Here is a 94,785-nt window from a genome sequence, read left to right as displayed (position 1 = left end):
TAGTGCCGTTGAAGAAAACAACAAACGGTATCAGGAAAACCCACAACTATATCGCACCAGGCAAGAGATCAACGAACATATCTTTGGAACCATTACGAGACAATGGGGCTACAACCACACTAATTTAACGGGACTAGAAAAAGTAAATGGTGAACACAGTTTAATTATGCTAGTGTACAACATCAAACGTGCGATAAACATACTCACAGTTCCCGACTTAATAGATAAACTCAAGAAATGGAAGTCACCTTACAAAACCAAAGGTGTTATTATTTTTAGGAGGCTTTATTTAAGCCTTTTTATGGACTTAATCGAAATGAACCTAACAATTGCTGCCTAAAAAAATAGCTTGCTTAGCGTAGTTCTATGCAATTATACAGCAATGGATTTTGAGGTTATTTAGTGAAAAACGGAGTTTTTTCACAACCTGACGTTTCGCGGCTTCAAGAAGTGGCGAACTTCGTAACCGAGTACTTTCTGCCAAGATAAAATTTCTTGCGAAAGAAAAATATGAATTTAGCAGATTTCTCGCCATTTCTTGAAACCGCTGTTAGCAGATGTAGTTTTTACCATTTTCGTTTTTCAACAACTTCTTTACACAATAAATCCAATTCTTCAGACTTTTCCATTTCTGTTGGATTTTTGGCTATTCTTTTTATTATTTCAATATTTTTCTCATCTACAATCAAATCTTTAAAGATGTTTATAACATTCCATTTCCAAATATGATCTACAGTAATTAGAATTGGATAGATTTCATTTTCAATTTCAATAAAATTATCGACTAAATATTCGGCAACGATTCCAGATATTGGCCAATTCATATCTTGAATCCATTCCAACAAATTTGGTATGATTGGTTTCAATTCTGCAACATTATAATTCTTTAGATTTTTAGCTCTTTTATAATCACCTTTTTCCTTCGGAATCAAATCAAATATGTTTTGTAGTTCGTTTCTCATACTATATCTGCTAACTAGTATATAGGCGAAACAAACCTTCGCATATCCACCCAAATTTGGGTAGATTGGCGAAGGTTTGTTTCGCTTTATTGCTTTTCAAATATATAAATAATTCTTTACAAATCATCGAATGGGCTTTTTATTTGTTGAATACTTTTCGTCCTTACGTGCGTATAAATTTCGGTGGTTTTGCTGCTGCTGTGGCCTAATAATTCTTGCATGAACCTTAAAATCATTATCACTTTCTAGCAAATGCATGGCATAACTATGCCTTAACCAATGCAAACTTACTGGTTTGGTAATTTTTGCTTTTTGCAATGCTAGTTTTAAAACACTATGTAAACTTTTTTCTAAACAAGCGTTTCCCGCTACTTGCCCGTCATACAAGTAGGTCTGTGGTTTGTAATTTTATACTATTCACGCAGTTATTTAAGTATTTTAGGACTAATGGGCACGATTCTATTTTTATTTGGAATTATATCGCCTACCTAGTATACAGGCGAAACTAACCTTTGCATATAAATCCAAATATGGGTAGCTTGACACCGGCTTATTACGCTTTATTGATTTTCAAGTAAATCATAATTTTCTTAGAAATTTATTTTAAAAACAATCTCTTATAAAAAACACACCTCTTTTCTAGCCCCGATAGCAGTGAAAATCCTTTGCTTTGGCGGTAGCCAGAAGCAAAGATTGTAGCGTATAGCGGGACAAAACCTCTTGTGAAAAGCGCTTACTCTGCTCCAAAAAAAAAGCTGCCCAGTGGTGGACAGCTTTATTATATTGGATATTCCGTAATAATTCGGAATTAGCAATTCACGCCATTTTAATTCATAAAATGGGTTCGCTACTTATTTAATCAATTCAAAACTTCTTTTTACAAAAGCGGTAAGTGCTTCTCCTTTTAAAAGGTTTTGTGATAGTTTAGCCAAGTCAAGCGCTTGTTTGATTAAGCTTTCTTGAGCTGCTGCGTCTTTGTTGTTTAGAATGCTGGTCGCTAATTCAGAATTAGTATTGACCACTAAATTGTACATTTCTGGCATATTACCCATTCCAAACATTCCGCCACCGCCTGATTGACTCATTTCTTTCATTCTTCGCATAAACTCTGGTTGTGTAATAATGAATGGTGATGCGTTGCTGTCTAGCGCTTCCAGTTGAACCGTGTACGTTTGTTTTGGAACTATTGTCTCTAAAACAGTTTTCAAATTAGTTTGCTCTTCTTCTGATAATTTAGAAATCGTAGTTTCGTCTTTCTTGATCAAATTATCAATATGATCTGAATCGACACGGATAAACGTCATGTTGCTGTTATCGCCTTCAATTTTTTGAATCAGGTGCGAGATAATAGGAGAGTCTAGTAATAAAACTTCATATCCTTTTTCTTTTGCAATCTCAATATAGGAGTGTTGCGCTTCCTTGTTTCCAGCATACAAAACAACTAGTTTTCCGTCTTTATCCGTTTGATTTGCAGCAAGATTTTCTTTGATTTCTTCCAGCGTATAGAATTTGTCATCTACTGTTGGGTATAGAACAAAAGCTCCTGCTTTTTCGTAGAATTTATCTTCAGATAACATTCCGTATTCTAAAACAATTTTAATATCATTCCATTTTTGTTCAAAATCGGCGCGGTTTTCGGTAAACAACGATTTCAGTTTATCGGCTACTTTACGAGTAATGTAATTTGAAATTTTCTTTACTGCTGCATCCGCTTGCAATCCAGAGCGAGACACATTTAATGGAATATCTGGTGAATCAACAACACCTTTAAGCATCATTAAAAACTCAGGTACAATTCCTTCTACATTATCAGTTACATAGACCTGATTTTGGTACAACTGTATTTTGTCTTTCTGAATTTGTAAGTCAGAGCCCAATTTAGGGAAATATAAAATTCCAGTTAAGTTAAAAGGATAATCAACATTTAAGTGAATATGGAACAATGGCTCCTCAAACTGCATAGGATACAATTCATGGTAGAAATTTTTGTAATCCTCTGGAGATAATTCGGTAGGTTGTTTTGTCCATGCTGGATTAGGGTTGTTGATGATATTGTCCACTTCTACTTCTGTAAAAGTTTTGTCTTTATCTTCTTCGGCAACTTCTTCGCCCTTTTTTTGTTCAATTTTTTCTGTCTTAGTTCCAAATTTAATTGGAATAGGCATAAACTTATTATACTTATTCAATAAACCTTTGATCTTAGAATCTTCAAGAAATTCTAAAGAATCTTCGGCAATATGTAGAATGATTTCAGTTCCACGAGTCGTTTTATCAGCTGGTTCTAAGGTAAACTCAGGGCTTCCATCACAGGTCCAGTGAGCCGCTGGTTCGTCTTTATAAGATTTAGTTATAATTTCCACTTTTTTAGCAACCATAAAAGCAGAGTAGAAACCAAGACCAAAATGACCTATAATTCCAGAATCTTTAGCAGAATCTTTGTATTTATCTAGGAACTCTTCAGCGCCAGAAAAAGCAACTTGGTTGATGTATTTCTCCACCTCATCAGCAGTCATTCCTAAACCTTGATCGATAATATGGAGCTTTTTACCTTCTTTATCGATTTTTACTTCAATCATTGGGTTGCCATATTCTACTTTGGCTTCGCCAATGCTTGTAAGATGCTTTAATTTTAATGTTGCATCAGTACCATTAGAAATTAACTCTCTCAAGAAAATCTCGTGATCGCTGTATAGGAACTTCTTGATTAAGGGAAAGATGTTTTCAACCGAAACATTAATTTTACCTGTTGTCATATTTTGAATTTTTAAGTTTGTTTTAATGGCAATTAATCTTTCAAACACAGTACCATTAATAGATTAAGTGACAAAATGTCGGAAGTGTTAATTTTAATAAAATATAATAAAATTTTGCAACAATAATGTAAACCTCCAACTTACCTTTGTGTAAGTATTAATTCATTAAAATTGAGAAAAATGAAAAAAGTTATTTTAATATGCACTCTAGCAGTTTTAATGTTTGCTTGCAAATCACAGTCTGCGACTAGTACAAGCACAGATAGAAAAGCACAAGTTGCTATAAAAGGAAATTGGGAAATTAGTGCGGTGACGTATCCAGGATCACAATACATCAAAGTGAATACATTTCAGTTAGCAGATTCAGAATGCTTTGTAGGAAGCACATGGAAATTTGTTTCAAATAATAATAAAGGAACAATGGCTTTGAATAAAGCAGACTGTATTTCTTTCAGTTCACCAATTACTTGGTTTGTAAATGACAACGGTCAGTTTGTATTGAAAGTTTTAGATGCTGGTGAAAAAGCAAAAAAAGTGAGAGATGGTTATGTATTAGGATTAGCTAATCAAACTGAATCCTCTTTCCAATTGATTGACAAAATTGATGTTGGAGGAAAAATGACAGATGTAGTTTATCAATTTCAAAAAACTAACTAAATAATAAATACAATTATGAAAAAGATTTCAGTAGTTGCAATTGCAACAATAATGGTTATAGGTTCAATGTTTACTAGTTGTGAAGCAGTAAAAAATACCAATCAAAAACAAAGAGGAGCGGGAATAGGTGCTGTTGCTGGTGCTGTACTTGGTGGAGTTCTTGGGAACAACCTGGGTAAAGGTGGTAACGGAGCTATGGGTGCTGTTCTTGGTGGAGTAGTTGGTGGAGTTGCTGGTGGCGTTATTGGTAACAAAATGGATAAGCAAGCGAGACAAATTGATGAAGTTCTTCCCGGTGCTGAAGTTGTGCGTGTGGGAGAAGGAATTAAATTAGTTTTAAATGAAAACGCCGTGCGTTTTGATACAAATAAGTCTTCTTTGACTGCTGCTGCAAAAGCAAATTTGGATAAATTAGTTCCGGTGTTTGCAGAGTATCCTGATACTAACATCACTATTTATGGTTATACTGATAATACGGGTGCTGCCGAATATAATTTGAAACTTTCAGGTGAAAGAGCAGCTGCAGTTAAAAGTTATTTGACTGGAAAAGGTGTTGCTTCTAATAGATTTCAAGTGACTGGTTTAGGAATTGCTGATCCAGTAGCTTCTAATGAAACGTTGCAAGGAAGAAGTCAAAATCGTCGTGTTGAATTTGCTATTACTGCAAATGAAAAAATGATCAAAGACTCTGAGGCAGAAAGCAAAAATTAATAGATCTTACTTATAAAAAAAAGGTTGTTTCTTTACGAAGCAACCTTTTTTTATATCTTAATTTTAATACAGTTTTGCTGAGAAGGTCTAATATAAAGGAGTACATTCAAGTTTGTAATAGAGATTAATTAAACACGCTTTAATTGCAATTAATCGTCGCTGCGCTTGATTTGATAAAATAAAAACAGTGTTTTCAAGGACTAAATGGATTACCCGCCTCATTACAGCTTGATACAACCATTAATCAAATTAATAAAGAGAAGTATGTTTCATGACAGTTTTTCACTTGTTTTTGAAATGTAGTGATTTGAAATCCCAGTTAAAATGATTAATAAAAGACGATTACGCAGGAAGATATACTGCTGATAAGTTCTGAATGAATCAGTTCTGAATAAATCATAAACCCCTACAAATCCTCGTGTAAATAAATTAAACATTGTAAATTTGCACTTTTAAAATTTGAAGATGCTAGAGATAAAAGACATAACATTCACTTATATTAACCAACCAGTTATTGAAAACATCAGTTTTACGATTGCTAAAGGTCAAAACACAGCGATCATTGGCGAAAGCGGTTGCGGAAAAAGTACTTTGTTAAAACTTATTTATGGATTATATGACTTAGATAGTGGTGAAATTAAATACAATGGAAATCCTATTTTAGGACCCAAGAGTAATTTAATTCCCGGCGAAGATTATATCAAATATTTAGCACAGGATTTTGATTTAATGCCATACATAACTGTAGAGGAAAACGTAGGTAAATTTTTATCGAATATGTATCCTCAGGAAAAAAGTGCTCGTGTTCAGGAATTATTAGACATGGTTGAAATGACTGCTTTCGCAAAAGTAAAAGCTAAATTTTTAAGCGGTGGTCAACAACAAAGAGTGGCGCTGGCTAGAGTTTTAGCAGTAGAACCAGAAATTTTATTACTTGATGAACCTTTTAGCCAAATTGATTCTTTTAGAAAAAATTCTTTGCGTCGTAATTTATTTCGATATTTAAAAGATAAAGGAGTGACTTGTATTATTGCCACTCACGATAGCACAGATGCGCTAGCTTTCTCAGATGAAACAATAGTAATGCAAGCTGGAAAATTGTTGGCTAAATCCAATTCGAAGGCCATATATGAAAATCCTGCAAATAAATATATTGCTTCCCTTTTTGGTGAAGTCAATGAATTAAAATTGTCGCAGCTAATTCCTTTAAAAGGGGACGAAGATCGCTTATTACTACTGTATCCGCATCAATTAAAAGTTGTTGACAACGGAATAATGCAGGTAGTGATCAAGCAGTGCTACTTTAAAGGAAGTCATTATTTAATTAAAGCAGCGTTTGAGCGACGCGCTATTTTTTTTGAACACGATAGTGAATTAGAATTGAATCAAGAAGTTACATTGATGATGTCGTAAAAAAATAAACCCCGAAAAGTACTAATTTTCGGGGTTTTCTATTTATTATAATGAAGCTTTTTTTACCGTAGATTCGCAGATTTTAATTTTGTGAATCATTTGCCGCTGGATCAGAAAGGCGTGAATTTAATTGGTTAATCAACCTTAAAAACTTTGTGACTTTGTGGCAATAAAATCTTTTATTTATTAACAGTAAATAACTTAATTCTTCAAATACTTTTCTAAAAATTGATCTTGTTCCCAAAGTAAATGAAGTATATTTTCTTTCGCGACATAACCGTGCGCTTCTTTTGGTAAAATCACCATTCTTGCTGGAGCTCCTAATCCTTTTAACGCTTGGAAATAACGCTCTGTTTGCAATGTAAATGTTCCAGGATTATTATCAGCCTCTCCGTGAACTAATAACATTGGTGTTTTCATTTTACCCGCATTCATAAACGGTGACATAGCATTGTAAACCTCTGGACTTTCCCAGTAGTTGCGTTGCTCACTTTGAAAACCAAAAGGAGTTAGCGTTCTATTGTAAGCACCACTTCTAGCAATTCCGCAAGCAAAAAGATTAGAATGTGTTAGTAAATTCGCCGTCATAAACGCACCGTAAGAATGACCTCCAATTGCTACTTTTTTCTTGTCAATATAACCTAAAGCGTCCACAGCATTAATTGCAGCCTCCGCATTATCTACTAATTGGGTGATGAAATTATCATTTGGTTCCGTTGTTCCTTCGCCAATTATTGGGAAAGCAGCGTCATCAAGAACTACGTAACCTTTAGTTACCCAATATACAAAAGAGCCATAACTAGGAAAAGTAAACTCATTTGGATTTTGTGTTACCTGTCCCGCTGAATTCTTGTCCTTATATTCTGCTGGATAAGCCCATATTAGTAATGGCATTTTCTCTTTTTTTGCTTTGTCATAACCAACAGGTAAATACAAAGTACCTGACAATTCAACTCCGTCTTTACGCTTGTATTTAATCACTTCTTTACTTACGTTTTTAATACTTTCAAAAGGATTTTTAAAATCAGTAATTGGTGTTAACTTGTTTTTTTGTTTGATGTTTCGTAAGAAATAATTAGGATACTCATTTTTAGATTGAATTTGTACTAAAACAGTACCTTTCTTGAAATCCTCAATTTCAATAATATCCTCTTTTTTATCAGTATAAGTTGAGGTATACAATCGGTTTGATTTTAAAGTTTTTAAATTAAATTCACTAATAAATGGAAATTGACCGTTTTTTGTAAAACCATTACCAATGAGAAAAGCGTTTCCATCCTCCATTGCTAAAACATAGCGATTGTATTCATTTTTTCGAGTTTCGAAATTTCCAGGATCAGAGTATACATCTTGTGAATTTCTATCAAAAATTACTTTTGGTGCTTGACTTGGATCCGATGGATTTATTAAATACGTTTTTGTATTTCTAGTATCATACCATTCGTCAGAAACGATTGCCATAGTATCATTACCCCAAATCATTCTGTCATAACGTTGTGGTGTTTTAACTAATGTAGTAGGATCATTGTTAAATGGAGCATTCCACAAGAAGACTTCATCTCTAAAAGCTACATTATTAGCAGGATCTCCACCATCTAATGCTTCCGCAAAAACTAAAGTAGCAGGCTTATCTGCTCTCCAAGTCATGTTTCTTTTTCCTTTACGAACTGCCATAAATCCTTTTGGAATAATTTCAGTCAGCGGAACCTCATTAACAACTTTGATCTCTTTTCCTGATGTATCATAAATAGCTGATTTAGATGGGAAACGGCTAAGTGGAACAATATAAGAGAATGGTTTTTGAATGGTGGTTACCATCAGATAATTACCGTCTGGCGAAAAACTTTCTCCGGCATACATAGCTGCTTTCATAAACAAAGTAGCTGTTCCATTTAAGTTTACTTTGTACAATTCAGAAGTCATGATGTTTTCAAAATTAATCTCGTCATTCTTGTTTTTCAACATATCTGGATAGGTTCTGTTTTGAGATTTTGCTCCATCAGCATTTGAAATTATTGGCCCAGCTGGTAAGTCTTTTTTAGAATCTAATAACGCCGCTCTATTTTTTGGAAGCATTTTCACTAATATAGTTTCGTTGTCATTCATCCAGCTAAACGGACTTCCTATATTAGCATTGACTGTAGCTTCAGTTAATTTTATGGCTTTCGCCGAAGCAACATCAATAACCCAAAGCTCAACTCCAGAAGCCGTAGTATGAGAAAAGGAGATTTTCTTATCGTTTGGTGACCAAGCTAAATTACTAATACGAGGATTTTGAGGCAAACCAGTAACTTGCATTTCATTTTTGTCACTTACTTTTCTTAATTTAAGATTATTGATGTAAGTGACTGTGCTAGATATATTGGTCAAGGGATTGATTCGTAATCCACCTAGACGCAATTCTTCTTGATTTAAATCATCTAATGTTTTGTATGTATTTCTATAAGATAATAGCAAATATTCTTTTTTAGTATCCATTGATACTGCGGGTGCTCTTTCGAAATCAGCTAATTCTAAGATGGATTTAGATGGTTTTTGGTAACTTAAGTTTTCTTGAGCAAAGGTGGTTAGGCTCAGTCCTAAAAATAGGAAAAACGGAATTTTTGACTTCATAATTTGAATGATTTTAAATTAGCAATAGCATAAGGTAATAGTAGTCGAAAATAATGCAATATTATTACATTTGAAAGCGAAAGATCTTTTTTCTATAAAAGGGAGTAAGATTTTTTTTTTGATGGTTACGCCAAAACGAAATATTGATATCCAGTTCGCAGCATTTAAACAAAATCAATTTGTAGAAACGCAATTCACGAGCTTGAAATTAATTTATTTTTTAACCACAAGTATTCTGGTTTTAATTATTAAAAAAGCAGTAATTTGTACGTTCAAATTTTGCTTTGTGGTTTAAATTTACAACGGATTTATAATAAAAATAATAATATGTATCATTCAAAAATAACAGGACTAGGATTTTATGTTCCTGACAATGTAGTAACGAATGATGATTTATCTAAAATCATCGAAACTAATGACGAATGGATTCAGGAAAGAACAGGAATCCAAGAGCGAAGACACATTATTCCGGGCAAAGACACTACCACGTCAATGGGAGTGAAAGCGGCTGAGATTGCCATCAAGCGTTCCGGTTTAGACAAACATGATATTGATTTTATTGTTTTTGCAACACTAAGCCCTGATTATTATTTTCCTGGCCCAGGAGTTCTAGTACAAAGGGATTTAGGTTTGAAAACCATTGGCGCATTAGATGTAAGAAATCAATGTTCCGGTTTTATTTATGCTTTATCAGTTGCTGATCAATATATCAAAACTGGAATGTATAAAAATATTTTAGTTATTGGATCTGAAGTACATTCATCAGGATTAGACATGACTTCTCGTGGTCGCGGAGTTTCAGTAATTTTTGGTGATGGAGCAGGAGCAGCCGTTTTGAGTAGAGAAGAGGATTTAACAAAAGGAATCTTGTCTACACATTTACATGCTGAAGGGCAATATGCTGAGGAACTAATTTTGAAAGCACCAGGAATGGGTGGTCGTTGGGTTTCAGATATTCTTGCTGACAACGATCCAGATGATGAAAGTTATTTTCCTCACATGAACGGACAATTTGTTTTTAAAAATGCAGTAGTTCGATTTAGTGAAGTGATTAACGAAGGTTTAGAAGCTAATAATTTACAGGTAGCCGATATAGATATGTTGATACCGCATCAAGCTAATTTGAGAATTTCACAATTTATTCAAAATAAATTCAAGTTACGCGACGATCAAGTGTTTAACAACATTCAAAAATACGGCAATACTACAGCAGCATCTATTCCTATTGCATTGACTGAGGCTTGGGAACTGGGAAAAATAAAATCCGGCGACACTGTTGTTTTAGCTGCTTTTGGTAGTGGCTTTACTTGGGCCAGTGCAATTATAAAATGGTAAATTAACGTTATTCACAGTATGCAATAAATCTATTTATTAAGACCTATGTAATTTATTACCTAGGTTTTTTATTTGCAAGTAAAATCAATTAAGTAATTTTATAAAAAAAGTATGACTGTCATATTATTAATAGCCGTAGCAATAATTGTTTTAGGATCTTATTTAAAAAATGATTACGAGATCGTTAGAGAAATAAGAATTAAGAAACCAAAACAACAAATTTTCAGTTATATAAGATTACTTAGAAATCAAAACGAGTATAGTTATTACAACAGAAAAGATCCTAATACAGTAAAATCCTATTCTGGAACTGATGGTGCAGTAGGTTTTACTTATTTATGGAGTAGCAAAGTCAATAGTATTGGTACGGGAACACAAACCATATCAAAAATTGTAGAAGGTGACGAGATTTCTTGTAATATACAATTTACAAAACCTTTACCTTTAAAATCTATTGCAGTAATTTCATTGACAGCAATTAGTGAAAACGAAACAAAGGTTACTTGGACTTTTAGCAGTATTTATAACTTTCCACTTAATGTTGTAATTTATTTTGCAGATCTCGAAAAGTTAATAGGTAATGATATTGCAAGTAGTTTAATCACATTGAAGGAAACTCTTGAACGATAGCTTAAGAGGGTGGATGACTACAAAGATTTTTTTTTGATTATTTTCATAAGAAGAATTTTTTCAGTTGCTCTATTTAATTTTAAAATTTTATCTAAATAATTAGATTTTCAATGGTAGAAAAATTACCCTCTTTGCAAAACATCAAGTAATTGTAAACAAATTTCTTCAATTTATTTTTACAAATGATATTGTTACTTCTTTTTTGAAGTTTTCGCTTTCTCATCGGGAACGCAGTCTGGAACTTTCTTGCTGTCTTTTGTTTTCATCCCCAATTGATGATAACCGTTCCAACAAGGATCCTCTTTCTTTTCATTTTTTTTATTATCCATTGCTATGTTTATTCATTTAAAAATTATTTTATTACTTTGATTGTACAAATCAACTCGTTTTGTTGTGAAACAATATTGTTTTTAAATATTAAGAGATACATAACTTTACGTTGCGACTGCTGCTCCTTTTTAGATTTTTGTTTTATCTCGTTTTAAATAAAGTATAAATTAAGATGCAATCACAATTTCAGGTTCTATTACAATAGTAGTTTTGACAGAATTAGAAATAAGACAATTTTTTTCACTCATTTTAATAACTCGTAATGCTTTATCAGCATCTTCAGCATTAGTGATAGTAAGAATGAGTTTTAATTTTATTTCAGTTACCATATACATTTCATCGATTTTCTCTACAATTCCGATAGCGTTGCATTTAAAATTTTCATAATTTAATTCTGAATTATCGGCGATGGCAAAAAAAGTATTCATTACGCAACTATTAATTGCTGCGACAAATAAATGTTCTGGTGACCAAATATTAGGCTCACCATTGGGGAAATCTGGTGGTGTTGCAATCTCTATTTTTTGATACAAATCAGGTGAAGAAATAATTCCTTTTCGTTCATCTGTCCATTCTACATCTACTTCGTACTTGTGTTGATTTTCCATTGTATAAGATTTTATTATATAGTTTTAATTTTTACAAATCGATTTTAAAACGATGAGGTTATTAATTTTATTTCTTTCAATGCTCCTTATGTGTTTACAAAGCCATTCAATTTTTTTATAATTATTGAACAGATAATCCACCATCTATCAGTTGTATAGTTCCTGTAATAAATTGACTATCATCACTTGCAAGAAATAGCACTAATTTGGCAATTTCTTCTGGTTCCGCATAGCGTTTTAAAGGTATCGTTGCTTCAAAATCTTGCTGTACTTGCGCGGCGTTGCCTGAAGAAACACCTTCTTCAATAGAGCGCATCATTCTATTGTTAACTGGCGAAGGATTTATCGTATTCACTCTTATTTTTCTTGGCGCTAATTCGATAGCTGCATTTCTCATTATCCCTACAACTGCATGTTTGCTAATGATATAAGCGCTCATATTAGCGGAGCCTAAAATTCCCGCAACAGATGAGGTCATAATTATACTTCCACCATCATGCATATGTGGTATTGCATATTTATTACCTAACCACATTCCTTTGACATTAACAGCGATTACCTTGTCAAAAATTTCTTCTGGATAATCCTCTATTGGTTTAACACCACCTTCAATTCCAGCATTGTTAAAAAACACGTCAATTTTTCCAAAAACTTGAACCGTTTCATCAATATAATTTTGGACATCAATAGCTTTTGTGACATCAGCAACGCAATATTTAACATCTACACTATTTAGTTCTTTAATTGTTTTTTTAAGGGATTCTTTGTCTAAGTCAATTAGCATAACTTTTGCGCCTTCTTCTAAAAATAGTTGAGCGGTAATTTTACCTATACTACCAGCACCACCAGTTATAATTGCAACTTTATTTTTTAATCTTTTCATTTTGATATAATTTATGAATTTGTTTTCCGTTTTTAATTTGCTTTTGATTGACAAGCATCTTAGGACCCAATTTGAACATTGAAGTTTACTGTTAAATTTTTCGAATTCTAAAAGTGTTCAACTGTTAATTATTTTTTTTGATCAACTCAAAAGTTTTTGTTTATTATCCTTGATCTTCCTCTAAATCATTATGATTGTCGCCACCCAAACTGTAATAATTATTTTCTTCATCTTCACTACCAACACTTTCCTGCTGGTCATCCAACTCTGAACCTGGCACGTCTAAATCGCTTCCTGACCTTGCGTTTTCAAAAGATTTTTCATTCATTCTTGGCGCTTGATCTACTGCTGTTTTATTTTTTGAGGTATTCTCAGGATTTAAATCTGCTTCTTTAGTAAATTGTTGATAAATATCTTCCTCAGCTGGATAAATTTGAAGATCTGCGTATTCAGTGTTTTTATTATCACTAAGTTTAACATTACCTTCATGAGTTTGAGAATATTGATGAACAATGTCTAGTAATGATTGATAATACTTTTTGAAATTTTCAATTAGGATCTTCTCGTCTTTATCGTTATTTTCAGGCATTTCCGATATATATTTAGTAAGCTCTGGAAATTCCTCTCTTATCTTAGTAGTGATAGCAATTATCTTTTGTTGTATTTCTGTTATAGTTTCCATAATTGTTTTGAATTAATATTTAAATTTGACGCTATAATAAATTATATTTGTCTGCAAATATTTGTAATACTAGGATTAGGTACAAGTGTGGTTAGAGCGCAAATAGAAAATGTAATCAATCTGCACTATTGAAGTTCTTATAAGTGTGATTATTAATATTCCGATTATAATTGCGACAAATAAATGAATTATAAAGGTCATAATTTTTAATTGAAATAGTGTTATAGAATTATTTAGATTCATTGTCTTATTCACTTATTTAGTCAAAAACAGCGGTGTTCTAATCGTTTCTAACTTTAATTTCAATTTTAGTGATCATAATGTCTTAATTATTTTGTTAATAAATCGTGCTGGCTTTGACTAAAGATTAATTATATATTCGCAAATTCACAATTCTCAAATTCCCTCAGAATACCTATCTTTGCGCTCTTAAAATAATTTATAAAATGACATTACCACTAATTCTTACGCCCGCTATCGAAATAGCTGTAAAAGCTTTATTTGACGTTGTTCTTGATAAAGTTGAATTTCAAACCACTCGGAAAGAATTTGAGGGCGATATTACAATGGTCATTTTCCCTTTACTAAAGTTGGTACAAAGTAATCCGGTCGAATTAGGGAATAAAATAGGAAACTACCTAGTCGAAAATTTACCGGAAGTCAGTAGGTTTAATGTCGTTTCGGGATTTTTAAATATTGTTATTGCTGACACCTATTATTTAGATTTTTTTGCACAAATAAAAGAGGAAGCTAAGTTTGGTTTTGTAAGTCCATCTTTAAGTGAAGGAATAAATGATAAAGCGGTACTCATTGAATATTCATCGCCTAATACTAATAAACCTTTACATTTAGGTCACGTTCGTAATAACCTATTAGGATATTCGGTTGCTGAAATAATAAAAGCGAGTGGAAAAAAAGTATATAAAACTCAAATCATCAACGATCGCGGAATCCATATTTGCAAATCGATGTTGGCTTGGCAAAAATTTGGAAAGGGACAAACTCCAGAATCTACTGCTACAAAAGGGGACAAACTAGTTGGGAATTATTATGTTGCTTTTAATAAGGTATATAAAGAAGAGATAGCACAATTACTGAGTGCTGGTAAAACCGAGGAAGAAGCTAAAAAACAAGCTCCTATTATATTAGAGGCACAGGAAATGCTTCTGAAATGGGAAGCGGGTGATGAAGCTGTTATTAAGCTTTGGAAAATGATGAACCAATGGGTTTATGATGGTTTTGCTATTACCTATAAAAATTTAGGAGTTGATTTTGACCAGTATTATTATGAAAGTGATACCTACTTACTAGGAAAAGATGTCGTCCAAATTGGTTTAGATAAAGGAGTTTTTGAAAAAGATCCTGATGGTTCAGTTTGGATTGATTTGACTGATGAAGGTTTAGATCGAAAAATTGTACTGCGTTCAGATGGAACAGCGGTTTATATGACCCAAGATATAGGGACTGCCATTCAACGAGTGAAAGATTTTCCTGATGTGGGTGGAATGGTCTATACTGTAGGAAACGAACAAGATTATCACTTTAAAGTGTTGTTCCTAATCCTGAAGAAATTAGGTTTTGATTGGTCTAAAAACTTATTTCATTTATCTTACGGAATGGTCGATTTGCCGTCTGGTAAAATGAAAAGTCGCGAAGGAACTGTTGTTGATGCAGATGATTTGATGGAGGAAATGACTAATACGGCTCAAAAAATTGCTGAAGATTTAGGAAAATTAGATGCTTATTCTATTGAAGAGAAGTCAAAATTATATAATACAATAGGTCTTGGTGCTTTAAAATATTATATTTTGAAAGTAGACCCTAAAAAACGAATCTTGTTTAATCCAGAAGAATCAGTAGATTTTGCTGGAAATACGGGTCCGTTTATTCAATATACATACGCTCGAATTCAATCGATTATTCGTAAAGCTGATTTTGATATTAAAGGTAAATCAAACATTTCTGAGTTGCACCAAAAAGAAAAAGAATTAGTGAAGCAATTAGAATTATTTCCAGAGGTAATTCAAAATGCGGCACAACATCATAGTCCTGCTTTGGTAGCTAATTTCACTTATGATTTGGTACGAGAGTACAACTCATTTTATCAAGCAGTTCCTATTTTGGGCGAAGAAGATGTTGAGAAAAAAATATTCAGAGTCCAACTTTCGAAAAAAGTGGCTGATACTATAGCATTAGCATTCAAACTATTAGGAATTAATGTTCCTGATAGAATGTAATTGCATTTTTAGTTTTGGCAGAAGCCTAATAAAAGTCCTTTGCTTTATTGTAAAGGACTTTTTTGTATTTCAGAATTTTCACTTAAAATTTTTAAGTATCTTTCTGTTTTCTACAAATAGGATAATAAGCAGTTCATCAAATTTACTGATTTGAAAAAATTAATGCTCATGAATGAAACGATAACGCAATATTTATTTGATCCCACCATTGGAAAAATCTCAACAATAGTAATTGGAGTAGCTATAATCTGGATTCTAGTACGATTAATTCAACGCAGTTTATTGTCTAGAATTAAAGGTAATGATAATCATTATCGAGCTAAAAAAATCAGTAATTATATTGGTTATTTGCTTACTATTATCTTACTTATTGTGGTTTTTAGTGATAAATTAGGTGGTCTTACTGTAGCGTTAGGGGTGGCAGGAGCGGGAATTGCTTTTGCTTTACAAGAAGTGATAGCTTCTTTTGCTGGATGGTTGGCAATTATGTTTGGTGATTTTTATAAAACTGGAGATCGTGTGCAACTTGGTGGCATAAAAGGTGATGTAATGGATATTGGAGTTTTACGTACTACAATTATGGAGACTGGTGAATGGGTTGATGGTGATTTATACAATGGGCGAATTGTTTTAATTGCAAATAGTTATGTGTTTAAGGAACCTGTTTTTAATTGTTCAGGTGATTTTCCCTTTTTATGGGATGAAATCAAAATTCCAGTGCAGTATGGTAGTAATTATGATTTAGCAAAGCAATTATTGCTAGAAATTGGCAACCGAGTTGCCGGAGATTTAACTATTCAATCTAGAGAAACTTGGTCTCATTTACAAAATAAATACCGTTTAGAAGATGCGCAAACAGAGCCAATGGTTTCACTTATCGCTACTGACAATTGGGTAGAATTCACGCTGCGTTATGTGGTAACTTACAATAAAAGGCGAGCAACAAAAACTGAATTATTTACCCAAATTCTAAAGAGTTTTGAGGGAACTAATGGAAAAATTAAATTTGCTTCCGCTACTTTTCAAATGGTTGAATCTGCTGATTTTAATATCAACATAAAAAAATAATTTGACAACGATTTCATCTAAAATTAGGAAGAGAGAAATTTGTTAAAATTAGTCTTGAAATAGCTTTCAATTATCTAATGTATCTAATTGCCTAATTATCGAATTAGTTTATCTTTGCATTTCAAAATAAATCACTACTATGTTTGATAATTTAAGCGATAAATTAGATAAAGCCTTTCATATACTTAAAGGTCACGGAAAAATCACCGAAGTAAATGTGGCTGAAACGCTCAAAGAAGTGCGCAGAGCCTTGCTTGATGCCGATGTAAACTTTAAAATTGCAAAGGATTTTACAACAAAGGTTAAGGAAAAAGCACTTGGGCAAGACGTTTTAACTACACTTCAGCCTGGACAGTTGTTGGTAAAACTTGTTAAAGATGAATTAACAGAACTAATGGGTGGTGATGTTGCAGGAATTAATCTTTCTGGAAATCCAACAGTTATTTTAATGTCAGGATTGCAAGGTTCTGGAAAAACTACTTTTTCTGGTAAACTAGCTAATTATTTACTTAATAAAAAGAATAAAAAACCACTTTTAGTTGCCTGTGATATTTATCGTCCAGCAGCGATTCAGCAACTTTATGTTGTAGGAGATTCTATAGGGGTTGAAGTTTACTCTGAACCAGAAAATAAGAATCCAGTTGAAATTGCTCAAAATGCGATAAAACATGCGAAAGCAAATGGATTTAATGTCGTTATCGTCGATACAGCTGGTCGTTTAGCCGTTGATGAAGAGATGATGAACGAAATTGAACGGGTTCATAAAGCAATTCAGCCGCAGGAAACATTATTCGTTGTGGATGCTATGACTGGTCAAGATGCTGTTAATACAGCAAAAACATTCAACGATAGATTGAATTTTGATGGAGTCATTCTAACTAAGTTAGATGGTGATACGCGTGGTGGAGCAGCACTTTCTATCAAGACTATTGTTAATAAGCCAATAAAATTTGTAGGTACAGGAGAAAAGATGGAAGCCATTGATGTTTTCTATCCTATTCGTATGGCCGAGCGAATTTTAGGGATGGGTGATGTTGTTTCCTTAGTTGAGCGAGCTCAAGAGCAGTTCGATGAAGATGAAGCGAGAAAAATCCAAAAGAAAATTGCTAAAAATGAATTTGGTTTCGATGACTTTTTGTCCCAAATTCAACAGGTAAAGAAAATGGGTAATATGAAAGACTTGGTAGGAATGATACCAGGTGCATCAAAAGCGATGAAGGATGTAGAAATAGAAGATGACGCTTTTAAACATATTGAAGCAATAATTCACTCAATGACACCAATAGAAAGAAGTAAGCCCACATTAATCGATGTAAAAAGAAAGGCGAGAATTGCGAAGGGTTCAGGAACTAAAGTTGAACAAGTGAACCAGTTGATGAAGCAGTTTGAGCAAATGAGTAAGATGATGAAAATGATGCAAGGACCCGGAGGAAAAAATTTAATGAAAATGATGGGTGGAATGAAAGGTGGAATACCAGGCGGAATGCCCGGAATGAGATAATATTTATTTAAGGTTTAAAGTTTTAATTATGAAACTGTAAACCTTATTTTTTTGATACACAACTACAACTATATTTAATGAAGATGTTTCTATTATTAGCTCTAAAAAAAAATAAAATAAAACAGTTTCAAGCTCTAAACTATAAATTAAAATGCAACTACTAGACGGAAAAAAAACAGCAGATGATATTAAAGTTGAAATCGCTGTTGAAGTACAAAAAATTAAAGATAGAGGGGAAAAAGTTCCTCACTTAGCAGCCATTATTGTTGGAAATGATGGTGCTAGCTTAACTTATGTGGGCAGTAAAGTAAAAGCTTGCGAAAGAGTGGGCTTTGAATCTACTTTAGTCAAAATGCCAAGTACTACTACGGAGATTGAGTTACTTAAAAAAATCAAAGAATTAAACGAAAATGATGAAATAGACGGGTTCATCGTTCAGTTGCCTTTACCAGAACAAATCAACGAGCAAAAAGTATTAATGGCAGTTGATCCAAGTAAGGACGTTGATGGATTTCATCCAGAGAATTTTGGTAAAATGGCCTTAGATATGAGTACGTTTATACCAGCAACACCTTTTGGGATATTGGAATTACTAGAAAGATATGGTGTTGAAACTAAGGGGAAGCACACGGTGGTTATAGGGCGTAGTCATATTGTAGGTAGGCCGATGAGTATTTTAATGGGAAGAAAGGGTTTTCCCGGAAACTCTACTGTTACACTAACGCACAGTTACACTAAAAATATTGAAGAAATCACTGTTCAAGCTGATATAATTATTACAGCACTTGGCGTTCCTAATTATCTAAAAGCTAATATGGTCAAAGAGGGCGTTGTTGTTGTTGATGTTGGAATTACACGTGTCCCAGATGAATCTAATGAAAAAGGATATGTAATTACAGGTGATGTAGATTTTGATGAAGTAAGTAAAAAATCATCGTTTATTACGCCTGTTCCAGGTGGAGTAGGACCTATGACTATTGCAATGCTATTGAAAAACACACTTCTCGCAAGAGAAATGAGAAGGAATAAATAGATTCGAATTTTGCAGCATTTAATTTATAAGTTAATTAGAAATTTACTTAGCCTATGAATTGGTAATCAAACTTTAAAAATTGTATGATATAATGCTCAAGAAAAATTTTTAAAATTTTACATAATTACTCCACAATACAAGCCTTAAGCATCTGTTTAAGGCTTTTTTTACCTTAAAAAAAGCTTAAAAATTTTCATATAGGTTTGCATGGATAATTTATGCAATACTTTTGCAAAACTTAAAAGAGTAAAAATGAACGATTATTATTCGGGAATGTTCAATTAAAATAGCTTTTGAAATAGTCAAAATGCTGTAACTAAACCTATACAATTTGATATGAAAGCTTTTTATAAAAACAATAATGGATTAATTGCTACTACTGATTGGATTCCAAACTGTTGGATTAATATTGAATGCCCCACCGAATCAGAAAAAAGATATTTGCTCGATGAGCTTCATGTACCTGAAGCTTTTTACAATGATATTGAAGATATTGATGAAAGACCTCGAATAGAAGTTGAAGATGGCTGGACGTTAATCATAATGCGCATTCCCGTAAAAAGTAAAGTGATTAAATTGCCTTTCCACACTATTCCTGTTGGTATTGTTTTTAAAGATGAGATTTGCATTACGATAACATTTCATCAAACAGAAATGCTATCTGATTTTGTAATTTATACAAAACGTAAGAACATTGATATTAAAGATAATTTTGATTTAGTTTTAAAGTTATTATTATCATCTAGTGTTTGGTTTCTAAAATACTTAAAGCAAGTTAATCAGAAAATAAAGTTAGCCGAAGATAATTTAGAAAAATCTATAAAAAACGAGGAATTACAAGCCCTACTCCAAATAGAAAAATGTTTAGTTTTCTTTATGACTTCTTTAAAAGGGAACGATATTTTGCTGCATAGAATTAAGAATATAAAATCCCAAAAAGAATTTTTTGATCTTGATTTATTGGAAGATGTCGAAATTGAATTGCGACAAGCACAAGAAACAACTAATATTTATAGCGACATATTAACAGGGACAATGGATGCTTATGCTTCTGTGATTTCGAATAATATGAATACTATTATGAAACAAATGACTTCGATTTCAATTATTTTAATGATCCCAACTTTGATTGCTAGTTTGTATGGGATGAATGTACCTAATAATTTGGAAAACAGTAGATATGGCTTGTCGATTGTTATAGCTGGATCGGTTTTATTATCTGCTTTTGGAGTTTATTTGTTTAAAAGAAAAAGATGGTTTTAAAAAAATAGTAAGAAGGATTTCAAAGTTTTTAAACACGCTTACTATTAATAATCGCCCCTTTTCTTAAATCTAGGGTCATCACGTTTTATAAACTCTGTTCGTCTTTTTACAATAGGTTCTATTTTTGGTAAACTTCCTTCTTCGGTTTTGATAGAGGGTTCAATAAGCTCATTTAGTTCTTTTATCTCAGCATCAGTTAGATCTCGAAAACGACCTACAGGAATATCTAAGGAAATATTAATGATTCGGATGCGTTTTAAAGCGACAACGTCATATCCTAAATATTCAGTCATCCTCCTAATTTGGCGATTTAGACCCTGAGTTAAGATTATTTTGAAAGTGGTTGAACTGATTTTTTCAACCTTGCATTTTTTAGTGATAGTGTCCAAAATAGGAACACCATTTCCCATCTTATCTATAAAACGATCAGTGATTAATTTATTTACGGTTACGGTGTATTCTTTTTCGTGATTGTTTCTAGCTCGTAATATTTTATTTACGATATCGCCATCATTTGTCATAAAAATTAATCCTTCAGATGCTTTATCTAATCGTCCAATGGGGAAAATACGTTTCGGATAATTGATGTAATCTACAATATTATTACGAACTTCTAAATTAGTCGTACATTCAATTCCTACGGGCTTATTAAAAGCAAGATAAACGGGTTTCTCATTTTGCTCCCGAATTAATTTGCCGTCAATTCGTACTTCATCATGGGCTGATACTTTTGTTCCTAATTCCGGTACAATCCCATTAATCGTTACTCGACCTTCTTCGATTATTTTATCGGCTTCGCGTCGCGAGCAAAATCCTGTTTCGCCTATAAATTTGTTGAGTCGTTTTAGATTTTCTTCCATGATGCAAAAGTAAGTAATTAGAAAATTAGTTAATTAGAAAATTAAACAATTTACTGACTAGATAAAAACTGTTTATTTACAAATTTAAATTTAAGGGAGTTTTATCAAATAGAAAATCACTAACCTTTCTATATAAATCGGCATCATGTAATTTATGTCCCAATCCTTGAGTTTGCTCAAATTGAACATCTTGCCAAGCAGCAGCAATTTTCTTTGCTTCGCTGAATAAAACTATTGTATCATCGACGTCATGAGCTAATAGACCAGCAACTTTTAATTTTTTAGCAAATTGCTTTGAAGCGAATTGGGTTAAATCTACCTCTAATATATTTCTATATTTTTTCTCTAATTCCTTAATAACTTTTTGATTTAAACTCAGGAGGTTAGTAAAATTTTTTAAGATTATTAAAAAATCACTTGGCGCACCTAAAATAACCATTTTTTGAATTGTAGGACTTTGATATTTGTACTGAAAGTACAAACTGGTTTTCCCTCCTAAAGAATGACCAATTATATATTGAGGTTGATATTTTTTAGAGACTATATCAATGAATTCAGCATATTTTGGTACCGTAAATTCTTTTCCGTTAGACAATCCTTGGCCAGGACCATCAATTGCAATAATCGTACTTCCGGATTCTAGTAGATACGGTAACATTTTTTTCCATCTCGAAGAATTACTTTCCCAACCATGAATTAATAAAATAATAGTTTTGTTTCCTTTCCAGATATAAGTCTGAATTATATTTTCATTATCAAGAATAGTCTCTAAAGTGGCGGTTTGTAATGTTTTAGGAAGATCATCAACGGTAATTTTACCTTTTTTAGGTTCACTAAAATGACTATGCGCAATTTGAATCGCTTTGTTTGGAAAAATATAAAATAGTATGTTTATATATGTCCCAACTGATTTTGTCAATAAATAATAAAATGTTTTTTTCATGAGGGATGTTGTCGAAATAACTAAACGAAAAAAGTCTGCAAAGCAGACTAATTATGCAATAAAAAAAGTCCCGATGTGATTCGGGACTATCTGTATTTAAAACTTAGCAAACAATTGCTCCATTTTTTCTTTTTCTTCGTCAGCTAATGTGCTATCTACTAAAATTCTTCCAGAGTGCTCATCAGTAATGATCTTCTTTCTTGCAGCAATTTCCACTTGTGTTTGTGGTGGAATAGTGAAGAAAGACCCTGCAGATGCACCTCTTTCAATAGATACAACAGCTAGTCCATTTCGAACACTAGTTCTAATTCTAGTATACGCTTTCAATAAACGCTCCTCAATTAAAGCTTGGTACTCTGCTGATTTTTCAGATAGAAATGCTTCTTCCTTAGCTGTTTCTGCCATTATGGCGTCAAGCTCTAATTTCTTGTGCTTTAAATGATTTGATTTTGCTTCTAATTTCTCTTTAGAATTTACAATCACCTCTTTTTTGTGCTCGAGAGAAGCCTTCATTTCCTTAATTTGTTTCTCAGATAATTGAATTTCTAATTCTTGAAATTCAATCTCTTTAGTTAACGAATTAAATTCTCTATTGTTACGGACAGTTTCTTGCTGTTTAGTATATTTTTTGATAGCTTCTTTGTGCTCATCAATAGCGTTCTTTTTTACTTTGATAAGATTTTCAACTATTTCAAGTTCTCCTTTCAATTTCTCTGAACGTGTGCTTAAACCAGCAACTTCATCTTCTAAATCGTCAACTTCTAAAGGAAGTTCTCCTCTTACGTTTCTGATTTCGTCAATTCTAGAGTCAATAAGTTGTAAATCGTAAATCGCTCTTAACTTGTCCTCAACACTTAATTCTTTCGTATTCGCCATATTCTATAAGTACTTAACTGGATTTGAATTTTCTTCTGCTAAAATAACAGCAAAATTAAGGATTTTTTTTCGAAGATACTCTACAATATAATTTTTTGTATAGCGTTCGCTTTCAAAATGTCCAATATCAGCTAATAAAACCTGGTTTTCGGCTTCGTAAAACTGATGATACTTCAAATCAGCCGTCAAAAAGACATCAGCTCCAGCTTGAATTGCATTTTTTATTGCAAAACTTCCAGCTCCACCTAAAACAGCTATTTTTTTTACTTCTCTTCCTAAAAAACTAGAATGCCGGATTCCGCTAGCTTGCATTTTTTCCTTTACAAATAGTAAAAAGTCTTTCTCTTTCATCGGACTGCCTAATTCTCCTATCATTCCTAATCCAATATTTTGATGTTTGTTTCCTAAATCATAAATTTCGTAAGCGACTTCTTCGTAAATATGATTCTGAAATAAGGCCTTCAAAATTTTATTTTCTAAATATTTTTCGAAAGTGACTTCTATTTTGATTTCTGCAGTCTCAACAAACTCAAATTGTTCACCTATTTGTGGATCGCTGTTTTCATTTCCCATGAAAGTTCCCATTCCTTTCGAGTTAAAACTGCAATTTTCATAATTGCCTATAGTTCCAGCACCAGCAGTAAATAAGGCATTTCTTACTTGCTCTACATTTTCTGGGATAGTGAAAGTTATTAATTTCCGAATGAAATTTTGTTTTGGAATTAGTATTTTAGTGTTTGTTAAACCCAATGCATCACAGAAAATTTTGTTCACTCCATTTTGGTGATTATCTAAGGCGGTATGAACTGCATAAATTGAAATATCATTTTTTATAGCTTTTAATACTGCTCGTTCGACATAATTTTTTCCAGTAATTTTTTTTAATCCAGCGAATAAAATAGGATGAAAGCACACTACAAGATTGCAGTTTTTAGAGATTGCTTCATCAATTATATTTTCTAGAGCATCGTGACAAACTAATATTCCTGTAGCATCTGATTCTTGATTTCCAACTATTAAACCAACATTGTCGAAATCCTCTGCATAAGCTAACGGTGCCATTTCTTCAAGCACGGTGATAATTTCTTTAATTTTCATTTTTCTATTTTAAAATTCAAATTTCTTATTTTATTAACTTAAACATTTGAAACAAAATCTATATTACAATAATTAAACTTTAGCTTTTTTTAAAGAGTTAAACCTGAGTATAATTTTGAAAAAAAGATATTTATTCTATTTGAATAGTTGCAATAGCATTTATAGAAGTTCACTATTTCTTTTTTCTTTTGATTATTGCTTGACTTTTATCCAATATAAGAAATAAAATGAGTTTAACTTTTTCTTTTAAATTAAATCGAAGTACAGAGAAAGCCTTTGTTATTTGAGCCTCAACTGTTTTAATGGATACTCCTAGATGTTCAGCAATTTCAATATTAGTCAAACCTTCTTGCTTGCTTAAGATGAAAACTTCTTTGCATTTTGGAGGAAGGTTTTTAATTTCTTTATTTACAACGTTGACTATTCTATCCCAATCTTCAGAGCTATTTTCTTGAACTACTTCATTCAAGGCTTCAAAATATGTTTTTTCGAGAGAGAAGAGTGATTGTTTTTTACGATATTGATCTATAAACTCGTTATAAACTGGCTTGTACAAAAAACTTTGAATAGAATGATCCGATTTTAATCTCGTGCGTTGTTCCCATATCTTAACGAAAACATTCTGAACAATATCTTCGGCGGTATAAATATTTCTAATAAGACTATTAGCATATACACACAACTTATGATGGTAGGTATTCATCAAGTGTTGATATGCTTTTTGATCACCTTTTTTTAGGCATTCAAATAAAAAGTTATTATTATCAAAATTTCCACTATTCATATAGGCAAAGTAAATGAATTATAAAATATAATTCATTTTAAATGAAAAAAAGATAAACAATTGTTAGGGTATTGGTTTATGGCTTCGTATGAGTAAAAAATAAAGTCTAACATGGCAGAAAATAAGGTAGAGCAACTAATAGTAAAATACATTACAAATCAAGCGGATCTAGAGGAGATGGATGCTTTTAATAAATGGCTTGAAGGTAATGCAGCTAATCAAAAAGTATTTAAGGATTTTGTAAAAACGAACTATGCTATTAATTGTGCTATGAATGCTTTTGATTCTGAAGGTCCAAAAAAGAACATAATGCAGCGGATCAAACAAGAGAGAAATTTATTTTTAAAACGTAGAGTAAAATCTTATTTAAAATATGCAGCTGTAATTGTATTAGGTGTAAGTGCATTCTATTTTTATCAAAAAAGCGATGTATTTACGCCAAAAGGGAATAAAGTAGATATAGTGAATATTACGGAAGAGTTGATCACTTTGCAATTAGATAATGGAAAAGTAGAAGTGATTGATCCTATAAATTCAAAAAATATAATCAATAGATTCGGAAAAATAATAGGTAGACAGGATAAAACTAAAATTATGTATTCAGATGATATTTCTGATAAGTTTTTGACTTACAACACTATAAAAATTCCTTATGGTAAACATTTTGAATTAGGATTGTCAGATGGTACAGTCGTTTATTTAAATTCAGGAAGTTCTTTGCGATACCCTGTTCGATTTTTAAAAGGACAAAGCCGTCAAGTTTTTCTTAATGGAGAAGCTTATTTTGATGTAGCTAAGGATAAAAAACATCCTTTTATTGTTGGTTCAAGTGATATGAACGTTAAAGTTCTCGGAACAAAATTTAATGTGACTTCTTATAAAGAAGATGCTAAAACATACACAGTTTTAGTCGAAGGAAGTGTTGTAGCTTCAAGCAACGTTACTGAAAATAATGAAGTGATTTTAAGACCAGGTAACAGAGCTTTTTTCGAAAATAAAAATTTAAAAACAGAACCGGTAGATGTTAGAAAATACATCGCTTGGGTTTCTGGACAGTTGATGTTTATTGATGATTCTTTTGGAGTAATTACAAATAAACTGGAGCGAAAATACAATGTTGATATTGTTAACAATTACGATGAGCTGAATAACATTATGATTACTGCCACATTTAAAGAAGAGAATATAGAGCAGGTTTTGAAAACTTTTCAAACCTACAAATCTTTCAATTATACGATTAAAAACAAAGTAATAACTATAACTAAACCGAAGAATATGTAAGAATTTATTTAAGCAAAAAAAAGGAAGATGCGCCAACACCTTCCCAGTCATTCTAAAAAATGATTTAATCTAAAACTAACAAAATTAAACCAAGTGTAAACTTATGAAAAAACAGCGAACTAAAAGTGCGTTGAGACGCATTTTGAATAACTCTAACCTAAAGATGAAATTTTCACTCTTATTTTTATTCACCACTCTCATGCAGGTCAGTGCAGCAAGTAGTTATGGACAGAAGAACACCATTACCATGGACGTAAATGGTGTTGCAATGTCTAACGTATTTCAGATCATTGAAAACCAAACCGATTTTCATTTCTTTTATAATCGCAATGAGTTGAATCTAAACCAAAAAGTTGATTAAAATGTTGACAAAAAGTTAGTTTCAGATGTGTTAGGCAAACTGTTTTCTAACACAAAGATTTCATTTCAAATACTAGGAAATCAGATTGTTCTAAAAAAATTAGACGATACAAAAATCGAAAGCATTGCAACTGCTGATCAGAGGCAAGTAGAAGGAATTGTTACTGATAAAGCAGGAATGCCATTAATAGGAGTTTCTGTAATGATCGAAGGAACAAAAACAGGCGCAGTAACTGATTATGAAGGAAGATTCAAACTAAATGGGGATGCAACGGGTAAATTTATCTCATTTTCAAATATGGGATATAAATCAAAACGTATTGCTTACGGAGGTCAATCTTTAATGAAAGTAGTTCTTGAAGAAGAGTTGAATGAACTTGAAGAGGTGGTTTTAGTAGGCTACGGAAAGCAAAAGCGTTCTGAATTTTCAGGAGCCGTTTCATCAGTAAGTGCAAAGGATATAGTTCAAGCATCTACTGGAACAATTGGTTTTGATAGAGCTTTAGGTGGGTTAGTAAAAGGGATACAAGTTTCTCAAAACACAGGTCGACCTGGTGCGCCAGTTCGTATCAATATTCGAGGTTTAACTTCGCCATTATCATCTGTAGGTGGAGGATTAAACCAACCTTTATTTGTAATTGATGGAGTTCCATTTAATTTTGATGCTTTGAACGGAGCAAATCCTTTATCAACACTAAATCCGAACGATATTCAAAGTTTTGATATATTGAAAGATGCTGGAGCAACTTCTATTTATGGATCTCGTGGTGCTAATGGTGTAATTATCATTAAAACTAAAAGAGGTAAAAAAGGACAACCTGCTAGAGTTAATTTCAATTATGCTACTACTATAGCGAAACCTATCAGCACGGTTGGAGCATTAAATGCAAGTCAATATAAAAACTTTTACAATCAGTTGATTAATAATAGCGTTGATGCTATGAATAACGGTCAATTAGATCCTTTTACTGCTTTTGATTTACAGAATATTGCAAAAGTTGATTTAGATTTTGATACTTTCATTGTAAGCAATGATGGTATAAACGATGATTATTTTGGCACCGCAAATACAGATTGGAATAAAGAAGTGTTTAGAACTATGGCTATTACTAAACAAGCTAATATAAGCTTGAGTGGTGGAAGCCAGAAAACAAATTACAATTTCAGTACATCGTTTATTGATCAAGAAGGTTTGACTATTAAAGATAAAATGAAACAGTATAATTTAGGTCTTTCATTAGATACTGATCTTACTAAATATGTAAAAATAGGAACATCAGTAAATGTGGGTCATACTGAAGCTAATTCAGGAGAAAATGACATTTTAAATCAATTTACTATTAATACTTCTATCGCTGGTGCTCGTCCAGATTTAGCTCCAAGAGATGCAAATGGAAAATTAGTAGGTCAGGCAGAATATCAATATGGATTTATGACTCTTGAGCCTAATCCATTGATGCGTTTGGGAAATAAGACGAATAACAAAGCGTACAACTTTATAGGTGGTGCTTATATTGAAATTGAACCTTTAAAAGATTTAAAATTAAAAGCAGAGTCAAATGCTTCTATTTTCTATAACAAAAACTCTTCATTTATACCAAAAACAGTAGAAACTGATTTTGTATTCTTTCCAAATGATTCTTATCTAGCGGAAGCAGATGGTTTAGTATCTAACATTACAACGAACTTAACAGCTGATTATAACTTTAATATTTCACTAAATCATAAGTTTGGAATCTTAGGAGGAGCTGCTTGGGACAGAACTAATTTTAATAGTTCTAGTCATTTTTATAGCGGTTTTCCAGATGACGAAATTTTAAATAACGCAACATCAGCTCGTACAATTATTGGTTATTCTACTAATAAATTAGATACCGGTTTATATTCTTGATTCTCTCGTTTAAACTATGGATTCAAAGATTTGTATAATGCCACTTTAAATTTTAGAACAGATACTTCGTCTAAATTTGGACCAGCTAATAAAAGAGGATATTTTCCATCTTTATCTGCTAGTTGGAACATTTCTAATGAAAAATTTCTTTCGGATGTATAGCAAATCAACATCTTAAAACTAAGAGCGAGTGTAGGAAGGGTAGGATCTACTAACGTATCTGACTTTGCTTATTTACAATTTTTTCAAAATACTGCTTCTAGCATCTACAATGGTAATTCTGGTATTGTTGCTGAGGATAATTTTCCAAATCCAGAAATTGGTTGGAAACTACAGACGAGGTTAACTTAGGTTTAGATTTTGGATTTTTTAATAATCGCTTAAAAGGTAGTTTTGATGCGTATTCTAGAAAAACTACTGGTGCATTAGTTAAAACTCCTATTCCTTTGGAATTAGGACCTAAATCGTACTACTCTAACTTTATGGACGTAAGTAATAAAGGTATTGAAATCAGCTTAGGTGGAGACATTGTTAGAAGTACTGATTTTGTTTGGTCAACGACTGTAAACTGGTCTTTCAATAGAAATAAATTAGTTAAACTAAACGGTGCAAGTATTAATCCTTTCCAATTAGATTATTATATCGAAGGTCAACCCGTAGGAACGATCAAAGGTTATAAAGTAACTAAAATATTTAATTCACAAGATGAAATAGATGCATTAAACGCAGCTTCACCATCAGGATTATATGATAAAGCATCCACTTCTATTGGAGATTTCATGATGGAAGATGTAAATAAAGATGGTTTAATTACAGCAGATGATAAAGCGGTAATAGGCGATATTCAACCTAAATTCTTTGGTGGAATATCAAATACATTAGCTTACAAAAACTTTAGTTAAAGTGCTTTGTTCCAATATTCAGTGGGAGCAAAATCGATTTGGAATGCAATTCCAACAGGAGTTTTCAATTCATTAGGAGAAAATAAATACAGTGAGTACGGTTTAAATACTTGGACACCTGAAAATCCTAATGCACGTTATGCAAAAGCACTTTATACAGATCCTTCTTCAAATGGAAGAATTTCAGATCGCTATATTTATGACACTTCTTACTTGCGTCTAAAAAGTATACAGTTCACCTATAATTTTGAACAAAAATTAAGTAGTAAAATGGGTATTGACAAAGCGTCGCTAACACTTACAGGAACTAACTTATTGACATGGACTAAATGGCCTGGTATTGACCCAGAGACTTTCTCAGAAAGAGGAACGATTACTGATCAAATCAACAATGAAGATCCATATCCACTAGCTAAGTCATTCTCGTTCGGAGTTCATTTACTGGTTATGCGTGCGTGAACTGTAGAAAAATGGAACAACAAGTTTGGCCAAAAGAGCAAATTTTATCTATCTTAAAAAATGAAGTAGTACTAATTTCATTATATGTTGATGATAAAAGACCACTTCCTGCAGGCGAAGAAATCGAATCGAAATTGAGACCTGGTAAACAATTAAAATACGTGGGACAAAAATGGAGTGAATTCCAAACCATAAAATACAAGGCAAACGCACAGCCATTTTATGTATTATCAGATCACGAAGGTGAAAATTTAATTGATCCTGTGGGTTATACCCCAGATGTTGAAGAATATCACAGCTGGTTGAAAGCAGGATTGGCTAACTTTAAAAAATAAATCAATGGAATAGACAGTATTAATTTACAAATGGTATAAAATGTTTAAGTATTAAATATAGAACGGCTTTCTTATCATCTAAATATTCGTTAATTTTAAAAAATGGAACTAAAAAAGAGATCAAATAAAAAAGTAGTTTGCACCATTGTTTTATCTATGGTGCTATTACTTAGTTGTTCATCAAAAAAAAAGGAATTAAAAGAAGATAGTATGGTAAGCAATAAGGCAATTTTTGAAGCAGTTTACAATGGAGATAAGAATCAGTTAGTGGATATCTTGGAAAAAAGCACGTCTTTGGAAATTAAAAATGATCAAGGACGAACTCCATTGATGGAAGCAGTTTACAATAAGAATAATGAAATAGCTACACTTTTGATTAATGCGGGTGCCGATGTTAATGCACAGGATAATATGAAAAACAGTCCATTTTTATACGCTGGTGCTGAAGGTAATATGGAGATCGTAAAATTAGCGCTTGAAAATGGAGTCAATTTTAAAATCTACAATCGCTACGGAGGTACTGCACTCATACCAGCGGCAGAAAAAGGGCATTTAGAAGTTGTGAAATTGTTAGTAAATTGGCTAAATTTCCCTAAAGACCATGTAAATAATTTAGGTTGGACCGCATTGCTTGAAGCTGTTATATTAAGTGATGGCGGCCAAGTTCATATAGATATAGTAGCTGCGTTAATAAAAGGAGGTTGTGATGTAAATATTAGGGATGAAAACGGAATGACCTCATTAATGCATGCTAAAAAACAAGGTTATGCAGAAATGGTAAAGTTATTACAACAAGCGGGAGCAAAATAATAAAAATGTAAAAATGGATCAAAACGGAATTAGTAGAAAAAAATTTTTAGGAATGAGTGCAGCTGCAACTGGCGCAGCTTTTTTATCCACAGTGGGCAGTTCAGCAATGCCTCATAAAAAACGGGAGGATAGTACGACAACTAATTTGAAAGAATATATTTTATCGAATGTAAGATTGGAAGAAGGTTTTGAATACAATGAAAAGAAGGAAGTGGTTTCCACCAAAACAGACATGTATAATTTGCATATTGCCGATGGTAAAGTAAAAATGATAAATAAGGGGAAACTAGATTTAAAACTAAAAGTTATTGATGCAAAGGGACTTTTAATGTTACCCGGATTGCGCGATATGCACATACATATTGATAAAACATATTACGGTGGGAAATGGAATGCTGCACCAAGAAAAGGCTATACGGTAAAGGACATGATTGCGTTAGAGGAAAAAATAATTCCACAATTATTGACAGATTCGCAACGAAAAGCCGAAGAAGCAATAGAACTAATGAAAAGCCAAGGTACTTATTTTGCCCGTTGTCAAACAAATATTGATCCCGTAAGCGGATTAAAAAGCTTAGAACATTTACTAGCCGCTCTAGAAAAAAACAGAGATAGTTTTGCTTGGGAAATTGTAGCTTTCCCACAACATGGAATTTTGTATTCACAATCAGAGTCGTTGTTGCGCGAAGCTGCTACAATGGGCGTTGACTTCATTGGTGGACTAGATCCTACTACTGTTGATGGGAATCTTGAAAAATCCCTTGATGTTATGTTCCAAATTGCTATAGACAACAATAAAGGAATCGATATTCACCTGCACGAGGGTCTACCAACAGGAAAGGCTGCAATTGATTATATTATCAAAAAAACAGAGGAGAATAAACAGTTGCAAGGTAAAACATATATAAGCCATGGTTTTGCACTTGCAAAAATAGAGCAAAAAGAATTAGAAAAAACAGCCGAACAAATGGGAGAACTCGGAATTGGTGTTGTTTCTACAATCCCTATTGGTAGAACTATTATGCCTGTTCCTACTTTGAAAAAATATGGCGTAAAATTAATGACAGGAACTGATAGTATTGTGGATCACTGGCAACCTTTTGGAAACTGCGATATGCTTGAAAAAGCAAAACTGTGTGCCCAACTTTATGGATGGACGGATGAGTTTAGTTTGAGTCGTGCTTTGCACATAGCGACTACTAACGAAATTTTACCACTTAATGATGCAGGGATTCGTACTTGGCCTGTTTTGGATAATGAGGCCAATTTTATTTTAGTAAAAGCAAGTTGCTCTGCAGAAGCCGTAGCGCGCTTACCTAAAAGAGAAGCAGTTTTTTTTAAGGGAAAATTAATAGCTGGTGAAATGAAAACTTAAGTTTTCATTTAAGACCTTCAATAGTTTTGCATGAATTACAATTGTGATATTTATGTTCAATAAGTTTATTTTTTAAATTGTGTCAGGAGAGATGAAATTAAGAACTATTATTTTTTTGTTTTTATAGTATAACACTGATTGGATAGAGCATTATATATTTAGATCCTTTAGACATATTTCAACTTTAAGATAAGGATTACCTTATTTTTTAAATCGAAAATAGAAGGCATTTAATTTGTTAAATTGATGTTTAATTTTTTTACTTTCGTCTAATGATTTTACTGCGAAAAATACTCTTTCCGTTTGCTGTTTTGTACGGTTTTATTATTGCTATTCGGAATTTTTTATATGATAAAGAAATCTTAACTTCTTATGCTTTCGATCTGCCAATCATTGCTGTGGGAAATCTTAGTGTGGGTGGTACTGGCAAAACACCTCAAATAGAATATTTAATTCGAATGCTTTCTAAGAATTATACTTTAGCTACTTTAAGTAGGGGTTATAAAAGGAAGTCGGAAGGTTTTATATTAGCCAACTCAACATCTACAGTCGAAATTTTAGGGGATGAACCTTTTCAATTTTATTCAAAGTTTAAGAATATTCAAGTAGCTGTTGATGCAAATCGTAAAAATGGAATTGAGCAATTGCTATTACAATCTCAAAAACCACAAATAATATTACTTGATGATGCTTACCAACACCGGAAAGTAAAAGCAGGTTTCTATATTTTACTAACCTCTTTTGGAGATTTGTATTCAGATGATTTCATGTTGCCTACTGGAAATTTACGAGAAAGTAGGAGTGGTGCTAAAAGAGCCAATATAATTATTGTGACAAAATGTCCTCATACGCTCTCTTCAGTAAGCAAGAATGATATTAGAACTAAGTTAAATCTTTCTGTAAACCAAGAATTATACTTTACTTTTATAGCGTATGATAATTTTGTTTTGGGTGAAAACCGAAAGATAAACGTAAATGATATTCAGGAATCTTCTAAACTATTGGTGGCTGGTATTGCTAAACCTGAACCTTTTTTCGATTATTTACAAAGAACTAATGATGTCTGTTTATCTTTTCCTGATCATCATGATTTTAGTGAAAATGATATTTTAGATATTAAAAAAAAGTCGATAAACAGGATTGTTATTACAACTGAGAAGGATTATGTGCGATTGCAGGGGAAATTAACTGCAGAGCAACTTTTTTATTTACCAATTAAAAGTCAGTTTCTCGAAGAGGAGCACAACTTTAGAAAAAAAATTTTAAATTATGTGGGAACAAGTTCAAGAAACCGTTAATTTTATTAACGCTAAAATCAATTTTAAGCCAGAGTATGGTGTAATATTAGGATCAGGATTAGGGAGTTTTACTGATGAAATGAAAGTAGAACATACTTTGCCTTATAATGAAATCCCAAATTTTCCCGTATCTACTGTACAAGGTCATAAAGGTGCGCTAGTTTTTGGAACGATAGGTACTAAAAAAGTTGTTGCTATGCAAGGACGATTTCATTTTTATGAAGGATACTCTATGACTGAAGTTACATTTCCAGTACGAGTTATGAAGTTTTTAGGTATTGAGAAATTAGTAGTTTCTAATGCTTCTGGCGGTGTTAATCCATCTTATAAAGTTGGATCGATTGTGATGATTACAGATCATATTAATATGACTCCAGAACATCCTTTGCGTGGAAAAAACGACGAGCGCTTTGGTCCACGGTTTGTAAACATGAGCGAACCGTATTCTTTAAAAATGATCACAAAAACAACGGAGTTAGCAAAGCAATTAGGTATTGATGTGCATGAAGGAATATACTTAGGATTGCAAGGTCCAACATTTGAAACATTAGCTGAATATAAAATGGTAAAAATTCTTGGTGCGGATTGTGTAGGAATGTCAACCGTTCCCGAAGTTATAGTAGCACGTCACATGGATTTAGAAACTTTTGGTATATCAGTTATTACAGATATGGGTAATGAAGAAAGCATAGGAACCATATCTCATGACGAAGTTTTAGAAGCAGCAAAAGCGGCTGAGCCAAGGGTAAGAAGTTTAATTAAAGAGTTAATATTAAACTACTAAATTTTAAATGTGCTCAGCAATTATATTATAAAATTCCTCTGGAATGAATGGTTTAGTAATCACTTCATTCATTCCAAAGGATAATAACATTTCTCTGTTTTCATGAAGTGAGATCGCTGTTAAAGCAATAATAGGTGTTACTTTATCAAAATTACGAATCATTTCAGCTGCAATTGTTCCATTCATCCCTGGAAGATGAACGTCCATTAAAATCATGTCAAATTTATTATTTTTAGCTGATAATATTGCGTCTTCGCCATTGTCAATGATTTCACAAATTATTTGCTTGTTTAGAAGCATACGTTTGGTAATCATTTGGTTGATTTTATTATCCTCAACGACTAATATTTTTTTATTCTTTAATTTACTCTCGTATCCATTTTTTTGAGATGTTAGTATTTCTAACGGTTTCTCCCCAATTTGAAATTCTAAATTAAAAGTAAAAGTTGTTCCTTGATTGACTACGCTTCGTACTCTAATTTTTCCGCCAAGAAGTTTAATTAATTTTTTTACAATAGTTAAGCCTAAACCAGTTCCGCCGTATTTGCGGTTAACCTCTGTAGAAGCTTGAGAAAAACTTTCAAAAACACTTTCTAGTTTGTCCTCTGGAATACCAATTCCTGTATCTGTAATTTCAAAATACAACTTCGTTTTATCATCGATTTTATCTTTTAATTTAACAATTACCGTGACCTCTCCATCTTTACTGAATTTTAAAGCATTGTTTATTAAGTTTAAAATAATTTGAGATAATTTTGTTGGATCGCCTATTAAATATTCCGGAATATCGGCATCAACTTCTAATATTAAAGTGTTGTTATTTGTTAAAGCAAGTTCTTTTAAAGAATTTTTAATGTCACATAAAAGTTTTTTTAAATTAAAATTTAATTCTTCTATCTGGGAACTATGAGATTCAATTTTATTTATTTCTAATATTTCATTGATAAATTTTGTTAAATAATCTCCTGAATATTTTAAGGACGATAAATACTCCATCTGCGATTTTCTTGGATTTTCTTCTAATAATAAGTGTGCTATTCCATTGATGGCATTCAAAGGAGTTCTAAGCTCATGACTCACAGTTGAGAGAAATTCTGCTCTTGCCTTTGAGGCTTTCTCTGCTTTGTTTTTAGCAATTTCAAGTTCGATATTTTTTTCTTGGAGAAGTAAGTTGGATTGATTTCTTATTTTATTGTTTTTATAAAGCGACAAACTCAATAATGATAAAATAGATATGATAGCGAGAGCAAAAATACTGATCAGTTTCGAGAATTTACTCGTTTTTTCTTGCTCAACGATTTGCTTGTTAGTTTTTTTGATTTCACTTACCAGCTCGGACTCTTTAAATTTTGCGTAATCATCAATTCCTAAGCGAATATTGTTTCTTAAAGAAATACGTTCCTTAACATTCAAATATTGTTTTAAATAAGAATAAGCTGTTCTCTTATCTAACATATTTTCGTAGGTTGTGCTTAGAGCAAGTAATATTTTAGATCTTTGCTCAAAGTTTTCAGTATTAGAATTTAAATCCAGTGCTTTTTTAAAATAGTTAGTGGCAAGTAAAATTCTCTTTTTCTTTTGTTCAATAATGCCAGTTTGATACAATGCTTCTGCTTTAATATCATCTGATATAGCATCGTGAGGTAATACTATAATTGGATTAAAAAGAGCTAAAGCATTATCTAGCTGATTTTGAGCTGCGAAAATTCTTCCCTTTTGTAAGTTAAATAAAATTGAAGTTTGGTTGGTATCTACTTTCGCAAGCATAGATCTACCTTTATCAAAATAAATGGTAGCTCTATTGTAGTTTTTCTGTGCTATATAGCACAATCCTAGCATGTAATAACTAGCAACGTGTTTCGAATTTAATTCTGTTTTGGAATAAAATGCAGTACTTTTTAATAACCATACAATGGCATCGTTGTACTTATTTAAACTGTAATAAAGTTTGCCTACATTGTAGCTTTCTGATGCCTGCTTGTTATAGTCGTTGATAATTTGTGCTTTAAAAACAAGGTCTTGGCTTTGTTGTAAAGCTTTTTTATAATTATTGTCTGCAACAACAGGAAAATTGGTATCGCTGTAATAAGCAATGCTGTCTATTTTCTCTACTTTTTGAGAATATAGCACTGTACTTAAAAAAAGGAAGTAGATGAAAATCCATTTCATTAATTACCATTTTTTCATTGATTTTTTGTCTTTGATGTTAAGAGTATTAAATCAATTATTCGGGAGGAATATCCTATTTCATTATCATACCATCCTACTACTTTTACCATTTTTTCGATAACTGAAGTCAGTTGTGCATCAAATATACATGAATTTTTATTCCCTATTACATCAACAGATACAATTGGATCCTCAGTATAATCTAAAATACCTTTTAATGTAGTATTTGCTGCTGTTTTAAAGGCAGCATTAATTTCCTCTATTGTTACCTTTCGTTTTACATTGAATGTTATATCAGTTAATGAACCATCTGGAACAGGTACTCTTATTCCACATCCACCAATTTTGCCTTCAAATTTAGGAAATATTTTAGTCAAAGCTTTTGCGGCTCCAGTTGTAGTAGGCACAATAGATTGACTCGCGCCACGTGCGCGACGTAAGTCTTTATGTGGTTGATCGTGTAAGCTTTGATCTGTAGTAAAAGAATGGATTGTGGTGATATAAGCCTGCTTAATGCCGCAAAGATCAGCAATAACTTTCATCATTGGCGCAGCATTATTGGTCGTACAGCTGGCATTCGATATAATTGTTTCGGTACCATCAAGGATTTCTTCATTTACTCCAAGCACGACCGTTTTGATAGTGTCTACTTCAGAAGGAGCAGAAAGAATTACTTTTTTGGCACCAGCTAAAATATGCGCATTTAGTTCTTCAAATGTTTTAAACTTTCCCGTTGATTCAATTACATAGTCAATCGCATTGCTTTTCCAATCTAGGTTTGAAATCTTCTTTTCATGGAAGAACAAATAATGTTTCCCGTCAATAAAAATTCCATTTTCATCGCTAGTAACAGTATACGGCAAAACTCCATGAATACTGTCGTATTTTACTAAGTGACTCATTGTCTTAGTGTCTGCAATATCATTTATGGCAATGACTTCAATTTCGGGATGGTTGATTAACAGTCTAAATAAATTTCTACCTATTCTTCCAAAACCGTTTATAGCAATTCTTATTTTCACTTTTTTTAAATTATTTCCCTACTTAAAATCTTAAAATTTATAAAATATGTTTCTGAGCTTTGTACGAAGAACGAACTAAAGGTCCGCTTTCTACATGTCGAAAACCAAGCTCTAATCCAAATTTTTCATATTTTGCAAATTGTTCAGGCGTAATAAATTCTTTTACAGGCAAGTGTTTTTTACTAGGTTGCAAATATTGACCAATTGTCACAATATCCACGTTTACAGCTCGTAAGTCCCGCATGGTTTGATACACTTCTTCTTCAAGCTCACCTAGACCAAGCATAATTCCTGATTTTGTTCTATTAATTCCTTTATCTTTTAAATATCGTAAAACTTCTAGACTTTTATCATATTTAGCTTGAATTCTTACCTCACGAGTCAATCTACGTACAGTTTCCACATTATGGGAAACAACCTCAGGATTAGCCTCAATTATTCTATCTATATTTCTTTCATTTCCTTGAAAGTCAGGAATCAAAGTTTCTAAAGTTGTCTTAGGATTCATTCTTCTAATAGCTTTGACCGTCTCAATCCAAATGATTGAACCACCGTCTTTCAAGTCATCTCTATCAACGCTTGTGATTACAGCGTGTTTGATATTCATAATTTTAATAGAGCGTGCTACTTTCTCTGGTTCATCCCAATCAACGGTTTCAGGTCTTCCCGTTTTCACACCACAAAAACCACAAGAGCGGGTACATATATTTCCTAAAATCATAAATGTTGCCGTTCCTTCGCCCCAACATTCGCCCATGTTAGGGCAACTGCCTGCAGTACATATTGTATTAAGGCTATATTTATCTACTAGTCCACGAAGTTCAGTGTATTTCTGACCTATTGGAAGTTTTACTTTTAGCCATTTTGGCTTACCACCAGAAAGTTCAATTTTATTTGCGGTTGTTACCGCTATAGTTTTTTCTAAAACAGTTTCCATATATCATTTTTCAGATTGCAAAGATAAGGAATGTAGTTTATTTGTTCATTAGTTTACGCTTTTATTTAAACAAAGTTCAGTAGTTATTCCGGAAAAGTTGTTTTCTTTTTAATTGATCATCCTTTAGCTTGTAGCTCCCCGTTCCAAGATGACGACACCTACTGATGCTTTGAGATTATAAGGGTTTTGCAGTGTTGTTGATAGTTCTAAAAATCGTTTTATGAAATCTAAAAGTAAGCTTTGGAAATTAAAATAGATTAAAAAATAGTAAAGTCTTTATCAAAGTGTGTTGTACGATACAGTTATTTCTATCCCCAATAAATAATTTATTGTTTATTAGTAGTTATCAATTTAAAAAAGTAAGAGTAATAGATTTTGAGCGCTATTTTTAAAATAAGTGTTAGAATTGTAGTAGATCGGATTGCGAAATTAAAGATGAATTTATTGAAACAAAAAAAGCAGCACGTTTTAGTACTGCTCTAATAATTTACTTAAATATTGTTACTGCATTTGTATTAAAATTGGTAAATTATATGCGGTACGAACCGCTTGACCAGCGACCATACCGGGAGTCCACTTAGTTCGTAACGATTTTAAAACGCGTATCGATTCTTTACCTAATCCATATCCCGGATCTTTTAGCACTTTAATATCCGTCATTTTCCCATCTTTTTCTATAATAAATGACACAAAGATGCGAATAGTTCCCATGTTGTCTATCTCTGGTTTTTCAAAATTAGTTCCTACGTAAGAATAAAATTTATTAATACCTCCTGGGAATTCGGGCAGTTTGTCTAATGAAACACTATTCACAATTGCATTTCCGTTATCAGCTGTTGCAGAATGGATTACAGCTGTTTCAATACCATTAGAAGATGAAAGATTTAAACCAGTGATTCCTGTACCATCTGTAGTGGGAGCTGCTATGGCTTTGTAATCAATGTTTTTTGCAAGGTCAGGAGTTGCTACTGTTGCTTCTACAATCTCAGGCTTGCTCAATTGAACCGTCTTTGTAATTTCGGTAACAACTACATTTTTTACAGCAGGAATTGCTGCCATGGGTTTAGGTTGATTTGGCTTGACATTAGCAATCGTAATAATTTGATCAATTATTACTGGAGTATTGGTAGCCACTTGATTAACAGGTGAAAAATAATTTAGTAATCGAGGAATTGTTATCGCTCCACAAAGGACCGTTATTCCTGTAATAAGTGCTAAAAAAGAAGTTTTAGTACTATTTTGACGCAATTGATAGGCTCCGTATTCTTTATTTCTGTCTTGAAATATAATGTCAATCCAGCTGGTTTCGTAAATGCTTAATTTAGACATAATGTGTGGTTTTAATGGTTACGTAACGTTCACATCATAAGCAAACTATAGTTTTGATTTCTAACGTATAAATAAGAATTTTAGTATCAACAGATTTTTTTTTTACTTTTTAGCAAATGGATTGTAGCGGTATGCGGGATACAGTTAAAATAACGTGAACTATCAATAAAAGGTAGTGTTTTAATTGAGGCTATAATAATTATCGTCATTATAAGACATTAAAATAGATATCACGATTTTGTGAAAAGAAAATTTTCTATTTATAGAAAGTTAAGTTGCTTTTATCTTTTATTCCTGATAATTTCTGCTAAAAGTTTTTTCGCGCGAAGCAATTTAACTTTTACATTATTCAGTGGTTCATCAATTTTAATAGCAATTTCTTGATAACTCAATTCCTGAAAATAGCGCAATTGAATAACTTCTTGGTAATGAGGTTTCAATTCTTTTACAAACTGTAATAAACGCGATAAATTTTGCTCCGTAATCAACGTATCCTCAGCAGAAGGTGTAGTGTCGGCAATGTTGTATGCTTGCTGATTTTCATCATCAGTGATCTCAATAAAAAGGCTAGATTTTTTTTTTCGTAACAAGTCAATGTGTACATTTTTAGCAATTGCAATGAGCCAAGTGTTGAATTGAAATTCAGGATTGTATGTGGCTATTTTGTCAAATGCTTTAGAGAAGGTTTCAATCGTAATATCTTCGGCATTAGTTTCGTTTTCAGTTCGTTGTAACATGAAACCATAAACTTCGTTCCAGTAATGATTTAATAGAAAAGTGAAGGCCGCTTGATCGCCTAGTTTTGCTTTATCTATCTGTTTTTTTATCTCCACTGTACTGGTTTTGAAAATATATTTGTTATGAAAATATTTATTTGCGTAAAAACTAATGTGAATTCAATTATTGGATAAAAATACACGACATCTTTTTCTTTTAATTTTGCTGCCGAAAAACCTATGATTATCCATGTTATTAGATAACGTAATCCTATTAAACTTAGTACAAAAATCCATTGAAATTCAAATAGTAGTAAAATTATTGGCAGTACTAAAAACAGTAGTTGGGAAAAGTAAAAAACTCCAAGTTGAATTTTGTCGAATGTCTTATAGTAATTTGCCGTCGCAACATGTCTCCTTTTTTGAATAAACCATTCTTTATAAGTTGTCTTAGGTTTAGAAAGTGTAAAACTATCTGGATTAAACGAAATTGTAGTATTTTTTGACTTAGCAGCTTCATTTATAAATAAATCATCATCTCCAGAGCGGACTTGAATATGCGAAATAAATCCATTTACATTAAAAAATTCTTCTTTTTTATAGGCGAGATTTCGTCCAACTCCCATATACGGATGACCAGCTTTTGCCCAAGAAAAATATTGAATTGCAGTTAATAAAGTTTCAAAACGTACAATTTTATTGAAAAAAGAGTTGGTGATTTTTTCATATTTGCCATACCCTAAAACAATAGTTTTTTGCATTGTAAATTGTGAACTCATGGCAGTTATCCAATCTTTAGAGGTAGGGTAGCAGTCAGCATCGGTAAATAGTAGATATTCTTTTCGAGATGCTTTTATACCTAAGGTTAATGCGTATTTTTTATTTCCCCAAAAAGCTTCATTGTTTTTTACTTTTACTAAACGAACATTCGAATACTGCTTTTCAAATTCTTCAAAAATATCAAGTGTAGTATCGCTAGAAGCATCGTCAATTAAAACAATTTCAAAATCTGGATAATCTTGTTCAGCTAATAAAGGAATGAAGTTGGTGACATTTTCAGCTTCATTTTTAGCACAAACTATAACAGAAACGGAAACTTTTTTTGGAGTTATAATTTGAGCTTTGGCAAAAGCAAACTTTCCAAAAATCATTAAATAATATAAAATTTGTACTGCAACGATAAAGATAAAAAAGTAAAGAATAATAATAAGCATCAGGATTTTGTTTATAGTAATTCTCAATTTTTAATAAAGTGCAAAGGTATAAAATTCAAAGATGAATTGTAAATTAAAGGTTAACGAATTTTAATTGAATTTATAGCCCTTTAAGCATCATTTTAATAGTAAAATTCATGATAGATTTAGCTCCTTTATTTAAAGTTTTATTATTAAACTTTATTTGCTTTTAAATGACATTTACTTCAGCGTCAATGTGTATTCCAAATTTTTTTAAAATTGTTTCCTGTATGTCTCTAGATACGTTAAGGATTTCCTGACCTGTTGCATTTCCATAATTCACTAAAACTAATGCTTGGTTTTTATGAATTCCAGCATCTCCAAAACGTTTGCCTTTAAATCCAGCTTGTTCAATCAGCCATCCTGCAGGAACTTTAACTTCCGTTTCAGAAATCACATAATATTTCATCTCAGGAAATCGTTGATGAATTTTTTCAAAATCAGCTTTTTTCAAAATCGGATTCTTGAAGAAACTGCCGCTATTACCTAATTCTTTAGGATCTGGTAATTTACTTTTCCTAATTGCAATCACGGCATTGCTTACTTCTTTTAATGTTGGGTTGCTAATATTATATTTAGCTAATTCAGTGCTTATATCGCCATAAGAAGTATTTATTTTATGATTTTTTTTTGTCAATTTATAAATTACCGATGTAATTATGTATTGGTCTTTTACCTCATTTTTAAAAATACTCTCTCTATATCCAAAATTACAATCCTCTTTAATAAATGTTTTTATTGCTTGATTTTCAATTGAAACAGCCTGACATGAAATAAAAGTATCTTTGATTTCTGTTCCATAAGCACCAATATTTTGAACAGGGGTCGTGCCTACATTTCCGGGAATGAGCGACATGTTTTCTAATCCGCCAAAATTGTGATCTATGGTGTATAGCACAAATTCATGCCAGTTTTCACCAGCTTGACTTTCTACCCAAACATAATTTTCGTCCTCAGCAATTATTTTTATTCCCTTAATATCAATATGAATCACTAAAGCATCAATATCTTTTGTCAAAAGCATATTGCTTCCACCGCCTAAAATAAATTTTTTTTGCGTTCTATTTTGCTCTAAAACTAATTTTAATTCTTCGACCGAGTGAACTGCAATAAACTGTTTTGCTTTGGCTTCAATGCCAAAAGTATTGTACTTTTTTAAAGAATATTGATTGTAAATTTTCATGAAAAGGGCGCTTTTTTAAATCTGAATCCAAAAGTAAGGATTAAAATTTTGTTGTGTAGGTTTTCATCCAGATATGCATCATGAACAATGGCATTACATAAGATGTGATTCTAGAATCCCCGTCACGTAATTTTTGAACGAGTTTCTTTATATTTATTTGATCAAAGTAGGGCATTTGAAAAATTTCACTTTTTGTTAAAGATTCTAATTCATCTGCAAAAGCAGGACTTTTTGTAATATAATCTCCCCATGGCGCACTGAGGCCTACTTTTTTAAATTTTAAAACTTCTTGCGGTAAACGTTTCTCCATCGATTTTTTTAAAATATACTTGCCTTTTTTTCCTGTAAAAAGCCATTTATCAGGAAGGGATCCTAATCCTGCTATTAACCTTGGGTCTAAAAATGGTTCTCTACATTCTATAGATGCACCCATTGTACATCTGTCATTTCGGTCAAGGAGAGAACATAAGTAGGTGTGCTGGTCAAAATAAAGTGCTTGCCTTCTCAAGTTTTTGGGGTAAAGGGATTCAGCTTCTTTAAAAATCATATTGCGATATTGGTTTATAGGCGATTTGCCTATTCTAAAAGTTTCCAATATATCATTAGGATAAATATTAGAACCGTTGTAAATAATTCGTTCCGAGTTCCGAGTTATTTGTGAGTAACGAGCTAGTTTTTCAAAACGTGGTTTATTTTTTAAAAAGTCTGAATGTCCAAGCATAGTTATTGAATGCAATAAAGCGGGATGTCTTAAGGCTTTATATCGCACGTATCCACCCATGAGTTCATCTGCTCCTTCGCCTGATAGTAGTACTTTTACTTGAGGTTTAGCCATTCGAGAAACGGCTAAAATATGAGGTTCACTTAAGTGCATTATTGGCTCATCTTGAAAATAAGTTGCATCAATTAAATTATCAAAAAGATTTTGATTTTCTAATTGCATGGTATAAAAACCATAGTCCATCTTAGCTGCTAGCAATTGGGCTATGTGAGTTTCATTGTGCTTCTTTTCTTTAAAACCCATATTAAATGCTTCAATACCTTTGAATTTTTGATGATATAGTGACGCTAAAATTGATGAAGAATCTAATCCACCACTTAATAAAACCCCAACAGATACGTCACTAACCATGCGTAAATTCATAGCATCGTCAAATGTTTCCCGAAACCATTCAATAGGATTTCTTATTTCAGAATGATTTAATATTTCATCGCTGAGATTCCACCATTTTGTCGTGGTGACTTTTCCGCTTTCTTCTATCGTCATAAAATGTCCGGGAAGTAACTTGTGTATGTTTTCATACAAAGTATTTTCGCCAGCTACAAAACGATTAAAAACGTACTCTTCTAAGCCATCTTGCGCTATTTTAAGAGGAATACCTGCTGTAAAAAGTGCTTTTTGCTCTGACGCAAAATAAAAAGTTTCGTTGTGAAAGGAATAGTACAATGGCTTAACACCCATTCGATCTCGAACCACAGTCAGCTTTTTTTCTAATTTATCCCAAATTGCAAAAGCAAACATTCCGTTTAAACGATTAAGCATATTAATTCCATACAGTTCAAATAATTTAATTAAAACTTCCGTATCTGACGAAGTCTTAATGTCAAAGCCATTACTTTTTAATTCGGTATAAAATGATTTGAAATTATAGATTTCTCCGTTGTAGGTCATTACGAATCGTCCATTATCTGAAAAAAATGGTTGATGTCCAGCAGTTGTAATATCGAGTATAGATAAACGCCTATGTCCTAGACCAATATTTTTCTCAATGTAAAATCCTTTATCGTCTGGACCTCGATGTTCAAGCGAATCGCGCATTTTCACTAAAACATTTTCTGCCACTTTTTTTTGCGATTGCAAATGAAAAATACCATTAATACCACACATTTTTAAGTAAAGTTTTTATTAGCAATTAATTGATGGTATTTATCAGAAATAATTTTCATATTTGTTTTATAATTGGCGTTGTCTTCAACAAATACTCTATTATTTAGAACTGCATTAAGGCGATGATTTTTATTTTTAATAGACCAAATTATTTCATCAGCAAGACTTTCAAAATCATTAATTGTAACTAAGTTTCCATTTTCTCGATGATTTATCCAATGTTGATTTCCCGCAATATCTGACACTATTGGATAGCAGTTACAAGCCATTGCTTCAAATAATGATGCTGAAACTCCCTCGGTTATTGGCATACTGATGTAAAGGTTTGATTCATGCAGTAATTTCGGTAACTGATTATTGTCAATTCTACCTGTAAAAATCACTTTTTGCTCTATTTTTAAATATTTTGCTAATTGTTTTAAAATTAAAAGTTGTTTTCCATCTCCAACAATAGTCAATGTGAAATCAATTCCTTCTTTATTTAAAATTCCAAATGCTTTTAAAATAATAAGATGTCCATATTCTGGTAATAAAGAACGCGTAACAATGGCGTTGATTTTTTCTGTAATTATTTTGTTATGATTTGTAAAATTTTCGAGATTAATTCCTTTTGGTAAAATTAAAACCTTTTCCATATCTACTGCCGCTTCTAACATTGCAAGTGTCATAACTGGACCCCATGCGTGAATTAGAGTTGCTTTCTTAAAAGCATAATTTTGAATTAATTTTTTAAAGGAAAAAAAAATAGAATTTTCCGGCCATAAATCACTGTGACCTTGTTGAGCTATAGCTACTGGCTTTAAGCCTGATACTGCAGCAAGAAAACCATAACTTGTTGTGCGTTCTGCAATGACCATATCTGGTTTTTCTTTTGCAATGATTTTCTTTACTTGGTCAAACGCAAATACGAATTCTACTGTTCTTTTAATTCGATTTAAATTATTGTCACTAGGTGTTTTTAATTCCCAAGTGATTATATCGAAATTACCATATTCTTTCAAACCATTAATCCAAGTTATGGCGTCGGCTCGAAATGATTCGCCAAGAAATAGTATTTTCTTTTTTTTCATCTATTGCAAATTACTCGGAAGTTAATGCACGATTAATAAAATCATTGAGAGGCTTAAGGACGATTAATTTCTGACCCATAATCGTAACAAAATCTTTTTTTGTAGCAGCGGAAATATCAATTTTTTGCGCAGATTCAAAGCTTTTTAATTTAAGAAAGTCTATTGCTGGATGCTCTTTTTCATAACCCCTTGGTGGATTTTTTAGAGTATTTTTTTCCTCACGAGCAAAATTACCAAATTCTCTTTTGAAATTTTTTTCATCAAGAATTTCTTGTAAATCATCGTAGAAAAAGGCGATTTCTTTTCGGATCTTTTTCAAATCATCTGCTTCTGGGCAGTACAAGCCACCCGCGATAAAACTCGCTCCTTTCTCAAGGTGAATATAATATCCAGAACGATTTTGACCTTTCGCACCTGATGAAAACCAAAAGCTTAAATGCGTTTTGTATGGCGTTTTATCTTTTGAAAACCGAATATCACGATTAATTCTAAAAGTACATTTTTTCGCCTCAAGCATTTCTAGTGAAGCATCAAGAGGTTTTAAAACATCAAGTAAATCGCTAGCAGTTTGTAAATAATCATTTTTAAAAACTTCGTATCGTTTTTTATTTTCTAAAAACCAATCTCGATTATTATTTGCTTTTAAATCATCTAAAAATTGAAGTGTATCTTTTGATAACATCGTAGCTATTGTATTTGTTTTCTTAAATCAGCTTCACTTACAAAACCAGACTGTCTCCATTTCATTTCCTTTTTGTCGTAAAGTAATAAGGTTGGAAGTTCACTAATTTTCATTTCAGCCATTAACGTTTTGTTTTTATCAGCATCAAGTCGAATAATGGTTACATTATTAGCAAACTCAGTTTGCATTGTTTTGATATATGGAGTCATTTTTTTACAAGGGGCACACCATTCAGCGTAGAAATTAATTAGTACTTTTTTGTCAGAGTCTACTAATTTATTGTAATCCTGCATAGTCATACCTACTACTTTCGTACTTGGTTTAGACAAACCTGCTGCATCCCATTTCAACATTCCACCCTGCAATAAATAAATTTTAGTAAAGCCTAATTCTTCTAATTTTGTTGCAGCGTTTCCGCTTCGTACACCACTTTTACAATAAACAAATAGCGGTTTTGTTTTGTCTAATTTGCTTGTACCTTCAACAAATGTATTTCCTAACCAGTCAGAATTTACCGCTTGATCGATATGATCAGATGAAAATTCCGCTGGAGTTCTTACATCTAAAATTTGAGGATTTGATGTCGCTGTTATCTTTTCTAAAAAAGTTTTAGCGTCTACCGTTTGACTATTTTTTGCTACTTGACCATTACATGATAAAATTATAAACGATATGATGGCGAGAAATATTGGATTAAATTTCAAGATGATTTTGTTTAAATTGATTATGTAAAAGTAGCTCATTTTTCATGTTTGTAATAGGGGAATTTAATAAATAAAACTTATAAATTAAAAATTTTATAAGTTTGATGTGTTGATTTTAAAATGATCTCTGTACGCTCAGGGTGCGTGTCAGTTATAAAAAGCTGTCCAAAAGTATCATTGTTGACCATTTCAATAATTTTTGCAACTCTGTTCTCATCAAGTTTATCAAAAATATCATCAAACAATAAAATTGGCTTTACACCGCTTTGCTTTTTCAAAAATTCAAATTGTGCTAATTTAAGCGCAATTAGATAGGATTTTTGTTGGCCTTGAGATCCAAATTTCTTGATTGGATAATGATCAATTTCGAATGCTAAATCATCTTTGTGAATCCCTGCACTTGTATAATGCAGTGCGCGATCCTTACCTACACTTTCTTGCAATAGCAATAATAGATTTTTTTCGGATAAATTACTTTCATAAACTAATTGTACAGTTTCCTCAGATCCAGTTATCGCCTGATGATGTTTATTAAAAATAGGAATGAATTGTTCTATAAATTCTTTTCTCTTTTCAAAAATATACTGTCCGTAAACAGAAAGTTGCTCATTATAGATGGATAAAGTATCGTTTTCAAAAACATGATTAAGGGCAAAATATTTTAAAAGTGCATTTCGCTGAATAATAACTTTTTGGTATTGTATCAACTGTTGTAAATAATTTGGATTTAATTGAGAAATTACACTATCCATAAATTTACGTCTAGTTTCACTGCCCTCGACGATTAAGTCTCTATCAGCTGGTGAAATAATTACTAAAGGAATGAAACCAATGTGATCTGAAAATTTATCATACGGTTTTCCATTGCGTTTTAATATTTTTTTTTGTCCTTTTTTTAAACTGCATATAATTTGTTCTACTCTTTCGTTCTTATGGAATGTAGCTTCAATGACAAAAAACTCTTCATTATGCTTAATATTTTGAACTGCCAGAGGATTAAAATAGCTTTTACCATAGGATAAATGATAAATGGCATCAAGGACATTAGTCTTTCCAATTCCGTTTTTTCCAACAAAACAATTGATTTTGCTGTCGAAGTCGAAAGTCGCTTCTGCAAAATTCTTGTAGTTGAATAGTGAAATATTTTTTAAATACATGTTTTATAGTGCTGGTGTTCAGAATTTTAATGTTCTAAAAACTATTTTTTAAAGAGAGTGCAAATTATCGAAAATTATCGATAATACATACATTTCAGATACTTTCTCATGTAATTATTTTGCTTTAGAAAATAAAAATCCAGTAATAGTATTTTTTTTTAATATTAAAGCATATTTGTTGCGTGGGTTTGAATAAAAATTTTATTTTTGCGCTTCACTAAATTATAAAAAATGGCAACGTACAATAAACGAGGATATAAAGCACCAAAAGATAAAGAAGTAAAAGATGATTCAGTAACGGCTACTGCTATTAATGAAAAAGATAGTGCAACTGCTGAAGTATTCTCAACATTAGATCGCGGAGCTAATGTAGCTGAGGACTGGGTAGCTAAAAATCAAAAAATTATTATTGGTTTAGTTGCTGCAGCTGCTATTTTTACTATTGGTTATTTAGGATATCAACGTTTTATTGCTGCTCCACAACAAGAGGAGGCTGCAAATGAGATGTTTGTTGCACAACAAAACTTTCAGAAAGCAGCTGATGGCGTATCAAGTGATTCACTTTATAAATTATCATTGAACGGATCTGAAGGTAAATTTGGTTTTTTGAAAATAGCTGATGAATATTCAGGAACGGATGCAGGAAATTTAGCTAATTATTATGCTGGCATTGCTTACTTAAACACTGGAAAATATACTGAGGCGATTGATTATTTAAATAAATTTAATTCTGATGATATTGTTTTAGGTGCTTTAGCAAAAGGAGCAATAGGCGATGCTTATTCTGAAAAAAACCAACCGAAAGAGGCATTAGACAATTATATAAAAGCTGCTGAGTCGAATAAAAATGATTTTACTACGCCTCGTTTTTTACTTAAAGCTGGAAAAGTAGCCTTAACTTTAGGAAATAAAGCAGATGCTTTAAAATATTTTAATGACATCAAAGATAATTATGATGCTTCGCCAGAAGCAGCTTCAATTGATGTTTTAATAGGTTTAGCTCAATAGTAGAAAAGGATTTGAGATTGATGATGCAAGAAAGTTCCTTTTTAATTGTAAAAAGCTATCTTTAACAGTGCAAATAATAAATCTGAATTAAAAATTAGACTCTAATGGCTACAGTAAATAAAAATTTATCTGAATACGATAAAAACACACTCCCAAACGCGAAAGATTTTCGGTTTGGGATTGTTGTTTCAGAATGGAATGAAACGATTACCGAAGGACTTTGTAAAGGAGCAATTGAAGCATTACTTGAAAACCAAGTTCCTGCTCACCATATTGTAAGATGGAACGTTCCGGGAAGCTTTGAACTTATATATGGTTCAAAAAAAATGTTACAAACGCAAAATGTTGATGCAGTTATTGCCATAGGATGTGTAATTCAAGGACAAACTAAACATTTTGATTTTGTTTGTGAAGGCGTAACACAAGGAATAAAGGACTTGAATGTTCAAACTGATATTCCTGTTATTTTTTGTGTGCTCACTGATAATACAATGCAGCAGTCTATAGATAGAAGTGGAGGAATCCATGGAAATAAAGGTACTGAAGCAGCTATTGCAGCGATAAAAATGGCTTATATTCGTCAGCAAGCTTCATTTACGCACCAAGTCGATAATCAACATTTATTGACATCAGGAGCGTTACAAATTGAAAATTTACCGCTAGAACTTAAGGAATAAATGGTATAAAACTCAATAATCAAAAAAACCTATACTGTTTTAATAGTGTAGGTTTTTTTGTTTTTATTATGATTACTTACACTATCATTGCGGATGGAAATTCATTAAATTTGCAATGCTGAGTTCTAAAAAATTATTACTTAAAAATTTTAATCCACAATTATTAATGTCGAGTATTATTCAATTACTTCCTGATCATGTTGCGAATCAGATTGCTGCTGGAGAAGTAGTTCAAAGACCCGCTTCTGTGGTGAAAGAATTACTTGAAAACGCAGTTGATGCTAGAGCAACTGATATTAAGCTAATTATAAAAGATGCAGGGAAAGCATTGGTGCAAGTGATTGATAATGGTTTAGGAATGAGTGTCACGGATGCACGATTGTGTTTTGAGCGTCATGCGACTTCTAAAATTCGGCAGGCAGAGGATTTATTTTCTTTACACACAAAAGGTTTTCGAGGAGAAGCATTAGCATCCATTGCGGCGATTGCGCACGTGGAGATGAAAACTAAGCAAGATCAAGAGGAGCTTGGAAATTACATTATAATCGAAGGTAGCAAGTTTGTTTCCCAGGAAGTAGCTGTTTTGCCAAAAGGAACTTCTTTTGCTGTAAAAAATCTTTTTTTTAATATTCCAGCACGACGCAATTTCTTGAAATCAGACACTGTGGAGTACCGGCATGTTGTTGACGAATTTCAGCGTGTTGCATTGGCCCACCCAAAAATTCATTTCACTTTTTATCATAATGGAAGCGAAATGTTTAACCTGTCACCAGGAACTCTAAGGCATAGAATAGTTGCTGTTTTTGGGAGTAAATCTAATGAAAAACTGATTCCAGTTCAGGAAGAAACTGAAATAGTAACAATTGAAGGGTTTGTTAGCAAACCTGAATTTGCAAAGAAAAGTAGAGGTGAACAGTTTTTCTTTGTTAATAATCGATTTATCAAAAGCGGTTATTTACATCATGCAGTAATGGCAGCTTATGAAGGAATTCTAAAAGATGGTACTCAGCCTAGTTATTTTTTAAATCTTACTTTGCCACCGCACACTATAGATATTAATATTCATCCTACTAAAACGGAAATTAAGTTTGATGATGAACAAGCATTATACGCTATTTTAAGAGCTTCTATAAAACATGGTTTAGGACAATTTAACGTCGCACCAATTCTGGATTTTGAACGAGATTCTAACTTAGATACTCCTTATCATTATAAAGATTTAAACGGAGAGGTTCCTGCTATTGAGGTAGATGGAAGTTTTAATCCCTTTTCTGAAAGTAGACCAAGCAAGCAGTTTTCATCTTACAAAAAACCTGAGACAACAGCCAGTTGGGAAAGTTTATATGTTGGATTTGATCAAGTTCCTAATGAAAGCCAACACATAACATTTGAAAACGAAGAAATGACTTCTTCATTATTTCAAGATGAAGAGGTAGAAAATTCAATCCATAAAACGTATCAAATTCATAAAAAATATATTATTTCTTCTATTAAGTCAGGAATGGTAATTGTAGATCAACAGCGCGCGCATCAGCGGGTTTTATATGAACAATTTCTTATGAATATGACTGTAAATCAAGCATCAAGTCAGCAGTTATTATTTCCACTGAATTTGTTCTATTCTACTACTGAAATGGAACTTATTTCGGGTTTACAATTGTCATTGATGAACACAGGATTTGTCTTCGAAGAAAATAATACGGATCATATCGTAATCTCAGGAATTCCTGTAAATGTAACAGAAAGTGAAGTTTCTATCGTTTTAGAGCAGTTGTTAAGTGATTTACAAGATGGAATTCCCGAAAGTAGTTTCAGTCAGAACGATTCGATCGCAAAATCAATGGCTAAAAGTTTAGCTGTAAAAACAGGAACACATCTGACAGAAAAAGAACAAGAAAACTTAGTTAATGGGCTTTTTGCTTGTAAAGATCCCAATGTATCCCCATTTTATAAACCTACTTTCATTACGATGCGTGTGGAAGATTTAGATAAAAAATTTGCAATATGAGAAACGTTACCGAAACTGTAAAACAATTAGTAATTATAAATGTTTTGTTTTTTGTTGGAACCCTTGCTTTAGGCGATGTAGCCTATAAATATCTTGCGTTGTATTTTCCTGAAAATCCAGGTTTTGAATACTGGCAAATAATCTCACACATGTTTATGCACGGTGGCTTTATGCATATTTTCTTTAACATGTTTGCTTTATATTCTTTTGGGTCAGCTTTAGAAAGTGTTTGGGGAAGTAAAAAATTCCTATTTTTTTACATTTCATGTGGTTTAGGAGCGGCCTTGCTTCATACAGGAGTAAATTATTATTATTTTCAAGATGGTTTGAACACGCTGATGGAAAATGGATTTCAAAAACAAGATATTTTACAAATATTAAGCGAGGGAAAAATTAATACGGGCTGGCAAGAAGTGCTAACTGTGTCTGATTTTAATAATTTCACTAGTGCGTATATAGGGACCGCGGTGGGAGCATCAGGAGCTATTTATGGAACGATTGTAGCTTTTGCTTTTATGTTTCCCAATGCTGAACTCGCTCTAATGTTTATTCCTGTTCCTATTAAAGCAAAATATTTTGTACCGGGAATCGTCCTAGTTGATTTATATTTAGGAATTTCTGGTAAGTCAATCTTTGGAGGTGGCGGAATTGCACATTTTGCACACGTTGGTGGTGCCTTATTTGGTTTTATTATAATGTGGTATTGGAAAAAAAATCAGTTCAACAATAACCGTTGGAATTAAAATCTACTGTAAATCGAATATAGAATGAATATAATTGACGACTTAAAATTACAATATAAAGTAGGAGGTATAGTGACAATGCTCATTTTTTGGAATGCGGCTTTATTCATCTTACCTTGGTTGCTTTTTGGGCTATTGTCATTAGTAGGAATCAATATTGATTATGTTCAATTTGTAAGTTTGTCATCTGATCCAGCTAATTTGATGTGGAAACCATGGTCTTTGTTGACTTATGCTTTTTTTCATGCAGGAATTATGCATATTATTTTTAATTTGCTAGTGCTGAATTTTGCTGGCAGATTATTTATGACTTATTTTACGGGAAAGCAATTATTAGGTTTGTATGTTTTAAGTGCTATTTTTGCAGGGGTCATTTACATTTTAATTTTCTATATTCTTAATATTAGCGCACCGCTTGTTGGTGCATCCGCATCAATAATGGCAATTTTAGTTGCAACAACTACTTATAATCCCATGATGGAATTGCGTTTGTTAATCATAGGAAATGTAAAATTATGGCATGTTACAGCGGTCATTATCCTTATTGATTTGATGCAAATTCGATCTGATAATATGGGTGGTCATATTTCACATCTTGCTGGTGCTTTATTTGGATTTATATTTATTAAATTGCTGCAAAATGGAACTGACTGTAGTAAAATTGTGTCTACGGTTTTAAATTTTTTTACTAATTTATTTCGAAAGAAAGAATCGACACCTTTTAGAAAAGTACATAAAAATTACAGTAAACCTGTTGAAAAAAGTATTTCTAAAATAGTTACTAAAGATAAATCGCAGCAACAAATTGATGAAATTTTAGATAAAATAAGTCAATCTGGATATGATAGTTTGACGAAAGAGGAAAAAGAATTTTTGTTTAAAGTAGGTAAGTAATTTGTCAAAAATGCCTTCAACCAATATAAAAAATATCGTAAAATGAAAAATTTATCATGGTTTAATAAAGGAATGTTTTTTTTAAATATTGTTCTTATTCTTGTGACTTTTATTGCCTACGCTCTACCTTTTCTAGCGCCAAAATCTTTCCCTATATTATCTGTACTTACGCTTTTTATGCCTCTTTTCTTTGTTCTTAATGCTCTGTTTTTTATGTATTGGGCAGTGCAATTTAAAAAAAGATTAATTTTATCTGGTTTAGTTTTACTTCTAGGAATTACTTTTATTAATAAGTTTTATAAATTTTCGGTACCATCTTTTACAGTAGAAGAAAAAGATTTTACGGTGATGAGTTATAATGTGCGACTTCTTAATGTTTTTAATTGGATTGATAGAAACGATGTTCCTTCTGATATTGTCGATTTCATTAATGAAAAAAATCCAGATATTCTATGTATTCAGGAATATGCTCCTTCCGCTAATATTGATTTGAAGGTATATCGCCATCGGTACATTTTCACTACTGGAAAACAAATAAAATCAGGTCAGGCTATTTTTTCTAAATTTCCTATTATTAATCAAGGTAATATTGTTTTTCCAAACTCCAATAATAATGTTGTTTACGCAGATATTAAAAAAGGTAAGGATATTATTAGGGTATACAATATGCACCTTCAATCTATAAAAATATCGCCCGACGTAAATGAGATTGATGAAAATATTGACGCTATTGATCAGCAAAAATCACAACGACTTTTAAATAGGTTAAGTAAAGCCTTTAAACAGCAACAACAGCAAGCGGAAATTTTGAAAGATCATAAAATGTCATCTATTTATCCTACTATAATATGCGGTGATATGAATAATAGCGCTTTTTCATATGTTTATCGCAATATCAAGGGCAATATGAAAGATGGTTTTGAAGAAGCAGGAACGGGATTTGGAGCGACGTATAAATTTAGATATTATCCTGCCAGAATTGATTATATTTTCGCTGACGATAAAATGACAGTGAAAAGCTTTGAAAGTTTTCCCGACTTTGTAAACTCCGATCATTTTCCTATTATGGCACGAATTACTTATGATTGAGAAGCGATTTTTTTTTACTGGAAGTTTTGCTCTAATTTCGATATTGTATATTTCCAAAGTGAGTATTCTACTTTACATAAAAATGGATGTTTAGATTATAAGTGGAATTGATGAAATCACTATATTTCAAAGAGTACTCATGTTTTTAGGTTATCTTAAACTGCAATTTCGAGGATTAAATCTCTAATTACCTGATAATAATTCTTTGTTCTTTTAGATAATCTATAGCATATTTACCTTCATTAAAGATTAAATCAAGAACACTTAAATTATTGATGAATCCATGTTTGTCATCAAAAACTTGAGTGTATTTTGTGAATTCAGAAATATCTTTTTTACCATCAACTAAATTTCTAAAATCTGTTATTTCACTTGATGCAACTTGGGGAAAGTATTCAATAGTTTTATCATATTCGACTTTTATTCGCAAACATTTCAAGACTATTTCTAAGGATTCGAAATTTAAGTCTAATAAAAAATCGTGTTTCTTTTCAAAAATTGGTCGAATATCGTCTTCAAAAAACTCAAAGAATGGTGAACTTCGGTAAGCAGCTTCAAGAGATTTGAAATGTTGTTTCTGCCAATCGAAATCAGTTTCAATTTTAATGTCTTTTGTTTTCTGTCGAGAGTCTTTGGAATGTTTTACTGGAATATTTAGTAGTTGAATTCCATTTGGACTATAAATATAAGTTCGGTTACGGTTGGTCTGTTTCTGAAAATTATCCTCTATTTCAAAGATAGCCTTCTCTGACTGCACAAGTGTTACAAGATGACTTATTGATGGAAAGTAAGTAGGATATAATAAAATTTTCATTTTGATTTTTTAGAGCAAATAGTCTGACAAATTTTTAAATGTCAGACTATTTATTTTTTTAAACTTTAGACGCTTTTCTTTTTTTCCAGAAATATTCACCCACAAAAAACAGCACTAATCCAAGTAAGAATAGTTTAAAGTATGATTGTGGCTGACCTTCGCCACTAACTGTTGTAAAAACTCTATCCCATCGTACCTTGTTAATCCCTTTTCCATTGGGATCAATACTTAACCAGATAAAAACAGGTTTTCCTACGATATGGTTCTCAGGTACAAATCCCCAAAAGCGGCTATCTTCTGAATTGTGGCGGTTATCCCCCATCATCCAATAATAATTCTGACCAAAAGTATAAGTGGTTGCAACTTCGCCATTAATTCTAATTTCAGTACCAGTCACTTTTAAGTCATTATTTTCATAATCAGTAATGATTGCTTTATAAAGAGGTAATGTTTCCATGTTTAAAGGAACTGTTTTTCCTTGTTGCGGAATATAAATAGGTCCGTAATTATCACGATTCCATTTATTGATGTGTGGGAAAACTCCATTATCTGCGGCTGTCGAAATTTGTCTAATAACTGCAGTGATTCCGGGTGTATTCTTAAATTTCTGTGCTCCAACTTCAGTTAAAGCACTTAGAAATAAAGTATCTCTTTTAGAATCATTCAAGAAAAACGCTGGATCTGTGATACTCAAATCTTGAAATAAGTATTCCAAGTTTACAGGAGTTTTTCCATCAAAAGCTACTTTGTATGAAAATTGTGGTTTTGCCCTTTCAGGTAATTGTAAAATTTTACCGTCAATATAAACGATGCCATCTTTAATTGATAAATTATCACCTGGAATTCCAACACATCTTTTTACATAATTTGATTTTTTGTCAACAGGTTTGTAAGCACGTCTTTTTGATGTGTCAAAAAATTTAAAAACAGTATCAACAGGCCAGTTAAAAACCACAATATCTGTTCTATCAATATTTTGAATACCGGGCAACCTCATGTACGGTAATTGTGGTTTTATCAAGTATGATTTTAATTTTGTCAGGGGAATCGAATCATGAACCATAGGCAGAGCTATTGTAGTCATAGGAACTCGTGCTCCGTAGTTCATTTTACTGACAAATAAAAAGTCACCTACGAGTAATGATTTTTCGAGTGATGACGTTGGTATTGTAAAAGGTTGAATTAAATAAGTATGTACTAAAGTCGCAACAATTACCGCAAAAAGAAGTGAGCTAATAGTATCAGCGGTTTTATTCTGAGGGATTAAACTTCTATCAGAAACATATTCTAACTTTTGAGTGTAATTAACGTAGTAAATATAGAAGCCAAGTGTAATAATTCCTAAAAAGGTATCGAGCGCTGATCTTTTGCCAAAACTTCTTAGAGTTTCTACCCAAATTACTGGGAAGATAATCAAATTAATAATTGGCAAAAATAATAATACAGTCCACCATGTAGGGCGTTTTATTATTTTCATTAATACAATCGCATTATAAACTGGAATAGCCGCTTCCCAGCTTTTTCTGCCTGCGCTTTTATATAATTTCCATGTTCCGAGAAAATGAACAATTTGGATAAGCAAGAAAAATACAAACCACTGATATGCTGACATAATTTTTTATTTTTTGTTACTAGTCTATAAATTAAATACTAGTTAATTTGACCACGTTATTTTTGTATCGATACATTTTAAATTAATCGTCAATTCATATTTGTTTTGAAGATAAACCTAATCTTTATTACTTTATAATTCTAAAACGTCTTTCATTGTAAAAATACCTTTTTTCCCTACAATCCATTCAGCAGCAATTAAAGCACCAATTGCAAATCCCTCACGATTGTGTGCAGTATGTTTAATTTCAATTGAATCGACTGTGGAGTTGTATATTACCGCATGAGTTCCCGGAACTGTTCCAATTCGTTTTGCATCAATATGAATTTCGTTCGACTTTGGGTTTTCTAAAGTCCAGCTTTTATAAGAGCTATTTTCAATTATCCCTTTGGCTAATGAGATTGCGGTTCCACTTGGAGCATCTAGTTTTTGAGTATGATGAATTTCTTCCATATTTACAGTGTAAGAATCAAACTTGGACATGATCTTTGCCAAATGTTCATTCACTTCAAAAAATAGGTTAACTCCTAAACTAAAATTGGAACTAGAAATAAACGCACCGTCTTTACTATTGCAAAGATCAACCATTTCTTGATAATTTTCTAGCCAACCAGTTGTACCTGATACCACTGGTACATTGTTATTAAAACAGCTTGAAATATTATTTACCGCAGCAGCTGGAATACTAAAATCTATAGCAACATCGGCAATTTGAAGACCTTCAAAAGTATTATTTTCATCTTTTTTTAAAACGATTTCGTGCCCTCTTTCAAGTGCAATTCGCTCAATTACTTGACCCATTTTTCCGTATCCTAAAAGCGCAATTTTCATTATTATTTTTTTAATTTATTGTAGTAAGCTATTCCTATAAAAGCTTGTGCCATAAAAAAACCTCCAAAAAATCCTGAGAAGAAATCATTCATTCTAATCGAAGTAAAGATTTCAAAACCTGAATAGTTAATAATATTGATAATTAATAATAGTAGAAAAACAGTGGTAAAATATTTCTTTCCTATTTGTTTTAGCTTTGACATGTTCAATATTATTATACTTTATCAACTTTTGATATCACATAACAATCAAAAATGGTAATTGAGTGTTAGTCCAACATTTGTTTTAAATGTTACATCATTTGGATAGATAACTGGTCTTACTGATAGATTTTCATCCACATTAAATTGGATTAAAGCGGCATCTACATTGGCATCAATTATGTTTAATGCATAAAACGCTAATGTTACTAAAGCAGATAAATCTCGGTTACGCTGGTAAAATTTTTGTCCGGCAATTAATCGATTGTTATCAAGAAACGCTAAATCATCAGTTGTGTATCCTTCCAGTCTACTTTTATAAGCGTTTCTATATTTTCTGTAATTTCTATTACTGTCGATATAAAAATAAACACTTGTCCCAAGTGCGCCGTAAACCAAAGGTATCTTCCAATATTTTTTATTATAAGCCTGACCTAATCCAGGTAATACAGCAGAGTAAAAAGCCGCTTTAGCTGGGGTCAGAGGATCAATATCATTTGACTTCAAAGTATCTTTTGCCACAAGAACTGCGTCTGTTTTTTTTTGAGCAAAAACAGTTGCAGTTCCAATGGTAAAAAATAAAAATATTGTGAAAAAATATTTATCCACTATTCGTTAATTAGTTTTATAATTCTATTGAAGTCTTCTTGTGAATGGAAGGGAATTGTAATTTTTCCTTTACCATTTCCAGCTACTTTTACGTCGACTTTGGTTCCAAAATAATTAGTAAAAGCATTTTTTTGAACCTCTTGTATTTCAAATGATGTTGCTTTTGGCTTACCAGCAGGTTTTGGTTTTAAACTTTCTTGATAATTTTTAACTAATGCTTCTGTATCTCGAACGGATAAATTTTGACTAACAATTTTTTGGTAAATCTCAGTTTGAACATCTTGATCTTCAATGTTGATAATTGCCCGACCATGTCCCATAGTTATAAAGCCATCACGAATTCCAGTCTGAATAATTGGATCCAACTTTAAAAGTCTCAAATAGTTAGCAATTGTAGAACGCTTTTTACCCACACGGTCACTCATTTGTTCTTGTGTTAATTGAATCTCATCAATTAGTCGTTGATACGAAAGAGCAATTTCTATAGGATCTAAATCATGACGTTGAATGTTTTCAACAAGCGCCATAACCAGCGATTCATTGTCGTTTGCAATTCGAATGTAAGCGGGAACAGTTGTTAATCCTACCAATGTTGAAGCACGAAGTCGACGCTCTCCAGATATTAATTGGTACTTATTAAATTCCAATTTACGAACGGTTATAGGTTGAATTACTCCCAATTCTTTTATTGAAGTAGCTAATTCTCTCAGCGATTCTTCGTTAAAATTACTTCTAGGTTGAAACGGATTTATTTCAATAGCTGTAATATCAAGCTCAATTATATTTCCTACAACTTTATCAGCGTTTTTATCTGCAACCGATTTAATATCGTTTTCTGGATCTTTTAACAAAGCTGATAATCCTCTACCTAATGCTTGTTTTTTTATTGCTTGTGCCATAAAATTATTTGCTATTTTTCTTTATAACCTCTTGAGCTAAGTGCAGGTAATTTACTGCCCCTTTACTCGTTGCATCGTAGTTTATAATGCTTTCGCCAAAACTTGGTGCTTCACTCAATTTCACATTTCGCTGGATAATAGTTTCAAAAACCATATCATTAAAATGCTTTTGAACCTCTTCTACAACTTGATTGGATAAACGAAGTCTGGAATCAAACATCGTCAAAAGTAAACCTTCAATATCAAGATCAGGATTGTGAATTTTTTGAATACTTTTTATAGTATTCAATAATTTACCTAAACCTTCTAGTGCAAAATATTCACACTGAATAGGAATAATAACAGAATCAGCAGCCGTCAAGGCATTTAAAGTCAGTAGGCCTAACGACGGGGCACAATCAATAATAATATAATCGTACTCATCTTTAATGCTTTCTAAAGCTTTTTTGAACATATATTCTCTATTTTCCTTGTCTACCAATTCAATTTCGATGGCAACAAGGTCAATGTGTGCAGGTATTATATCAACATTTGGCGCTGAGCATTGTATAATTGCCTCTCGTGGAGTGTGACTATGTTCTAATATTTGGTATGTGCCAATTTCAACAGAGTCTACGTCAATCCCTAAACCTGAACTAGCATTTGCCTGAGGATCAGCATCTATAAGTAATACTTTTTTTTCTAAAACCCCTAATGAAGCAGCAAGATTAACTGATGTTGTGGTCTTTCCTACGCCTCCTTTTTGATTAGCAATCGCAATGATTTTGCCCATTTTGTTTTGTAAATTTTGAAGCGTAAAAATACAATTATTTATGGTTTTTGAAAATCTATTTTGTTAACATTCGTTAATAGGTGTATGGGTGCAGTTTATCCATTTCATTTTTTTTAATAGTAGGTTTTTTAGGATTTATCGCGACTAAATATTTTCAATTTTTGTAAAAATTTAAATAGTACTGAATAGATTTTTAGTCTTTTGAAGATAAATATCAAAAAAAGTTAAGCATTGTTGTTTGACTTTTATCAAATTGATAGGATTTGAAAGTATTTCTTAGTTGCAATTACGAGATACTTTAATCGATTTTATCTGTCTAAATTTTAAAAGTATAAAAGATATTTTAAGAAAGTTTTATACCTCTTATTTCATTGTGTTTTCTAGAACATTTTAACGAGTATTCCCTAAAAATGAGAGAATTATAAAATTCATTTAAAGTAAAAACACAAAAAAAGTCAAACATTGCTGTTTGACTTTTTGTCGGGGTGGCAGGATTCGAACCTGCGGCCTCCTGCTCCCAAAGCAGGCGCGATAACCGAGCTACGCTACACCCCGAATACGGGTGCAAAGATAGAATTAAATTCTAAATGAGCAAAAGATATTACCAAATAGAATGTGATTATTTTAAAATAGCAAAAAGTGATGTTTTTTTAAACTAAATTTTTGATTTTAAACCGTATTTTTGCACCATCAAAACTGAAAAAATTCTACTATGTCTGATACAATTGAAAAAATAAAATGTCTTATTATAGGTTCTGGTCCCGCAGGTTACACTGCTGGAATTTATGCCGCTAGAGCTAATATGTTTCCAGTTCTATATCAAGGAATGCAACCCGGAGGCCAACTTACAACAACTAATGAAGTAGAAAACTGGCCGGGAAATCCAGAAGGTATTACAGGTCCAGAAATGATGGTAGGATTGCAAGCGCAAGCACAGCGTTTTGGTACCGATGTGCGTGATGGCTGGGCAACTAAGGTTGATTTTACTGGTGATATTTTTAAAGTCTGGATCAATGACGTGAAGGAATTGCATTGTGAAACAGTGATCATTTCAACAGGAGCATCTGCGAAATATTTAGGATTGCCATCAGAGCAACATTATCTTAAAATGGGCGGTGGAGTATCTGCTTGTGCTGTTTGTGACGGATTTTTCTATAGAAATCAGGAAGTAGTGATCGTTGGAGCAGGGGATTCTGCTTGTGAGGAGGCACACTATTTATCTAAATTGTGTAAAAAAGTAACGATGTTAGTTCGTAGCGAGAAATTTAGAGCTTCTAAAATTATGGAAGCACGAGTTCGTAAAACGGAAAATATTAGTATTCTCATGAATCACGATACGGTAGAAGTTCTAGGGGATGACCAAGTCGTTACTGGCGTAAGAGCTTTGAATAAAACTACTGGAGAAACTTTTGATATTGAAGCCACTGGTTTCTTTGTTGCTATTGGTCACAAACCCAATACGGATATTTTTAAAGACTTTTTAAATCTAGATGAAACAGGTTACATTATTAATACCGCTGGAAGTTCAAAAACTAACGTTGAAGGCGTTTTTGTTGCAGGTGATGCTGCTGATCACGTTTATCGCCAAGCGATCACTGCTGCCGGAACTGGATGTATGGCTGCACTTGATGCTGAAAGATATCTAGCTGCGAGAGAATAATTCCATTTCTATTTTTATAAAAAAAGGGTCTCAATTTATTTAAATTGGGACCCTTTTTATGTAATTAAGTAAGTAGCTGAACATTCTTGATTTCAATTTTTACAATGCTAGTAATGATCAAAAATTATTTATTTTATTTTCTTAGACAGCTTTGCTTCATCCAAAAACTTTAGTATTTCGATTTTTGGCAAACCTAAAAGTTGAATTTCTGATTTATCCGTGGCTGTAATTATTACATTATTTGCAACAAATAAACTGCAGTTTGTATAACTTTCAGTAGTGATTTCAGCTTTTTTAGTCGTGAATTTATTTCCAGTAAAGGAGGAATTATTGTCTAAACGAATCATAGCGTTTTCAGCGGTTCCTTCAATAGTTGATGTCGATTTTTGATATTGATCTATTTTTAAATCGATTGTGTTTATTAACGCTTTTAATGTAGAATTTTTATTTAATTCAACTGTTGCAGTTGTTGACTTTAAGTTCAATTCTGTTTTAGATTTACCGTCGGCTTGTAAGGTGAAGCTGGTTACATTAGCATTTATAAATAATTTGGATTCATCCTCAGCTTTCAAGGTAATAGAATTTAACAAAAGTTCTTGAATGGCGTTTACAGTTGTTTCGTTCTTCGCATTTACCAAACTTAGCTTGTCTGTGTACGTTACCCTGATGTTTAATTTTTTGAAACTACTTGCTTTTTTTGTAGTAGAAATTCGAAGTGTATTGTTAGACACTTCAACAGAAACAATGTCTTGTAAGTTTTCATCAGCTTCGATTTTTACTTCTGCTTTTTCTCCTCGTTCTAGACTAATTTCTAAATTATCTTCAACTATTAATGTTTGAAATTCATTAATTTCCCTTTGTTCAGTTGTTACAATTTTAGAACCTTTAATCTTTTCCTTTTTTTGCGCTAATGTAATTGTCGTTGATAATACGAGAAGCAGTAAAGCGATATATTTTTTCATTTTAATTGTATTTTGTCTATTCACAAATGTAAAAAAATCATCCACTTTTGATGGATGATTTTTTTATAATTTAATAAATTTATTAGCTTTTAGTAATGGTTCCACCAGAACTTACAAATTTCTTTGTTTTCCTGGGTTGTATGTCATAAGTAATACTCCCGCCGCTAGAAGCTTCTGCAACTAAATTGACAATTGGATGAACGCTAATACTTGCTCCACTTGATACATCTGCATTTACTTCATTAGCTAGCAATTGTACAGCTGTAATTTGACTTCCGCTGGAGGCTATAGTTGAAATTTTGAGTGCTTTACCGCTTACTACCATGGTACTTCCACTACTACTATCACAATTCACAATTTCGGCCTCGAGATTTAGGTTAATTGTTGCACCACTAGAGCTGTGCAATCTTATATTCTCTCCAGTTAAAGTATTTTTACTACTTATATTAGAATTACTCGTAGCTTCTAGTTCTTCAATAACTGGCATTTTTACTCGTACTTTTATAGCATTCGAATCCATGGAAGAATTTTCGTTCCAAGAAATAATTAAAGTACCATTTTCAATCGTTGTGGTAATATGCTCTTGCAAATTATCATCCGCTTCTACCGTTATTTCAGTGATTTTTGATTGTTCGATGATAAGATCGATACTATTATTTACTTCAACGCTTGTAAAATTGCCGTCAATCTTTCTTATTTCAGTGGTTATATTTCCGCTACCTTCTATTGAATTCCAATTTCCAATTTGATTGCAAGAAGAAAAAAGTATCGCTGCCAGCGCAACTAAAATAAATTTTGTAACAAGGGTGATTATTTTTAACATGGTTAGTTAGTTTTAATTATAATACCGTCTTTATTTATGGTCAGTCCTTTGAATTTTTTATTGGACTCATTAATAGTATCTCCTTTTATAGAGACGCCATTTTTATCGATGGTGATCGAAGTTTGAGTGCTATCAATAGTTACGTTACCGTTGCTTTGATCAAATTCATCAGCGCTACAGTTTATACATTTTATTGAATTTTCTTCCACTTTATAAACGTTAGTACGTGATTCTGGATTCCATAAAAAGTAATCGCTATCAGTTCGATCGTAATCTTGCATAGAATCGTCAGGCTTAATCAAAGTGCCTTTTGGTACATATAAAGTAATCTCTATTTCTTGATCGCGATATTTATTTTTTAAATCAGTCAGTAGATAATTGTCAAAAACTAAACGACTTCCTTCAATTTTATAGTTATATTTTATTTGCTCGGCTCTCTTTTTAGCTTCTGACAAGGATTTCCCCTTTGCCTCTTTTTCAATTTGGATGTAAGGCAATTTTTCGTCAGTTCTTTCGATTTTTAAACTCACTTCATTCGAATAAATGACATCCATTCCAGTCGAATCTTGATTGATCATAAAATCATTCCGATCGTTTATATTTTTAGCAAAGTAATCATTATGAATGAATTTAATATGAAGGGTATCAGTTGGATTTATGTATATTGTTTCTTTTTTTACAACTCTTCCATCAACTGCAAAAGCGCTCGCTTGTTTGACACCAATAGAAATCAATATCGCAATCACAACAATCCAAACTGCTAAAAGCGTATATTTTGCAATATTTCCAATTGATTTTAAGTTTGGAGAAACTAATTTGAATCCTAAAAGCATCAAAAAGAAATTCGGAATTGCAACAGCTACAAATAATAGTGCTCCAAAAACCCAAACAGGATAGTCAGTAAAATTCCCAGATTCAATAAATTGATGTGTCGGGAAATTACCAAAATTAGTAGAGCCTAGCGTTAACGCACCAACTAAAAAGACGATAATCATAGCCAATCCAGATAGAATTAAAATGATTCCCAGTAATTTTGCAAAAATTTTAAAAGCGGTGATGATAAAATCGCTAAAGGAGTTTCCTAATTTCTCAGCACCAGTTTTTATTTGATTCCCATATTTATCGTAATCAGCATTTTTAATTTTATCAGAAACGTTATCAAATTCCTCTCTAACTTTTCTTTCAATATTCGAAATATTTACTGGTTCTCCAGTCATTTCTAATTTTTCTGATGTGGTTATTGCTTCTGGGGTTACAATCCATAATATGATGTATGCTAAAATTCCAGTTCCAAAACCAGCAAAAACTAGTAAAATAAGTGCAATTCTAATCCACACGGTATCAATTCCAAAATAGTATCCTAAACCTGACGATACGCCGCCAATCATACCTTTTTCCTTGTCGCGATATAGTTTTTTTGTGCCTCTTGAAGTAGATTTGAAAACTGGTTCAGCAGTAGAATCATCTTCAATAATATAGTCCTCTGGCTGTCCCATTACCGCAATAACTTCATCAACATCTTTCAAAACTATGACGTGTTTATCGCTTTTTTGCTTCTCATGCAATAATTCTGAAACACGCATTTCAATATCTTTTATGATTTCGTCGTGACCAGATGAATTAGATAAGGAGCGTTTTATTGCGTCAAAGTAGCGTGTTAATTTTTGGTATGCATCTTCATCAATATGAAAAAACATTCCGCCTAAATTTATATTTACAGTTTTGTTCATGACTATTGTTTTTGGTTGGTTATAAGGTTTACGGCATCGGATAATTCAGTCCAAGTACCATTGAGTTCGTTTAAAAATGTTTGTCCTATTTCAGTGAGACCGTAATATTTTCTTGGTGGTCCTGATGTTGATTCTTCCCAGCGATAGCTAAGTAAACCGTCATTTTTGAGTCGGGTGAGCAAGGGATAAATAGTTCCTTCAACGACTAACAATTTTGCGTTTTTCAAAGTGTCTAATATTTCCGATGTGTAAGCATCTTTCTCTTTCAATACAGATAGGATGCAAAACTCGAGAACACCTTTGCGCATTTGGGCTTTTGTGTTTTCAATGTTCATAATTCGATTTTTTGTTTTTTAGTTGATTAAACTGTTCATTTTTTGATTGATTTACTAGTCTGATTACATGGCTTGTTGATGATTTTTTTAGGAGCTATTTCCCGCTTTTCATTACAATCTTTTTTTCGCTACGGCGATAAAAAAGGATTTTCATTGCAATCGGGGCTAGAGCATTCGCATTCTTAATATTTCTGTTCTTTATTATAATTTTCCTCTTATTTTATAAAAGGAATCGTGATTGGATATCGGTATATGTCACCATTTGACGTTTTTATAGAAGCATAAATTATTAGAAAAAATTCAGCTACTTTCAAAAGACCAAAAATTAAAAGACAAGTCAAGCCTAAAGTTAGCATCCCTATATTATCTTCAAAATTAAAATTGGAAATATTAAAATCATGCTCGGTCACTAAGGCACTTAAAGACACATTATTAAATAGTGAAATTAAAAAAGCAGGAATAGCAATCATAATTAACACTAAGGAGTATAGAAATAAACTTAATTGAAAATTTAGAACTTGTTTTCCATTATGATTGACAAATTCTGAATCATTTTTTTTAGTACTCCATAAAATTATTGGAAAAATATAATTCCCAAAAGGGATGAAATATTGGGTTAATGTACTCAAGTGAGTAAAAGTAGCGATGTTTTTGTGAGTGGTTGATTCCATTTTTTTTGATTTTTTGACGATGACTGAAACGCATTACTAAATCTTAATTAGGTTACCTAGTAATTTCTTATGCAAATATATAGCTAAAAGACAGTATCTTGTTTCGCATAGTACTTAATATTAACATTTTATTAACAAATTAAAATATTATGTATGCATAGTATTTTTTTGTATTTTAGCAAAAAACCACTGATAATGAAACTTACAGCGTCTAAACTCAATAAATTTCTATTGTTCAAATTACCATCAGCATTTATCTGCGGTGTGCGCGTTAAAACAATTGATGAAAATAATTGTGTCGTCTCTGTTAAACATGGCTGGATCAATCAAAACCCTTTCAAGTCAATGTATTTTGCTGTACAGGCAATGGCTGCAGAGCTTTCTACGGGAGCACTGGTAATGTTCCAAATTCAAAAAAGTGGTAGAAAAATATCAATGTTGGTTGCAAATAATAAAGGTAATTTTACAAAAAAAGCCACAGGAAGAATAACGTTTGTTTGTAATGATGGTCATCTCATTGAGAAAGCGATTCAAGAAACAATTGCAACTGGCGAAGGACAAACTTTCTGGATGAAGTCAATTGCCACTGATGAAAAAGGAGCTCAAGTTTCGGAGATGGATTTTGAGTGGAGTGTAAGAATAAAATAAATAAAGCTCTATTATCTTTATTATTAAAGCGTTCAAATTAGTATTATTTTTAAGTTTAGTTATATTCTTAATGGTTAGGTTTTGATAAGTTATTTGCCAAATGTGTTTCATCTTAAAACTTTGATCACATTATAAATAGTTTAAAGATAAATGAAAATGCCACTGAAATTCAGTGGCATTTTATGTTTTGGTCAACAAGCATTATCTTTCAGTTAGCACTTTTGGCTTGAGCCGGTCTCACATTTTTTTTCCTCTGCTTTGCATTTTGCCTGACACTTTGCCACATCTGCAGCGCTCATTGTTTTAGATTTCGCCTCTTTTTTTGCATAACAAAATTCTCTTTTAGCTTTTTCTTTTCCTACAGCTTTTACTTCTTGCGCACCTACGCTAATTGTAAAAAAAGCAATTGCCACAAATATAATTATTTTTCTCATTTTTTAAATTTTAACTTATTATATTTTTTTTTCTCTTAACCAAAAAGTGTCCCTAAATAAAGCATTTATTACAAGTCAACAACTAAAAGCACATCCTTAATTATGTTAATTAATTTTACCTTAATTATTAGGATGTAATCTTAATAGAAGGCAAAGTGAATTATTTAACAAATATATTTCATATTTGCTTACTTTCTGTTAAAATTATTTAGAACTTACATGGTGTCTTAGAGAGTTAAAGCACTCTTTTTTAAATTAAGATCATACGTGAATTGTATAAGAATCTCCTTGAATACTATAAGATAAAGGGAATGAGACTGAACTACCTTTGTAGGGTAATTAGAATTAAAAAAATCTAAATAAGAATACAACTTATTGCCTATTTATTTGAGTAGCGTTACAAAGACAAACGAGAGATATATAAAACTATTGATCAAGTTTCTAATTTCTTAAAAGTCAACTTCGTTACCAGTAGGTGTCCCTTTTTTAATCCTCCTTGCTAAATAATTTGTATCTCATCAATATTTAGATGAGTTCTAATCTAATAACTAAAAATAAAAGCTATGAAGAAAATTTTTACTATTTGTGCGTTGGCTTTAGTAGGAGCTAGTGCGCAAGCTCAGATGAAAGACGTAACGGTTAGCTTACAACCCACTGCAAGCTATAATTGGTTTGACAAAAATACAGCCATTGAAGATGGTGTTATGTACGGTGGTCGTGTAGGATTTGGATTTGGCGAAGCTATTGAACTTCGCGGGGTTTATGAAAAATCAGCAGATTTGAAGAATACGGTTGATGGTTTTAATGTATTTTCAAATGATTTTGTAAGTAACTTTAAATCTAGATCAGTAGATGTAGAGCGTATAGGAGGAGAATTTAAAGCAAACATTCCCACTCGTGGCACATTTGTTCCTTATCTTACGTTAGGAGCAGGGGTTCAAAAGCTAAAAGTTGATATTGCTGCGGCAAATGCTCCAGCAAATGAACAAAAATCAGAACAAATATATCTTGGATTAGGTTTAGGAACTCAAATTAAATTAGGCAATCGACTCTTTTTAAATTTAGAGGCTAAAAACACGATTTTTAATATGAATCCAGCCTCGGTACTATACCAAGATGGACAAGATCAAAGTGATATTGAGAATTGGTTGAATGATAATGACAATTCTAGAATGTATAATTGGTCAGTTTTGGCTGGTTTACAACTATATTTAGGTGGTCAAACTCCAGAGGAAATGACTGCTCTAGAAAGAGCATATCGCAATAAATATTCAGGAGGTTTAGGTGGATTTAAGCTTATTGTTGAACCAGTTGGGGCATATCTAAATTTTGATAATGATACTAATTTAGCTGATTCCTATTTCTTAGGTGGTAAAGTAGGTTTTGATTTAAATAATTACATTGGTATCCGAGGATACTACTACCAAGCGACAAAAAACGAGCAAGTATCATTTGATTTTGATGACATGGCAATGTACGGTGGTGACTTTATTGCTAAACTTAATGTATCACGTGGACTTACACCTTATATAAACGTTGGTGGCGGATATTTAAATGTAAACCAAAATAGTTATCGAGGAAAAGATGGACTTACAGCAGCAACTTCAGGATATTTTGCAAAAGGGGGTTTAGGTTTAAATGTGCCTCTTGGAACAAATTTCGAAGTTTTTGGTGACGCAAGTTTGATGTTTATGTCAGGTCGTAACGCCAATGATTTAAATAATATTATTTCGCCGGATGAGTTAAAGCAACATACTATGTATTCTGTAGGAGTTCGTTTCCAATTAGGGAAAAAATCGGATAATACAGATGAGTTATTGCAAAATCGAATTGACGATAGAGTTAATGATAGAACGTCAGCTTATCAAGATCGTATTGACGAGTTAGAAGCAGAATTATCTGAAGCTTATAAAAATAATGATACGAAAAAAGCTGTTGAAATTATTGAAGAGAAAAAAGATTTAGATAGACAAAAAGAGCAAGAAAGTTCTATTGAGAATAAAGAGGCTAAAATAATTAAAGCTAAAAAAGTTGATACAGAGTCGCGTGTTGAAATGACTCCTAAGGAATTAGAAGATTTAATTGAAAAAGTGATTCAAGGTGTTGATGAGGAATCTCGTAAACCACAAACTATTGACGATCGTATGGATCGATTAGAAAGTTTATTACTCGAGATTAATACAGGGACATATAAACAAAATTTATCTCCTGATCGTCAAGAAAATGCTTCTCAAAAAATACTAGACAAATTGAATGAGTTAGATAAAAAAATTGATAGAAACACTAATAGACTTGATAATCTTAATTATGCTCCTAAGGCTCAAAATGATGATAAAACAGTAATTATATCATCAGGACAAGTTGCACCTATTGCACCACAAATGGCGCTACCAGCTGAAACGAGAGTAACAGCGGATGACAATGGTGATACAGTGGTGAGGTCAAATAATACAAATCAAGGTACTGCCACAGGATGGGTGGTAAATGAAGGTTTATCTTTATTTACAGGTGTTGCAATCGCAGATAGAGTATCAATGACTTTAGGAATAAGAGGAAATTATGCATTTACAAATTCACCTTTTAAATTCATGCCGGATTTTTATATTGCTCCGGGTAAGGATACAGGTTTTGGTATAAATGCAAATGTTGTTATACCCTTCAAAGTTGATGCAGGGGTTATATTAGAACCATATGCTGGACTTGGGCTTGGTTATAATGATGTAGTGGGAGAAAGTACATTTGCTCCTAATTTAGTTTTAGGTACTACATTTAATGTTTTAGGTGGTAAATTGTTTGCTGATTACACAGCGCATAATTTTGTAGATATACATAGAATATCTATTGGGTATAAATTAAAATTTTAAAAGGATGTCAAATGCAATGATAATAGATAAAGTAAAGACAATTGTACTTTCTGTATGTATATTATTTTCAGTAAGTCTTCTCGCGCAAAGCGAGCAGACTTCTACAAAAAGTACTATTGTAATGACAAAATCTGAATTGAACTCTTTTTTGAGTACAATTGCAGATGCAAGACGCTCTCAAATTAAAGAGAGAGAAAATAAAAATAGCAAAGCTAATTTATCTGACCTTAGAGCAAAGTATCAACAGCGTGCCCCAGTGGATAATTATAATCAATATAATATTACCAATGAACAACTGCTGCGTGAGATTAGGTATTTGAATGAAAGGATTGACAACCTAAGTCCTCGTGATAATAGGTTTCCATCAATGTCAAGAGATAATTCTACTATAATAATGCCAGGAAATGCTACTGCAAATCCCATGTATAATCCTAATGCTAATGGTGCTACAACAGTTGTTGCTTCAAATAAAAAATTGATCAGTGATTTGCAACAAAGAATAGATTCTTTAAAAAGAATTGATTCGGGACAAAATAACTTACGGAATAACAACGGTCTTGCTGATAGTTTAAATAAGGTTAAATCTAGATTATCTGATGTGAGACGACAATTAGATAGTTTGCAGGCGAAAATGACTCCTGATAAAAAAGTTTTGAAATCAGGTACTAATGCTACCTATTTTCGAAAGCAAGTTTATTTTCAAAATAATTCTGAATCTTTAGAAAATGAATATCTACAATTTGTTGGGGATCTTACACAAATTTTGAATAAATATCCTGAGGCTAAAATTTTGTTAGAAGGTTGGGCAAGTCCTGTAGGAAGTGCTAATTACAACAAACAATTATCAATGCGAAGAGCAGAATCTGTTGAGAAAGCTTTCATAAATAATAACATTCAACAAAGCAGGATTCTAACTTCTTTTAAAGGAGAAGATAATAAGTCGTCAGAGGAAAAGGCACGTCGCGTTGAAATGTCTATAATCGTACGATAAAATAACTTTACATTACGTGAGAATTTTATAAAAAAAATATCCTCGAAATCTTTTGATTCTCGGGGATATTTTTTGTTAAAAGTAGTTTTAACTGTTCAATAATAACAAACTAAAATCAATTAGTATTGTATTTAAAAAATTTTAGTAGTATCATTTTAAACAAATAAAGCCAACCAAAATGGTCAGCTTTATTATATCGTAACTTTCTTCAGAATTATTTTTTAGCTTCTTCGATAGAAACTTTTCTGAATTCTTTTAACATTTTTTCAAGTTCTAAAGTTGACTTACGAGCTCTAGCTCCAGCAGCTTTAACACCTTTCTCTGTTAATGAATTAGTTTCTGATTTAAAAGTTTCAAATTCAGCATTAATTTTTTCAATAAGATCTTTCATAATTATTTTGATTTAGAAAAACAAAAATACAGTAAGAAAAGCATAATTCAAAGACGAAACGATGAAAATTTAGTAGTTTTTTAGATTTTAGTGTACCTATTTTTACAGTAATATTATTATTAAGTAGATATCTAAGCTTAATCTATTTCTTGAATGCATTTGCTGAGATATTTTTTGCGTTTGTTATTTCCTATCCTTACATAGGAGTGTCTCAAATGATATTATTTGGGCATGATGGATCGATGATGTCAGAATATAGGAATTATGATAAAATAGTGCCAATCATCTTTTTAGCTTAGCCACAAAATAATTTTACTAATGATGAAATATTAAAATTGACTGCTGTTTTATCAAAATCCACTAAGCAAGACCGTTTTATTTAGATTACTTACTTCACTGTTAACCGATAAACAAAGACCAATTATTGAAGTCATTCCATCCTACAATACTGATTTCGCTTTTACTTTTCCTTTAAAATATTATAGGTCGAAGATACTATAATCAACCAAAAACTTGTTACTACAATCCTCAATAAATCAGGTTATTTCCCTAAATTAATACCCAATGGAGAAATAGATTTAGATACATGTAAAACATATAATTTCGATTTTAATTTAATTGATGAGCTAATTCCTGAGATGGATGGTTTAAAAATAGCCAGAAATTTAACAGAAATTTTTATCTCTAACTGCTAATGCGATGTAAGAAGATTGACAAGAGTATATCATCTCAGGAATAAATAATTATTTGTCTAAACCATTAAAAGTCGATGATCTATTAAAAACTTCACAAAAGACGATAGTCAATTAGGATTTAGAATAACGATTAATATTTCGTAAAAAATCTTAGTCTTGGTCAAGTTTTAATTAACTGAGTCTTGAATTTATCTTGAAATAATAAAATTAAAATTCAAAATGATTAGAAATAGAAATCTAGATTTTTAGTCTAAAAATATTTTTTATTAGTCGATGATGAAAAAAAATAAAGCAAATAATTTTAGATTTTTTTTAACTACTTTTACAATTAACAATAAAAACATTAACATGAAATTATTTATTTTAAAATGGTATCCAATTATTTTAGCATTCATTTGTATGCTTTATTCAATTACATTGGGTATTTTAGGAAGAGAACAAGAGGCCCTGTATTCAGCGCATTGGCCTGGTACAATTCTACTGTTTGCAATAGCTATTCGCCAAAGAAGAACGACATGAGTATCAGTTTCTTTATTATCGGCGCAATAATTTTCTCAATCTATTTGTACTTCACTATTTGGAATATTTATTATTCAAATAATAAACAAAGAAAAGAAAGTTATCCAACTGTAAGAGAAAAACAACTCTCTCAAAAGAATGAGGCTGAAAAGAATGAGGCCAAAAAGGATATTTAAATTTTTTTGACTTTGCAGAGACTTTACTTAAGCAACTTCACGTCAGAATTATTTTAAATTAAATCCGCGATTATTTACTATTAGGTTTCTGTTCTTAGAAACCTATTTTTTTTACTACTAAGCATTTTTAAATAATTATATTTAGTAGCATTTTAAAAATAATTTTTATGTTTCCCGCACTATTTTTTTTTACTTTTTTATATTAAAATCATATTTGAGTAAATTGGTAAAGTCACAAATTATTTTTGCGTTTTGGGTGTGATCTTTATATTGTCGAAGTTATTACAAAAATTTCTAAGGTCAGACTAATAAAAATAAAATACATTAAAAAACCCTTAAACAATTGCTGTTCAAGGGTCTGTTTTTGTAGCGAAGACGGGAGTTGAACCCGTGACCTCAGGGTTATGAATCCCAGATATACGATTTTTTACACATTTAAAACATTAGTAATCATGTAATTAGGTTTATTGGTATTCTTGTTTTGACTAGTTTTAAGATGATTTCGTCACTCTTTTTCGTCACTCCTTTATTTGTGGAATAGTAAGGTTAAAAAAAGACTGTTAAAAAACACGTTTTAGCTAGTGTAGTGATGAAAATTAATTATTAAAAATTGAAATGTAATTTTCTTCAATTTCTTTTATCTCAATTTCAGATAGGACATTAAACTCTTTATCTAGAGCTCTTTTTGAAAGTTTTCCATTATTTTGTTCTAAAAAGCGAATGAGCAAGGCAACTGTTTTGTCAGGCATCTGAAAAACATCATCTAAATATTTTTTCATAGCATCGTATTTCTGTAGATAGTTTACCTCAATAGGGATTACATTTACAATAGTATCGTTGACACAATCAAATAAGAACTCTGCTTGTTTTGTTGCGTCAAAATAGCGGTAATAATCAAGCGTTTCATTCAAAACTTCTATATTGTTGGACTTTGTAGTTTTCCATTTTATAAAGTCTAATAATGGATGTGAATAGGATTCTAATACTATTCTATAATCATCAATATGATTTAATATTGAAGCAGAAACGGGGAAGATTATTCCTTGTTGTGCAAATTGCATTTTGGTTAAGATATGATGTATTAAATAACGGTGTATTCTTCCGTTGCCATCTACATAAGGATGAATAAAAACAAATCCAAAAGATATTTTTGCAGCTGCCAAAACAGCGTTGAAGCCAGTTCCTTCGATGTTTTTATAAGTTGCAATTAATCCGTCCATCAATCTTTCAATATCTTGCCATTTTGCTGAAATATGTTCTGGCATTGGTTCTCCACTAACTCTGTCATGTTCCCCCACAAAGCCCCCTTCATCCCTATAACCCATTTTTAGGAAACGACTATTTTCTATCACTATTTGTTGTAATCGCAATAGTTCTTCTTTTTCTAATGGTTTTGAACCTGCCTGACCTATGGCTTTTCCCCACCTAATTGCTCTGTTATTAGTGGGAGTTTCTCCTTCTATGGTAAAAGATGCTTTTGAATCTTTTAGTAATAAAAATGCTGATGCTCGTTGTAATACGTCTTTGCGAATTGCGTTTAAATAACTATTTTTTTTATTGGAAAGATCATCAGCTATATAATCATTCAACTTTGGAGTTTTAAATATTAGCGGACAAAAATCAACAGTACCAGGCAAGTTGTTTTTTATACGATGGCGGCTGGAATTTGTACTTATAGGCAAAGCAAATTGTATATCTTCATCAATTAGGGTAATGAAATTTCCTTTCTTTAAATCTGGAATTGGAAGTGACGTCCCCATAATCCATTCGTATAAGAACCAAACTTTACGACTGTATTGTCCTTGCGGCTCTATTTGCACCACGGAAGTTATGGTTTCTTCTGACAGTTGTTCAAATAGTTTTTTAAAAAACAATAAATTTATTCCTTCGTATTTTAAAGCAAATACCAATTGTTTGTAAAGAGTGTCTTCTGGTTCGTGACGCGAAGTAAGCACTTGCCAATGATCAGTTTTATATTGACGTTTTTTAGTACTTATCAATGATAAACGATTAGGTAATGGCATAGCCAAAGCTAAAGCTTCGATTAAAGCACCATAACCTACCAGTATTCCTTGTTCAGGTACTTTACGACCGTGAAAAACACTTATTCTCAGTGAAAATTGATTATTATTCATGCCTATTGGTGAAAATTAATTATTCAAAAATAAGTGAAATATACTTATTACTGGTGAAAATCACTTATTTTTTCTCTAATTAAAGACAATACACATATTTTTAGAGTATTAATTCTACTAAATGAGAATAATTGGAGTCAATCTCATTTATATTCTAATGATAATAAAAGATATTAAACTTTTTTGCCGACCCCAAGAAGGGCAAAATATATATTAATAATTAAACTCAGTATATACAATTACCCTACAACGATTCAAGAAGAAAGGCTATCAATCATTGACGGATGTTTTCATTCAGCTTAACCCGTTACTTTGCGAAACACTGTATACGAGACTCTTACGTACAGTGGTGTGAGAAGTGCACTCCGTTAGTTTCTAGCGGAGCCGTCTACTCGATTAGCACCTGGCGTTCTGTCCACCGTTGATATTTGTTCAATACTTGTCAAAATATATCCTTGTCTTTACCGTCAATTTTATGATTTACTTTCTCTCCCATGCTTGAAGTAACGTATCCTGCAACTGTTTCTTCTTTTCGTTGTCCATTTGATAAGTAATTAATGTCTATTGAACAGTCACCTGTTATATCAACCCAAACAGTTTTACTTTCTCCGACTTTCAATTTGTCAATGTGTCCACCGCCACAACCAACAATATTTATGTCTGTCAAAGTTGTCTGTGTTGAGTTCGTAAATGTTATTCTCATTATGCCAAGAAGAATAATTGCAACCCAACAATAAAAAAGCATAATTGGAATGTTCAGCAACATTAGCCCGCACGTTGTCAAAAGATTTGTTCTATTGTCTTTATCCTTGTTCGATTTTGATAAAATTGAGATTAATATTCCAAGGTTTATTAGTCCCGTCAATAAAATAAAACCGTAACCAAGAAAAAGTAAGTCAGACGAAGAAGTCAGGAAGTAAAGTCCAAAAATAACTGTCCCCAGCAAGAAAGAAATTAATGCTGTTTGTCGTCCGAGTTTTATGTGTCGTTCTGTCGTCATACGCTTGGTGTAAAGTCAGTCTGTGAAAAAACTTCCGCTTATTTCTTTCAAAAATAGTCAAATTATTTTAGTAAAAGGAAGAAAAGTTGTATATTTAATAATGCAACACATCACAGGAATACCGCGCAACCAAATTTATTTTTATCACGAGGCTTCGGGATTAGAAGACATAATTTCCTCAGAAAATCCTATTCGGTTTATAGATGCTTTTGTAGCAGCTTCTTCTTTAGAGGCTTTGGGTTTTTCGGTTCAAACGATCAAATCCGAAGGTCGTCCTAGTTTTGATACTAAAATCTTCCTTGTGCAAAACAGGAAATTTACATCGGATAGTGGTTTTTGATCAGCCTGATCCGTGTGCATGATAACATTGAGATAGCCACAATTCAATTCTCTGTAAGAACTAAGTTTTAGGAGAGACTGGATAATCATAAAAAATTCGTAGTGGAGTGACGAAATTGTTTTAAACAAAAAACCCTTAAACAATTGCTGTTTAAGGGTTTATTTTTGTAGCGAGAACGAGATTTGAACTCGTGACCTCAGGGTTATGAATCCTGCGCTCTAACCGACTGAGCTACCTCGCCAACTATCCAAGAAATGTTGCCTTGAATGCGGGTGCAAATATAGAAATTATATTAAACCTGACAAACATAATTTAAAGAAAAAAAAATATTTCTCAAAAGGCTTTTTTCTTGTAGTTATATTCTATATATTTCGGAAAAATTAAATGCAGCTCATGGATCAGAAAGTACGTTACGAAATCGAGTTTCCTATAAATTCTTCGCCTCAATTATTGTATCAATACATCTCGACTCCGTCAGGATTGTCTGAATGGTTTGCTGACAATGTAAATTCTCGTGGTGAATTTTTTACTTTTATTTGGAATGACTCCGAGGAGAAAGCGAGACTTGCCTCTAAGAAAACAGGTGAAAAAGTAAAATTCAAATGGGTTGATGATAATGGAAAGGACACAGAATACTTTTTTGAATTACATATTTTAGTCGACGAACTCACGAAAGACGTTTCTTTAATGGTTGTGGACTTTGCAGAGGAGGATGAGGTTGATGAAGCTACATTACTTTGGGAGAACCAAATTTCAGATTTAAAACATCTTATTGGTTCTGTCTAGTATAATCCTAATTATATAACTTATATTTGCCCTAATTATCAATTAGGGCTTTTTTTATGATTAATTTTAATGGAAATATAGTATCTAGCAATACTAATGTACTTGCAAATAATCGAGCATTTTTATATGGCGATGGAGTTTTTGAAACAGTTAAAATCGTTAATGATAAGATTCTTTTTCTTGAAGATCATTATTTTAGATTGATGTCCTCTATGAGGGTAGTCCGAATGGAAATTCCTATGAACTTTACAATGGAATATTTAGAAGAGCAAATTCTCGCTGTTGTAAATGCTAATTCATCTGGCAATTCATCTAGAGCAAGAATTACAGTGTATAGAAATGATGGAGGTTATTATTTACCCCAAAACAATTCTATTTCCTTTATAATTAATTCTGTTCCAATTGAAAAAACTTTGTACTCATTCGAAAAATATACTTACGAGGTAGATCTTTATAAGGACTTTTATATCACTAAGCAATTACTCTCCTCCATAAAGACAACTAACAAAATAATTAACATAACCGGAAGTATTTTTGCTTCTGAAAATGGTTTAGATAACTGTTTGTTATTAAATGACAGCAAGAATGTAGTAGAGGCATTACAAGGAAATATTTTTATGCTTTTAGGCAATAAATTGATTACTCCGCCAGTTTCTGAAGGATGTCTAAATGGAGTAATGAGAAAGCAGATTATCGCTTTGGCAAAAAAAATGGAAAAATTAGAAGTTGTTGAAGAGATAATTTCGCCATTTGATCTTCAAAAAGCAGATGAGTTATTTATTACCAATGTTATAAAAGGTATTCAACCCATAACACAGTACCGTAAAAAAAGTTTTAATACGATCTTATCAAAAGAGTTATTGGAAAAGTTAAATGAAATAATAGTAAAAAATTAATTTAAGTAAGGGTTTTCAGGTGCATTTAACCAAATGAGGTAGTCGCCGCCTAATTCCTTTATTTGCTCTTTCCAGAAATGAGTAGCTGATTTACCAATAATTTTGTTTTCATATCTGTTTGAATTTATAATCCAAGAATGGCTTGCCATTTCACTCTCCAATTGGTTTTCATGCCAGCCCGTGTATCCAAGAAAGAAACGAATGTTATTATTACTTATTTTTCCGTTTTTAATTAATTCTTTAGCCGATTCAAAGTCACCACCCCAATATATTCCGTTAGAAATCTCAATACTGTTAGGTATCAATTCAGGAATATTATGGATAAAATAGAGGTTGTCTTGTTCAACTGGTCCGCCATTGTAAATCCTAAATCTAGCGTCAATCTCTGGAATTAGATCGTGAATAGTATATTTTAATGGTTTATTTATAATAAAACCAACAGATCCCTCCTCATTATAATCCGCTAATAAAATGACTGACCTGCTAAATGACGCATCTCCTATTACAGTTGGCTCAGCAATAAGCAGATAACCTTTTTTTAACTTATCTTTTATCATTTGCGTATAATTTTTTATTAAATTTAAGTTTTTTATTATAAGATTGCCAAATAAAATCGTTAAAAAGCATAAAAAAACCTCCTGAATGGGAGGTTTTGATTATATAGTAGCAGCTTTAACTAGTTCACCGCACCTTCTAATTCTGCACCCGCTTTAAATTTAACTACATTTTTAGCAGCAATTTGAATTGTTTTTCCAGTTTGAGGATTTCTACCATCTCTAGCAGCTCTAGCAGAAACAGACCACGATCCGAAACCTACTAAAGATACTCTTCCACCTTTTTTCAAAGTTTCTCCTACGTTTCCTAAAAATGATTCTAAAGCTAGTTTAGCTGCAGCTTTTGTGATTCCTGCATCAGCAGCAATAGCATCGATTAATTCTGATTTGTTCATAATAAATAGTTATTAATTGTTGGTTATACAATATTGTCAATACACAAATTTAATAGGAATAACGTACCTTGCAAGTGTTTTATGCTAAATTAATTTAATTTGTTGATAACTTATATTTTTTGTTGATAAAGTTATAAGTTTTATTACAATTGGTTAAAACATACCGCTATCATTGGAGTTAATACACCATTGCCTTTGCTGAAAATTTAATTCCATTTAATAATTCTGCACTATTCATCTTCTTTTTACCTGGAAATTGAAGAGTATTAATTTTAACAAATCCATCTTTTACAGCAATATTCATTTCTTTTTTGGTACAAATTAAACTACCCACTGGTAAATTATGTTCTTCTATCCGAATTTTACATTCATATATTTTTACATTCCAATTGTCATCTTTATCTACAAAATTACACCATGAAGCCGGATAAGGAGATAATCCCCGAATTAAATTATGTATTTCAACTGCTGATTTAGTCCAGTCAATTTTGCAATTATCTTTATTCAATTTGTACGCAGTCTTAATTTCTCGATTATCTTCTTGAATTATAGTTTTAATAGGTCCTTTTTCTATTTGTTTTAGAGATTCAATAACAGTTTGACTTCCTAAGGTCATTAATCGGTCATGTAAATGTCCTGCATTTTCATTTTGATCAATAGATATTTCTGAACTTAAAATCATTGCACCAGTATCAATTTTATCATCAATAAAAAAAGTAGTAACACCTGTCTTAGTTTCGCCATTAATAATAGCCCAGTTTATAGGAGCTGCTCCACGATAATTAGGAAGTAATGATGCATGAAGGTTAAATGTTCCTAAGGATGGCATTCCCCACACTACTTCTGGTAACATTCTAAAAGCTACTACAATTTGTAAATTAGCATTTAAAGATTTTAATTCTGTCAAAAAACTTTCTTCTTTTAAACTAATTGGCTGTAGCAAGTTTAGATTATTTGCTAGTGCAAATTCTTTTACAGCAGAAAATTTTATTTTTTGTCCACGACCAGCAGGTTTATCTACCGCGGTAATGACGCCAACAACTTCATAATTATTTCTAATTATGGTTTCTAGAATTCCTACCGCAAATTCTGGAGTTCCCATAAAAACGATTCGTAATTTTTCCATTATCTTTTCAAAGTGTATTTGTTATTTGCTTTAACCAAAATAAAATTATTTTCTAATAATTCCTGTAATACAAAGATAACCTCCTCTGAATTATTTTTGGTCTTTTTTTGAATATCTCTTGAGTTTAAGTCTTCAGTCTCTAATAATTTAATAATTTCAGTAGAAAGCAGAGATACATCTTTTTTCTTTATTTTTTTGGTAATACAAAATGAACAAATACCACAATCCACTGTTGTATTTTCACCGAAATATTTTAAAATCAACTTATTTTTACAGACGGATTTTTCATTTATATACTCTACAACAGCTTGGAGCTGCTCTTTTTTTAATTGATTTTGATTTTCTAGATGTTTTGAGACCCTACTGATTGTTCGCTCATCTTCTCGCACTTCATTGAAAATTATTGTTGCATCATTATTTTTAGAGTGATAATCAATGATTTCTTTTTCTTTTAATTTTTCTAGAATAGCGATAACTTCAGATTCTTTATGATTTGATTTTTTTGCAATTAGCTGTAGATTAAAAGCAGTTTGCATTTCATAAATTCCGGGATAAGTGCGTAATATAGCAAGTAAAATTTCTTCATCATTAGGATTTAGACTTGTATAACGAATTACTTCTTTTGACGTTATTAAGAACTGAATTGCTATTTTCTCTGAAAATTCTTGTGACAAAGTAAGGATCCCTTGGCGGTCGAGAAACTGCAACGCATTGTAAGTTTTTAAAGTTGGGAATTCATAGCGCAGGCAAAAATGATGTAAGTTGAAAGTAAACTGCTCATTGATTCCCTCGCCGTAAGCAATTTGGAAATAATTATTTAATTTTATATACACCAAATTCAAGAACTTTTTATCTGGTAAAACATTAATAAATTGATTTTTAGCCTGAATAATATCTGACGGACTACTTAATAAAATTGCAAAAGCTCTTTCTCCATTTCGACCTGCACGTCCAGCTTCCTGATAATAATTTTCAATATTTTCTGGTAGTTGAATATGAATTACAGTTCTTACATTCGCCTTGTCAATTCCCATACCAAAAGCATTGGTAGCTACTATTACCTGAACATCTTCATTCATCCACGATTGCATATTTTTATCTTTTTCTTTGGACGAAAGTCCGCCGTGATAATAGGTTGCTTTAAAACCCAAGGCTTTCAACTGTGAAGAAATATCTAAGCACGATTTTCTATTTCGAACATAAATAATAGAGGGTTCAGGATTTTTCTTTAAAATTTGTTCTATTCTGAAAATTTTATCTTCAATTTCAAAAGCCATATAAGCGAGATTCTCTCTAGCAAATGATTTTTCAAATATTACAGGTTGGTATAAACCCAATTCTTTTATAATATCAATTTTCACTCTTGAAGTTGCGGTGGCGGTCAAAGCAAGAAAAGGTGTTTTTGGGAAATGTTTTTTAAGCGCTGAAATTTTCAGATAGGCAGGTCTAAAATCATGACCCCATTGAGAAACGCAGTGTGCTTCATCAATGGTGATTAAATTAATAGGTAACGATTTTATCCGATCTAAAATCCAATCAGATTGTAATCGTTCTGGAGAGAGATACAGAAATTTGTAGTTCCCAAATTGACAATTATCCAATAAATCTATCATTTCTTCTGATCGAATTCCTCCAGTAAGTGCAATCGCTTTTATGTTTCGCTGTTGCAAATTAGCAACTTGATCTTTCATTAGGGCTACAAGGGGCGAAATCACCAAGCAAATCCCCTCATTAATTAATGCCGGAATTTGAAAACAAACTGATTTTCCGCCTCCAGTTGGCATCAGTGCAAAAGTATCTTGACCACTTAAAACGGAGTTTATTACTTCGTTTTGAAGTGATCTAAATTTGTCGTGTTTCCAATATTTTTGAAGTAGTGCTAATGCTTCTGGCATAGATTACAGTTTTCAATTCAATAAAAAAGGAGTTCAAATAAAATATTGAACTACAAATTAATTAGAAATTTCATCTAATATAAAAAGAATTCTGTTATCCATGGTGTCTTTTGGAACTTCAATTAATTCGTAACCATAATTTTGATAGGTTTCAACTAGATGTGAGTAGATTAATTTTGCTTGTTCAAAATTTTCGTAACGTGCATCATCACTTATATAAATTTCTTCCCAAGGTGGTAGTATGAATATTTTTGAATAAGTATGTTCGCGACAAGCATTGTCAAAAGTAGAAGGATAACTATCGCCAATGTAGTGCATGTAAGCTAAAACATCTGGAATTCCGCGATCAATAAATACTATTTCATGGCATTCGTCTGTAGCATTTTGATACTGCTTTTTGCGTCCTTCTAGCAATAATTCACTAAATAATAATGGTTTTTCAAGAAATAATTGTTCAATCCCTTGTTTCTTAGCTTCCAGAGTTACTTCCCGTGAAATTTCAGGATAACAGCAATGGCCTTTTGAAATTAATCCATCTATGATCGTAGTTTTACCTGTTCCTGGACCGCCAATAATAACTATAATTTGTTTTTGCACTTTTTTGGAAAATAAGGCGCAAATTTACTCTAATTTATTGGTAAAGCGAAAAATCAAAGCATCTAAATCAGTTCACGTAAAAAAAAATATTCAATATTCATATTTTCCTTTTGAAACTGTATCTTTGCTTTTATTTTAAATGAACGATGGATCAAAAGACGAAAGAATTCTATGATAGATTGAAAGTTGAGTTGGACATGAGTAATACTTGGCCAACAATTTATTTATTTAAATTTATTGTTCCTACTGTAAATAATAATGTTAAGCAAGTTGAAAATGCTTTTGATTGCATGGGTGCCGTTATCAACACTAAAAAATCCAAAACAGGAAAATATACTAGTATTTCTGTTGATGTTACTGTGAAAGACGCTCAAGAAATAGTAGATAAATACCTAGAAGTTTCTACTATTCAAGGAATAGTTTCCCTCTAAACTAAAAATTATAATTTTATATGATGATCTCAACTGTGCATAAATGTTAAGATTCCTATCATTAAATTTTAAAAAAAAACATTTGAACATGAATCTAAAATATATAAAAGAAAATTCGAACGATGTTGTTCATCATTTAGAATATAATGCAGAACGGTCACACCTTATTATCCCTGAATATGGTCGTCATTTGCAGAAATTAATTGATCAAGCTACTCATATAGAGGATGATATCGAGCGCAACAAAGCAGCAAGATATATTATTCAGGTAATGGGAAGTTTAAATCCTCATTTACGTGATGTTCCTGATTTTCAACATAAACTGTGGGATCAACTCTTTATAATGTCCGATTTTAAATTAGTGGCTGATTCACCATATCCAATTCCTTCACGCGAGGTCTTGCAACTAAAGCCAGATGTTTTAAAGTATCCTCAGAATTTTCCAAAATATCGATTTTATGGCAATAACATAAAATATATGATTGATGTAGCAAATAAATGGGACGATGGCGATATGAAAAACGCCTTAGTAAAAGTCATTGCTAATCACATGAAAAAATCATACCTGAGTTGGAATAAAGATACTGTGAAAGACGATGTGATTTTTGAACATTTATATGAACTGTCTGACGGCAAATTAAATTTACTGCAAAGCGAAGAAGAATTATTAAATACGACTGATTTATTAAGAACAAATAAACGTGTTTCAAATAAAATTTTACCAGTTGGGCAGCCAAAAATCTTAAGTAATAAAAACAGTAAAACGGGAAAACCAAATCCTGTTCATAAAAATCAAAATAGAAAGCCTTTATAAAATTGTTGTTGGTTTTGAAATAAACCATTTTTAATTTAAAACCTTTAAAATATAAATTACTACAGAATGGGAATTTTTAAAATAGAAGGAGGCATAAGTCTCAAAGGAGAAATTACACCGCAAGGAGCTAAAAATGAGGCGTTACAAATATTATGTGCCGTTCTTTTAACGCCCGAAAAAGTGATAATTAATAATATTCCTGATATTATTGATATTAACAAATTGATTACTCTTTTAGGAAATTTGGGTGTAAAAATCGAAAAAAAGGCACATGGTTCTTATATTTTTCAAGCAGACGATATAAATATACAATATTTAGAAACCGAAGCATTCAAGAAAGAAGGCGGTTCTCTAAGAGGTTCAATTATGATTGTCGGACCGTTATTAGCGCGTTTTGGAAAAGGTTATATTCCAAAACCAGGGGGTGATAAAATAGGCCGTAGAAGGTTAGATACCCATTTTGAAGGTTTTATAAATCTGGGTGCTAAGTTCAGGTATAATAGAGAAGATCATTTTTATGGAGTAGAAGCGCCAGAGGGATTAACCGGTGCGGATATGTTACTTGATGAAGCATCAGTTACTGGTACTGCTAATATTGTGATGGCAGCAGTTTTAGCAAAAGGTATCACAACGGTTTATAATGCAGCTTGCGAACCCTATTTACAGCAATTATGTAAAATGCTCAATTGCATGGGTGCCAAAATAACAGGAGTAGGTTCTAATTTATTGACTATTGAAGGAGTTGATAGTTTAGGTGGTTGTGAACACCGAATTCTTCCTGATATGATAGAAATAGGAAGCTGGATTGGTCTAGCTGCGATGACAAAATCAGAAATCACAATTAAAAATGTGAGTTGGGATAACCTGGGATTAATCCCAAATACTTTTAGAAAATTAGGAATTACATTAGAACGAAGAGGAGATGATATTTATATTCCTGCTCACCTTGACGGATACGAAGTAAAAACGGATATTGATGGTTCTATTCTTACCATTGCTGATGCACCATGGCCAGGGTTTACGCCAGATTTACTAAGTATAGTTCTTGTGGTTGCCACTCAAGCCAAAGGCGATGTATTAATTCATCAGAAAATGTTTGAAAGTAGATTATTTTTTGTAGACAAATTAATTGATATGGGTGCAAAAATAATGTTGTGTGATCCACATCGTGCCGTTGTAATGGGACACAACTTTGAATCGCAATTAAAAGCAACAACGATGTCATCACCAGATATTCGTGCTGGTATTTCTTTGTTAATTGCTGCGCTTTCAGCAAAAGGAACTAGTACGATTCAAAATATTGAACAAATTGATCGTGGATATGAACGTATAGACGAACGATTAAGAGCTATTGGTGCTCATATTGTGCGAGAATAAATAATATACATAATTATAAATTTCGTTTAAGTAAACCATGAGTGATTTAGTTTAAAAATCATATCAGGTTTATTTAAACGTTTTTATTTTTAATACACGATAATTATAAAAATGTCAAACGAAAAAACAGCAATTAACGCTACTTATTTTAGTATCATCGGAAATACAGTACTGGCTTTTATAAAAGGTTTAGCTGGGTTTTTTGGAAATTCGTATGCGCTAATCGCAGATGCAATTGAATCAACAACTGATATCTTCGCATCTTTTTTAGTATTATTTGGTATAAAATATTCCAACAGACCGCCTGATGAAAATCATCCCTACGGCCACGGAAGGGCAGAGCCACTTATCACTTTTCTAGTTGTAGGTTTTCTAATCACTTCTGCAATTGTTATCGCTTACAATAGTGTTTTAAATATTTTGACACCGCATTTATTACCAAAACCATGGACCTTAATTGTGCTTGGAGCAATAATTATTTGGAAAGAATATTCATATCGATTAGTGATAAAAAAAAGTATTCTAACTAATAGTTCTTCTTTAAAAGCTGATGCTTGGCACCATCGCAGTGATGCAATTACATCTGTAGCTGCTTTTTTAGGAATTTCGATAGCCTTGTTTTTAGGTAATGGTTATGAAGCTGCTGATGATTGGGCAGCACTTTTCGCTTCGGGTTTTATCGTTTATAACAGTTATAAAATCTTCCGACCTGCTCTAGGCGAAATAATGGACGAACATTTGTACGATGATTTAATTTCACAAATTAGAATAATTTCATTGCAAGTACGTGGGATTTTAAACACGGAAAAATGCTTTATTAGAAAAGTAGGTATGCAATTTCACGTTGATTTACATGCAACTGTCAATTCTACTATTACTGTAAAAGAAGGACACGATTTAGCTCATCAACTGAAAGATCGTTTACTTGAAAAAATTCCAGCACTTGGAAATGTATTGATTCATATTGAGCCTAATGAAGAATAAATCAAAATAAAATAATTATGAAATTTTAATTGCGTCTGCTGATGAAAGTAATTGATAAATTAGCATGGATAGAACTGAAAGATAAAACAATCCTTTCGACGAAAAGTTTTAGAAAGGATAAATTTTATATTCCTGGCGGTAAAAGAGAAGGTGCTGAAACCGATGAACAAGCTTTAATTAGAGAAATTCATGAAGAGCTTAATGTAATTTTAGACAAAAAATCATTAACCTACATTGGAACTTTTGAGGCTCAGGCGCACGGACATTTAGAAGGTGTTTTAGTACGAATGACTTGTTATTCTGGTACATTTACAGGAGAATTAAAGGCATGCTCAGAAATTGAAGAGTTTGAATACCTTAATTATTCAGATATAAAAAAAGTCTCGGCTGTTGATAAGCTGATTTTTGAATACCTTAGAGAAAATGGTGCTTTAAGGTGATAAAAGTTAAATTTTTTAATTAGGCTTTTATTTTTAATTACCACCTTCAAGTTTTACTATTCTAAAATATTTAAAAACTTAAGTCCAAAAATCACCCCGTCGCTTTGAAAACCATTTTGATAGGAACGAACATAATCCACCCGTAGTATTTTAAATTTGCCAAAACCTAAATTGTCTAAACCGGCTGTAATTTCCCTATAAGGTTGATTATTAGAAGTCGATAAAGCATGAAAACCAAGGTTAAGTGTAGATTTCAATTTGTTTAACAATGGAATCTTATTCATAATAAATCCTTTATCATTGTATTCACTATGCAATTCAAAATAGCTATTATTGGTGCTATTAGAATAGTAAGGAAGCAAATTGAAAACATTTAAGTAGCGATCAGTTTGCCCAATGCGAGTTTGATTTCCATTAAAATGCTTGTAATCTATGAATGTAATATTTTCTGCATTTAAAAATTTACCAGCTCGCAGGTTTATACCAGCAGTGCCTTTATTACCAATAGTTAAATCATAAGTTAACCTAGTGCTTATTTGATCAAATTCATAATTCTTTTCGTTTGCAGCTATTGCTTTTTCGTAGGCTATGTAAAGTATTGGGTATTTTTCATTTCGAATATTAAATTTTCCATCAGGGCGTGAAGCGTATTTATTACCAAAATTAATTCTAGCAAGTACATTTATTTTTGTCAAATGATGAGGTGTAAAAGCCGAGTTTATTAAATCATTTGGTGCTAATGGATTATTAGAAGTATAAAAATCGTCTTTGCTAAAAAAGGAATAGTCTGTATTGTTGAATAAAGGTTTGCGCTGTTGGTATTCAATTTTACTGTTCAAGTTGACACCATTGGCGATATCTTGGCTAAAGCCAATTCCTACTGCTTCAAGATTATATAATTTCATAAAATTATTCTTAAAAGCAAGCGAACTTATTGTGTTTATTGCTTTGCTAATGGGTTCATTTGCATTGAACTGCTTTACTGAACTTCCACCGGTCAGATATAAAGTTGCATAATTTTGATTGTTAAATCGGTGGATGAATTGACCTGTTACTCGCAGTCGATCTTCAGCAAAACCGTAATTAAATTTTGAACTAATTGCTGTGTATTCTCCATTTGATTCTTGTTTTTTTCGACTCGTAAAGCTAAAACCTGAATCTAAATTATAACCCTGAACGGTATTGAAACTTAGAGAACCTATATTTAAAATTCCATCATACTTTAAACTGTATTTTTCTGAGCTGTTGTTAAAAGTGTAACCCGTAAGTAATTTTGTTAACTTGAATTTATTCCCTTTTTCATCAATTGAATCAAGATACATTTGAGAATTTCGGATCTTATATATACTGTCTTTTCTGATATAATCAGTAGATTCTTCCGTTGTTAAAGGAATAGGTCTATTAGTAGTCCAAAAAAGCGAATCTTTTTTATTAGAGGTCAGTTCGATCCTTGTAATTTCGTTCGTAAATGTTTTTGGGGAAAAGGAATTTATAAATTCGTAATTGCTGTACACATAATTATACTTCCCTGTAAATTTTATTCCAAATGCACCAGCTACAATTTCTAAACTCTGCGTATTCTTAGCCCATATTTTATTGCTGTTGTTGTAACTAAAATTTTGTTTTAATGTCATTATATCTAGAAACTCTTCCTTGATTCTGTAGCCTTTAATATCTAATTCTACTGCGTAAATCGCCCACGAATCTTCAACGATATAGATATAACCTTCAAAAACAGGTTCGCTATCGCGTTTAGCAATAACTTTTATTTTATTAATCATTTTTTGATTATCGTCAAAAAAGGTACTTTCTAGCTTGTAATCATAATAAGCCAAGGCATTACTAGCAATAGGCGAAATTAATTTGATACCAAAATCGACTGTGTTATCATAAATATCGTAGAAGGAAGATCGAGCGGTGTTATAACTATATCCGTTGTCTCTACCACTGACTTTAGATGCGGTGACAACCTCTTTTAGATTATCAGGTTTTTCAAATGATATTTTAGAAAAAGTTTCAGATAATGAAATAATACCAGTTCCTGTTGAATCTAAAGCTCCATTAAAATCGCCAATTTTTTGTCCTAATATTTTTTTAGGTGCATTTTTTAATCTAAAAATACCGCGAGAATAGAAATCTGCATTAAATCTATCGCTCTTTTTAGTATTTTCTTTTCTACTTGCAATCGCATTTTTTATAATAGCAATTGCGGGATTAACTTTTTTATTGATTACCACTTCATTGAGAGAGAAACTTTCTTCTACCATTTTTATATTTAAAGTAGAGGGTAGTTTATCAAGATCGATGGTAACTTTTTGAGTTTTAAAACCTAAAAATTGAAAAGTAACAATAGGATTATCTTTCTTTCGCAGTGCAAATTCGTAATATCCTTGTTCGTTCGAGGTGGTTCCGTTGTAAGTATTTTGTTGTAATATAGTAACAAACGGTAAAGGATTTCCTTTATCGTCTGATATAGTTCCTTTTATTTGCGCTTGAATGGCAATTGAAAGCAAAAATAATAATAAGAAGTAAATTTTTATCATGAAAGTTTTTTCTCTCACAAAAATAGAAGAAGTTTGAAATTAGGATATTAATTATTTGTTAAACATTTCAAACATAGTTTAATAAAAATAAAAACTATAAAAATGAATGTACTGCTAGTTCATAACTTTGTAAACCAAATCCTAAGATAACACCTTTTGCATTTCCAGAAATAAAGGATTGATGTCTAAAATCTTCTCTAGAAAAAGTATTTGAAATATGCACTTCAATCACTGGAGTGATGATTGCTTTCACTGCATCGCCTATTGCTATAGAGGTGTGAGTGTATGCACCAGCATTTAAAATAATCCCATCAAATGAAAAACCTAATTCTTGAATTTTATTAATTAATTCGCCTTCAATATTACTTTGAAAATAAGTAAATTCAATCGCGGGAAATTGTATTTGTAAAGTTGTAAAATACTCTTCAAATGAAAGATTTCCATAAACTTCAGGTTCGCGCTTTCCTAGAAGATTTAAGTTGGGTCCATTAATAATACCTATTTTCATAAAAATTGTTTTGTTAAAAATAAAAAAACCGTTCTTGATAATATAACGGTTTTAGAATTTTTTTAAATTATTAAAATTTAAAGCCAGCTGAAATCTGAACTACTGAATTTTTGACATTCGCATTTTGAGTAGCTTCTGTTAGACCTAAAACATAGCGGCCTTGAATAAAGATACCTTTTGTTACATTTAAGGTTAGGCCAGAAGCGGCTCCAAATTCAAAAGTTTCAGATTCTTTAAAACTAACATTTTTTCTTTCACTCAAGAGAAATGATGCTTGAGGTCCTAAGTCCAGACTTACGTATTTATTAAGATTAATTTTTGCAAGAACCGGAATAGAGATGTATCCTAATTCATTTTTAAACTCTTGAACTGCATTTTTATAAGTTGCTCCTTGAGTCGAATATAACAATTCAGGCTGGATTGCAAATCCTTCTGTAACTTTTATTTCTACGATCAGGCCCGCGTGGTAACTGGTGATAGCTTCTTTGTCATAATTAGCAGTAGTGATATTAATATCGCTTCCTGTTTGGTTAGCGTAATTTAAACCTGCTTTTATACCAAATTTTACTAATTGTGCTTGTGCACCCAATGATGTTGCTAAAACGACTACTGCAGTGATAATTATCTTTTTCATATGATATTATTTATTTGTTATACTATTATTCAAAACTCTTAATTTAAAAAATTATTGTCTTTTTTTATCTATGCTAAATTTAAAAAAGAAACTGATTAAAAAGTATAACTTAAGGCTTTTGAATGATACTAGAATTTTAAGAGTTAAATTTTCACTAAATATTTAATTTGAAGTGCACGAGACATCAGAAATGGAACTGATAAATTAATTATTAATCAAACTTTTTCAGCACAAAAAATGGTTTAAATTTAAATTGGTGTGTTTTATGATTTCGCTTTAAATTTTAAACAAATATAGGAAAAAGATTTTCTTACAGCTGCTTCTGTATTTGTATTTATGACCGCGAGCGCTCAAAGTATTAACGAGGCTGGGAAAAGTTTTGGATCTACTAAGGGGATTATTTCTGTTGAGGGAAACTTAGGTTTTAATTCTTCAACTGATAAAAATAACGATTAAAATGTGAACTCACTTTCTTTTACACCTCAAATTGGTTTTTTTGTAAGTGATGATCTGGACGTGGGAGTTCAAGTAGATGTTTAAATTTCTAAAAGTGAATTGACTGGAGTTGATACTGCTAAAAGTTCTACTTTTGGAGCAGGTGTATTTGGTCACTACTATTTCTTAGAATTAGGAGAAAGATTTAAAACGTACGCTAGCGGAAATCTCAGTTTTGGGAGGTTAAAATCTGGATTAGGTAATGGCGACGTTACAACTAACGGTGCATCTCTTGGAGATGGCATTGCTATCAATTATTTCGTAACTGAAGTTATTATTTTAAGATATTCAACTTCAAAAGTAGATATTGCTAGAGGTAAAAATTCTTCTCGACTTGGTCTTGGCTTGAACGGAAATGTTGTAAATCTATTTGCTAGAGGAAGTTTTGGTGTTGGTTGCCTATTTTAATCAAAAAAAAATATTTTTTGAAACCTCTTAAATTGGGAGATTTTTTTATGAAGAAAAAGTGTTACTTTGTGAATATGAGTTGGAACAACGACATAAAAAAATTTCAATCTTTTTTAAGAATTGAACGCGGATTATCTACTAATACGGTAGAAAATTATTCGTACGATATTGAGCGCTTATGTCTTTTTCTAAAAGAGAATAAAATTGATGTTTCCCCTGTTAATATTACAGAAGAAACGTGTCAAGAGTTTATTTACCATGTTTCAAAAGAGGTAAATCCCCGATCGCAATCTAGAATAATATCAGGTTTAAAAAGTTTTTTTAATTATTTGATTTTTGAAGATTTGAGAGTCGATAATCCATTAGAACTTATTGACTCACCTAAAACAGGTCGTAAACTTCCCGATACTTTATCGGTAGAAGAAATTGATAAATTGATTGAGGCAATAGATTTAACCTCTAATGAAGGCGAACGCAATCGCGCAATGATAGAAACTCTTTATGGTTGCGGACTGCGGGTTTCAGAGCTCATTACTTTAAAAATTTCAGATTTATTTTTTGAAGAAGGGTTTATAAAGATCACAGGAAAAGGAAATAAGCAGCGGTTCGTGCCAATTAGTGATATAACTCAAAAATATATTCATCGATACAAAGAATCAATGAGGAAAGATTTAAATATTCAAAAAGGGCATGAGGACACATTGTTTTTAAATAGGAGAGGAAGACAGCTAACACGCGCAATGATTTTTACTATTATTAAAAACTTAGCGATGAAACTTAGCTTCTTTAAAACTATTAGTCCGCACACCTTACGCCACTCATTTGCAACACATTTATTAGAAAATGGTGCTGACCTGCGTTCAATTCAGTTGATGTTAGGTCATGAATCAATTATTACAACTGAAATATATGTTCATTTAGACCGAAAATTTTTGACTGAGGTGTTAAATAACTATCATCCAAGACGATAAATATATTACGAATTTAGTTAGTGTGATTAGTGGGTCGACAAATATTTTATAATTGTTTTTTTTATTAAATTTACAACAATATTGTATCGAACTGTATCGATTTGCTTTACTTTTATTTATATTTTAGCATTATATTTTAAATTAATTTTTTATTTACTTTATAATTGAAATTTAAAAAACGCAAGATGATTTCTAATTTTTTGGAAAATGGTACGCCAGAAAAAATAAATGAATTCTACGGTAAATTATTTGCTGGGATTCCAGATTTAATATTTGGTTTTGTGATCGCTCCAGATAGTTCTTACTCATTTCCTGTGGTAAGTAAATCTGTAAAAGATTTTTTTGAGTTATCTTCTAATCAATTTATTGATAGTGATAAATTTCTTGTCTTCGAAAGAATTTACGAAGAGGATAGAAATTTATTCTTTAATTCTTTAGTAAACGCAAAGCGCAATCTTACAAGATGGGAACATGAATTTCAGGTTTTGTTACCTGAGAAAGGATTACGCTGGTTAAAAGTCTCAGCAAAACCAGAAAGGTTTGCCGATGGAAATACTGCCTTTTATGGAAGAATATCGGATATTACTGAATTAAAGGAGCAGGAAAATAAGCTTAAATTCTCAGAGGAGCGTAGTAAATTTGCACTTGAGGCATCTGTAGCAGGAGTGTGGGATTGGGATTTACGGTTGAATAAAGTCTTTTATTCCTCGCAATCAATGGCGTTGCTTGAACAAGAAACGACAGATGTTTTTGATCATCCAGAACGTTGGAACAGTATTGTGCATGTTGATGATTTGAAAAAATATTATTCAGACATTCAAGATCACTTTAATAATAAGACACCGTTCTATGAAAATCAACATAGAGTTTTAACATCTAGCGGTAATTATAAATGGATTTTGGACAAAGGCAAAGTGATTGAACGTGATAGCAATGGTGCACCTTTACGCGTTATTGGAACACACACTGATATTTCTTTTCAAAAAGAAAATGAAATTGAATTGATAAAAACAATGGATTTGTTTAGTCAGCAAAATAGCCGATTATTAAATTTTTCACATATCGTTTCACATAATCTTAATACACAAGCTGGTAATATCAAATCACTTTTAGATATTATTGATTATGATAATGACGCAGAAAGTAGTCATGAAATGTTAATACATTTACGCACTGTTTCAAATGATTTGAATGAAACAATTGCTAATTTAACTCAGTTAATTTCGATTCAAGATAGTTCAAACATTCCAATTAAGCTGATTGATTTAAGTCTCTATTTGGACAAAACATTGGGCTTGGTTCAAAATATGGAAAACTATGATCGAGTTACGATTGTAAATCAAATTCCAGAAGGTAGTTTTGTGAAATTTAATCCTGCATATTTAGAGAGTGTCTTATTGAATTTCACTACCAATGCTATAAAATATTCAAATCCTGATAATCCTATAATTATAAAGTATTTATTTGTTGTTGAAAATGGGATTAAAACTTTATCAATTAGTGATAACGGGTTAGGTATTGACTTAGGTAAATACGGTAAAGAACTCTTTGGAATGTATAAAACATTTCATAGG

92 protein-coding genes, 2 tRNA genes and 1 pseudogene (1 of these 95 running past the window's edge) are annotated in these 94,785 nt (G+C 31.9%); 44 read left to right on the top strand and 51 right to left on the bottom strand.

Going from position 1 to position 94,785, the window contains the following annotated elements:
• Positions 1-340, top strand: a 340-nt coding sequence (locus BUA99_RS02340) for a transposase (protein ID WP_234972884.1), incomplete at its 5' end; no start/stop codon positions are given.
• 226 nt (positions 341-566) lie between these two features.
• Here BUA99_RS02340 and BUA99_RS02335 read toward each other — a convergent pair.
• The 3 genes from BUA99_RS02335 to htpG form a co-directional block, all read right to left on the bottom strand.
• On the bottom strand, positions 567-962 hold the full coding sequence (locus BUA99_RS02335; protein ID WP_072987665.1) for a DUF5071 domain-containing protein: 396 nt from the start codon (positions 960-962) through the stop codon (positions 567-569).
• Positions 963-1,085: 123 nt separating this feature from the next.
• A complete protein-coding gene (locus BUA99_RS14910; protein ID WP_200778632.1) occupies positions 1,086-1,349 on the bottom strand; it encodes a site-specific integrase in 264 nt (87 codons plus the stop codon).
• Between the two features lie 464 nt (positions 1,350-1,813).
• On the bottom strand, positions 1,814-3,715 hold the full coding sequence (gene htpG, locus BUA99_RS02325; RefSeq protein WP_072987763.1) for a molecular chaperone HtpG: 1,902 nt from the start codon (positions 3,713-3,715) through the stop codon (positions 1,814-1,816).
• A 180-nt stretch (positions 3,716-3,895) separates the two neighbouring features.
• Here htpG and BUA99_RS02320 point away from each other — a divergent pair, with 180 nt between their 5' ends.
• The 3 genes from BUA99_RS02320 to BUA99_RS02310 all read left to right on the top strand — a co-directional run bounded on the left by BUA99_RS02320 (position 3,896) and on the right by BUA99_RS02310 (position 6,496).
• The gene (locus tag BUA99_RS02320; RefSeq protein ID WP_072987662.1) at positions 3,896-4,372 is read left to right on the top strand and encodes a lipocalin family protein; all 477 of its coding nucleotides are present in this window, start codon (positions 3,896-3,898) and stop codon (positions 4,370-4,372) included.
• Positions 4,373-4,387: 15 nt separating this feature from the next.
• Positions 4,388-5,083, top strand: a complete 696-nt coding sequence (locus tag BUA99_RS02315; RefSeq protein ID WP_072987659.1) for a YiaD family glycine zipper/OmpA-like lipoprotein — start codon at positions 4,388-4,390, stop codon at positions 5,081-5,083.
• A 465-nt stretch (positions 5,084-5,548) separates the two neighbouring features.
• Positions 5,549-6,496: an ABC transporter ATP-binding protein gene (locus BUA99_RS02310; protein WP_072987656.1), complete on the top strand. Its 948-nt coding sequence runs from the start codon at positions 5,549-5,551 to the stop codon at positions 6,494-6,496.
• Positions 6,497-6,697: 201 nt separating this feature from the next.
• On the opposite strand, the gene BUA99_RS02305 is transcribed toward BUA99_RS02310, so the two are convergent.
• Positions 6,698-9,109 (bottom strand): alpha/beta hydrolase family protein, encoded by a 2,412-nt coding sequence (locus BUA99_RS02305; RefSeq protein ID WP_072987653.1) that lies wholly within the window; start codon positions 9,107-9,109, stop codon positions 6,698-6,700.
• Positions 9,110-9,436: 327 nt separating this feature from the next.
• On the opposite strand from BUA99_RS02305, the gene BUA99_RS02300 reads away from it, so the two are divergent.
• Together BUA99_RS02300 and BUA99_RS02295 are read left to right on the top strand one after the other, a co-directional pair.
• Positions 9,437-10,444, top strand: a complete 1,008-nt coding sequence (locus BUA99_RS02300; RefSeq protein WP_072987650.1) for a 3-oxoacyl-ACP synthase III family protein — start codon at positions 9,437-9,439, stop codon at positions 10,442-10,444.
• Positions 10,445-10,555: 111 nt separating this feature from the next.
• Complete coding sequence (locus BUA99_RS02295) at positions 10,556-11,074, top strand: SRPBCC family protein (RefSeq protein WP_072987647.1); 519 nt, start codon at positions 10,556-10,558, stop codon at positions 11,072-11,074.
• A 191-nt stretch (positions 11,075-11,265) separates the two neighbouring features.
• Here BUA99_RS02295 and BUA99_RS15070 read toward each other — a convergent pair whose 3' ends face one another.
• From BUA99_RS15070 to BUA99_RS02280, 4 genes are all read right to left on the bottom strand, one after another.
• Positions 11,266-11,403, bottom strand: a complete 138-nt coding sequence (locus BUA99_RS15070; RefSeq protein ID WP_159430923.1) for a hypothetical protein — start codon at positions 11,401-11,403, stop codon at positions 11,266-11,268.
• 168 nt (positions 11,404-11,571) lie between these two features.
• Entirely contained in the window at positions 11,572-12,012 is a 441-nt protein-coding gene (locus BUA99_RS02290) for an OsmC family protein (protein ID WP_072987644.1), read from the bottom strand.
• A 121-nt stretch (positions 12,013-12,133) separates the two neighbouring features.
• Complete coding sequence (locus tag BUA99_RS02285) at positions 12,134-12,895, bottom strand: SDR family NAD(P)-dependent oxidoreductase (protein WP_072987641.1); 762 nt, start codon at positions 12,893-12,895, stop codon at positions 12,134-12,136.
• Positions 12,896-13,058: 163 nt separating this feature from the next.
• Positions 13,059-13,577 (bottom strand): hypothetical protein, encoded by a 519-nt coding sequence (locus BUA99_RS02280; RefSeq protein ID WP_234972883.1) that lies wholly within the window; start codon positions 13,575-13,577, stop codon positions 13,059-13,061.
• A 446-nt stretch (positions 13,578-14,023) separates the two neighbouring features.
• Between BUA99_RS02280 and argS the strand changes: the two genes are divergently transcribed.
• From argS to BUA99_RS02255, 5 genes are all read left to right on the top strand, one after another.
• Positions 14,024-15,814 (top strand): arginine--tRNA ligase, encoded by a 1,791-nt coding sequence (gene argS / locus BUA99_RS02275; RefSeq protein WP_072987638.1) that lies wholly within the window; start codon positions 14,024-14,026, stop codon positions 15,812-15,814.
• A gap of 168 nt (positions 15,815-15,982) precedes the next feature.
• Positions 15,983-16,882: a mechanosensitive ion channel family protein gene (locus BUA99_RS02270; RefSeq protein ID WP_200778631.1), complete on the top strand. Its 900-nt coding sequence runs from the start codon at positions 15,983-15,985 to the stop codon at positions 16,880-16,882.
• Positions 16,883-17,021: 139 nt separating this feature from the next.
• Positions 17,022-18,383, top strand: a complete 1,362-nt coding sequence (ffh, locus tag BUA99_RS02265) for a signal recognition particle protein (protein ID WP_072987632.1) — start codon at positions 17,022-17,024, stop codon at positions 18,381-18,383.
• A 151-nt stretch (positions 18,384-18,534) separates the two neighbouring features.
• Entirely contained in the window at positions 18,535-19,416 is an 882-nt protein-coding gene (locus BUA99_RS02260; RefSeq protein ID WP_072987629.1) for a bifunctional 5,10-methylenetetrahydrofolate dehydrogenase/5,10-methenyltetrahydrofolate cyclohydrolase, read from the top strand.
• Between the two features lie 336 nt (positions 19,417-19,752).
• A complete protein-coding gene (locus tag BUA99_RS02255) occupies positions 19,753-20,679 on the top strand; it encodes a magnesium transporter CorA family protein (RefSeq protein ID WP_072987627.1) in 927 nt (308 codons plus the stop codon).
• Positions 20,680-20,723: 44 nt separating this feature from the next.
• Here BUA99_RS02255 and rluF read toward each other — a convergent pair whose 3' ends face one another.
• From rluF to BUA99_RS02230, 5 genes are all read right to left on the bottom strand, one after another.
• Positions 20,724-21,539 (bottom strand): 23S rRNA pseudouridine(2604) synthase RluF, encoded by an 816-nt coding sequence (gene rluF / locus BUA99_RS02250; RefSeq protein ID WP_072987624.1) that lies wholly within the window; start codon positions 21,537-21,539, stop codon positions 20,724-20,726.
• A gap of 76 nt (positions 21,540-21,615) precedes the next feature.
• Complete coding sequence (locus BUA99_RS02245; protein ID WP_072987622.1) at positions 21,616-22,482, bottom strand: alpha/beta hydrolase; 867 nt, start codon at positions 22,480-22,482, stop codon at positions 21,616-21,618.
• A gap of 96 nt (positions 22,483-22,578) precedes the next feature.
• Positions 22,579-23,358, bottom strand: coding sequence for a zinc ribbon domain-containing protein (locus BUA99_RS02240; RefSeq protein WP_072987619.1), 780 nt, complete (start codon positions 23,356-23,358; stop codon positions 22,579-22,581).
• Between the two features lie 3 nt (positions 23,359-23,361).
• Complete coding sequence (locus BUA99_RS02235; protein ID WP_072987617.1) at positions 23,362-24,456, bottom strand: Nif3-like dinuclear metal center hexameric protein; 1,095 nt, start codon at positions 24,454-24,456, stop codon at positions 23,362-23,364.
• Between the two features lie 172 nt (positions 24,457-24,628).
• Positions 24,629-25,240 (bottom strand): RNA polymerase sigma factor, encoded by a 612-nt coding sequence (locus BUA99_RS02230; RefSeq protein WP_072987614.1) that lies wholly within the window; start codon positions 25,238-25,240, stop codon positions 24,629-24,631.
• A gap of 111 nt (positions 25,241-25,351) precedes the next feature.
• On the opposite strand from BUA99_RS02230, the gene BUA99_RS02225 reads away from it, so the two are divergent.
• From BUA99_RS02225 to BUA99_RS02195, 10 genes and pseudogenes are all read left to right on the top strand, one after another.
• Complete coding sequence (locus BUA99_RS02225; RefSeq protein WP_072987611.1) at positions 25,352-26,521, top strand: FecR family protein; 1,170 nt, start codon at positions 25,352-25,354, stop codon at positions 26,519-26,521.
• A gap of 163 nt (positions 26,522-26,684) precedes the next feature.
• Positions 26,685-26,882, top strand: a complete 198-nt coding sequence (locus tag BUA99_RS15310) for a hypothetical protein (RefSeq protein ID WP_234972882.1) — start codon at positions 26,685-26,687, stop codon at positions 26,880-26,882.
• 27 nt (positions 26,883-26,909) lie between these two features.
• Entirely contained in the window at positions 26,910-28,772 is a 1,863-nt protein-coding gene (locus BUA99_RS15305; RefSeq protein ID WP_234972880.1) for a SusC/RagA family TonB-linked outer membrane protein, read from the top strand.
• A gap of 323 nt (positions 28,773-29,095) precedes the next feature.
• A complete protein-coding gene (locus BUA99_RS15300; RefSeq protein WP_234972878.1) occupies positions 29,096-29,674 on the top strand; it encodes a TonB-dependent receptor in 579 nt (192 codons plus the stop codon).
• A 6-nt stretch (positions 29,675-29,680) separates the two neighbouring features.
• Positions 29,681-30,133 carry a hypothetical protein gene (locus tag BUA99_RS15295; RefSeq protein ID WP_234972876.1) on the top strand — a complete coding sequence of 151 codons (453 nt, stop codon included), beginning with the start codon at positions 29,681-29,683 and terminating at the stop codon, positions 30,131-30,133.
• Positions 30,112-30,468: pseudogene (locus BUA99_RS02215) on the top strand (thiol:disulfide interchange protein); the annotation flags it as partial. The gene BUA99_RS15295 and the pseudogene BUA99_RS02215, both read left to right, overlap by 22 nt.
• Before the next feature lie 102 nt (positions 30,469-30,570).
• Entirely contained in the window at positions 30,571-31,278 is a 708-nt protein-coding gene (locus tag BUA99_RS02210) for an ankyrin repeat domain-containing protein (RefSeq protein WP_084673451.1), read from the top strand.
• Between the two features lie 13 nt (positions 31,279-31,291).
• Positions 31,292-32,653: an amidohydrolase gene (locus BUA99_RS02205; protein WP_072987605.1), complete on the top strand. Its 1,362-nt coding sequence runs from the start codon at positions 31,292-31,294 to the stop codon at positions 32,651-32,653.
• 272 nt (positions 32,654-32,925) lie between these two features.
• The gene (gene lpxK / locus BUA99_RS02200) at positions 32,926-33,951 is read left to right on the top strand and encodes a tetraacyldisaccharide 4'-kinase (protein WP_072987603.1); all 1,026 of its coding nucleotides are present in this window, start codon (positions 32,926-32,928) and stop codon (positions 33,949-33,951) included.
• On the top strand, positions 33,923-34,735 hold the full coding sequence (locus tag BUA99_RS02195) for a purine-nucleoside phosphorylase (protein WP_072987602.1): 813 nt from the start codon (positions 33,923-33,925) through the stop codon (positions 34,733-34,735). Before lpxK ends, BUA99_RS02195 begins: the two co-directional genes overlap by 29 nt.
• Positions 34,736-34,738: 3 nt before the next feature.
• Here the strand turns inward: BUA99_RS02195 and BUA99_RS02190 are convergent, their stop codons facing one another.
• The 12 genes from BUA99_RS02190 to recF all read right to left on the bottom strand — a co-directional run bounded on the left by BUA99_RS02190 (position 34,739) and on the right by recF (position 48,827).
• Entirely contained in the window at positions 34,739-36,904 is a 2,166-nt protein-coding gene (locus BUA99_RS02190) for a tetratricopeptide repeat-containing hybrid sensor histidine kinase/response regulator (RefSeq protein ID WP_072987600.1), read from the bottom strand.
• A 14-nt stretch (positions 36,905-36,918) separates the two neighbouring features.
• The gene (gene gap / locus BUA99_RS02185; RefSeq protein WP_072987597.1) at positions 36,919-37,926 is read right to left on the bottom strand and encodes a type I glyceraldehyde-3-phosphate dehydrogenase; all 1,008 of its coding nucleotides are present in this window, start codon (positions 37,924-37,926) and stop codon (positions 36,919-36,921) included.
• 37 nt (positions 37,927-37,963) lie between these two features.
• A complete protein-coding gene (gene lipA / locus BUA99_RS02180) occupies positions 37,964-38,863 on the bottom strand; it encodes a lipoyl synthase (RefSeq protein WP_072987594.1) in 900 nt (299 codons plus the stop codon).
• Positions 38,864-39,364: 501 nt separating this feature from the next.
• Complete coding sequence (locus BUA99_RS02175) at positions 39,365-40,192, bottom strand: energy transducer TonB (RefSeq protein ID WP_072987591.1); 828 nt, start codon at positions 40,190-40,192, stop codon at positions 39,365-39,367.
• Between the two features lie 281 nt (positions 40,193-40,473).
• Positions 40,474-41,025 carry an RNA polymerase sigma factor gene (locus BUA99_RS02170; protein WP_072987588.1) on the bottom strand — a complete coding sequence of 184 codons (552 nt, stop codon included), beginning with the start codon at positions 41,023-41,025 and terminating at the stop codon, positions 40,474-40,476.
• On the bottom strand, positions 41,016-42,122 hold the full coding sequence (locus BUA99_RS02165) for a glycosyltransferase (protein ID WP_072987586.1): 1,107 nt from the start codon (positions 42,120-42,122) through the stop codon (positions 41,016-41,018). Before BUA99_RS02165 ends, BUA99_RS02170 begins: the two co-directional genes overlap by 10 nt.
• 190 nt (positions 42,123-42,312) lie before the next feature.
• Positions 42,313-43,326: a UDP-N-acetylmuramate dehydrogenase gene (gene murB, locus BUA99_RS02160; RefSeq protein WP_072987583.1), complete on the bottom strand. Its 1,014-nt coding sequence runs from the start codon at positions 43,324-43,326 to the stop codon at positions 42,313-42,315.
• Positions 43,327-43,366: 40 nt separating this feature from the next.
• Positions 43,367-45,214, bottom strand: a complete 1,848-nt coding sequence (asnB, locus tag BUA99_RS02155; protein WP_072987580.1) for an asparagine synthase (glutamine-hydrolyzing) — start codon at positions 45,212-45,214, stop codon at positions 43,367-43,369.
• 2 nt (positions 45,215-45,216) lie between these two features.
• Complete coding sequence (locus tag BUA99_RS02150) at positions 45,217-46,284, bottom strand: glycosyltransferase (RefSeq protein WP_072987577.1); 1,068 nt, start codon at positions 46,282-46,284, stop codon at positions 45,217-45,219.
• 10 nt (positions 46,285-46,294) lie between these two features.
• A complete protein-coding gene (locus tag BUA99_RS02145; protein ID WP_072987573.1) occupies positions 46,295-46,966 on the bottom strand; it encodes a DUF2461 domain-containing protein in 672 nt (223 codons plus the stop codon).
• 5 nt (positions 46,967-46,971) lie between these two features.
• Positions 46,972-47,670, bottom strand: coding sequence for a thioredoxin domain-containing protein (locus tag BUA99_RS02140; protein WP_072987757.1), 699 nt, complete (start codon positions 47,668-47,670; stop codon positions 46,972-46,974).
• 77 nt (positions 47,671-47,747) lie between these two features.
• Complete coding sequence (gene recF / locus BUA99_RS02135; RefSeq protein ID WP_072987570.1) at positions 47,748-48,827, bottom strand: DNA replication/repair protein RecF; 1,080 nt, start codon at positions 48,825-48,827, stop codon at positions 47,748-47,750.
• A gap of 231 nt (positions 48,828-49,058) precedes the next feature.
• Here recF and BUA99_RS02130 point away from each other — a divergent pair, with 231 nt between their 5' ends.
• From BUA99_RS02130 to BUA99_RS02105, 6 genes are all read left to right on the top strand, one after another.
• Positions 49,059-49,835, top strand: coding sequence for a tetratricopeptide repeat protein (locus BUA99_RS02130; protein WP_072987567.1), 777 nt, complete (start codon positions 49,059-49,061; stop codon positions 49,833-49,835).
• 104 nt (positions 49,836-49,939) lie between these two features.
• Complete coding sequence (gene ribH / locus BUA99_RS02125; protein WP_072987564.1) at positions 49,940-50,512, top strand: 6,7-dimethyl-8-ribityllumazine synthase; 573 nt, start codon at positions 49,940-49,942, stop codon at positions 50,510-50,512.
• A 166-nt stretch (positions 50,513-50,678) separates the two neighbouring features.
• Positions 50,679-52,520 carry a DNA mismatch repair endonuclease MutL gene (gene mutL / locus BUA99_RS02120; protein ID WP_072987754.1) on the top strand — a complete coding sequence of 614 codons (1,842 nt, stop codon included), beginning with the start codon at positions 50,679-50,681 and terminating at the stop codon, positions 52,518-52,520.
• On the top strand, positions 52,517-53,263 hold the full coding sequence (locus BUA99_RS02115; protein ID WP_072987561.1) for a rhomboid family intramembrane serine protease: 747 nt from the start codon (positions 52,517-52,519) through the stop codon (positions 53,261-53,263). The genes mutL and BUA99_RS02115 overlap by 4 nt, the downstream gene beginning before the upstream one ends.
• A 24-nt stretch (positions 53,264-53,287) precedes the next feature.
• Positions 53,288-54,157 carry a rhomboid family intramembrane serine protease gene (locus BUA99_RS02110; RefSeq protein WP_072987558.1) on the top strand — a complete coding sequence of 290 codons (870 nt, stop codon included), beginning with the start codon at positions 53,288-53,290 and terminating at the stop codon, positions 54,155-54,157.
• A gap of 42 nt (positions 54,158-54,199) precedes the next feature.
• Positions 54,200-55,246, top strand: coding sequence for an endonuclease/exonuclease/phosphatase family protein (locus BUA99_RS02105; protein WP_072987555.1), 1,047 nt, complete (start codon positions 54,200-54,202; stop codon positions 55,244-55,246).
• Between the two features lie 187 nt (positions 55,247-55,433).
• On the opposite strand, the gene BUA99_RS02100 is transcribed toward BUA99_RS02105, so the two are convergent.
• The 8 genes from BUA99_RS02100 to BUA99_RS02065 form a co-directional block, all read right to left on the bottom strand.
• A complete protein-coding gene (locus tag BUA99_RS02100; protein WP_072987553.1) occupies positions 55,434-56,060 on the bottom strand; it encodes a WbqC family protein in 627 nt (208 codons plus the stop codon).
• A 58-nt stretch (positions 56,061-56,118) separates the two neighbouring features.
• Positions 56,119-57,672 (bottom strand): signal peptidase I, encoded by a 1,554-nt coding sequence (lepB, locus tag BUA99_RS02095; RefSeq protein ID WP_072987550.1) that lies wholly within the window; start codon positions 57,670-57,672, stop codon positions 56,119-56,121.
• Between the two features lie 132 nt (positions 57,673-57,804).
• Positions 57,805-58,503: a 4-hydroxy-tetrahydrodipicolinate reductase gene (gene dapB / locus BUA99_RS02090; RefSeq protein WP_072987548.1), complete on the bottom strand. Its 699-nt coding sequence runs from the start codon at positions 58,501-58,503 to the stop codon at positions 57,805-57,807.
• A 2-nt stretch (positions 58,504-58,505) separates the two neighbouring features.
• Positions 58,506-58,706, bottom strand: a complete 201-nt coding sequence (locus BUA99_RS02085; protein ID WP_072987545.1) for a hypothetical protein — start codon at positions 58,704-58,706, stop codon at positions 58,506-58,508.
• Positions 58,707-58,751: 45 nt separating this feature from the next.
• A complete protein-coding gene (locus BUA99_RS02080; RefSeq protein WP_072987542.1) occupies positions 58,752-59,312 on the bottom strand; it encodes a DUF5683 domain-containing protein in 561 nt (186 codons plus the stop codon).
• Positions 59,312-60,211, bottom strand: a complete 900-nt coding sequence (locus tag BUA99_RS02075) for a ParB/RepB/Spo0J family partition protein (RefSeq protein ID WP_072987539.1) — start codon at positions 60,209-60,211, stop codon at positions 59,312-59,314. The genes BUA99_RS02080 and BUA99_RS02075 overlap by 1 nt, the downstream gene beginning before the upstream one ends.
• A gap of 4 nt (positions 60,212-60,215) precedes the next feature.
• Positions 60,216-60,983 (bottom strand): ParA family protein, encoded by a 768-nt coding sequence (locus tag BUA99_RS02070; protein ID WP_072987536.1) that lies wholly within the window; start codon positions 60,981-60,983, stop codon positions 60,216-60,218.
• Positions 60,984-61,463: 480 nt separating this feature from the next.
• Positions 61,464-61,538: transfer RNA gene (locus tag BUA99_RS02065), tRNA-Pro, on the bottom strand.
• Positions 61,539-61,695: 157 nt separating this feature from the next.
• Between BUA99_RS02065 and trxB the strand changes: the two genes are divergently transcribed.
• On the top strand, positions 61,696-62,643 hold the full coding sequence (gene trxB / locus BUA99_RS02060; RefSeq protein WP_072987532.1) for a thioredoxin-disulfide reductase: 948 nt from the start codon (positions 61,696-61,698) through the stop codon (positions 62,641-62,643).
• A gap of 128 nt (positions 62,644-62,771) precedes the next feature.
• Here the strand turns inward: trxB and BUA99_RS02055 are convergent, their stop codons facing one another.
• From BUA99_RS02055 to BUA99_RS02035, 5 genes are all read right to left on the bottom strand, one after another.
• A complete protein-coding gene (locus BUA99_RS02055; protein ID WP_072987528.1) occupies positions 62,772-63,605 on the bottom strand; it encodes a GIN domain-containing protein in 834 nt (277 codons plus the stop codon).
• A gap of 82 nt (positions 63,606-63,687) precedes the next feature.
• On the bottom strand, positions 63,688-64,428 hold the full coding sequence (locus tag BUA99_RS02050; protein ID WP_072987525.1) for a head GIN domain-containing protein: 741 nt from the start codon (positions 64,426-64,428) through the stop codon (positions 63,688-63,690).
• Positions 64,429-64,430: 2 nt separating this feature from the next.
• Positions 64,431-66,158 carry a PspC domain-containing protein gene (locus BUA99_RS02045; protein ID WP_072987522.1) on the bottom strand — a complete coding sequence of 576 codons (1,728 nt, stop codon included), beginning with the start codon at positions 66,156-66,158 and terminating at the stop codon, positions 64,431-64,433.
• 2 nt (positions 66,159-66,160) lie between these two features.
• Positions 66,161-66,493 (bottom strand): PadR family transcriptional regulator, encoded by a 333-nt coding sequence (locus BUA99_RS02040; protein WP_072987519.1) that lies wholly within the window; start codon positions 66,491-66,493, stop codon positions 66,161-66,163.
• A gap of 215 nt (positions 66,494-66,708) precedes the next feature.
• A complete protein-coding gene (locus BUA99_RS02035) occupies positions 66,709-67,164 on the bottom strand; it encodes a DUF4870 domain-containing protein (protein ID WP_072987517.1) in 456 nt (151 codons plus the stop codon).
• 195 nt (positions 67,165-67,359) lie between these two features.
• Between BUA99_RS02035 and BUA99_RS02030 the strand changes: the two genes are divergently transcribed.
• Complete coding sequence (locus BUA99_RS02030) at positions 67,360-67,812, top strand: DUF4442 domain-containing protein (protein WP_072987514.1); 453 nt, start codon at positions 67,360-67,362, stop codon at positions 67,810-67,812.
• Between the two features lie 212 nt (positions 67,813-68,024).
• On the opposite strand, the gene BUA99_RS02025 is transcribed toward BUA99_RS02030, so the two are convergent.
• The gene (locus BUA99_RS02025) at positions 68,025-68,246 is read right to left on the bottom strand and encodes a hypothetical protein (protein ID WP_072987512.1); all 222 of its coding nucleotides are present in this window, start codon (positions 68,244-68,246) and stop codon (positions 68,025-68,027) included.
• A 563-nt stretch (positions 68,247-68,809) separates the two neighbouring features.
• On the opposite strand from BUA99_RS02025, the gene BUA99_RS02020 reads away from it, so the two are divergent.
• Both BUA99_RS02020 and BUA99_RS02015 read left to right on the top strand, forming a co-directional pair.
• Positions 68,810-71,110, top strand: a complete 2,301-nt coding sequence (locus BUA99_RS02020) for an outer membrane beta-barrel protein (protein WP_072987511.1) — start codon at positions 68,810-68,812, stop codon at positions 71,108-71,110.
• 4 nt (positions 71,111-71,114) lie between these two features.
• Complete coding sequence (locus BUA99_RS02015) at positions 71,115-72,101, top strand: OmpA family protein (RefSeq protein WP_072987509.1); 987 nt, start codon at positions 71,115-71,117, stop codon at positions 72,099-72,101.
• Between the two features lie 214 nt (positions 72,102-72,315).
• Here the strand turns inward: BUA99_RS02015 and BUA99_RS02010 are convergent, their stop codons facing one another.
• A complete protein-coding gene (locus tag BUA99_RS02010; RefSeq protein ID WP_072987507.1) occupies positions 72,316-72,492 on the bottom strand; it encodes a histone H1 in 177 nt (58 codons plus the stop codon).
• A 497-nt stretch (positions 72,493-72,989) separates the two neighbouring features.
• Between BUA99_RS02010 and BUA99_RS15540 the strand changes: the two genes are divergently transcribed.
• Together BUA99_RS15540 and BUA99_RS15200 are read left to right on the top strand one after the other, a co-directional pair.
• Entirely contained in the window at positions 72,990-73,187 is a 198-nt protein-coding gene (locus tag BUA99_RS15540; RefSeq protein ID WP_084673459.1) for a response regulator, read from the top strand.
• Between the two features lie 368 nt (positions 73,188-73,555).
• The gene (locus BUA99_RS15200; RefSeq protein ID WP_200778629.1) at positions 73,556-73,882 is read left to right on the top strand and encodes a hypothetical protein; all 327 of its coding nucleotides are present in this window, start codon (positions 73,556-73,558) and stop codon (positions 73,880-73,882) included.
• A gap of 596 nt (positions 73,883-74,478) precedes the next feature.
• On the opposite strand, the gene BUA99_RS01990 is transcribed toward BUA99_RS15200, so the two are convergent.
• Together BUA99_RS01990 and BUA99_RS01985 are read right to left on the bottom strand one after the other, a co-directional pair.
• The gene (locus tag BUA99_RS01990; protein ID WP_072987502.1) at positions 74,479-76,017 is read right to left on the bottom strand and encodes a Fic family protein; all 1,539 of its coding nucleotides are present in this window, start codon (positions 76,015-76,017) and stop codon (positions 74,479-74,481) included.
• 442 nt (positions 76,018-76,459) lie between these two features.
• Entirely contained in the window at positions 76,460-77,017 is a 558-nt protein-coding gene (locus BUA99_RS01985) for a hypothetical protein (protein WP_072987500.1), read from the bottom strand.
• 22 nt (positions 77,018-77,039) lie between these two features.
• Here BUA99_RS01985 and BUA99_RS01980 point away from each other — a divergent pair, with 22 nt between their 5' ends.
• Positions 77,040-77,357, top strand: a complete 318-nt coding sequence (locus BUA99_RS01980) for a hypothetical protein (protein WP_072987498.1) — start codon at positions 77,040-77,042, stop codon at positions 77,355-77,357.
• 167 nt (positions 77,358-77,524) lie between these two features.
• Here the strand turns inward: BUA99_RS01980 and BUA99_RS01975 are convergent.
• Positions 77,525-77,598 (bottom strand) — tRNA-Met (locus BUA99_RS01975).
• A 152-nt stretch (positions 77,599-77,750) separates the two neighbouring features.
• Here BUA99_RS01975 and BUA99_RS01970 point away from each other — a divergent pair.
• A complete protein-coding gene (locus BUA99_RS01970) occupies positions 77,751-78,143 on the top strand; it encodes an START-like domain-containing protein (RefSeq protein WP_072987751.1) in 393 nt (130 codons plus the stop codon).
• Between the two features lie 56 nt (positions 78,144-78,199).
• Positions 78,200-79,039: an aminotransferase class IV gene (locus tag BUA99_RS01965; RefSeq protein ID WP_072987496.1), complete on the top strand. Its 840-nt coding sequence runs from the start codon at positions 78,200-78,202 to the stop codon at positions 79,037-79,039.
• Here BUA99_RS01965 and BUA99_RS01960 read toward each other — a convergent pair.
• From BUA99_RS01960 to BUA99_RS01940, 5 genes are all read right to left on the bottom strand, one after another.
• The gene (locus BUA99_RS01960; RefSeq protein WP_072987494.1) at positions 79,036-79,596 is read right to left on the bottom strand and encodes a YqgE/AlgH family protein; all 561 of its coding nucleotides are present in this window, start codon (positions 79,594-79,596) and stop codon (positions 79,036-79,038) included. The genes BUA99_RS01965 and BUA99_RS01960 overlap by 4 nt on opposite strands.
• Before the next feature lie 119 nt (positions 79,597-79,715).
• Entirely contained in the window at positions 79,716-79,988 is a 273-nt protein-coding gene (locus BUA99_RS01955; RefSeq protein WP_026706853.1) for an HU family DNA-binding protein, read from the bottom strand.
• Positions 79,989-80,166: 178 nt separating this feature from the next.
• Positions 80,167-81,114 carry a methionyl-tRNA formyltransferase gene (gene fmt / locus BUA99_RS01950; RefSeq protein ID WP_072987491.1) on the bottom strand — a complete coding sequence of 316 codons (948 nt, stop codon included), beginning with the start codon at positions 81,112-81,114 and terminating at the stop codon, positions 80,167-80,169.
• Entirely contained in the window at positions 81,114-83,009 is a 1,896-nt protein-coding gene (locus BUA99_RS01945; protein WP_072987489.1) for a RecQ family ATP-dependent DNA helicase, read from the bottom strand. The genes fmt and BUA99_RS01945 overlap by 1 nt, the downstream gene beginning before the upstream one ends.
• 57 nt (positions 83,010-83,066) lie before the next feature.
• Positions 83,067-83,606, bottom strand: coding sequence for an AAA family ATPase (locus BUA99_RS01940; protein ID WP_072987486.1), 540 nt, complete (start codon positions 83,604-83,606; stop codon positions 83,067-83,069).
• A gap of 146 nt (positions 83,607-83,752) precedes the next feature.
• On the opposite strand from BUA99_RS01940, the gene BUA99_RS01935 reads away from it, so the two are divergent.
• From BUA99_RS01935 to BUA99_RS01915, 5 genes are all read left to right on the top strand, one after another.
• The gene (locus BUA99_RS01935) at positions 83,753-84,037 is read left to right on the top strand and encodes a DUF493 family protein (protein ID WP_072987483.1); all 285 of its coding nucleotides are present in this window, start codon (positions 83,753-83,755) and stop codon (positions 84,035-84,037) included.
• 88 nt (positions 84,038-84,125) lie between these two features.
• Positions 84,126-84,851: a DUF4290 domain-containing protein gene (locus tag BUA99_RS01930; RefSeq protein ID WP_072987480.1), complete on the top strand. Its 726-nt coding sequence runs from the start codon at positions 84,126-84,128 to the stop codon at positions 84,849-84,851.
• Between the two features lie 66 nt (positions 84,852-84,917).
• Positions 84,918-86,228: a UDP-N-acetylglucosamine 1-carboxyvinyltransferase gene (gene murA, locus BUA99_RS01925; RefSeq protein ID WP_072987476.1), complete on the top strand. Its 1,311-nt coding sequence runs from the start codon at positions 84,918-84,920 to the stop codon at positions 86,226-86,228.
• Positions 86,229-86,339: 111 nt separating this feature from the next.
• Positions 86,340-87,212 carry a cation diffusion facilitator family transporter gene (locus BUA99_RS01920; protein ID WP_072987474.1) on the top strand — a complete coding sequence of 291 codons (873 nt, stop codon included), beginning with the start codon at positions 86,340-86,342 and terminating at the stop codon, positions 87,210-87,212.
• Between the two features lie 41 nt (positions 87,213-87,253).
• Positions 87,254-87,652: an NUDIX hydrolase gene (locus tag BUA99_RS01915; protein ID WP_072987471.1), complete on the top strand. Its 399-nt coding sequence runs from the start codon at positions 87,254-87,256 to the stop codon at positions 87,650-87,652.
• 56 nt (positions 87,653-87,708) lie between these two features.
• Here BUA99_RS01915 and BUA99_RS01910 read toward each other — a convergent pair whose 3' ends face one another.
• From BUA99_RS01910 to BUA99_RS01900, 3 genes are all read right to left on the bottom strand, one after another.
• On the bottom strand, positions 87,709-90,195 hold the full coding sequence (locus tag BUA99_RS01910) for a DUF5686 and carboxypeptidase regulatory-like domain-containing protein (RefSeq protein WP_072987469.1): 2,487 nt from the start codon (positions 90,193-90,195) through the stop codon (positions 87,709-87,711).
• A gap of 94 nt (positions 90,196-90,289) precedes the next feature.
• Entirely contained in the window at positions 90,290-90,703 is a 414-nt protein-coding gene (aroQ, locus tag BUA99_RS01905; protein WP_072987467.1) for a type II 3-dehydroquinate dehydratase, read from the bottom strand.
• A 70-nt stretch (positions 90,704-90,773) separates the two neighbouring features.
• Entirely contained in the window at positions 90,774-91,337 is a 564-nt protein-coding gene (locus BUA99_RS01900; RefSeq protein ID WP_072987465.1) for a porin family protein, read from the bottom strand.
• A gap of 555 nt (positions 91,338-91,892) precedes the next feature.
• Here BUA99_RS01900 and BUA99_RS01895 point away from each other — a divergent pair.
• The 3 genes from BUA99_RS01895 to BUA99_RS01885 form a co-directional block, all read left to right on the top strand.
• Positions 91,893-92,240, top strand: coding sequence for a hypothetical protein (locus BUA99_RS01895; protein ID WP_072987463.1), 348 nt, complete (start codon positions 91,893-91,895; stop codon positions 92,238-92,240).
• A 74-nt stretch (positions 92,241-92,314) separates the two neighbouring features.
• Entirely contained in the window at positions 92,315-93,211 is an 897-nt protein-coding gene (xerD, locus tag BUA99_RS01890; protein WP_072987748.1) for a site-specific tyrosine recombinase XerD, read from the top strand.
• A 185-nt stretch (positions 93,212-93,396) separates the two neighbouring features.
• On the top strand, positions 93,397-94,785 hold the 5' portion of the coding sequence (locus tag BUA99_RS01885; protein ID WP_072987461.1) for a sensor histidine kinase. Its footprint extends 138 nt past the window's final position; only the first 1,389 of its 1,527 coding nucleotides appear in the window; it begins with the start codon at positions 93,397-93,399; its stop codon lies off the right edge, out of view.

Origin of the sequence: Flavobacterium segetis (assembly GCF_900129575.1) — a bacterium.
Classification (GTDB): Bacteria; Bacteroidota; Bacteroidia; order Flavobacteriales; family Flavobacteriaceae; genus Flavobacterium; species Flavobacterium segetis.
Note: the sequence above shows the minus strand (reverse complement) of the source record. Positions and strands in the feature narration are given on the sequence as shown.

What these genes read in the sequence shown, in the direction of transcription:
- BUA99_RS01965 (WP_072987496.1), top strand. Translation starts at nt 78,200, where the DNA reads ATGATTAATTTTAATGGAAATATAGTATCTAGCAATACTAATGTACTT.
- BUA99_RS02085 (WP_072987545.1), bottom strand. Translation starts at nt 58,706, where the DNA reads ATGTCAAAGCTAAAACAAATAGGAAAGAAATATTTTACCACTGTTTTT.
- mutL (WP_072987754.1), top strand. Translation starts at nt 50,679, where the DNA reads ATGTCGAGTATTATTCAATTACTTCCTGATCATGTTGCGAATCAGATT.
- BUA99_RS15070 (WP_159430923.1), bottom strand. Translation starts at nt 11,403, where the DNA reads ATGGATAATAAAAAAAATGAAAAGAAAGAGGATCCTTGTTGGAACGGT.
- BUA99_RS02025 (WP_072987512.1), bottom strand. Translation starts at nt 68,246, where the DNA reads ATGAGAAAAATAATTATATTTGTGGCAATTGCTTTTTTTACAATTAGC.
- BUA99_RS02240 (WP_072987619.1), bottom strand. Translation starts at nt 23,358, where the DNA reads ATGGCGAATACGAAAGAATTAAGTGTTGAGGACAAGTTAAGAGCGATT.
- BUA99_RS02070 (WP_072987536.1), bottom strand. Translation starts at nt 60,983, where the DNA reads ATGGGCAAAATCATTGCGATTGCTAATCAAAAAGGAGGCGTAGGAAAG.
- BUA99_RS02320 (WP_072987662.1), top strand. Translation starts at nt 3,896, where the DNA reads ATGAAAAAAGTTATTTTAATATGCACTCTAGCAGTTTTAATGTTTGCT.
- murA (WP_072987476.1), top strand. Translation starts at nt 84,918, where the DNA reads ATGGGAATTTTTAAAATAGAAGGAGGCATAAGTCTCAAAGGAGAAATT.
- BUA99_RS02110 (WP_072987558.1), top strand. Translation starts at nt 53,288, where the DNA reads ATGAATATAATTGACGACTTAAAATTACAATATAAAGTAGGAGGTATA.
- BUA99_RS02035 (WP_072987517.1), bottom strand. Translation starts at nt 67,164, where the DNA reads ATGGAATCAACCACTCACAAAAACATCGCTACTTTTACTCACTTGAGT.
- BUA99_RS02295 (WP_072987647.1), top strand. Translation starts at nt 10,556, where the DNA reads ATGACTGTCATATTATTAATAGCCGTAGCAATAATTGTTTTAGGATCT.
- BUA99_RS01910 (WP_072987469.1), bottom strand. Translation starts at nt 90,195, where the DNA reads ATGATAAAAATTTACTTCTTATTATTATTTTTGCTTTCAATTGCCATT.
- BUA99_RS02290 (WP_072987644.1), bottom strand. Translation starts at nt 12,012, where the DNA reads ATGGAAAATCAACACAAGTACGAAGTAGATGTAGAATGGACAGATGAA.
- BUA99_RS02050 (WP_072987525.1), bottom strand. Translation starts at nt 64,428, where the DNA reads ATGTTAAAAATAATCACCCTTGTTACAAAATTTATTTTAGTTGCGCTG.
- xerD (WP_072987748.1), top strand. Translation starts at nt 92,315, where the DNA reads ATGAGTTGGAACAACGACATAAAAAAATTTCAATCTTTTTTAAGAATT.
- BUA99_RS02165 (WP_072987586.1), bottom strand. Translation starts at nt 42,122, where the DNA reads ATGCTTATTATTATTCTTTACTTTTTTATCTTTATCGTTGCAGTACAA.
- BUA99_RS01990 (WP_072987502.1), bottom strand. Translation starts at nt 76,017, where the DNA reads ATGAATAATAATCAATTTTCACTGAGAATAAGTGTTTTTCACGGTCGT.
- BUA99_RS02260 (WP_072987629.1), top strand. Translation starts at nt 18,535, where the DNA reads ATGCAACTACTAGACGGAAAAAAAACAGCAGATGATATTAAAGTTGAA.
- ffh (WP_072987632.1), top strand. Translation starts at nt 17,022, where the DNA reads ATGTTTGATAATTTAAGCGATAAATTAGATAAAGCCTTTCATATACTT.
- ribH (WP_072987564.1), top strand. Translation starts at nt 49,940, where the DNA reads ATGGCTACAGTAAATAAAAATTTATCTGAATACGATAAAAACACACTC.
- BUA99_RS02255 (WP_072987627.1), top strand. Translation starts at nt 19,753, where the DNA reads ATGAAAGCTTTTTATAAAAACAATAATGGATTAATTGCTACTACTGAT.
- BUA99_RS01935 (WP_072987483.1), top strand. Translation starts at nt 83,753, where the DNA reads ATGGATCAAAAGACGAAAGAATTCTATGATAGATTGAAAGTTGAGTTG.
- BUA99_RS01920 (WP_072987474.1), top strand. Translation starts at nt 86,340, where the DNA reads ATGTCAAACGAAAAAACAGCAATTAACGCTACTTATTTTAGTATCATC.
- BUA99_RS02100 (WP_072987553.1), bottom strand. Translation starts at nt 56,060, where the DNA reads ATGAAAATTTTATTATATCCTACTTACTTTCCATCAATAAGTCATCTT.
- BUA99_RS01955 (WP_026706853.1), bottom strand. Translation starts at nt 79,988, where the DNA reads ATGAACAAATCAGAATTAATCGATGCTATTGCTGCTGATGCAGGAATC.
- BUA99_RS15310 (WP_234972882.1), top strand. Translation starts at nt 26,685, where the DNA reads ATGAAATTTTCACTCTTATTTTTATTCACCACTCTCATGCAGGTCAGT.
- BUA99_RS02040 (WP_072987519.1), bottom strand. Translation starts at nt 66,493, where the DNA reads ATGAACATTGAAAACACAAAAGCCCAAATGCGCAAAGGTGTTCTCGAG.
- BUA99_RS02305 (WP_072987653.1), bottom strand. Translation starts at nt 9,109, where the DNA reads ATGAAGTCAAAAATTCCGTTTTTCCTATTTTTAGGACTGAGCCTAACC.
- BUA99_RS02225 (WP_072987611.1), top strand. Translation starts at nt 25,352, where the DNA reads ATGGCAGAAAATAAGGTAGAGCAACTAATAGTAAAATACATTACAAAT.
- rluF (WP_072987624.1), bottom strand. Translation starts at nt 21,539, where the DNA reads ATGGAAGAAAATCTAAAACGACTCAACAAATTTATAGGCGAAACAGGA.
- BUA99_RS02020 (WP_072987511.1), top strand. Translation starts at nt 68,810, where the DNA reads ATGAAGAAAATTTTTACTATTTGTGCGTTGGCTTTAGTAGGAGCTAGT.
- BUA99_RS02055 (WP_072987528.1), bottom strand. Translation starts at nt 63,605, where the DNA reads ATGAAAAAATATATCGCTTTACTGCTTCTCGTATTATCAACGACAATT.
- asnB (WP_072987580.1), bottom strand. Translation starts at nt 45,214, where the DNA reads ATGTGTGGTATTAATGGTATTTTTCATTTGCAATCGCAAAAAAAAGTG.
- BUA99_RS02030 (WP_072987514.1), top strand. Translation starts at nt 67,360, where the DNA reads ATGAAACTTACAGCGTCTAAACTCAATAAATTTCTATTGTTCAAATTA.
- BUA99_RS02010 (WP_072987507.1), bottom strand. Translation starts at nt 72,492, where the DNA reads ATGAAAGATCTTATTGAAAAAATTAATGCTGAATTTGAAACTTTTAAA.
- BUA99_RS02145 (WP_072987573.1), bottom strand. Translation starts at nt 46,966, where the DNA reads ATGTTATCAAAAGATACACTTCAATTTTTAGATGATTTAAAAGCAAAT.
- BUA99_RS02105 (WP_072987555.1), top strand. Translation starts at nt 54,200, where the DNA reads ATGAAAAATTTATCATGGTTTAATAAAGGAATGTTTTTTTTAAATATT.
- recF (WP_072987570.1), bottom strand. Translation starts at nt 48,827, where the DNA reads ATGTATTTAAAAAATATTTCACTATTCAACTACAAGAATTTTGCAGAA.
- trxB (WP_072987532.1), top strand. Translation starts at nt 61,696, where the DNA reads ATGTCTGATACAATTGAAAAAATAAAATGTCTTATTATAGGTTCTGGT.
- BUA99_RS01985 (WP_072987500.1), bottom strand. Translation starts at nt 77,017, where the DNA reads ATGACGACAGAACGACACATAAAACTCGGACGACAAACAGCATTAATT.
- lpxK (WP_072987603.1), top strand. Translation starts at nt 32,926, where the DNA reads ATGATTTTACTGCGAAAAATACTCTTTCCGTTTGCTGTTTTGTACGGT.
- BUA99_RS02205 (WP_072987605.1), top strand. Translation starts at nt 31,292, where the DNA reads ATGGATCAAAACGGAATTAGTAGAAAAAAATTTTTAGGAATGAGTGCA.
- argS (WP_072987638.1), top strand. Translation starts at nt 14,024, where the DNA reads ATGACATTACCACTAATTCTTACGCCCGCTATCGAAATAGCTGTAAAA.
- BUA99_RS02300 (WP_072987650.1), top strand. Translation starts at nt 9,437, where the DNA reads ATGTATCATTCAAAAATAACAGGACTAGGATTTTATGTTCCTGACAAT.
- BUA99_RS02270 (WP_200778631.1), top strand. Translation starts at nt 15,983, where the DNA reads ATGAATGAAACGATAACGCAATATTTATTTGATCCCACCATTGGAAAA.
- murB (WP_072987583.1), bottom strand. Translation starts at nt 43,326, where the DNA reads ATGAAAATTTACAATCAATATTCTTTAAAAAAGTACAATACTTTTGGC.
- BUA99_RS02280 (WP_234972883.1), bottom strand. Translation starts at nt 13,577, where the DNA reads ATGGAAACTATAACAGAAATACAACAAAAGATAATTGCTATCACTACT.
- BUA99_RS01970 (WP_072987751.1), top strand. Translation starts at nt 77,751, where the DNA reads ATGGATCAGAAAGTACGTTACGAAATCGAGTTTCCTATAAATTCTTCG.
- BUA99_RS02150 (WP_072987577.1), bottom strand. Translation starts at nt 46,284, where the DNA reads ATGAAAAAAAAGAAAATACTATTTCTTGGCGAATCATTTCGAGCCGAC.
- BUA99_RS02175 (WP_072987591.1), bottom strand. Translation starts at nt 40,192, where the DNA reads ATGTCTAAATTAAGCATTTACGAAACCAGCTGGATTGACATTATATTT.
- BUA99_RS02210 (WP_084673451.1), top strand. Translation starts at nt 30,571, where the DNA reads ATGGAACTAAAAAAGAGATCAAATAAAAAAGTAGTTTGCACCATTGTT.
- lepB (WP_072987550.1), bottom strand. Translation starts at nt 57,672, where the DNA reads ATGTCAGCATATCAGTGGTTTGTATTTTTCTTGCTTATCCAAATTGTT.
- aroQ (WP_072987467.1), bottom strand. Translation starts at nt 90,703, where the DNA reads ATGAAAATAGGTATTATTAATGGACCCAACTTAAATCTTCTAGGAAAG.
- htpG (WP_072987763.1), bottom strand. Translation starts at nt 3,715, where the DNA reads ATGACAACAGGTAAAATTAATGTTTCGGTTGAAAACATCTTTCCCTTA.
- BUA99_RS02045 (WP_072987522.1), bottom strand. Translation starts at nt 66,158, where the DNA reads ATGAACAAAACTGTAAATATAAATTTAGGCGGAATGTTTTTTCATATT.
- BUA99_RS02015 (WP_072987509.1), top strand. Translation starts at nt 71,115, where the DNA reads ATGTCAAATGCAATGATAATAGATAAAGTAAAGACAATTGTACTTTCT.
- lipA (WP_072987594.1), bottom strand. Translation starts at nt 38,863, where the DNA reads ATGGAAACTGTTTTAGAAAAAACTATAGCGGTAACAACCGCAAATAAA.
- BUA99_RS01945 (WP_072987489.1), bottom strand. Translation starts at nt 83,009, where the DNA reads ATGCCAGAAGCATTAGCACTACTTCAAAAATATTGGAAACACGACAAA.
- BUA99_RS02115 (WP_072987561.1), top strand. Translation starts at nt 52,517, where the DNA reads ATGAGAAACGTTACCGAAACTGTAAAACAATTAGTAATTATAAATGTT.
- BUA99_RS02230 (WP_072987614.1), bottom strand. Translation starts at nt 25,240, where the DNA reads ATGAATAGTGGAAATTTTGATAATAATAACTTTTTATTTGAATGCCTA.
- BUA99_RS01930 (WP_072987480.1), top strand. Translation starts at nt 84,126, where the DNA reads ATGAATCTAAAATATATAAAAGAAAATTCGAACGATGTTGTTCATCAT.
- dapB (WP_072987548.1), bottom strand. Translation starts at nt 58,503, where the DNA reads ATGAAAATTGCGCTTTTAGGATACGGAAAAATGGGTCAAGTAATTGAG.
- BUA99_RS01960 (WP_072987494.1), bottom strand. Translation starts at nt 79,596, where the DNA reads ATGATAAAAGATAAGTTAAAAAAAGGTTATCTGCTTATTGCTGAGCCA.
- BUA99_RS01900 (WP_072987465.1), bottom strand. Translation starts at nt 91,337, where the DNA reads ATGAAAAAGATAATTATCACTGCAGTAGTCGTTTTAGCAACATCATTG.
- BUA99_RS02285 (WP_072987641.1), bottom strand. Translation starts at nt 12,895, where the DNA reads ATGAAAAGATTAAAAAATAAAGTTGCAATTATAACTGGTGGTGCTGGT.
- BUA99_RS02315 (WP_072987659.1), top strand. Translation starts at nt 4,388, where the DNA reads ATGAAAAAGATTTCAGTAGTTGCAATTGCAACAATAATGGTTATAGGT.
- BUA99_RS02335 (WP_072987665.1), bottom strand. Translation starts at nt 962, where the DNA reads ATGAGAAACGAACTACAAAACATATTTGATTTGATTCCGAAGGAAAAA.
- BUA99_RS15200 (WP_200778629.1), top strand. Translation starts at nt 73,556, where the DNA reads ATGGTATCCAATTATTTTAGCATTCATTTGTATGCTTTATTCAATTAC.
- fmt (WP_072987491.1), bottom strand. Translation starts at nt 81,114, where the DNA reads ATGGAAAAATTACGAATCGTTTTTATGGGAACTCCAGAATTTGCGGTA.
- BUA99_RS02235 (WP_072987617.1), bottom strand. Translation starts at nt 24,456, where the DNA reads ATGAAAATTAAAGAAATTATCACCGTGCTTGAAGAAATGGCACCGTTA.
- BUA99_RS02130 (WP_072987567.1), top strand. Translation starts at nt 49,059, where the DNA reads ATGGCAACGTACAATAAACGAGGATATAAAGCACCAAAAGATAAAGAA.
- BUA99_RS02075 (WP_072987539.1), bottom strand. Translation starts at nt 60,211, where the DNA reads ATGGCACAAGCAATAAAAAAACAAGCATTAGGTAGAGGATTATCAGCT.
- BUA99_RS01915 (WP_072987471.1), top strand. Translation starts at nt 87,254, where the DNA reads ATGAAAGTAATTGATAAATTAGCATGGATAGAACTGAAAGATAAAACA.
- BUA99_RS02195 (WP_072987602.1), top strand. Translation starts at nt 33,923, where the DNA reads ATGTGGGAACAAGTTCAAGAAACCGTTAATTTTATTAACGCTAAAATC.
- BUA99_RS02310 (WP_072987656.1), top strand. Translation starts at nt 5,549, where the DNA reads ATGCTAGAGATAAAAGACATAACATTCACTTATATTAACCAACCAGTT.
- BUA99_RS02245 (WP_072987622.1), bottom strand. Translation starts at nt 22,482, where the DNA reads ATGAAAAAAACATTTTATTATTTATTGACAAAATCAGTTGGGACATAT.
- BUA99_RS02190 (WP_072987600.1), bottom strand. Translation starts at nt 36,904, where the DNA reads ATGAAATGGATTTTCATCTACTTCCTTTTTTTAAGTACAGTGCTATAT.